The 88,713-nt window shown below is 50.9% G+C and carries 84 protein-coding genes and 1 tRNA gene; 65 read left to right on the top strand and 20 right to left on the bottom strand.

From position 1 onward, the window contains the following. The first annotated feature begins 40 nt into the window (after positions 1–40). Positions 41–928 (top strand): PstS family phosphate ABC transporter substrate-binding protein, encoded by an 888-nt coding sequence (locus tag BZG83_RS00005; RefSeq protein WP_077478936.1) that lies wholly within the window; start codon positions 41–43, stop codon positions 926–928. On the opposite strand, the gene ppx is transcribed toward BZG83_RS00005, so the two are convergent. Genes ppx through BZG83_RS00020 form a run of 3 tightly spaced genes read right to left on the bottom strand, consistent with a single transcriptional unit; the run spans position 925 to position 5,059 of the window. Continuing rightward, on the bottom strand, positions 925–2,439 hold the full coding sequence (ppx, locus tag BZG83_RS00010; protein WP_077478892.1) for an exopolyphosphatase: 1,515 nt from the start codon (positions 2,437–2,439) through the stop codon (positions 925–927). The genes BZG83_RS00005 and ppx overlap by 4 nt on opposite strands. Next, positions 2,417–4,528 (bottom strand): polyphosphate kinase 1, encoded by a 2,112-nt coding sequence (ppk1, locus tag BZG83_RS00015; protein WP_077478893.1) that lies wholly within the window; start codon positions 4,526–4,528, stop codon positions 2,417–2,419. The genes ppx and ppk1 overlap by 23 nt, the downstream gene beginning before the upstream one ends. Before the next feature lie 21 nt (positions 4,529–4,549). After that, complete coding sequence (locus BZG83_RS00020; RefSeq protein ID WP_077478894.1) at positions 4,550–5,059, bottom strand: glycine cleavage system protein R; 510 nt, start codon at positions 5,057–5,059, stop codon at positions 4,550–4,552. A 240-nt stretch (positions 5,060–5,299) separates the two neighbouring features. Here BZG83_RS00020 and BZG83_RS00025 point away from each other — a divergent pair, with 240 nt between their 5' ends. From BZG83_RS00025 to phoU, 4 genes are read left to right on the top strand one after another with little or no spacing between them, the layout of a single operon-like run. Further along, entirely contained in the window at positions 5,300–7,501 is a 2,202-nt protein-coding gene (locus tag BZG83_RS00025) for an ABC transporter permease subunit (protein ID WP_077478895.1), read from the top strand. 18 nt (positions 7,502–7,519) lie between these two features. Then, positions 7,520–9,166, top strand: coding sequence for a phosphate ABC transporter permease PstA (gene pstA, locus BZG83_RS00030; RefSeq protein WP_077478896.1), 1,647 nt, complete (start codon positions 7,520–7,522; stop codon positions 9,164–9,166). A gap of 19 nt (positions 9,167–9,185) precedes the next feature. Further along, positions 9,186–10,004, top strand: coding sequence for a phosphate ABC transporter ATP-binding protein PstB (gene pstB / locus BZG83_RS00035; RefSeq protein ID WP_077478897.1), 819 nt, complete (start codon positions 9,186–9,188; stop codon positions 10,002–10,004). A 10-nt stretch (positions 10,005–10,014) separates the two neighbouring features. Beyond that, positions 10,015–10,722 (top strand): phosphate signaling complex protein PhoU, encoded by a 708-nt coding sequence (gene phoU / locus BZG83_RS00040; protein ID WP_069590609.1) that lies wholly within the window; start codon positions 10,015–10,017, stop codon positions 10,720–10,722. 3 nt (positions 10,723–10,725) lie between these two features. On the opposite strand, the gene ppk2 is transcribed toward phoU, so the two are convergent. From ppk2 to BZG83_RS00055, 3 genes are all read right to left on the bottom strand, one after another. Then, a complete protein-coding gene (ppk2, locus tag BZG83_RS00045) occupies positions 10,726–11,547 on the bottom strand; it encodes a polyphosphate kinase 2 (protein ID WP_077478898.1) in 822 nt (273 codons plus the stop codon). Between the two features lie 146 nt (positions 11,548–11,693). Further along, the gene (locus BZG83_RS00050; RefSeq protein WP_077478899.1) at positions 11,694–12,434 is read right to left on the bottom strand and encodes a copper homeostasis protein CutC; all 741 of its coding nucleotides are present in this window, start codon (positions 12,432–12,434) and stop codon (positions 11,694–11,696) included. Between the two features lie 221 nt (positions 12,435–12,655). Continuing rightward, on the bottom strand, positions 12,656–13,258 hold the full coding sequence (locus tag BZG83_RS00055; RefSeq protein WP_069590615.1) for a peroxiredoxin C: 603 nt from the start codon (positions 13,256–13,258) through the stop codon (positions 12,656–12,658). A gap of 143 nt (positions 13,259–13,401) precedes the next feature. Here BZG83_RS00055 and BZG83_RS00060 point away from each other — a divergent pair, with 143 nt between their 5' ends. The 3 genes from BZG83_RS00060 to aceA all read left to right on the top strand — a co-directional run bounded on the left by BZG83_RS00060 (position 13,402) and on the right by aceA (position 17,813). Further along, positions 13,402–14,310 (top strand): hydrogen peroxide-inducible genes activator, encoded by a 909-nt coding sequence (locus BZG83_RS00060; protein WP_077478900.1) that lies wholly within the window; start codon positions 13,402–13,404, stop codon positions 14,308–14,310. Between the two features lie 518 nt (positions 14,311–14,828). Beyond that, a complete protein-coding gene (gene aceB, locus BZG83_RS00065) occupies positions 14,829–16,436 on the top strand; it encodes a malate synthase A (RefSeq protein ID WP_069590619.1) in 1,608 nt (535 codons plus the stop codon). A 72-nt stretch (positions 16,437–16,508) separates the two neighbouring features. Further along, positions 16,509–17,813, top strand: a complete 1,305-nt coding sequence (gene aceA / locus BZG83_RS00070; RefSeq protein ID WP_069590620.1) for an isocitrate lyase — start codon at positions 16,509–16,511, stop codon at positions 17,811–17,813. A gap of 45 nt (positions 17,814–17,858) precedes the next feature. On the opposite strand, the gene BZG83_RS00075 is transcribed toward aceA, so the two are convergent. Then, complete coding sequence (locus BZG83_RS00075; protein ID WP_069590622.1) at positions 17,859–18,299, bottom strand: CBS domain-containing protein; 441 nt, start codon at positions 18,297–18,299, stop codon at positions 17,859–17,861. Positions 18,300–18,517: 218 nt separating this feature from the next. On the opposite strand from BZG83_RS00075, the gene queA reads away from it, so the two are divergent. The 5 genes from queA (at position 18,518) to secF (ending at position 24,009) form a co-directional block, all read left to right on the top strand. Then, positions 18,518–19,597 (top strand): tRNA preQ1(34) S-adenosylmethionine ribosyltransferase-isomerase QueA, encoded by a 1,080-nt coding sequence (queA, locus tag BZG83_RS00080; protein WP_077478901.1) that lies wholly within the window; start codon positions 18,518–18,520, stop codon positions 19,595–19,597. A gap of 84 nt (positions 19,598–19,681) precedes the next feature. After that, a complete protein-coding gene (gene tgt, locus BZG83_RS00085) occupies positions 19,682–20,803 on the top strand; it encodes a tRNA guanosine(34) transglycosylase Tgt (protein ID WP_069590626.1) in 1,122 nt (373 codons plus the stop codon). Between the two features lie 36 nt (positions 20,804–20,839). Continuing rightward, on the top strand, positions 20,840–21,169 hold the full coding sequence (gene yajC, locus BZG83_RS00090; RefSeq protein WP_069590628.1) for a preprotein translocase subunit YajC: 330 nt from the start codon (positions 20,840–20,842) through the stop codon (positions 21,167–21,169). 27 nt (positions 21,170–21,196) lie between these two features. Next, a complete protein-coding gene (secD, locus tag BZG83_RS00095; RefSeq protein ID WP_077478902.1) occupies positions 21,197–23,050 on the top strand; it encodes a protein translocase subunit SecD in 1,854 nt (617 codons plus the stop codon). A gap of 11 nt (positions 23,051–23,061) precedes the next feature. After that, positions 23,062–24,009: a protein translocase subunit SecF gene (gene secF / locus BZG83_RS00100; protein ID WP_077478903.1), complete on the top strand. Its 948-nt coding sequence runs from the start codon at positions 23,062–23,064 to the stop codon at positions 24,007–24,009. A 108-nt stretch (positions 24,010–24,117) separates the two neighbouring features. Here the strand turns inward: secF and suhB are convergent, their stop codons facing one another. Beyond that, complete coding sequence (gene suhB / locus BZG83_RS00105; RefSeq protein WP_069590632.1) at positions 24,118–24,921, bottom strand: inositol-1-monophosphatase; 804 nt, start codon at positions 24,919–24,921, stop codon at positions 24,118–24,120. A gap of 261 nt (positions 24,922–25,182) precedes the next feature. On the opposite strand from suhB, the gene trmJ reads away from it, so the two are divergent. The 19 genes from trmJ (at position 25,183) to der (ending at position 42,636) form a co-directional block, all read left to right on the top strand. Beyond that, positions 25,183–25,938 (top strand): tRNA (cytosine(32)/uridine(32)-2'-O)-methyltransferase TrmJ, encoded by a 756-nt coding sequence (trmJ, locus tag BZG83_RS00110; RefSeq protein WP_077478904.1) that lies wholly within the window; start codon positions 25,183–25,185, stop codon positions 25,936–25,938. A 132-nt stretch (positions 25,939–26,070) separates the two neighbouring features. Beyond that, the gene (gene iscR / locus BZG83_RS00115; RefSeq protein ID WP_077478905.1) at positions 26,071–26,592 is read left to right on the top strand and encodes a Fe-S cluster assembly transcriptional regulator IscR; all 522 of its coding nucleotides are present in this window, start codon (positions 26,071–26,073) and stop codon (positions 26,590–26,592) included. A gap of 29 nt (positions 26,593–26,621) precedes the next feature. After that, entirely contained in the window at positions 26,622–27,836 is a 1,215-nt protein-coding gene (locus tag BZG83_RS00120; RefSeq protein WP_069590640.1) for an IscS subfamily cysteine desulfurase, read from the top strand. A 54-nt stretch (positions 27,837–27,890) separates the two neighbouring features. Continuing rightward, positions 27,891–28,274 (top strand): Fe-S cluster assembly scaffold IscU, encoded by a 384-nt coding sequence (gene iscU / locus BZG83_RS00125; protein WP_069590641.1) that lies wholly within the window; start codon positions 27,891–27,893, stop codon positions 28,272–28,274. Positions 28,275–28,295: 21 nt separating this feature from the next. Beyond that, positions 28,296–28,619, top strand: a complete 324-nt coding sequence (iscA, locus tag BZG83_RS00130) for an iron-sulfur cluster assembly protein IscA (protein WP_069590643.1) — start codon at positions 28,296–28,298, stop codon at positions 28,617–28,619. Between the two features lie 13 nt (positions 28,620–28,632). After that, the gene (gene hscB, locus BZG83_RS00135) at positions 28,633–29,145 is read left to right on the top strand and encodes a co-chaperone HscB (RefSeq protein ID WP_069590645.1); all 513 of its coding nucleotides are present in this window, start codon (positions 28,633–28,635) and stop codon (positions 29,143–29,145) included. Positions 29,146–29,192: 47 nt separating this feature from the next. Then, on the top strand, positions 29,193–31,043 hold the full coding sequence (gene hscA, locus BZG83_RS00140; protein ID WP_077478906.1) for a Fe-S protein assembly chaperone HscA: 1,851 nt from the start codon (positions 29,193–29,195) through the stop codon (positions 31,041–31,043). A gap of 2 nt (positions 31,044–31,045) precedes the next feature. Next, positions 31,046–31,384, top strand: coding sequence for an ISC system 2Fe-2S type ferredoxin (fdx, locus tag BZG83_RS00145; RefSeq protein ID WP_069590648.1), 339 nt, complete (start codon positions 31,046–31,048; stop codon positions 31,382–31,384). A gap of 28 nt (positions 31,385–31,412) precedes the next feature. Further along, positions 31,413–31,613 carry a Fe-S cluster assembly protein IscX gene (iscX, locus tag BZG83_RS00150; RefSeq protein ID WP_077478907.1) on the top strand — a complete coding sequence of 67 codons (201 nt, stop codon included), beginning with the start codon at positions 31,413–31,415 and terminating at the stop codon, positions 31,611–31,613. Between the two features lie 205 nt (positions 31,614–31,818). Continuing rightward, the gene (pepB, locus tag BZG83_RS00155) at positions 31,819–33,114 is read left to right on the top strand and encodes an aminopeptidase PepB (RefSeq protein WP_077478908.1); all 1,296 of its coding nucleotides are present in this window, start codon (positions 31,819–31,821) and stop codon (positions 33,112–33,114) included. A gap of 155 nt (positions 33,115–33,269) precedes the next feature. Then, positions 33,270–33,698, top strand: a complete 429-nt coding sequence (gene ndk / locus BZG83_RS00160; protein ID WP_077478909.1) for a nucleoside-diphosphate kinase — start codon at positions 33,270–33,272, stop codon at positions 33,696–33,698. Positions 33,699–33,934: 236 nt separating this feature from the next. Next, positions 33,935–35,056 (top strand): bifunctional tRNA (adenosine(37)-C2)-methyltransferase TrmG/ribosomal RNA large subunit methyltransferase RlmN, encoded by a 1,122-nt coding sequence (locus BZG83_RS00165; RefSeq protein WP_077478910.1) that lies wholly within the window; start codon positions 33,935–33,937, stop codon positions 35,054–35,056. 28 nt (positions 35,057–35,084) lie between these two features. After that, positions 35,085–35,840 (top strand): type IV pilus biogenesis/stability protein PilW, encoded by a 756-nt coding sequence (pilW, locus tag BZG83_RS00170; protein WP_069590658.1) that lies wholly within the window; start codon positions 35,085–35,087, stop codon positions 35,838–35,840. Then, positions 35,830–36,804 carry a cytoskeleton protein RodZ gene (rodZ, locus tag BZG83_RS00175; protein ID WP_077478911.1) on the top strand — a complete coding sequence of 325 codons (975 nt, stop codon included), beginning with the start codon at positions 35,830–35,832 and terminating at the stop codon, positions 36,802–36,804. The genes pilW and rodZ overlap by 11 nt, the downstream gene beginning before the upstream one ends. A 15-nt stretch (positions 36,805–36,819) precedes the next feature. Further along, complete coding sequence (gene ispG, locus BZG83_RS00180; RefSeq protein WP_077478912.1) at positions 36,820–37,953, top strand: flavodoxin-dependent (E)-4-hydroxy-3-methylbut-2-enyl-diphosphate synthase; 1,134 nt, start codon at positions 36,820–36,822, stop codon at positions 37,951–37,953. Between the two features lie 47 nt (positions 37,954–38,000). After that, the gene (hisS, locus tag BZG83_RS00185; RefSeq protein ID WP_069590664.1) at positions 38,001–39,269 is read left to right on the top strand and encodes a histidine--tRNA ligase; all 1,269 of its coding nucleotides are present in this window, start codon (positions 38,001–38,003) and stop codon (positions 39,267–39,269) included. Between the two features lie 12 nt (positions 39,270–39,281). After that, entirely contained in the window at positions 39,282–39,884 is a 603-nt protein-coding gene (locus BZG83_RS00190; RefSeq protein WP_077478913.1) for a YfgM family protein, read from the top strand. A gap of 9 nt (positions 39,885–39,893) precedes the next feature. Further along, complete coding sequence (bamB, locus tag BZG83_RS00195) at positions 39,894–41,051, top strand: outer membrane protein assembly factor BamB (RefSeq protein ID WP_069590668.1); 1,158 nt, start codon at positions 39,894–39,896, stop codon at positions 41,049–41,051. A gap of 91 nt (positions 41,052–41,142) precedes the next feature. Beyond that, positions 41,143–42,636, top strand: a complete 1,494-nt coding sequence (der, locus tag BZG83_RS00200) for a ribosome biogenesis GTPase Der (protein WP_069590670.1) — start codon at positions 41,143–41,145, stop codon at positions 42,634–42,636. Positions 42,637–43,038: 402 nt separating this feature from the next. Here der and xseA read toward each other — a convergent pair whose 3' ends face one another. Then, positions 43,039–44,403 carry an exodeoxyribonuclease VII large subunit gene (gene xseA, locus BZG83_RS00205; protein WP_077478937.1) on the bottom strand — a complete coding sequence of 455 codons (1,365 nt, stop codon included), beginning with the start codon at positions 44,401–44,403 and terminating at the stop codon, positions 43,039–43,041. A 247-nt stretch (positions 44,404–44,650) separates the two neighbouring features. On the opposite strand from xseA, the gene guaB reads away from it, so the two are divergent. The 4 genes from guaB to tadA all read left to right on the top strand — a co-directional run bounded on the left by guaB (position 44,651) and on the right by tadA (position 50,238). Next, positions 44,651–46,114, top strand: a complete 1,464-nt coding sequence (gene guaB, locus BZG83_RS00210; RefSeq protein WP_077478914.1) for an IMP dehydrogenase — start codon at positions 44,651–44,653, stop codon at positions 46,112–46,114. A 95-nt stretch (positions 46,115–46,209) separates the two neighbouring features. Continuing rightward, on the top strand, positions 46,210–47,787 hold the full coding sequence (gene guaA / locus BZG83_RS00215; protein WP_077458366.1) for a glutamine-hydrolyzing GMP synthase: 1,578 nt from the start codon (positions 46,210–46,212) through the stop codon (positions 47,785–47,787). A gap of 337 nt (positions 47,788–48,124) precedes the next feature. After that, a complete protein-coding gene (locus BZG83_RS00220) occupies positions 48,125–49,621 on the top strand; it encodes an AbgT family transporter (RefSeq protein ID WP_101494777.1) in 1,497 nt (498 codons plus the stop codon). A 98-nt stretch (positions 49,622–49,719) separates the two neighbouring features. After that, the gene (gene tadA / locus BZG83_RS00225) at positions 49,720–50,238 is read left to right on the top strand and encodes a tRNA adenosine(34) deaminase TadA (protein ID WP_077478916.1); all 519 of its coding nucleotides are present in this window, start codon (positions 49,720–49,722) and stop codon (positions 50,236–50,238) included. Here tadA and BZG83_RS16870 read toward each other — a convergent pair. Together BZG83_RS16870 and mltF are read right to left on the bottom strand one after the other, a co-directional pair. Then, positions 50,235–50,396, bottom strand: coding sequence for a hypothetical protein (locus tag BZG83_RS16870; RefSeq protein ID WP_167314748.1), 162 nt, complete (start codon positions 50,394–50,396; stop codon positions 50,235–50,237). The two genes, tadA and BZG83_RS16870, sit on opposite strands and share 4 nt — an antisense overlap. Positions 50,397–50,403: 7 nt before the next feature. Beyond that, positions 50,404–51,873: a membrane-bound lytic murein transglycosylase MltF gene (gene mltF / locus BZG83_RS00230; RefSeq protein ID WP_241825769.1), complete on the bottom strand. Its 1,470-nt coding sequence runs from the start codon at positions 51,871–51,873 to the stop codon at positions 50,404–50,406. 363 nt (positions 51,874–52,236) lie between these two features. Here mltF and purL point away from each other — a divergent pair, with 363 nt between their 5' ends. After that, positions 52,237–56,127, top strand: coding sequence for a phosphoribosylformylglycinamidine synthase (gene purL / locus BZG83_RS00235; protein ID WP_077478917.1), 3,891 nt, complete (start codon positions 52,237–52,239; stop codon positions 56,125–56,127). A 148-nt stretch (positions 56,128–56,275) separates the two neighbouring features. After that, positions 56,276–56,614 carry a nitrogen regulatory protein P-II gene (gene glnB / locus BZG83_RS00240; RefSeq protein ID WP_046074987.1) on the top strand — a complete coding sequence of 113 codons (339 nt, stop codon included), beginning with the start codon at positions 56,276–56,278 and terminating at the stop codon, positions 56,612–56,614. 83 nt (positions 56,615–56,697) lie between these two features. Here glnB and BZG83_RS00245 read toward each other — a convergent pair whose 3' ends face one another. Further along, positions 56,698–57,315, bottom strand: a complete 618-nt coding sequence (locus BZG83_RS00245) for a YitT family protein (protein ID WP_069590690.1) — start codon at positions 57,313–57,315, stop codon at positions 56,698–56,700. A gap of 518 nt (positions 57,316–57,833) precedes the next feature. On the opposite strand from BZG83_RS00245, the gene glyA reads away from it, so the two are divergent. The 9 genes from glyA to BZG83_RS00290 all read left to right on the top strand — a co-directional run bounded on the left by glyA (position 57,834) and on the right by BZG83_RS00290 (position 65,214). Further along, positions 57,834–59,084, top strand: coding sequence for a serine hydroxymethyltransferase (gene glyA, locus BZG83_RS00250; protein WP_077455536.1), 1,251 nt, complete (start codon positions 57,834–57,836; stop codon positions 59,082–59,084). A gap of 183 nt (positions 59,085–59,267) precedes the next feature. Further along, a complete protein-coding gene (nrdR, locus tag BZG83_RS00255) occupies positions 59,268–59,717 on the top strand; it encodes a transcriptional regulator NrdR (protein WP_069589271.1) in 450 nt (149 codons plus the stop codon). After that, complete coding sequence (ribD, locus tag BZG83_RS00260) at positions 59,714–60,847, top strand: bifunctional diaminohydroxyphosphoribosylaminopyrimidine deaminase/5-amino-6-(5-phosphoribosylamino)uracil reductase RibD (RefSeq protein ID WP_077478918.1); 1,134 nt, start codon at positions 59,714–59,716, stop codon at positions 60,845–60,847. The genes nrdR and ribD overlap by 4 nt, the downstream gene beginning before the upstream one ends. Before the next feature lie 2 nt (positions 60,848–60,849). Continuing rightward, complete coding sequence (locus tag BZG83_RS00265) at positions 60,850–61,512, top strand: riboflavin synthase (RefSeq protein WP_069589274.1); 663 nt, start codon at positions 60,850–60,852, stop codon at positions 61,510–61,512. Positions 61,513–61,522: 10 nt separating this feature from the next. Then, the gene (gene ribBA, locus BZG83_RS00270; RefSeq protein WP_077478919.1) at positions 61,523–62,632 is read left to right on the top strand and encodes a bifunctional 3,4-dihydroxy-2-butanone-4-phosphate synthase/GTP cyclohydrolase II; all 1,110 of its coding nucleotides are present in this window, start codon (positions 61,523–61,525) and stop codon (positions 62,630–62,632) included. A gap of 123 nt (positions 62,633–62,755) precedes the next feature. Continuing rightward, positions 62,756–63,226 carry a 6,7-dimethyl-8-ribityllumazine synthase gene (gene ribH, locus BZG83_RS00275; RefSeq protein ID WP_069589277.1) on the top strand — a complete coding sequence of 157 codons (471 nt, stop codon included), beginning with the start codon at positions 62,756–62,758 and terminating at the stop codon, positions 63,224–63,226. A 12-nt stretch (positions 63,227–63,238) separates the two neighbouring features. Next, on the top strand, positions 63,239–63,688 hold the full coding sequence (gene nusB, locus BZG83_RS00280; protein ID WP_069589278.1) for a transcription antitermination factor NusB: 450 nt from the start codon (positions 63,239–63,241) through the stop codon (positions 63,686–63,688). Between the two features lie 67 nt (positions 63,689–63,755). Then, a complete protein-coding gene (gene thiL / locus BZG83_RS00285) occupies positions 63,756–64,745 on the top strand; it encodes a thiamine-phosphate kinase (protein ID WP_077478920.1) in 990 nt (329 codons plus the stop codon). Further along, positions 64,732–65,214, top strand: coding sequence for a phosphatidylglycerophosphatase A (locus tag BZG83_RS00290; protein WP_077478921.1), 483 nt, complete (start codon positions 64,732–64,734; stop codon positions 65,212–65,214). The genes thiL and BZG83_RS00290 overlap by 14 nt, the downstream gene beginning before the upstream one ends. Before the next feature lie 71 nt (positions 65,215–65,285). On the opposite strand, the gene BZG83_RS00295 is transcribed toward BZG83_RS00290, so the two are convergent. From BZG83_RS00295 to BZG83_RS00305, 3 genes are all read right to left on the bottom strand, one after another. Next, a complete protein-coding gene (locus BZG83_RS00295; RefSeq protein ID WP_077478922.1) occupies positions 65,286–65,729 on the bottom strand; it encodes a DoxX family protein in 444 nt (147 codons plus the stop codon). Between the two features lie 191 nt (positions 65,730–65,920). Further along, positions 65,921–65,996, bottom strand: a tRNA-Arg gene (locus BZG83_RS00300). A 52-nt stretch (positions 65,997–66,048) separates the two neighbouring features. Beyond that, a complete protein-coding gene (locus tag BZG83_RS00305) occupies positions 66,049–67,182 on the bottom strand; it encodes a flagella assembly protein FlgT (protein ID WP_077478923.1) in 1,134 nt (377 codons plus the stop codon). 212 nt (positions 67,183–67,394) lie between these two features. Between BZG83_RS00305 and BZG83_RS00310 the strand changes: the two genes are divergently transcribed. Together BZG83_RS00310 and BZG83_RS00315 are read left to right on the top strand one after the other, a co-directional pair. Further along, positions 67,395–68,030 (top strand): FlgO family outer membrane protein, encoded by a 636-nt coding sequence (locus BZG83_RS00310; protein WP_069589286.1) that lies wholly within the window; start codon positions 67,395–67,397, stop codon positions 68,028–68,030. A 17-nt stretch (positions 68,031–68,047) separates the two neighbouring features. Continuing rightward, positions 68,048–68,482, top strand: coding sequence for an LPP20 family lipoprotein (locus BZG83_RS00315; RefSeq protein ID WP_108743608.1), 435 nt, complete (start codon positions 68,048–68,050; stop codon positions 68,480–68,482). Between the two features lie 209 nt (positions 68,483–68,691). Here BZG83_RS00315 and BZG83_RS00320 read toward each other — a convergent pair whose 3' ends face one another. The 3 genes from BZG83_RS00320 to flgA form a co-directional block, all read right to left on the bottom strand. Then, the gene (locus BZG83_RS00320) at positions 68,692–69,126 is read right to left on the bottom strand and encodes a flagella synthesis protein FlgN (protein ID WP_077478924.1); all 435 of its coding nucleotides are present in this window, start codon (positions 69,124–69,126) and stop codon (positions 68,692–68,694) included. Between the two features lie 16 nt (positions 69,127–69,142). Then, positions 69,143–69,466 carry a flagellar biosynthesis anti-sigma factor FlgM gene (gene flgM / locus BZG83_RS00325; protein ID WP_077478925.1) on the bottom strand — a complete coding sequence of 108 codons (324 nt, stop codon included), beginning with the start codon at positions 69,464–69,466 and terminating at the stop codon, positions 69,143–69,145. A gap of 89 nt (positions 69,467–69,555) precedes the next feature. Continuing rightward, on the bottom strand, positions 69,556–70,167 hold the full coding sequence (gene flgA, locus BZG83_RS00330; RefSeq protein WP_274532426.1) for a flagellar basal body P-ring formation chaperone FlgA: 612 nt from the start codon (positions 70,165–70,167) through the stop codon (positions 69,556–69,558). A gap of 205 nt (positions 70,168–70,372) precedes the next feature. On the opposite strand from flgA, the gene BZG83_RS00335 reads away from it, so the two are divergent. Continuing rightward, positions 70,373–71,296: a chemotaxis protein CheV gene (locus BZG83_RS00335; protein WP_077478927.1), complete on the top strand. Its 924-nt coding sequence runs from the start codon at positions 70,373–70,375 to the stop codon at positions 71,294–71,296. 26 nt (positions 71,297–71,322) lie between these two features. Further along, positions 71,323–72,150: a CheR family methyltransferase gene (locus BZG83_RS00340; RefSeq protein ID WP_069589292.1), complete on the top strand. Its 828-nt coding sequence runs from the start codon at positions 71,323–71,325 to the stop codon at positions 72,148–72,150. Here BZG83_RS00340 and BZG83_RS00345 read toward each other — a convergent pair. After that, positions 72,143–72,349 carry a hypothetical protein gene (locus BZG83_RS00345; protein ID WP_077478928.1) on the bottom strand — a complete coding sequence of 69 codons (207 nt, stop codon included), beginning with the start codon at positions 72,347–72,349 and terminating at the stop codon, positions 72,143–72,145. The genes BZG83_RS00340 and BZG83_RS00345 overlap by 8 nt on opposite strands. Between BZG83_RS00345 and flgB the strand changes: the two genes are divergently transcribed. The 11 genes from flgB to flgL all read left to right on the top strand — a co-directional run bounded on the left by flgB (position 72,348) and on the right by flgL (position 83,138). Further along, positions 72,348–72,743 (top strand): flagellar basal body rod protein FlgB, encoded by a 396-nt coding sequence (gene flgB / locus BZG83_RS00350; RefSeq protein ID WP_077455526.1) that lies wholly within the window; start codon positions 72,348–72,350, stop codon positions 72,741–72,743. The genes BZG83_RS00345 and flgB overlap by 2 nt on opposite strands. Positions 72,744–72,746: 3 nt before the next feature. Next, complete coding sequence (gene flgC / locus BZG83_RS00355; protein ID WP_069589296.1) at positions 72,747–73,163, top strand: flagellar basal body rod protein FlgC; 417 nt, start codon at positions 72,747–72,749, stop codon at positions 73,161–73,163. 14 nt (positions 73,164–73,177) lie between these two features. Next, positions 73,178–73,921 carry a flagellar hook assembly protein FlgD gene (locus BZG83_RS00360; RefSeq protein WP_069589298.1) on the top strand — a complete coding sequence of 248 codons (744 nt, stop codon included), beginning with the start codon at positions 73,178–73,180 and terminating at the stop codon, positions 73,919–73,921. Between the two features lie 24 nt (positions 73,922–73,945). Then, positions 73,946–75,259, top strand: a complete 1,314-nt coding sequence (gene flgE / locus BZG83_RS00365; RefSeq protein ID WP_077478929.1) for a flagellar hook protein FlgE — start codon at positions 73,946–73,948, stop codon at positions 75,257–75,259. 170 nt (positions 75,260–75,429) lie between these two features. Beyond that, the gene (gene flgF, locus BZG83_RS00370; RefSeq protein ID WP_069589300.1) at positions 75,430–76,179 is read left to right on the top strand and encodes a flagellar basal-body rod protein FlgF; all 750 of its coding nucleotides are present in this window, start codon (positions 75,430–75,432) and stop codon (positions 76,177–76,179) included. 22 nt (positions 76,180–76,201) lie between these two features. Further along, a complete protein-coding gene (gene flgG, locus BZG83_RS00375) occupies positions 76,202–76,990 on the top strand; it encodes a flagellar basal-body rod protein FlgG (RefSeq protein WP_069589302.1) in 789 nt (262 codons plus the stop codon). 29 nt (positions 76,991–77,019) lie between these two features. After that, entirely contained in the window at positions 77,020–77,814 is a 795-nt protein-coding gene (locus BZG83_RS00380; RefSeq protein WP_415752736.1) for a flagellar basal body L-ring protein FlgH, read from the top strand. Continuing rightward, entirely contained in the window at positions 77,801–78,928 is a 1,128-nt protein-coding gene (locus BZG83_RS00385) for a flagellar basal body P-ring protein FlgI (protein WP_443216363.1), read from the top strand. The genes BZG83_RS00380 and BZG83_RS00385 overlap by 14 nt, the downstream gene beginning before the upstream one ends. A 9-nt stretch (positions 78,929–78,937) precedes the next feature. Then, on the top strand, positions 78,938–79,891 hold the full coding sequence (flgJ, locus tag BZG83_RS00390; protein ID WP_077478931.1) for a flagellar assembly peptidoglycan hydrolase FlgJ: 954 nt from the start codon (positions 78,938–78,940) through the stop codon (positions 79,889–79,891). Positions 79,892–80,055: 164 nt separating this feature from the next. Then, on the top strand, positions 80,056–81,933 hold the full coding sequence (gene flgK, locus BZG83_RS00395) for a flagellar hook-associated protein FlgK (RefSeq protein ID WP_077478932.1): 1,878 nt from the start codon (positions 80,056–80,058) through the stop codon (positions 81,931–81,933). Positions 81,934–81,944: 11 nt separating this feature from the next. After that, complete coding sequence (gene flgL, locus BZG83_RS00400; RefSeq protein WP_069589307.1) at positions 81,945–83,138, top strand: flagellar hook-associated protein FlgL; 1,194 nt, start codon at positions 81,945–81,947, stop codon at positions 83,136–83,138. A gap of 95 nt (positions 83,139–83,233) precedes the next feature. On the opposite strand, the gene BZG83_RS00405 is transcribed toward flgL, so the two are convergent. Then, positions 83,234–85,339, bottom strand: a complete 2,106-nt coding sequence (locus BZG83_RS00405; protein WP_077478933.1) for a tetratricopeptide repeat protein — start codon at positions 85,337–85,339, stop codon at positions 83,234–83,236. A gap of 447 nt (positions 85,340–85,786) precedes the next feature. Here BZG83_RS00405 and BZG83_RS00410 point away from each other — a divergent pair, with 447 nt between their 5' ends. The 3 genes from BZG83_RS00410 to BZG83_RS00420 form a co-directional block, all read left to right on the top strand. Beyond that, positions 85,787–86,929 (top strand): flagellin, encoded by a 1,143-nt coding sequence (locus BZG83_RS00410; protein ID WP_077478934.1) that lies wholly within the window; start codon positions 85,787–85,789, stop codon positions 86,927–86,929. A gap of 265 nt (positions 86,930–87,194) precedes the next feature. Then, complete coding sequence (locus BZG83_RS00415) at positions 87,195–88,319, top strand: flagellin (protein ID WP_077478935.1); 1,125 nt, start codon at positions 87,195–87,197, stop codon at positions 88,317–88,319. Between the two features lie 63 nt (positions 88,320–88,382). Beyond that, positions 88,383–88,713, top strand: a 331-nt coding sequence (locus tag BZG83_RS00420; RefSeq protein WP_077478941.1) for a flagellar protein FlaG, incomplete at its 3' end; no start/stop codon positions are given.

Raw genomic sequence — 88,713 nt, forward strand, 5'->3', positions numbered from 1 at the left:
TCTTTGGAGCGCACTGGCCCAGAGCCATACGACCCAGCCAATGCTGCCTGAATATCAGCGTATCAGCGGCGTTTCGGGGAACTTAAATTCCGTAGGTTCCGATACTTTAGGCAACATGATGGCGGCGTGGTCCGACGGGTTTAAGCGTTTGTACCCGGGGGTAAATGTTCAGCTGCAAACCCCCGGCTCTGCCTCGGCGGCCCCCGCGCTGGTGGAAGGTACAGCACAACTTGGCCCAATGAGCCGTCCGATGCGGGTCAGTGAAGAAAATGCGTTCCAAGCGCGATTCGGTTATCCACCCACCGCTGTGCCGGTGGCGATTGATGCCATGGCGGTTTATGTCCACCAAGATAACCCACTACAGAGAATTAGCTTCAATCAGCTGGATGCTATCTTTTCGCGAACGCTCTGGTGTGGGGCGAGTGAGTCTATTACTCGCTGGGGGCAGTTAGGACTTACCGGACGTTGGCAACATCGCGATCTACAATTATTTGGGCGTAACTCGGTATCCGGTACCTATGGCTACTTTAAACAGGCGGCATTGTGTCGTGGTGACTTTCGCGCCAATGTCAACGAGCAACCGGGATCGGCATCTGTGGTGCAATCTGTGGCCTCCTCATTAAATGCGATTGGATACGCGGGGATGGGTCACCAAGCGTCGGGGGCGAAAATGCTCGCCGTCGGTCATCCCGGTAAGCCTGCTGTTCTGCCGACTCAGCAGTCAATTCGCGATGGTGAGTACCCACTTACACGGTATTTATACCTCTATATCAATAAAGCACCCAACGCGCCGCTAGCTCCGCTTGAGGCGGCGTTTATGGGGTATATCCTCTCTGCACAAGGGCAAAAGGAAGTAAGCCGAGAAGGATATATTCCCCTCCCGGCGCAAGTGGTGCATGCGCAGCGCCATGCACTTGGATTGGATTAGTCGCTAAAACAAAGCGACCAACCCGCCGCTTTCCAGTAGTCTTGCTCTGCGGTCAGGTCGGCCGCAAGTAAGCGATTATCATCCAGCCAGCCTTTGGGAAACTGCAGCTGCCAACCGCCGTTTTTATCGATAGTCACCGTAATCTCGGGGAGAGCTTCGTCATTGCGCTGTGAGTGCAACACACAGGCGAGCCGCAGTGCGCAGATAAGCGTTTCGATCAGTTTGGGTTTAAACAAGGTGAATTTGGGCATTTCTCCCAGCTTTAACGCTTTACGATGAAAGCGCGCAAGGGTTGCCAAGACGGTTTGTTGCTCTTGGTTAAACCCGGGTAGGTTAGTATTGCTGAGAATATATGCTGAATGTTTGTGATAGCCCGGATAACCAATGCTTAACCCCACTTCGTGCAATAAAGCGGCCCAATTGAGTAATCCAGCCAATTCCGCTTTTTTACTGCCTTGTTCGGGCTCCGCTTGTGCGTAGAAGTGGGCGGCGGTTTGCTGGACTCGCCGTGCATGGGCAAGGTCGACATTGTAGCGTGCGGCCATATCATCTGTAGTTCGGCCACGGATGTCGGTGCGTTGGAAGCGCTCTTCCATCTCATACAGTAAGCCCTCACGCAGGGCACCATCTGAGAAGCGCAATTCATCAATTTTGAGCGCGTCGAGAACACCGGATAAAATCGCCACCCCAGCGGCAAAGACCGGCTGCCTGTCTTCGGTCAATCCCGGTAAATCGATGCTGTCACTGTGTTTGAACTTTAATAGCTTTTCAATCACATTATCCAAGCGCTTGCGCGTGATAATGCCATCCTCATCGCCCAACCCAATCACCACCTCGCGAATGGCTTTAATGGTGCCCGATGCGCCTAACGCGACTTGCCATCCTGCTTTGCGATATTGACTCGCCAGACTTTCCAATTTTTGTTGGGTAGCCGTTTGGGCTGCGAGAAATTGCTTTTCACTCAGCGCGCCTTGTGGGAAAAAGCGTTCGTTATAGCTGACACACCCCATGCGTTTGCTATTAACGAGCAGGGGCTGAAAGTCTTCACCAATCACCAGCTCGGTTGAGCCTCCACCGATATCAATGACTAAACGGCGACCCAGATTTTGCTGGGTGTGAGAGACCCCCAGATAAATCAGGCGTGCTTCTTCTTCACCCGCAATAATTTCAATCGGGTAAGGGAAGACTTGATTCGCCCGTTCAATAAATTCATGTGCGTTTTTGGCTTGGCGTAAGGTATGGGTTGCTGCGATCCGAACGTTGTCTATCTCGATGCCATTGAGGCGTTCGGCAAACATGGCTAAACAGTCGACACCACGTTGAATGGCCTCGTCGCTTAGGCGCTGCTTTTTATCCAATCCTGCGGCTAATCGCACCCGCTGCTTGTGACGACTGATAATTTGTAGGCCTTGCCCGACCACGCGGGCAACCACCATATGAAAGCTATTAGAGCCAAGATCGACGGCCGCAATCTCTCTCGGCTTATCATTACTTGCTTTGGGGTGTGTCATGCTGCAACTTTTCCGCGTGTTTGAGTTCCTGTCTCTCTAACTGCTTGAGGAAATCGTAAGTTTCGATTTGCGAGCGAATTTTTTTCTTGTTCCCTCGTTTAACATAGGTATTCGACATCTCCTTGTCGATGATACGCGCCTTGGTCCGATCGGAAAATTGGATCTCAAGGATGTCCATGATACGTTCTTTTAAACGCGGATCGCGGATGGGCGCACCGACTTCGATACGGTTATCGATATTGCGGGTCATCCAGTCGGCGGAAGAGATATAGACATCACGCTCCCCACCATTTTCAAACGCAAATACACGCGGGTGTTCTAAAAACCTATCGACGATACTGATCGCCTTGATATTTTGACTCACGCCTTTCACGCCCGGCACTAAAGAGCACATGCCGCGTACAATCATGCGAATTTTCACCCCTTCGCTGCTGGCCCGGTAAAGTAGATTGACCAGGCTTTTATCGACCAGATTATTCACTTTTAAGGTGATCCCGGCCTTACGCTTGGCTTTCGCGTGTTCGATTTCGCGCTCAATCAGCTTTTGAATGCGGCGTCGAGAGTTACGTGGTGACACGATCAAATGATTGAACTTGACCGGACGATAAGGGTTTTCGATAAACTCGAAGACCTTACGAATTTCAGACGTGATCTGCTGATCGGCGGTAAAGAGTGCAAAGTCGGTATAAATACGGGCCGTTTTTTCGTGGAAGTTACCGGTGCCAATGTGGCCATAATCACGTAATTCGCCATTTTCTCGCCGTGAGATCAGGCAAAGCTTGGAGTGAATTTTAAGCCCTGGAGTACCAAACACGACCTTGACGCCCGCATCGGTGAGCACGCGCGACCATTCGATATTGGCTTCTTCATCAAAACGGGCTTGTAGCTCGACCACCACGGTCACGCGCTTGCCGTTATTGGCCGCATCAATCATGGAGTTAATGATCCGCGAGTTCTTTGCCACTCGGTATACGTTAATGCGAATGCTGCGCACGGACGGATCAAAAGAAGCCTGGCGAACCAGCTCCGTCATATGGCGGAAGGTGTGGTACGGATAGTAAAGCAGGATGTCGCGCTCACGAATGGCATCGAAAGCATTGTTATGTAATTGAAAATCGGCCGATTCGAATGGCGGCAGTGGTGGGTTTTCCAGATATTTTCGCCCGACGTTAGGAAAGCCGATAAAGTCACGAAAGTTATGATAACGCGCACCGGGTAGGACGCTGTCATAATCAGAAATYTTCAGCACTTGGATGAGTTTACTCACCATTTCCGGCGGCATATCCCGTTGGTAGACAAAGCGCACCGGGAGAGCGGTGAGGCGTTGGTCCAAGCTTTCCGACATGTTCTCGAGCAGGCTGTGCTCTACCTCATTAGTAAGATCGTACTCTGCATCTCGGGTCATTTTCATGGCATAGGCATCGACCGTGTCGTAGTCGAAGAAGCCGCTGAAAATTTGGTCAAGACATAGTCGAATGATGTTGTCGAGCAAGATGATGGTTTTGCGCTGCCGTTTACCCTTGGGCTCAGGGACTTTAATAAAACGGTCAAGATCATCTGTTGGGATCTCAATCAACGCATACTTGGGCTCTTCCCCTTCTTTTTTAAGCTGTACGGCGAGGTACGAGTAGGCATCTTTCAGAAAGCTCAATACATCGACGTCTTTGGTCAGCATAATAGGCGTAATGTAGGGCAGAATATTGCTACGAAAATAGCGCTTTAGCCATTGGGATTGGTTATCGGTGAGCTGACGTTCGTTAACGAGAAAGATATTGCGGCGTGCCATCTCTAGCAAGATATCGTTGTAGAGATGGTCGAAATCTTGGTTTAGTTTGACGACTTTCGCTTGAATTTTACTTAAAAGTTCTTTGGCATGACTATCGACTCCACGCTCTTCGTCAATGATGATACGGCGTTTAACGTCCGCGAAACGCACTTGATAAAACTCATCAAGGTTGGAGGAGAAAATCCCCAAAAAACGAACACGTTCGATAATGGGGACGCTCTTATCGGCGGCTTCTTGGAGGACGCGTTCGTTAAAAGATAGCCAACTTAATTCTTTGTCGACGTGGTAAGTATCTAGTGTCATAAAGCGTGAGAAAATCCTGTTCTACTGGGTGAAATTACTGTCAAACTCGACGATCAAATCGTCGGACAGTGCTTCAAGGGCTTCGTGTAACATGGAGACATCCGCATCCGGCGGAATATCCAGATAAAAATCAGCAGTAAATATTTGCCCACCGGTATTGGCTGCGCTTTGTGTTTGCGCATTGAGTTTATTAATAGTGATACCGTGAGCGGCCAGTAATTGGCTGAGTGTTTGAACAATGCCGCGGCGATCGTTGCCCGTGACCGACAAGGTATGTGTGGTCGGGTTAGGGGTGACTGGCTTAGCGTCGGTGATCAGCAGCTGTAAGCCATCCAATTCGCGAAGCGCATGGACTAGCGCATCCGCATGGGTATCAGACACAGATAGATGGATGATCCCTGCGAATTGTCCGGCGAGTTGGCTAAGGCGGCTGGCTTGCCAGCTTCCGTGATGCGTAAAAATGGTCTGTGAGATTTGATCAACCAGCCCAGCGCGATCGGGACCCATCAGTGTGATAACAAAATGCTTCATGCGTGATCCTTACGGCGATTGTCGGGTCAATTATTGAGGCCGGTCAAGGTGTTGTCTATGCTGCTTTGCAGTAAAGTCGCTAAACTGTGCCCAATATCAACCTGCGCCAGCCTAAAGCCCGTTTGTTTCATTTTTATTGCGTACAGCCTTCGGTGGTATCCCTGTTCAGAGTGGGGGTGTCATAAAAATGTCATTGTAATGACATACAATTAAGGGCTTGATCTAAAACAAGAGGCACGAATGACCCACACTTCACCATCACTCAAAGATGCCAATCGAGTAAGACGTTTAAAAGACACGTTTACACGGCATACAGTACGTCTTGGTGGCGTGATGGTATTGGTCACTTTACTGCTCTTGTTCTTTTATTTGCTGACCGTCGTGTTACCGCTTTTTCATCAAGCGAGTATGACGCCGACCGGCCGTTTTAGTGTGCCAACACCAGCTACGCCGCACTTTATTGGCGCTGACAATCGTGAGCAGCTGGTTTATGCGCTTGATGATAGTGGCACCTTAACCGTAGCTCGTCGTCCTTTACAGGTCGACCAAGTTGCCACTGTGATGTTGGCGCGTAACTTATCAGATATTCCTCGTCCTGCGATGGCGACAGTGCCTGCCACCGCGCCCTTTATGGCTGTAGAAATAAAACCGGGACAAGTAGGCGTTTGGCAGCTACGTTTTCGCGCTGAATATGGCGACAATACCTCGGTATTACCCAAGCTGCGCCGTATGGCGGCATTTCCTTTACCTGTGATACTGGACTCGTCGGCGCTACGCCAATTAGCGCTCGCTGTCCCAGACAGTTTACACGGGGAAAATATAGCCCCTGTTTTGGTGGCGGTGACACACACGCAGGATCTGGTGCTTTATCGCAGTGGACGGATTGAACGGCACTCGCTGAGTGAGCCGGTTGATAATATAGCGCTCTCGCCTGACGGACAGCGCCTCTTTGTGCGTCAAGGCAGCACACTGACGGTGTGGCGAATTCACGGGCAACAGATGGCCATACGTGAAACCATTAATCTTGCCAATGTGGTGGAAAGTCCGGTTCAGGCGATGACCTTGCTCGCAGGTGGGCGTTCGTTAATGTTACACCATCAAGATGGCGGCTTGAGTCAGTGGTTTGATGTGGTGAAAAGTGGCCAGCCATCGCTGACCGAAGTGCGGTTATTTCAGCCAGCTAAAGGGAAGTTTGTGGCCTCACCGGAGTTGCATCGTAAAAGTATTGCGGTTGCGGATGAGCAAGGGGGGCTGAGCTTGCTGCATGCGACCAGCGAAAAGCAACGTTATTTTGCGGCCATGCTCGATACCTTGCCGCAAGCAATGGCGTTTTCTCCTCGTGCACAGGCACTGATTACCGTCACCGATGGTGTATGGCAATGGTTTGCTATCGATAACCCACACCCAGAAGTTAGTGTTCACTCACTTTGGGAGAAGGTCTGGTATGAAGGGTACGCAGAGCCCCAATATGTGTGGCAATCCACTTCTGCGGATGACACGTTTGAAGCTAAATTAAGCGTGGTTCCGGTGATTTTTGGCACCCTGAAAGTGGCACTCTTTGCGCTTGTATTTGCCGTCCCGATGGCGATTGGTGCGGCGATTTATACTGCCTATTTTATGTCTTCGGGGTTACGTAAAGTCGTGAAGCCGACGGTTGAAACCATTGAGGCACTGCCAACCGTGATCATCGGCTTTTTAGCCGGGCTCTGGTTAGCACCTTGGGTTGAGCAACACCTGCCCACGGTATTTTTACTGTTGCTGATGGTGCCACTTTGTTTGCTGGGTCTTAGCATGATTTGGCGAATGATCCCGCGCTATGTACGCCGCCGCTTACCGGACAATGCACAAATCTTGGTGATCATTCCGGCCCTGTTACTGATTGCGTTGGTGGCTTGGCAATTAGGGCCTTGGTTAGAACACCTATGCTTTGACGGCGATGCGCGTCGCTTTATCACCCATGAATTAGGGATAGGCTATGACCAGCGTAACGCGCTAGTGGTCGGTATTGCGATGGGCTTTGCGGTAGTGCCAACCATTTTCTCGATTGCGGAAGATGCCATTTTCTCTGTACCGCCGCATTTAAAAAGCGGCGCGTTGGCCTTGGGGGCCACTCATTGGCAGACATTGACACGTGTGGTATTGCTCACCGCAAGCCCGGGTATTTTTTCGGCGGTGATGATGGGACTCGGACGTGCGGTGGGCGAAACCATGATTGTACTGATGGCGACCGGGAATACGCCTATCATGGATTGGAATCTGTTAGAGGGGTTGCGCACCTTGTCCGCCAATATCGCGGTTGAAATGCCCGAGTCTGAGGTGGGGAGTTCCCATTATCGCGTGTTATTTTTAACCGCATTTATTTTGTTTGTATTTACCTTTGTGTTTAACACCTTAGCTGAACTCGTACGCCAACGCTTGCGCGACAAGTACAGTAACTTATAGGTGGGGATGAGAGCTCGTATGCGCGCATGGATGAAATCAGGAACCCCTTGGGTGTGGATAAGCGCAGGCATGGTCAGTGTCAGCTTGATTGCGATCCTTGGTGTGTTGCTTCTTATTGGTGCGCGCGGGTTGGGCTATTTTTGGCCTACGCCCATCACCCAGTTCACGCTCAATACACCCGAAGGCCAAGAAACGGTGATTGGGCAGATTTACCAAACGGACCGTGTCGACGCGACGCAACTGCAAGATGCAGGCATCACATTACCGGAAGATGCTAACCCAGATTATGCCCGTTTAGTGGTCAAAATCGGTAATCGCGAGCGTGACGGGGTGGACTTCCGGCAGTTGTTGGCGTTTAACATTCGCAGCCAATTTACTCCGGCATCGTTAGCCATGATAGAGCGGGTCGAGAATGGGATGTTCTATGGATGGCCTGTTGCGCTGGTAGATGAGAAAGGTACGCGCCATCGCCTAGATGAGGCAGATCTTGAAGCGCGCCTTGACGACTTGTCCGCGCGACGTGATGTGATTGATGATATTGAACGTGTCCACCTCGCCAGTGTCAATTATCAACTGGAACAGCTGCGTTTAGAGGAAAAACGCTGGGCCTTGGCCCATGCCGCAAATCGTGAGCCCCCGGCCCATATTTCAGAGCAGCGCGCGCAGCTATTGGACCAATATTCCCAGCTCGAGAAGAAGCTGGAAAGTTTACGCCATCACCAAGATGATGCCATGTTGGTGGTCAAAGATAGCCATCATGAAGAAGTGCTACTGCCACTTCGTAACGTCTTGGCGGTATGGTACCCCAACGCAATGAGCGGGGTTGAGAAGCTGCTCTTTTGGGGTCATCAAATTGGTGCGTTTGTCTCAGAGCCACCACGGGATGGTAATGCTTCTGGCGGCGTGTTCCCGGCCATTTTTGGCACTGTATTTTTGGTGCTGTTGATGGCTGTGATTGTAACGCCGCTTGGGGTGATTGCCGCGGTGTATCTTCATGAATATGCGCCAAAAACCGCGTTTACACGGATGATTAGGATTGCAGTTGTCAATTTGGCCGGGGTACCTTCGATCGTCTATGGCGTGTTTGGTTTGGGCTTTTTTGTCTATTTCATTGGTGGTTCGATTGATGAGCTCTTTTATCAAGCCGCTCAACCGGCCCCTGTCTTTGGAACGCCGGGCGTACTTTGGTCAGCGTTAACATTGGCGATTTTGACGCTGCSCGTGGTCATTGTATCGACGGAGGAAGGGTTGGCACGCATCCCGACCAGTGTTCGTCATGGTGCGTTTGCATTAGGTGCGACCCAAGCCGAGACACTGTGGCGAGTCGTGCTGCCGATGGCAAGTCCGGCGATGATGACTGGGCTGATCCTCGCCGTTGCACGTGCAGCCGGTGAGGTTGCGCCTTTGATGCTGGTGGGGGTAGTGAAAGTGGCACCAGCTTTGCCGGTGGATGGTAACTTCCCCTTTTTGCACCTCGAACGTAAGTTTATGCATCTGGGATATCATATTTATGATCTTGGCTTTCAGAGTACCCATATTGAATCGGCACGCCCTCTGGTATATGCCACCTCGTTTTTACTGGTGTCTGTGATTGTGGCGTTAAACCTTGCCGCTATCGGGATCCGCCATTACTTGCGTGAAAAGTATCGCGATTTGGAACAATAATGATGAGGCTCGACAAGCTATGTTTTCGATAAACTCCCGAATTGGCCTGACTCCCGAGCTCGATTTGGCAAATTTGCCTGAAGAGCAAACCGCGCTGTCGATCCGTCATCTCAATTTGTACTATCAGCAAACACAAGCTTTGTTTGATATTAATATGCGGATCCCAAAGGGAAAGGTCACGGCGTTTATCGGCCCGTCCGGCTGTGGTAAGTCGACCTTGCTACGCTGTATTAATCGGATGAATGATCTGGTTGATGGCTGTCGTGTTCGCGGGGAAGTGACCCTGCATGGGCAGAATATTTACGATCGCGACGTTGATGTGCCTGCATTACGCCGCCAAGTTGGTATGGTGTTTCAGCGGCCCAACCCTTTTCCTAAATCTGTTTATGAAAATGTGGTGTTCGGATTACGCCTGYAGGGTATCAATGATCCCCGGGTGCTCGATGATGCGGTAGAGCGAGCGCTGCGAGGGGCGGCTTTGTGGAATGAGGTAAAAGACAGACTCAATGATAATGCATTTGGCTTGTCAGGCGGTCAGCAGCAGCGTTTGGTTATCGCCCGTGCGATCGCGATTGAACCAGAGGTATTGTTGCTCGATGAGCCTTCATCAGCGTTGGATCCGATTTCAACGTTGACGATTGAAGAGTTGATTAATGATTTGAAAAGCCAATACACCGTGGTGATCGTCACCCATAATATGCAACAAGCCGCGCGTGTCTCGGATCAAACCGCATTTATCAATATGGGGCGTTTGGTGGAATACGCGGACACGGACACCTTGTTTACGACGCCGAAAAATAAACAAACTGAAGACTATATAACTGGTCGCTACGGATAAGGAGCAGGCCTTGGACAACCATAACATCAGTCGCCACATTTCAGGACAGTTTAATGCCGAGCTTGAAGCCATTCGAACCCATGTTTTAACCATGGGGGGGTTGGTCGAACGCCAACTGACCGATGCACTACGTGCCATGCATAACCAAGATGTCGATCTGGCGCGTCATGTTATTCGTGAAGATCACAAAGTCAATGGCATGGAAGTAGCGATCGATGAGGCGTGCACGCGAATTATTGCCAAACGTCAGCCGACCGCCAGTGACTTGCGACTGGTGATGGCGATCATCAAAACCATTACCGATCTTGAACGTATTGGTGATGTGGCGGACAGCATCGCGAAAATGGCATTGGATAACTCCAGTCACTCTCAGCAGCCTTTTCTCGTCTCGCTGGAAGCGCTAGGGCAACGTGCGGCGAAAATGCTGCACGAGGTACTGGATGCGTTTGCCCGTATGGATATTGAGGCGGCGATGCGGGTGTATCGAAAAGATGACTCCTTAGATCGTGAATACGAAGGGATCTTGCGTCAACTGATGACCTACATGATGGAAGACCCACGCTCAATTCCTAACGTGCTGAAAGTGATGTGGTCAGCACGCGCCATTGAGCGTGTTGGCGACCGCTGTCAGAATATTTGCGAATACATCATTTACTTTGTGAAAGGAAAAGATGTTCGCCATATTCAAAAAGAAGAGCTGGAAAAACTGCTTAAATAAGGGTTAATCGTCTGGCTCATTATTGAGCCACTCGCTGACTTGATCGGGCACAAAACTTTGCTCTTCAAGTGGCATGCGTACGTAGCCTTCTTTATTGATTTCAGGTAGATCGACCTCGGGGTAGGTGATTTCTTGATACGGGATCTGCGATAACAAGTGCGCAATGCAATTGAGCCGTGCGTGCTTTTTATTGTCCGCTTCGACCACCCACCACGGACTGTCTTTGGTGTCTGTGTAAGCAAACATACGATCTTTGGCCTCGCTATATTGCACCCAGCGGCTGCGAGACTCTAAGTCCATCGGGCTGAACTTCCAGCGCTTAATGGGGGTGCTAATACGTTCGGCAAAGCGTTTTTCTTGCTCGTCGTCAGAAACTGAAAACCAATATTTAATCAAGATGATGCCAGCACGCATTAACATGCGTTCAAACTCGGGACAGGTACGTAGAAACTCTTCGTATTCTTCGTCGGAGCAAAATCCCATCACCCGCTCAACCCCCGCTCGGTTGTACCAGCTGCGGTCAAACAGAACGATTTCACCACCGGCAGGCAGGTGCTCAACATAACGTTGGAAATACCATTGGGTACGCTCGCGCTCGGTGGGCTTATCTAGCGCGACGACGCGACATACACGTGGGTTGAGTTTTTCGGTAATACGTTTGATCACGCCACCTTTGCCCGCGGCGTCTCGCCCTTCGAATAACACCACCACTTTGAGGCGCTCTTGCTTGACCCACTCTTGCAGTTTGACTAGCTCGGTTTGTAGCTCCGTCAGTTTCTTTTCGTAGTGCTTTTTGCCGATTTTACTTGATGTTTTATCCGACAAGGGAAACTCCTTTTCACACCATTGTGCTTTTACGGTAGAAAACTCGCCTTTACGATGCAACGCTACCGCCTCGAGGACGGCGATCGCGCATCAAAATATCCGAGTCAGTCACAGTTCAGTGTTGTGCCATAGCCTGTTGCACGCACTCACAAGCGTGCGGAAAGGGCTTTTATTTGCCGGATAATGGCGGGGTTGGTCATTGGGTAGCAGGCATCATCACCTTCGCCCATGGTGGCCATTGCCCGGTGTTGCATGGCACTGGACTGATCCATACGGGCAGATAAATGAATTTCACGCGCGCCGCAGTGGGAGAGGATCGCCGCAGCATTATCAGGCGTGACCCCCGCGCCAGGCATGATCTGTAAAGCAGCCTGTCGGGTCATTTCTACCCAGCGTTTCAGTGCCTCTTTACCTTGCTCTGCGCTGCTGGCTTGGCCCGAAGTAAGTACCCGCTCAATCGCGGGACGCGCTAAAAGCGCTTCCAGTGCTGATTCAGGATCGGCGCAGTGGTCAAACGCGCGATGAAACGTCACGCCCATGCCTTTGGCTTCTGCCAACATGTCATCGATAAGCGGTAAGTCGAGCTGTCCTTGGGCTGTCAGTGCGCCGATCACCACACCTGCACATCCAGCTTGGCGTGCCATCGCAATATCCTTGAGCATGACTTCTGCTTCGTCACTGCTGTATAAAAAGTCTCCCTCACGTGGCCGGATAATGGCATAAATGGGGATATTCGCTTGTTGGGCGGCAAGTTGCATATAGCCGTAACTGGCCGTGAGTCCACCAAGGCGCAGTGCACTACACAGCTCGATGCGGTCAGCGCCAGCGCGCTCTGCCACCTTTAAAGAGCCAATACTATCAATACAAACTTCGACCAAGACAGACATACCACCCCTTAGTGAGCAACACAGTGTCAATAATAGAGGCTGTATTGTGACAGCAGGCTGAAGAATTACCTAGTAGAAGCGGTAGAAAGCGAGGGGGATCGTGACGATGCAAGTAACGTGTCATGGGGGACTAGATACAAAAAGGGCCCGGTTTAACCGGGCCTCATTATTATCTCACATTGTCCAGTGCGTAGGGCACGTCACCTTTTGACAGTTAATAATTACAGGTCAGCAGAGTGCTCAGACAGGTATGCAGCAACACCTTCTGGTGAGTCTTTCATACCTGCTTTACCTTCTTCCCACTGTGCTGGGCATACTTCACCGTTCTTCTGGTGGAAGCTCAGTGCATCAACCATGCGCAGCATCTCGTCGATGTTRCGGCCAAGTGGCAGATCGTTTACGACTTGGTGACGTACAACGCCTTCCTCATCGATGAGGAAAGAACCACGGAAAGCAACACCTGCTTCTGGATGCTCTACGTCGTACGCTTTGCAGATTTCGTGTTTAACGTCTGCAACCAGTGGGTATTTAACCGCACCGATACCACCGTCTTCGATGGCAGTTTTGCGCCATGCGTTGTGTGAGAACTGAGAGTCGATAGACACACCGATAACCTCAACGCCCTTCGCTTGGAAGTCTTGGAAACGCTTATCGAATGCAATCAGCTCTGATGGGCACACGAAAGTGAAGTCGAGTGGGTAGAAAAAGACAACAGCTTTTTTGCCTTTGGTGAACTCTTTCAGGTTGAAGTTTTCAACGATTTCGCCATTACCTAGTACGGCTGCGGCAGTAAAATCTGGTGCTTGACGACCTACGAGTACCATAACTCAGCTCCTAATTAAAAAGTTTGCCTGAAGATCAGGTTCCTATATAAGCGAGACAAACTATAGCTGACTTGCTACATTGAAAAAAGTGGAATTAATAGATTGTTATAATCGAAAAAAACGATTGTATAAAGTTTGACAGAATGAACAAATATCCATCACTTAAGCAGCTACACTATCTGGTTACCTTGTCAGAAACTCGCCATTTTGGCGAGGCGGCGAAACTGTGTTTTGTTAGCCAATCGACCCTCAGTGCCGGGATCCAAAATCTAGAAGAGTTGATTGGTGCCCAGCTCATTGAAAGAGACAATAAAACCTTGGTACTGACTGGTATGGGAGAGGAAGTGGTACGCCGCAGCCGCGAAATCCTTGCCCGAAGCCAAGATTTAATGGAGCTCACTCACGTCCAGTCTGATCCTATGCATGGCAAAGTCCGTTTGGGCTGTATTCCGACTATCGCTCCGTTTTTACTCTCCGACGTGGTCCAGCAGGTAAACCAGCGCTATCCCAATTTAGATCTCTTGTTACGAGAAGATACCACCGCGAATTTGCTTACCGCGCTCAAACACGGCGAAATGGATGTGCTGATTTTGGCCTTACCGATGGATATCGGCGCCATGACTAGCCGCATTGTTGGCCGTGATCCTTTCAAGATGGTGATGAGCCGCAAGCAAGCCGCGCAATTAACGCTGCCGGTGGATTACGGTGCCTTGCCCGATGAGTCGGTGTTTTTGCTCGAGCGCGAGCACTGYCTCACGGACCATGCGGTATCTGCCTGYCARATGACRGCCTCACAGAAGATTAACCCGTTTATGGCGACCAGCTTACATACCTTGATTCAGATGGTCGCCAACGGCAATGGCGTCACATTTATTCCGCAAATGGCGATTGATCATGGCTTAATCGATAATCTCGACGTGCATCTAGAAACGCCACCCGGACGCGCCGCGTATCGTGAAATTGGCATGGTGTGGCGTCCATSATCGAGTCGCATTGATACCTTTAATAAATTGGCTGATCTGGTTGCAGCATTACTTAATCGCACTGACTAGCTAGCGATCATCTGCTATTTAGGTTTTTATCTCGATTAATAGCAGATTAAGTAGCATATTCCTCTGCAATAAAACCTCATTAAGTGAAATAGAATCGTTGGATTATTATCACGCCAGTGAGTCGGTTTATAATCAACGCATCTTGCTGTTTCGATTAACTGGCTGATAATAATAAATTTATTACCTCTCCCACACATCTTTTGTCGCTTAATGTGTAATTAAATTACGTAATGAGTTACAAATAGGTGACAAAAATATGATCTGCGTAGCAGGTTTATATCCTCCTAATAATTCGTACAAAAAAATCAATTCGAGCTAATGCTCTATTTTATTTAACTTTCTGTTTTGTTTGTATTTATGTGTTTTTTGTTGCGAGGTTGAAATGAATCTCTAGTTGATTTTTACGCCAAACTACGCCAACTTGATTAAACAGTGACCACATTGTCTAGAAAAGTTGCAGTGTGGCGGAATAATCATTTTTGTTGTGATTGGATTACAACTGAGGCCAGGGAGGCAACATGACTGAAGCGTGTTCAACGTTACGTGAATCGCTGGTGCTGACAGAAGCGTTATCACCGGAACAAGCTGAAATACTAACCGATGATGCGTTATGTTTTGTGGCGAGTCTCGCTGATAAGTTCGCATCACGCGTGCCTGAGCTGCTCGCGGCGCGAGAAGTCCGTCAGCAGCGCATTGACGCAGGCACCTTGCCAGACTTTTTACCCGAAACCGAATCAATTCGCCAAGGGGACTGGACCATTCGTGGGATCCCCAGCGATCTGCAAGATCGCCGGTTAGAAATCACCGGACCTGTCGATCGCAAAATGGTGATTAACGCACTGAATGCGAATGTGAAGGTCTTCATGGCAGACTTTGAAGACTCATTTGCACCGGCGTGGCCGCAAGTGGTTGAGGGGCAGCGGAATTTGCGTGATGCGGTCAACGGCACCATCAGTTATACCCACCCTGACACTGGTAAGCGTTATCAGCTCAATGATAATCCGGCTCGGCTGATCTGCCGCGTGCGTGGCCTTCACCTCACGGAAAAGCATGTAGAGTGGCAGGGCAAACCTATTCCAGGCGCTTTATTCGACTTCGCTTTGTATTTTTTCCACAACTATCGTCGCTTATTGGAGACCGGCTCGGGTCCTTACTTTTATGTGCCGAAGTTACAAGCCTATCAAGAAGCCGCATGGTGGAGTGACGTCTTCTCATTTGCTGAAGATGAATTTGGTCTAAGCCGTGGCACCATTAAAGCCACCGTATTGATWGAGACTCTACCTGCCGTGTTTGAGATGGATGAAATTCTTTACCATCTTCGCGACCACATTGTGGCTCTAAACTGCGGCCGCTGGGATTATATCTTTAGCTACATCAAAACCTTGCGTAATCATCCGGATCGCGTCTTGCCGGATCGCCAAGTCGTGACCATGGATAAACCTTTCCTCAATGCTTACTCCCGTTTGTTGGTAAAAACTTGCCACAAGCGCGGTGCGTTAGCGATGGGCGGTATGGCCGCGTTTATTCCCAGTAAAGATCCGGCTGAAAACCAGCAGGTGCTGGATAAGATTGAAAAAGATAAAACCCTCGAAGCCAATAACGGCCACGACGGTACATGGATTGCGCACCCGGGGCTGGCAGATACCGCTAAAGCGGTGTTCGACCGCGCACTGGGTGACAAGCCTAACCAGTTACATATCTCCCGCGAGCAAGACGCGCCGATTACCGCCGCCGATCTCCTTGCTCCTTGTGACGGAGAGCGCACCGAAGCGGGAATGCGACACAACATTCGGGTCGCGGTGCAATACATCGAAGCATGGATCTCAGGTAATGGGTGTGTGCCGATTTACGGCTTAATGGAAGACGCCGCCACTGCCGAGATTTCACGTGCGTCGATTTGGCAATGGATCAAACATCAAAAGCCATTGAGCAATGGCCAAGTAGTTACCAAGGCATTGTTTGAGCAATACCTCAGTGAAGAGATGAAAGTACTGGAACACGAGTTAGGGGCCGATGTCTTTGCCCGCGGGCAATATCAGCAAGCAGCCGCCTTGATGGCACAGCTGACGACCAGTGATGAGTTGGTCAACTTCTTAACCCTACCTGGGTATCAGTATTTGCCATAGTGGCACGGAAGCAACACAACAAAATGGATTGACAGGACTGGGCTTGCGCCCGAGAAATAAGAGGAATGGAACATGACTTTAACTCGCCAACAACAAATCGCTCAACTGGAAAAAGAGTGGGCAGAAAATCCACGTTGGAAAAACGTAAAACGGACTTACAGCGCGGAAGAGGTGGTGAACCTACGCGGCTCTTTTGTCCCAGAAAACACCATTGCCAAGCGCGGTGCCGCTAAGCTTTGGGATCTTGTCAATGGTGAGGCCAAAAAGGGCTATGTGAATTGCCTTGGTGCACTCACTGGTGGGCAAGCTGTCCAGCAGGCCAAAGCGGGAATTGAAGCCATTTACCTCTCCGGCTGGCAAGTGGCGGCGGATAACAACACTGCCTCAAGCATGTATCCAGACCAATCACTGTATCCCGTCGACTCGGTACCTGCGGTGGTAAAGCGCATTAATAATGCTTTTCGCCGTGCCGACCAGATCCAATGGTCGAAAGGGGGCAGCCCGGAAGATGGCATTGATTACTTTTTGCCGATTGTTGCCGATGCAGAAGCAGGCTTTGGCGGCGTACTCAACGCGTATGAGTTGATGCGCAGCATGATTGATGCAGGTGCCGCTGGGGTGCACTTCGAAGATCAGCTCGCGTCGGTGAAAAAATGTGGCCACATGGGGGGCAAGGTATTGGTGCCGACCCAAGAAGCGGTGCAAAAACTGGTGGCAGCGCGTTTAGCAGCGGACGTTGCAGGGACAGATACCTTAGTCATTGCGCGCACCGACGCCAATGCGGCAGACTTGCTGACGTCGGATTGCGACCCCTACGATAAGGACTTTATTGTCGGCGAGCGTACGGCCGAAGGCTTTTACCGTGTGCGTGCGGGGATTGAGCAAGCCATTTCTCGCGGCTTGGCCTACGCGCCGTATGCCGATTTAGTTTGGTGTGAAACGGCCAAACCTGATTTAGAAGAAGCGCGTCAATTTGCCGAAGCCATTCACGCCAAATACCCCGATCAATTGCTGGCTTATAACTGCTCTCCGTCATTTAACTGGGAGAAAAACTTGGATGCAGACACGATTGCCCGTTTCCAACAAGCGCTTTCTGACATGGGCTATAAGTATCAGTTCATCACCTTAGCGGGTATTCATAATATGTGGTACAACATGTTTGATTTAGCCCACGCTTATGCGCAAGGTGAGGGGATGCGTCACTATGTCGAAAAAGTGCAGCGCCCAGAGTTTGAAGCGGCTGAACGGGGCTACACCTTTGTGGCGCACCAGCAAGAAGTGGGCACGGGTTACTTTGACCAAATGACCAACACCATTCAGGGTGGTCAATCGTCGGTGACAGCGTTGACTGGCTCAACCGAAGAAGATCAGTTCTAACCCATGCGGATGGGACGAAACGGGGAGTGGCGACACTCCCCTTTTTTATTCGTCGGCCTCCATGGGCTCAGTTTCTTCTTGGATTTCCAACAAAGTTGAGGCTATGGCGACAAAATCGCTGTCGGTAATAATGCCAACCAACTTCTGATTTTTAATCACAGGCAAACAACCGATTTTGCGCTCTAGCATGGTCAAGGCGGCTGCGCGTAGAGAGGCTTCTGGATCCACCGTCACTAGTTGACGATGAGCAAAATGCGACAGGGGCGTATTCATTTCGTTGTCCCCGTTAGTCGCTTTACCTAACGAAGAGGCTTGAGCGGATAGCACGTCGCGTTGCGTCACGAGTCCTACCAGTCGCTGCGCATCATCAACCACAGGTAAATGACGAAAGCGTTCGGCACTCATCAGCGTATGAGCGTCGGCCAAGGTGTGTTCCGGGGAGAGCGTATGTGGATGCCGGGTCATCATGTCATCAACGATAAACATGGCACCTCCTTACAGTAAGACAGGGAAGGGAAGCTATACTTACACTCTAGTCTACCTAGCACTAATTCGACGTGATACGTATCAAGGATAGTTGTTATAAAAGGCAGGCGAAGTGCAATAAGATGTGACAGTTTAAGCGGCGACTAATCCTCCACCTTGCTTGATATTCACCGTGGTGAACCTATACTAGCGGCCTGCTTTTTATCTAGGCAAATGTCATGCAATTATCCGATTTTCACTTTGAACTTCCCGATGAGTTAATTGCACGCTATCCGCAGCCGGATCGCAGTGCAAGTCGCTTATTGTCACTCGATGGCACAAGCGGTGAGGTGGTACATCGTCAGTTTAAAGATATCCTCGAGCTGGTTGAGCCTGGGGATTTGATGGTGTTCAACAACACACGAGTGATCCCTGCGCGTGTGTATGGCCGCAAAGCGTCGGGCGGTAAAATAGAGGTGCTGGTGGAGCGCGTGCTCGACGAACGTCGTTTCCTCGCCCACGTGCGCGCGTCTAAAGCCCCCAAACCCGGTGCCGAATTATTCCTTGGCGATGACGGACAGATCCCTGCAGAGATGGTGGCACGCCACGATGCTTTGTTCGAAATCCAGCTAAACGGCGATAAAGGCGTGGTAGATACGCTTAACGACATCGGCCATATGCCGTTGCCGCCATACATCGACCGCCCTGATGAAGAGAGCGATAAAGAACGCTATCAAACTGTGTATAACCAAAAGCCCGGGGCAGTTGCTGCGCCAACGGCGGGGTTACACTTTGACGATGCCATTATGGCTGCGCTTAAAGAAAAAGGCGTCAATATGGCGTTTGTTACCTTGCACGTCGGCGCCGGAACATTCCAACCCGTGCGCGTTGATAATATCGAAGAGCACGTAATGCATGCAGAGTATGCGGAAGTGCCACAAGAGGTTGTTGATGCGGTGAACCACACCCGTGCGCAAGGTAAACGCGTGATTGCGGTGGGAACCACCTCGGTGCGTTCACTGGAAAGTGCGGCACAAGCGGCGAAGCAAAACGGTGAGCCGTTGGCGCCATTTTTCAACGATACTCAGATTTTTATCTATCCTGGTTATCAATGGCAGCTGGTGGACGTGTTAGTGACCAATTTTCACTTGCCGGAATCAACCTTGATCATGCTGGTGAGCTCTTTTGCCGGTTACGAACATACCATGGCCGCCTATCGTGCGGCAGTTGAAGAGCGCTATCGCTTTTTCAGCTACGGCGATGCCATGTTTATTACCCGTCAGCAAGACGCTGACTCATCGACAACGACACGAGATTAACTGCTCGTGCGATGCTTGCGGCATGATAAACCTTGCACGCATAAGACACACGCCAGACTGTTTCTCTGGCACTGAGGAGGATTCGTGGAATACGAACTGAAGAAAACCGACGGACGCGCCCGCCGTGGCCGTTTGATCTTTGAGCGCGGGACTGTAGAAACCCCAGCATTTATGCCGGTAGGAACGTACGGGACCGTAAAAGGAATGACCCCAGAAGAAGTTAAAGGAACCGGTGCCGAAATCTTGCTTGGCAACACCTTCCACCTTTGGCTACGTCCGGGTCAAGAGGTAATGCGACTGCACGGGGATTTGCATGACTTTATGCAGTGGCAAGGACCCATCTTGACCGACTCTGGCGGCTTCCAAGTCTTCAGCTTGGGCGATATCCGTAAAATCACCGAAGAAGGGGTTCATTTCCGTAACCCTGTGAATGGTGATCGCATCTTTATGGATGCGGAAAAATCGATGGAGATCCAATATGACCTTGGTTCAGACATCGTAATGATTTTTGATGAGTGTACCCCTTACCCTGCGACGCACGCCGAAGCGAAAAAGTCGATGGAGATGTCATTACGCTGGGCAAAGCGCAGCCGCAATCACTTTGACAAATTAGGTAACAAAAATGCGCTGTTCGGTATCGTGCAAGGTGGTGTATATGAAGATCTGCGCGATGTATCGGTCAAAGGGCTCACTGAGATTGGCTTTGATGGTTATGCTGTCGGTGGTTTGGCCGTGGGTGAGCCAAAAGAAGACATGCACCGCATCTTGGAGCATACCTGTCCGCAACTACCAGAAGATAAGCCCCGCTATCTGATGGGCGTGGGTAAGCCTGAAGATTTGGTGGAAGGCGTTCGTCGTGGCGTAGACATGTTTGATTGTGTGATGCCAACCCGAAATGCCCGCAACGGCCACCTCTTTATTACCGGCGGTGTGATCAAGATCCGTAATGCGAAACATAAAAGTGATACCTCGCCACTGGATCCAGAGTGTGACTGTTACACTTGCCGCCATTACAGCCGTGCTTACTTGCACCATTTAGACCGCTGTAACGAAATTCTTGGCGCGCGCCTCAATACCATCCATAACTTACGTTACTATCAACGAGTGATGGAAGGTTTGCGTCACGCGATTGACGAAGGTAGATTAGATGCCTTTGTAGAGGATTTCTACGCGCGTCGTGGCAAGGAAGTGCCGCCGCTCGACTGATTTCGAATTCAACAACTAGAACGAGGACGTGATTGAATGTTTATCTCACAAGCTCACGCAGCCGCTGAAGCCGGACCACAAGGTGGTGGTATGCAGCTATTTATCATGCTTGGCCTTTTTGCGGTGATTTTCTACTTTATGATTTACCGCCCGCAAGCCAAACGTGTTAAAGAGCACAAGAACTTGATGGCTTCTATGAGCAAAGGGGACGAAGTACTGACCGGTGGTGGTTTGGTGGGTAAAATCACCCAAATCGCTGAAGACAATGATTTTATTGTCATCGCCCTGAACGACGACAACGAAGTGACGATTAAAAAAGACTTCGTGACCGCTGTTCTACCTAAGGGTACCATCCAGTCTCTTTAATTCTCGCAACCATAAAGGATGCATGCTGTGCTAAACCGTTATCCTTTGTGGAAGTACATCATGTTGCTGGTAATCTTGGTTACCGGCATCGTGTATGCGCTTCCCAATTTATACGGTGAAGATCCAGCAGTACAAATTTCCGGGGCGCGTGGCGCCTCGGTAGATATGACTGCGCTGGACTCCATCAAACAAACCCTCGAATCCAACGATCTCTCCTATCAATCTATCGCGCTCGAAGACGGCACCGTGTTGGCCCGCTTTAAAGACACTGAGACCCAAATCAGTGCTCGCGATCTTCTGATGTCCCGTTTTGATAGCAACGACTATGTGGTGGCTTTAAACCTGGCTCCGGCGACGCCGACTTGGCTAGACGCGCTGGGTGCCACGCCTATGAAGCTTGGTCTTGACTTGCGTGGCRGTGTGCACTTTCTCATGGAAGTGGACATGGACGCGGCACTCGAAAAGCTGATGACGCAGCAGGAAGACAGCTTCCGTACTGATCTGCGCGAAGCGCGTATTCGCTACCGCGGCATTCGAATTGAAGATAATACCCGCGTTGTGGTGCTTCTGCGTAATGCGCAAGACACAGACAAAGCACTTGAGCTGCTGTCGAACAACTATCTGGATATGAACTTCTCGGTAGATGGCGATCAAGGCAAACTGACCGCCGTCTACAAAGAAGAGCGCCTGAAAGAAATTCGTAACTACGCGGTGGCACAAAACATCACCATTTTGCGTAACCGTGTGAATGAATTAGGTGTGGCCGAGCCATTGGTGCAACGTCAAGGCGCGAGCCGCATTGTGGTTGAGCTTCCGGGTGTACAAGATACGGCGCGTGCGAAAGAAATTCTTGGCGCGACGGCGACCTTGGAATTTCGCGAAGTGGATCAAGACGCCGACTTGTCTGCTGCCATGGCTGGCCGAGTGCCGCCGGGTAGCGAGCTGATGATGACCCGTGATGGTCGTCCAACCGTGTTGAAAAAGCGCGTGATCCTGACCGGGTCTCATATTACCGATGCGAGCTCGTCACGTGACGAATACAGCCGTCCTCAAGTCAATATCTCGCTAGATAGCGAAGGTGGCGACAAGATGTCGGACTTCAGTAAACGCCATATTGGTGAACTGATGGCAACGGTTTTCGCTGAGTACAAAGACAGCGGAGAGCGCGACGAAAACGGCAAAGTGATCTTGGAAAAGCACGAAGAAGTGATCAACCAAGCGACGATTCAATCGGCGTTGGGGCGTAACTTCCGGATTACTGGCATCGACTCGCCTGCAGAAGCACACAACCTCGCGTTGCTGTTACGTGCAGGTGCCTTGATTGCTCCCATCTCTATTGTTGAAGAGCGCACCATTGGTCCATCTATGGGGCAGCAAAACATCAATATGGGTGTGCAAGCCTGTATCTGGGGATTGGTTGCGGTGATGATCTTCACCTTGATTTACTACCGTCGCTTTGGCCTTTTTGCTAACTGTGCGCTGTTTGCGAATATCGTGCTGATCATCGGTATCATGTCTTTGATTCCTGGGGCGACCATGACGCTACCCGGCATTGCCGGTATTGTCCTCACCGTGGGGATGGCCGTGGATGCGAACGTACTTATCTTTGAGCGTATCCGCGAGGAGCTGATTGAAGGGCGTAATCCACAACATGCGATTGATCGGGGTTACTCCAATGCCTTCAGTACCATTGCTGATGCCAATATCACCACATTGATCACTGCCATCATCTTGTTTGCAGTGGGTACAGGGGCAATCAAAGGCTTTGCTGTGACGCTGTCGATCGGTATTTTGACCTCAATGTTTACGGCCATTATCGGTACACGTGCGCTGGTTAACCTGGTGTACGGCGGTAAACGCGTCAAGAAACTGTCGATTTAAGGGAGCCAAGCATGTTTCAAATTTTTAAACCAGACATGTCGATCAACTTTATGCGTTGGTCCAAGTTGGCCTTCGTTTTTTCGCTTGTCATGATTGCCGCGTCTGTGGTCACCCTGTCAACCAAATGGTTGAATTGGGGGCTGGACTTTACTGGCGGAACCCTGATTGAAGTCGGCTTCGAGCAGCCGGCAGATTTGCCTGCAATTCGTGAAGCCTTATCTGCTGATGGGTTTGACGATGCGGTGGTGCAAAACTTCGGCAGCGCTACGGATGTGAWGGTCCGTTTGCGTCCGCGCGATGATATGCAGGGCGAAAATCTGGGTAACGAAGTGCTCCGTGCGATCAAAGAAGGCACGGGTGAAGCAGTCGAAATGCGCCGGATTGAGTTTGTGGGTCCAAACGTCGGGGACGAACTGACCGAAGCGGGTGGTCTGGCGATCATCATTGCCTTGGTTTGTATTTTGATCTACGTCTCATTCCGCTTTGAGTGGCGTCTGGCTGCCGGTGCAGTTATGGCGTTGGCGCATGATGTGATCATCACCTTAGGGATCTTCTCACTGTTCCAAGTTGAAGTAGACTTGACCATTGTTGCCGCGTTGCTAACGGTGGTGGGTTACTCGTTGAACGATACCATCGTGGTATTTGACCGGATTCGTGAAAACTTCCGTAAGCTGCGTAAAGGCGAGTCGGATGAGATTATCAACGCCTCTATCTCACAAACCTTAAGCCGGACCACGATTACATCCGGGACCACCTTGTTTGTGGTTATCGCTCTATTCACCTTGGGCGGTTCAATGATCCACGGGTTTGCCATGGCATTGCTGATTGGTATCACGGTAGGTACGTATTCTTCGATTTACGTTGCGTCAGCGTTGGCGCTGAAATTGGGGATTACTCGCGAGCACTTGCTGGTACCCGAGGTGGAAAAAGAAGGTCAAGAGTTCGACTCTATGCCTTAATGCTGTCGGCTACCGACTCGGTGGCCGCTGCTTTACCACTCCATTTGGTAATAAAAAAAGCGGCGCTCGATGAGCACCGCTTTTTTCTTGTTTCGTCTGTCGTGTCGATTATTTCTTCATCGACTCAGGCGCATTCTCACGCACTTTTGCCAGCATACCTTTCACGATACGTGGGTTACCACTGACAATGTTGCCTGAGTGCATGTAATCGGTGCCGCCACTAAAGTCGGTACAAATCGCACCCGCTTCACGAGCAATCAGCTCACCGGCCGCAAGGTCCCACGGCTTAAGGCCAAGCTCAAAGAAACCGTCCACACGGCCAGCGGCCACGTAGCACAGATCCAAGGCTGCTGAACCGGTACGACGGAAGTCTGCACAATCAACAAACAAAGCACTGATCACGGCCATAAAGCCTTCAGCATGTTGCTTCGCTTTGAAGGGGAACCCCGTCGCGAGGATGGTGCCGTTCAGATCTTTTGCGCTGCCGGTACGGATACGTTTGTTATTAAGTTGCGCGCCAGCACCGCGTTGTGCGGTGAATAGCTCGTTACGCATTGGGTCATACACGCAGCCGATTTCGGTGCGGCCTTTAATGCGCACAGCAATAGAAACGCTGAAGTGAGGTAAGCCATTAACGAAGTTAGTGGTGCCATCCAGTGGGTCGATGATCCATTGATAGTCGCTATCTTTACCTTCCGCAACGCCAGATTCTTCACCAACGATGGTGTGGTCAGGGTAGGACTTTTTGATGATGTCGATGATGATTTGCTCAGCACCTTTGTCCACATTGGTGACAAAGTCATTGGTGCCTTTTTGCGCGGTTTCGATGTTGTCTCTGTGTTCTGCAGATTTAGCGATAAAGTCGCCAGCCTTCCGTGCAGCACGGACGGCGATGTTTAGCATCGGATGCATACGATTTTCCCAACGGATGTTAAAGAACGAAAGCGGGCGCGAGTATAACAGAGCTGGATGAAAAGGAAAGTGGTTATTTTTTCATCGCCACGAGTCAGACAATTAGCGCGGTAACATGTTTTTCGTTAATAGTCGCTCTTGTCCTAGCTGAGAAGTATTATCGATTGCACTGTGATAAACTGCGCAGATCTTTCAGACCTCTGCTTGCGGGTAGTCAAAGCCAATAATTACCCCAGTAGTGCAAGAGACGACGATAACACCATGCTAGATCAAATTCGCGTAGTGCTAGTGGGCACTTCCCACTCCGGCAATATCGGCTCGGCGGCACGAGCCATGAAAGTAATGGGCTTAAGCCGTATGACCCTAGTGGCACCTCAATGTGACGTTGATGGGCAAGCCATTGCACTGGCTGCCGGTGCCAGTGATATCGCCAATAACGCGCGAGTGGTGGACACGCTTGAAGAAGCCGTGGCCGATTGTGGCTTGGTGATTGGGACCAGTGCACGTAGCCGAACGCTAGAATGGCCGATGCTAGATGCCCGCGAGTGTGGGAAAAAGGCCTTGTCTGAAGCACCGTCTCATCCGGTTGCGATTGTGTTCGGCCGTGAGCGCACAGGACTCACAAATGAGGAGTTGCAAACTTGTCATTATCATGTCGCTATTCCTGCCAACCCAGATTACAGCTCGTTGAATTTGGCCATGGCGGTGCAAACACTCTGCTATGAGCTACGTATGGCATGGTTAGAAAGCCAGGCGTATCAAGGCGAGAGTCAGGTTCAAGACTATCCGCTTAATGAAGAGCTGAGCCGTTTTTACCAACACCTTGAAAAGGTGTTAACCCAAACTGGTTTTATTCGTAAACAGCATCCTGGCATGGTGATGACCAAATTGCGTCGTCTGTTTAATCGCGCAAGGCTGGAGAGCCAAGAGCTTAATATTCTGCGAGGCGTCTTGTCGTCGGTTGAAAAAGGGACCCAGCCAGCAGAGGCATCACCATCCAATAAAGAGAATTCATAACGGCATTGATCGATCTCATTGGCACGACGTAATAGGGCAAATAAAACCTGACTAAATTACTCAGGTAAATACTTGACCAAAACACTCAAGTATGTAACCATTTGACCATCTATTCACCACAGGTAGCGTGTTATGAGACTGACTTCGAAAGGCCGTTATGCGGTAACCGCGATGCTCGATGTCGCCCTTCATTCTGAGCAGGGCCCGGTGCCACTGGCAGACATTTCTGAGCGTCAAGGCATTTCATTGTCTTACCTTGAGCAACTTTTTTCTCGCCTGCGTAAGGCGGGGCTAGTGAGCAGTGTTCGTGGCCCAGGCGGTGGTTATCGTCTTGGTGTAGAAGCCACTGATATCGCGGTAGGTGCCGTGATCGCGGCGGTTGACGAATCCGTAGACGCCACTAAGTGCCAAGGTAAAGCTGACTGTCAAGGCGGTACTCGCTGTTTGACGCATACCTTGTGGCGCGATTTAAGTGCCCGTATAAGCGGTTTTCTAAATGACATCACGCTCGGTGAGCTGATGCAAGATAACGAAGTGAAGCAAGTAGCAGATCGTCAGGACGCTAAACTGGATGCCACCTTGGCGCCCAGACATTCTTTTAGCTCACAAGTAAAGCAAGACAGTGTCACCATTGGTGTCAATGTTCGCTCCTGATGACCATGTCGGTGTAATTGGAGAAAAACATGAAATTGCCCATTTATTTTGATTACTCAGCCACGTGTCCGGTTGATCCGCGTGTGGCTGAAAAAATGAGTCAGTACCTGACTATGGACGGGTTCTTTGGTAACCCGGCCTCTCGCTCGCACCGTTTTGGCTGGCAGGCAGAAGAAGCGGTAGATACCGCTCGTGAGCACATCGCGAACTACTGTAACGCTGATCCTCGTGAAATCGTCTTTACCTCTGGTGCGACCGAGTCTGACAACTTGGCAATTAAAGGCATCGCTCACTTCTACGCGAAGAAAGGCAAGCACGTCATTACTTGTAAAACCGAGCATAAAGCGGTGTTGGACCCATGCCGTCAACTCGAGCGTGAGGGCTTTGAAGTTACCTACCTTGAGCCAGAAGAAAATGGCTTGGTAGACATGAAAAAGCTCGAAGCTGCGATGCGTGACGACACCATCTTGGTGTCCATTATGCACGTGAACAACGAGATCGGTGTGATTCAAGATATCGCGGCCATTGGCGAACTGTGTCGTGAGCGCAAGATCATGTTCCATGTCGATGCGGCGCAATCTGTCGGTAAACTGCCTATCGATGTGCAAGAAATGAAAGTGGACCTGATTTCATTCAGCGCCCACAAAGCTTACGGACCTAAAGGTATCGGGGCACTGTATGTACGCCGTAAACCACGCGTACGTATCGAAGCGCAAATGCACGGTGGTGGCCACGAACGCGGTATGCGTTCAGGTACACTCCCTACCCACCAAATCGTGGGCATGGGTGAAGCTTTCCGTATTGCCAAAGAAGAGCGTGAAAAAGATTACCAACATGCACTGGCATTGCGTAACCGCTTCTACGAAGGCGTCAAAGATCTGGAAGAAGTCTACGTCAACGGTGATATGGAACAGCGTGTTCCACACAACCTAAACGTGAGCTTTGCGTTTGTTGAAGGCGAATCTTTGCTGATGGCATTGAAAGACCTTGCCGTTTCTTCAGGCTCAGCCTGTACGTCAGCAAGCCTTGAGCCTTCTTACGTATTGCGTGCACTGGGACGTGACGATGAGCTTGCACACAGCTCACTGCGTTTCTCATTTGGCCGCTTCACCACAGAGGAAGAAGTGGACTACGCGGTTGAAAAAGTCCGCGAAGCGGTGAACAAACTGCGTGAAATGTCTCCATTGTGGGATATGTACAAAGACGGTATCGACCTAAGTACCGTTGAATGGGCGCACCACTAATTCAAAAAACGCGCCAGCTGGCAACAGTGAGCAATCATATTTGAGGAAACGATTATGGCTTACAGCGATAAAGTAATTGACCACTACGAAAACCCACGTAACGTCGGTGCGTTTGAAAAAGATGATCCGTCTGTCGGTAGCGGCATGGTAGGTGCGCCGGCTTGTGGTGACGTTATGAAGCTACAAATCAAGGTGAACGACCAAGGCATCATCGAAGACGCCAAATTTAAAACCTACGGTTGTGGGTCAGCGATTGCATCAAGCTCGCTAGTGACTGAGTGGGTAAAAGGCCGCTCAATTGATGATGCCGCCGCGATCAAAAACTCAGAGATCGCCGAAGAGCTAGAACTTCCGCCGGTAAAAGTGCACTGCTCTATCTTGGCAGAAGACGCTATCAAAGCGGCAGTGAGTGACTACAAGAAAAAACACCAGCAGTAAAACCAAGGGGTTGTTGTAACTATGGCGATTACCATGACACAAGCGGCATCTGATCGCGTCAGAGCTTTTTTGGATAACCGAGGCAAAGGCATCGGCCTGCGACTGGGTGTCAGAACGTCAGGTTGCTCGGGCATGGCTTATGTCCTTGAGTTTGCTGATGAGCTGCAAGAAGGCGATCAGGTGTTCGAACGTGACGGTGTAAAGGTGATTGTCGACAGCAAAAGCCTGCTTTATCTCGAAGGGACAGAGCTGGACTTTGTGAAAGAAGGCCTTAATGAGGGCTTCCAGTTCAACAACCCTAACGTGAGCAGCGAGTGTGGTTGTGGCGAAAGCTTTAACGTGTAATTCGTGAGAGCACATGAATCATTTTGAACTCTTCGAGCTACCGTACCAGTTTGAGCTGGACGGTAGCTCGCTTTCTTCCACATTCCGGGAACTGCAACGTCAGTACCACCCCGACAATGTGGCTAGCCAAGACGATAAGACCCGTCTTCAGGCGGTACAGAAAGCATCCCAAATAAACGATGCGTTCCAGACCTTAAAAGATCCGGTGAGTCGCGCAGAATACATGCTGCTCCTGCAGGGTATTGACTTGAAAGACGAGCAACAGACCATGCAGGATCCGGAGTTTTTAATGCAGCAAATGATGCTGCGCGAAGAACTTGAGTCAATCACCGACAGTCATGACGACGCGGCATTGTTTGATTTTGGTGAGAAAGCCCAAGCGCTTTACGACAGCTTGATCGCGGACGTTAAAACTGCGCTAGCACAATCGCAGTGGCAAGATGCTGCGGTGATCGTTCGTAAGCTCAAGTTTGCGGTCAAACTTCGTCAAGAAGTGGAACGCGTTGAAGATCAGCTCATGGGCTGATGTTGCACTTATTCGCCTGTCAACGCAGTAAAGTTTAAGGATCCGACATGGCACTGTTACAGATTTCAGAACCCGGTCAAAGTGCTGCGCCGCACGAGCACAAACACGCGGTGGGCATTGATTTAGGGACCACCAACACCTWGGTAGCGTCGGTGAGAAGTGGCAAGGCGACCACCTTGAACGACCATCAAGACCGACCTTTAATCCCCTCCGTCGTCCACTACGGTGAAGAGACTGTTTCTGTCGGTTACGATGCACTAGACAAAGTGCAGACAGACAGCGCGAACACCTTGGTGTCCGTGAAGCGTATGATGGGGCGCTCATTGGAAGATGTCCAAGCTCGCTACCCTAATTTGCCTTATCAGTTTTCTAAAACCGAAAACGGCCTTCCACAAGTCGAGACGCGTCGAGGGGCGATTAACCCAGTTCAAGGTTCGGCTGATATTTTACGTGCTGTTCGTGAGCGTGCTGAGGACAGCCTGGGCGACGCCTTAGAAGGCGTGGTCATTACGGTGCCCGCTTACTTTGACGATGCGCAGCGCGCAGGGACCAAAGATGCGGCCAAACTTGCAGGCCTTAATGTCTTGCGCCTGCTTAATGAGCCAACTGCAGCGGCGATTGCCTACGGCCTCGACTCTGGTCAAGAAGGCGTGATTGCCGTGTACGACCTTGGCGGCGGTACCTTTGATATTTCTATTTTGCGCCTTTCGAAAGGGGTGTTTGAGGTCATGGCCACGGGCGGTGACTCGGCACTGGGTGGCGACGATTTTGACCACTTGGTTGAACAGTGGATCTGCGAGCAAGCCGGATTTGAAACCCTGAGTGGTGATGAGCGTCGTACGGTGCTTCACGCGGCGACACAAGCCAAAATTGCGCTATCGTCGGCGGACACCACTGCCATTGATGTGCTTGGTTGGCAGGGCGTGCTGACGCGAGAAACCTTCGATCAGCTGGTGGCGCCACTGATCAAGAAAACCTTGATGTCGTGCCGTCGTGCACTGAAAGATGCCAGTGTCAGTGCTGATGAAGTGCTGGAAGTGGTTATGGTGGGCGGTTCAACCCGTGTGCCTGCGGTTCGTGAGCAGGTTGGCCAATTCTTCGGTCGTGAGCCCCTCACCAGCATTGACCCAGATAAAGTGGTTGCCATGGGCGCGGCCACTCAAGCGGATATTTTAGTCGGCAACAAGCCAGACTCTGACATGTTGTTGTTGGATGTGATCCCCTTGTCACTCGGTATTGAGACCATGGGTGGCTTGGTGGAAAAAATCATTCCACGTAATACCACGATTCCTGTCGCCAAAGCGCAAGAGTTTACGACCTTCAAAGACGGCCAAACCGGCATGAAAGTGCATGTAGTACAAGGCGAGCGTGAGATGGTCGACGACTGTCGCTCACTGGCCCAGTTTAGCCTGAAAGGCATTCCACCTATGACGGCTGGCGCGGCACATGTGCGCGTCACCTATCAAGTGGATGCTGACGGTTTGCTGTCTGTCACCGCGATGGAAAAATCGACCGAGGTTGAAGCGTCCATCCAAGTGAAGCCGTCTTACGGCCTCAGCGATGACGAGATCGCTACGATGATCAAATCATCGTTTACCCATGCGGCGGAAGACAAAGACGCGCGCTACTTAGCAGAGCAGCGTGTTGAAGCTGACCGCGTGATTGAAGGGCTGCTTGTTGCGATGCAACAAGATGGCGATACCTTGCTTGATGCCGATGAGCAACAAGCACTGGTGAATGAAATAGAAAAACTGATCGCTCTGCGCAACGGTGATGATGGCGCTGCGATAGAAGCCGGAATCAAAGCGCTGGATAAAGCAAGCCAGACTTTTGCGGCACGTCGCATGGACCAATCGATTCGTCATGCGTTGGCCGGCCAATCCATTGATGAGGTGTAATCATGCCTAAGATTATTGTTCTGCCACACCAAGATTTGTGTCCAGAAGGCGCAGAATTAGAGGCCAAAGAAGGTGAAACGGTTCTCGACGTGGCACTAAAAAACGGTATTGGGATTGAACATGCCTGTGAAAAGTCCTGTGCCTGTACCACATGTCACATCATTGTTCGTGAAGGCTTCGACTCACTCGACGAAAGTGACGAGCTAGAAGACGATATGCTGGATAAAGCGTGGGGGCTGGAGCCTGAATCGCGTCTCGGCTGTCAGGCAAAAATCACGGATGAAGATCTCGTGGTCGAGATCCCACGTTATACCCTCAACCATGCGGCAGAAAACCATTAATCCAAGCCGCTAAGGACGGAGAAGCAAGATGAGCTTGAAATGGACAGATTCACGCGATATCGCGATTGAACTGAGTGATATTTACCCAGATGTAGATCCTAAAGCGGTACGCTTTACGGATTTACACCGTTGGATCACTGAGTTAGAGGATTTTGATGACGATCCGGAGCGCTCCAATGAGCGTATCCTAGAAGCGATCATCATGTGTTGGATGGATGAGCTAGACTGAGGGTTAACTCTCGTGAGTGGCTGATAATACTTGTATTTTAGCCACTGCCTCGGCACAGTATCTGTGGCCAAATATCTAACACATTATTAAAAGCGGGCCAATCGGCTCGCTTTTTTACATTCAACTGGCTGTCATCGACCTCGATTAAGATAGCCGGATGACGCTGCGCAGCAAAAAGCAGCGCGATAGTACAAGGAGTGCAACTATGTCTGAAACATTAATGGTTACTTTGTCGTATGAACCGGCAGCCGCGCATTGGGGCGAGAACGCCTTGGTCTCATTTGAGGCGGATAAAGCGGTTGTACACGCGCCAAAAGGCGAGACGCAACGTGATAGAGTACAGCAAGCCGCTCGCAAGCTTGAAGGGCAAGGCGTACCCGCATTAACGCTTGGTGGTGACCAGTGGGACTTGGAACTGGCGTGGGCGTTCTATCAAGGTTTGCGCGGCCCGAAAAATGCCGTCGCATTTGAACAGGCGGTGCTCAGTGGCGCCGATGCCGATGAGTTCGCCCTGCGCCAGCAAGTGGGCGATTGGGTGCGCGACATTATCAACCAAACTGCCGAAGAAGTGGGCCCTCATCAACTAGCTGCCCGCGCGGGGGAGTTTGTCAAATCCATGGCCCCGGAGGCGGTCAGTTATAAAATTATTTCTGGCACCGATTTGCTTGAGCAAGGTTGGAACGGCATTTACACCGTTGGACGTGGTTCGGCGCGTAAACCGACCATGCTGCAGCTTGACTTCAACCCAACTGGTGATGAATCTGCCCCTGTCTATGCGTGTTTAGTGGGGAAAGGGATCACCTTCGACTCGGGCGGTTACAGCATTAAGCCGTCTGACTTTATGGCGTCGATGAAAGCCGATATGGGGGGGGCTGCCACCGCGACCGGCGCATTAGCAATGGCGATTGCTAAAGGGCTGAATAAGCGCGTCAAACTGATCCTATGCTGCGCAGAAAACATGATCTCAAGCAGCGCCTATAAGCTTGGGGATATCATTACCTACAAAAACGGTGTGACGGTCGAAGTGCTCAACACTGATGCGGAAGGCCGATTAGTCTTAGCCGATGGTCTGATGTACGCCAGTGAACACAAGCCTGAACTCTTGATTGATTGCGCGACCCTAACCGGTGCAGCGAAAGCCGCGTTGGGTAATGACTATCACGCTTTATTCAGTTTTGACGACTCGCTGGCGCATCGCACCCTTGAGGCGGCGCAGCAAGAAGGTGAAGGTATGTGGCCGCTGCCACTGGCAGAATTCCACCGGAAACTCTTGCCTTCATCGTTCGCGGACATTGCCAATGCGTCTTCTGGTGCATACATGCCAGGCGCGAGCACCGCGGCTGCGTTCTTGTCCTACTTCGTGGAGGATTATCAAAAAGGTTGGATGCACGTTGATTGCTCCGGCACCTACCGAAAAGCCGCGAATGACAAATGGGCGGTGGGCGCAACCGGTATGGGCGTGAAAACCCTTGCCCGTGTGTTGCTGGATGAGGCGAAATAATTGCTCATTGACTGAAAATAGGCGAAGCATGTCACTGATTTTTTTGTGCCAGTTAACGCTTCGCCTGATTAGCCATAGGGCGCACGGATAAAGTCTGCTAGGGTAGGCCCGTATCGTCCCTTGAGGCCCATTACAGAGAGTGAAAGGAAAAGCGAATGACCATTGAACGCACTTTTTCTATCGTCAAGCCTGATGCCGTAGAGCGTAACCTCATTGRTGCTATCTATCAGCGTATCGAAAGTGCTGGTTTGCGTATTGTCGCAGCGAAAATGCTGCATCTGACCAAGGAGCAAGCAGAAGGGTTTTATGCCGAACACCAAGGCAAACCGTTCTTTGCGTCACTGGTTGAGTTTATGACCTCGGGTCCCATTATGGTCCAAGTGCTAGAAGGTGAGGGCGCGATTAGCCGTTATCGCGAGCTAATGGGGAAAACCAACCCAGAAGAAGCGGCCTGTGGCACCTTGCGCGCCGATTTTGCAGAAAGCATGCAATACAACTCAGTGCATGGCTCGGATAGCCCCGCGTCTGCTGAGCGTGAAATTGCTTACTTCTTCACGGCTGATGAGATCCATCCTCGTTGCTAATCCCGCTTTTAGCGCACGGGTGTTTTAAAAAGAGGCGTTGGCCTCTTTTTTTACGTCTTAAGTGCAAATAACCCTGCTCGCTGAGAGTGGAAACTGTGATCTAAAGCCTGTACAATTTCGCGCCTTGAGCGCGCACGCCAGCCCCTTGTCGGCATGACAGGGCGGACAAGCAGCGTGACGCAATGGCGAATATACTTGTCTTTACCACACAGCTAGTTCTTACGAGGCAACCCCCAATGACAACAGAGAAAGTTAATCTGCTTGATTTTGACAGGCAGGCACTCCGTGCATATTTTGCTGACGAGCTCGGCGAAAAGGCATTCCGTGCCGACCAAGTCATGAAGTGGATCTATCACTTCGGTTGCGACGACTTCGATGAGATGAACAACATCAACAAGAAGTTGCGTGAGAAACTCAAGCGTGTGGCTGAGATCCGCGCACCAGAAGTGGCATCGGCCCAGTACTCAAAAGATGGCACCATTAAATGGGCCATGCGTGTGGCTGGCCAAAATGTTGAAACCGTCTATATCCCAGAAGATGACCGGGCTACCTTGTGTGTTTCTTCGCAGGTTGGTTGTGCACTGGATTGTAAATTCTGCTCGACCGGTGCCCAAGGCTTTAACCGCAACTTGCGCGTGTCTGAGATCATCGGTCAGGTATGGCGTGCGGCGAAAGAAATTGGGATTGAAAAAGAAACCGGTCGCCGTCCGATCACTAACGTGGTGATGATGGGCATGGGCGAGCCGTTACTGAACATGAAAAACCTGATCCCAGCGTTGAACCTGATGCTAGACGATAACGCCTATGGCCTATCGAAGCGTCGCGTGACGGTCTCAACCTCAGGGGTTGTATCTGGCCTTGAGCAAATGATCGGTAAAATCGACGTTGCGTTGGCGATTTCTCTGCATGCGCCGAACGATGAGCTTCGCAGCCAGATCATGCCAATCAATGACCGCTGGGACATTGAGGCATTCCTTGATGCCGTACGCCGCTATATTGCGACATCGAACGCGAACCGTGGTCGTGTCACGGTTGAGTATATTTTGCTCGATCATGTCAATGATTATATGGAGCATGCGCGTCAGCTCGCAGAGCTACTGAAAGATACGCCAGCGAAGATTAACCTTATTCCATTTAACCCGTATCCTGAGTCTCCGTACAAGAAACCGAGTAATTCTCGTATCGATAGGTTTATGAAAACCTTGATGGAATACGATTTTACCGTGACGGTACGCAAGACGCGTGGAGATGATATTGATGCCGCTTGTGGACAATTAGCTGGCGATATCATTGATCGAACCAAACGCGCCGAGAAGCGACTGGGTGCACAGGAGGTTATCCCTGTTCGTCCAGTCTGACCGTTAGGCTCAGAAAAAGGATAGGGACATGCACCGTACTGGCTGTGTACTCTTACTCATCATGACGTTGGCTGGATGTGCCACGCCAGTAGAAAAGCAAAAAAGTTCAGAATTTGATAGTATTCGGGCAGCAGATGCCCGAATATCACTGGGATTAGGCTACCTAAACAGTGATCGCTATCAACAAGCGCAGCAAAACTTACAACAAGCGCTACGATATGCGCCAGACTACTATCGTGCCTTGCTGTCGATGGCGTATTATCAACAACGTGTCGGAGAAAGTGAAAAAGCCGACCGTTTTTATCAACAAGCATTGCGCCAGGCGCCCGATAATGGCGATGTATATAACAATTATGGTGTATTTTTGTGTGAGCAGCGGCGTTTTGCTGCGGCGAAGCAAGCATTTTTGCAAGCCATTGCGCAACCGTATTATCATCGGGTGTCAGACAGTTATGAAAATGCCGCTTTTTGTCAGCTAACCGCTGGGGAAAGGCAAAGTGCAAAAGCCTTGTTTGAAAAAGCCGTCGATCATGACCCACTTCGAGTGCGGTCAGGATTGCAACTTGCCAAACTTGAAATCGAGGATGGGCAAGAGACGCGTGCTATCGCACGAATTCAACGTCTGCAAAGACAGATCGGCGAGCGCCCTGCGGGGTTGCTGCTTTTAGTGAAGGCACATCAACAACAAGGCAACGCGGAGCAAGCTGCCCATGATGCACAACGATTGGCGCAACAGTTTCCAGAATCCAAAGAATATCAATTGTACCTAGCGAATGAATACTGAACAGACGGAAGAACAAGCGCAAACGCATACTCAACCTGCGCCCGGGGAAGTATTAAAGCAAGCGCGTGAAAAAATGGGCTGGAGTGTTCGCGATGTTGCCGACAGGCTGAGATTGCGCGTGAGCGTGATTGAAGATCTCGAAAACAACAATCCAGATACCGAACAATTGGCCACGTTTACACGTGGCTATTTGCGATCCTACGCCAAACTGATGCAAATTGACGCCGATAGTCTGATTGGTACCAGCGATATGGAAGCCAATAGTGCTGAAACGGTGCAAAAAATGCAGAGCTTTTCACGCAAAACACGGCGTCAGAAAAGCGAGAGTCGCTTGATGATGCTCTCGGGTGTGATTGCGCTGATCTTAGTTGGGATCACGGGTGCTTGGTACTGGCAAAATCAACAAACCGTTGAACCCATAGTGCCACAGCAAGCAGCGGACGAGTTGGTGACCACGCCGAATGACACCGATACCATGCCGGTGGCTGAGCCACTTCCAGAAGCCGCACTGCAAGAAACACAAAGCGATGAGCCTGCACAAGCACCTATCTCGGACGCTGAATCAGAGCCATCGGTGCCGGCCTCTAGCGAAAGACAACAAGCGACACAAGCCGTGGCGCCAGAGTCAACGACCAGCGAACCGAGCATCAGCGAACAAATCGATGAAGCCCAGCGCGTTGCCAATGACAGTGTCGGCAATGATAACGAAGCGCCGGTCGCTGCGGACAACACATTGGTCATGCGCTTTAGCAGCGATTGCTGGATTGACGTCCGTGATGCCACCGGTGCGCGCTTGGCCACGGGCATTAAAACCAACGGCGATGCACTGACTTTAAACGGTGAGCCGCCTTATCAACTGGTATTGGGCGCCCCAAGTGCGGTGACCATTACTTTTAATGGCGATAATATTGATCTTGATGGCTATCCAACCGGCCAAGTGGCACGGTTGCGCCTTCCGCAGTAATCAGAGAACGTCGACATGCATACCGAATCCCCGATTAAACGCCGTCCGTCTAAACGTATTTACGTCGGTAATGTTCCCATTGGTGATGGTGCGCCGATAGCGGTGCAATCGATGACCAATACGCGCACCACAGATGTAGATGCCACGGTGGCGCAAATTAAAGCGCTAGAAAAAGTGGGCGCCGACATTGTACGTGTCTCGGTACCGACGATGGATGCGGCTGAAGCTTTTAAACTGATCAAGGCGCAGACCGCGATCCCGTTGGTCGCGGATATCCACTTTGACTACCGTATTGCCTTAAAAGTCGCAGAATACGGTGTGGATTGCTTGCGCATCAACCCAGGTAACATTGGCCGTGAAGAACGCATTCGTGCCGTGGTGGATGCTGCACGAGATAAGAATATCCCGATCCGTATTGGCGTGAATGGCGGATCACTGGAGCGTGATTTACAAGAAAAATATGGCGAACCGACCCCAGACGCGCTAGTTGAGTCAGCGATGCGCCATGTCGATATCCTGGATCGGCTCAACTTTGATCAATTTAAAGTCAGCGTGAAAGCCTCAGACGTATTCTTAGCTGTTGAGTCATATCGAAAATTGGCGCAGCAAATCGATCAACCGCTGCACCTTGGCATTACCGAAGCGGGTGGCGCCCGTGCGGGTGCGGTTAAATCTGCGGTGGGCCTAGGGATGCTATTAGCSGAAGGCATTGGTGATACCTTGCGCGTATCTCTTGCCGCCGATCCGGTAGAAGAAATCAAAGTCGGTTTTGATATTTTAAAATCACTGCGGATTCGTTCACGCGGGGTGAACTTTATTGCCTGCCCAAGCTGTTCGCGTCAAGAATTTGATGTGATAGGAACCGTGAATGCGCTCGAACAGCGCCTTGAAGACATCACCACGCCGATGGATGTTTCTGTGATTGGCTGTGTGGTGAATGGACCCGGTGAAGCCGAAGTCTCTCACCTAGGTTTGGCAGGAGGCAACAAACGCAGCGCCTATTACCTCGATGGCAAGCGTCAGAAAGAGCGTTTCGATAACGAGAACCTTGTCGACGCACTTGAGGCAAAAATTCGCGCGAAAGCGGCGATGATGGATGAAAAAAACCGCATCGACGTCTCACAAATTGAAAAGGAAGGCGAAGCCTAACGGCCGCCTTCTCCATTCTCACTCTTTAATCGGTAACGGAAGTTAACGTGGCTAAAACAATTCAAGCAATTCGAGGCATGAACGATTGCCTCCCGTCTCAGTCTCCCCTATGGCAAAAACTAGAGAACACGGTCAAGCAGGTGGTCAGTGCTTACGGCTATAGCGAAGTACGCATGCCTATCGTGGAAGCGACACACCTTTTTAGTCGCGCCATCGGTGAAGTCACCGACGTTGTCGAAAAAGAAATGTACACCTTTGATGATCGCAATGGTGACAGCCTCACACTGCGTCCGGAAGGGACGGCGGGCTGTGTGCGTGCCGGCATTGAAAATGGCTTGCTGTATAACCAAGAGCATCGCCTTTGGTACACGGGCCCAATGTTCCGTCACGAGCGTCCTCAAAAAGGTCGCTATCGTCAATTCCACCAATTTGGCGTGGAAGTGTTCGGTATTGATGGCCCAGACGTCGACGCTGAACTGATCATGATGACGGCGCGTCTCTGGCGTGAGCTAGGCATTGCCGATCACGTCCGTTTAGAGCTTAATTCAATTGGCTCGCCACAAGCGCGAGCTGACTATCGCCAAGCCTTGGTGGATTTTTTGATGCAGCATGAATCTGTTTTGGATGAAGACAGCAAACGCCGCATGAAAACCAACCCATTACGTGTGTTGGATACCAAAAATGCCGACATCCAAGCCATTCTGGTGGATGCACCTAAGCTGAGCGACTACCTCGATGAGGAATCGAAGCAGCATTTTGCCGGCTTATGTGAACTCTTGGACGCAGCAGGCATCCAATACGAGGTTAACCACCGTTTGGTCCGTGGCCTTGATTACTACAACCGCACCGTGTTCGAGTGGATCACAGACAGCCTTGGCGCCCAAGGCACAGTATGTGGCGGCGGYCGCTATGATGGTTTGGTTGAACAACTCGGCGGTAAAGCGACGCCTGCGGTTGGATTCGCAATGGGCCTCGAGCGTCTCGTTCTGATGCTCGAAACCCTGAACCAAGACGATGTGCGTCCTGCAGTGGATGTGTATGTTGTCACGGTTGGAGAAGGCAGCCTCGTTGCCGGTATGCAGCTGGCTGAGCGCTTACGTGAGCAAGTCCCGGGCCTACGTGTTATGTCGCACTTTGGCGGGGGTAACTTCAAAAAACAATTTAAACGTGCGGACAAAGTCGGTGCGTCTGTGGCACTGGTGCTTGGCGAAGATGAAGTCGCCAATGGCACCGTGGCAGTAAAAGATTTGAAAGGCGGCGAGCAGCAAACCTTGAAACAAGACGAGGTCGCCGCGACACTCGCAGATTTGATTTAGAGAGGACAGATCGTGGACGTCTACACCACAGAAGAACAGCAAGTTGAAGCGATTAAAAAGTGGTGGCGAGATAACGGCAAAGCCGTTGTTATTGGCGCTGTAGTCGGATTGGGTGTGCTATATGGATGGCGTTACTACCAAGCACACGTGACTGAGAGCAAGGAACAAGCCTCACAGCAATATGTTCAAGCGCTTAGTGGTCTGGACAAAGGCGAAACCGCCGCCCTTGAGAACGTGGTTAAAAGCGAAGACCACGAAGGCTATCGCGCGTTAGCTGCCATGCAGTTGGCGAAAAAACTGGTTGAACAAGGGGAGCTTGCGCAAGCGAGCGAACAGCTTCGTCAAGCCAGTGCTTGGGTTAAAGACGATGCCATTCATGGCTTAATTGCCACACGTCTTGCGCGGATTGAGGCGGAGTTAGGTAATTATGACACCGCAGTGACTGAGCTCGATAGCGTGACGGCACCAAGCTGGCGCGCAAAAGTGGAAGAGATCCGTGGTGATATCATGCTGCTTAAAGGCGACAAAGATGCGGCACGTAGCGCCTATGCGGCGTCACTTGCAGCGGCAGAGAGCCCAACCGTCAACATGAAGCTTAACAACCTCAGTCAGTAAGGTCGCGGTATGACAAAAGGATTATGGCGTGGGGCGGCGATGGCAGCTGCCTTGGCGTTGCTCGCCGGTTGTGCCGGTGAAGAAGATGTGGTGCAAATGGCACCATTGCCGACGGTGAATAGCCAATTTACCCCAAGCTTGCAATGGAAAGCACAAGTCGGTGATGGCGTTGGTCATTATTACTCTGCACTGCGTCCGGTCGTGGCCTATGACAAAGTCTTTGCCGCAGATCGTAACGGCCTTATCGGCGCGTATGATTTACAGACCGGCCAGTCGGTATGGGAACAATCAGTGCAAACCGATGTACCTGCTTTGCTCTCGGGCGGTTTGAGTGCGTCTTACGGCAAAGTCTATGTTGGTGCAGAAACCGGAGTGCTTTATGCACTGGATGCCGAAAACGGGGAACTCGTTTGGCAACAAAACGTCAACGGTGAGATCCTGTCAAAACCTTTGGTTGAAGCTGGACTGGTGGTAGTTAACACCAGCCGCGGTGAGCTAGTTGCGTTGGATGCCGAATCGGGTGAAGTGCAATGGAACAACACCAACGATGTACCCAATCTCAGCTTGCGTGGTGACAGTGCGCCCGTCACTATCTCTGGCGGTTTATTCTGGGGCATGGCCAATGGTCGATTGGGCGCGGCGATGATCCAAGATGGTCGCTCGCTCTGGCAAATTCCGATTGCCACGCCGAAAGGGGCGACCGAAATTGATCGTCTGGTCGATGTGGATGCCACTCCGGTGATTGAAGGCGACCGCCTGTACGCGGTGGGGTATAATGGTCAATTGGTGTCGATTGATTTGCGCTCTGGCCAAGCGGCGTGGAAGCGTGATTTTTCGACAGCGACAGACTTTATGGTTGCGGGCAACACCGTTTATCTGATTGATGATAAAGACGATGTCGTGGCATTGGATGCACGCAACGGCCTAGAAAAATGGCGTAACACTGAGCTGGAATACCGGATTCTCACGCCACCTTCGGCGAGCAGCGGTTACATCATGGTAGGTGACAGCCAAGGTTATTTGCACTGGCTTGATCCACAAACCGGCGAGTTTGTTGCTCAGCAGTCACTGGAAGGTAATGGCATCGCTGTTGCGCCAGTACAAACGGATAACGGCTATATTGTGATCACACGTGATGGTCAAATGAGAAAACTGACCATCGAGTAGAATTAGCCAACATAATTATTTTGGGCTCCTGACTGCTCTGACAGTGAGGAGCCTTGTTCATTGATAAGAGAATGAAAGAGAAGAGGTCTACATGATTCCTGTTATTGCCCTTGTAGGGCGCCCGAACGTAGGGAAATCGACGCTCTTTAATCGTCTAACCCGCACGCGTGATGCGCTAGTAGCGGACTTTCCGGGACTGACCAGGGATCGAAAATACGGTAAAGCGATGCTAGGTGAACACGAGTTCATCGTTATCGATACCGGCGGTATTGATGGCACCGAGGAAGGCGTAGAAACCAAAATGGCCGAGCAGTCTTTGGCCGCCATTGAAGAAGCGGACGTTGTCCTGTTTATGGTTGATGGTCGTGTGGGTTTAACCCCGGCCGACCAAGAGATTGCGCAGCATATTCGCACCCGTGAAAAAACATCTTTCTTGGTGGTTAATAAGGTCGACGGGATGGATCCGGACACCGCCGCATCTGACTTTTGGCAACTAGGCATGGACAACATGTACCAAATTGCGGCCGCACATGGTCGCGGTGTAAGTACCTTGATCAACCGTGCGCTGATGCCGTTCGCGGAACAAGCCAAAGAAGACCAAGAAGCTGGTTTGGTTGATCTCACCGGTGAGGATGATATCGAGCCGGTAGACGAAACCACCATGACCGAAGAGGAAGCGGAAAACGAGTACGCCCGCCTCCAAGCCCAGCCGATTAAAATCGGGATTATTGGCCGTCCAAATGTGGGTAAATCGACCCTAACCAACCGCATGCTCGGCGAGGAGCGCGTGGTGGTTTACGATATGCCAGGCACCACACGCGACTCTATCTACATTCCTATGGAGCGTGATGGACGCGAATACGTGATGATTGACACCGCCGGTGTACGACGTCGTAAGCGCGTGACGGATAAAGTCGAGAAGTTCTCGGTTATCCAAACCCTTAAAGCGATTGAAGACGCCAATGTGGTGTTGCTGGTGATTGATGCGCGCGAAAACATCTCTGACCAAGACTTAAGCCTGCTGGGTTTTGCCTTGAATGCCGGACGCTCTATTGTGCTAGCGGTCAACAAGTGGGATGGATTGGATAGCGAAGTGAAAGAGCGTGTCAAATCAGAGCTCGACCGCCGTCTGGGTTTTGTCGACTTTGCGCGTGTTCACTTTATATCTGCCCTGCACGGTACGGGTGTGGGTCACTTGTTTGAGTCGATTCAAGAAGCCTATGAGTCAGCGACCAAGCGTGTAGGCACGTCGATGCTGACGCGTATTATGAAGATGGCGCAGGACGACCACCAACCGCCGATGATTCGAGGACGCCGAGTGAAGCTGAAATATGCACACGCCGGGGGCTATAACCCGCCGATTGTGGTAATTCACGGTAACTTGGTCAATGAACTTCCGGACTCCTACAAGCGCTATTTAATGAACTACTATCGCCGGACGCTCGATATTATGGGCACTCCGATTAAGATCCAGTTCCAGAATAGTGAAAACCCGTATGAAGGGAAGAAAGAGAAGCTGACGCTTTCTCAGTCCAGACAGCGCAAGCGCTTGATGGACATGGTGAAAAACCGAAACAAAAAGTAATCACTTGCCCAGCCATCGCGCTGGGCTTTTTTTGATCTTTCTTACCGCTCTATGATCCTTTTCATGATCTTTTGCGGAAATAAAGTGATCTAAATCACATTAAAATGCAGGTTACAGTCAGTGAAACGATCCGCTGTCATACCGCGCTAGGCGGGTTTTTGAGCGGTGAGAATTCAACCATCACCTGACGCTATTCTCTTTTCATTAATTCTGGATCACGTCCAAAATATGCACCTAAATAGTTTTTTATATCGCTTAAAATCCAAATGCAGAACATGTAACTTATGCTTTCGGGAAGTGTATTGATAAATATTCTTTTTAGGGTAGGAAGCTGATCAAGGGGCATTAACCCCTCGATCAGGCGATCACAATCAGATCAGAGAGAAGTCGGTTGTACAGAGGTTAATCCTGTGCGGGGGAGACAGAAGCCGGTGTCAGCGCGGTGACCGTACTTGTGATGTCACCCTCACGCAGATGGGTATGTAATGTTTGACCCACGCTAAGCTGATCGGTCTGGGTCACCACCTTGCCATCGCCCGTACGCGTGATGGAATAACCTCGGGTTAGGGTAGCCAGTGGGCTAACGGCATCTAAAGTTGCCATCAGGGTATGCAGCCGCTGTTGTGCGTGCTGCAAGTGAGCGTCCATGGCGTGATTAAGACGCTGCTCAAGCTGGCTCACATGCCCTTGCTGGCGATGAATGGTGTGGATTGGCGTTGCACGCTGCAATCGGCCGTCCAACTGGCTACATTGCGCCTGAGCACGACGAATTTTAGTCATCATCGCTTGTTGCATGCGCCGTTGTAGCTCATCCAATCGCTGGCTTTGCTGTTGTAAGCGTGTGCGCGGATGCTGGTGGGACAAACGGTGCGACAATTGAGTGAGATGCCGTTGCTGACGATAAAGCACATCGGCCATCGCGCGACTGAGTGCTTGCTCGCGTTGCTGATATTGCTGAAGCCGATAACTCAGATCGCGGCTAACCAGCTCCGCAGCGGCTGAAGGGGTTGGAGCGCGCATGTCAGCGACAAAATCAGCAATGGTTACATCCACTTCATGACCCACCGCACTGACGATAGGAATCGTGCTGGCAGCGATAGTACGGGCGACGATTTCCTCATTAAAACACCAGAGATCTTCTAGCGACCCCCCGCCACGACCGACAATCAAAACATCGCACTCTGCACGGCTATTGGCACGACCAATGGCTTGCGCGATGCTGACCGCGGCATCGCGCCCTTGCACCAGCGTAGGATAAATGACCACGGGCAGGCTAGGATCGCGTCGCTTGAGTACATGCAGAATATCATGCAAGGCAGCGCCGGTTTTGGAGGTAATAATACCAATACGGCGTGGTTGAGCGGGTAACGGCTTTTTCTCGCTTTGAGCAAAAAGCCCTTCGGCTGCAAGCGCCTGCTTACGYTGCTCAAACTCTTGCTGTAACCGGCCATCCCCTTCAGGTTGCATACTTTCGAGGATCAACTGATAGTCACCGCGTGGCTCATACAAGGACACTCGGGCGCGGACTAACACTTGGTCGCCATTTTTCGGTTTGAAGGTAACACGACGGTTGTTACCGCGGAACATGGCACATTTCACTTGGCTTTGGTTATCTTTCAGCGATAAATACCAATGCCCTGAGACTGCGGCGGTAAAATTGGAAATTTCCCCGCTTAACCAGACAATGCCGATATCGCGCTCAAGACACAGCCGAACTTCGGCATTCAGCCGAGATACCGTCAAAATGTTGCGATTGTTTGTGCTCACGTCGCCAACCTTTTTCATTCACCTGCACGCATACTACCTGTCTGCTTTGAGGATGCCAATTGCTAAGCGTATGCCGTGTGTGAGCGGGCGTTTTCACCCGAAGTGATTGAATATTAAGCGCCTAAAATCAAAGACACCAATAAATGAAAATTCTCAGTAAAAACCTGTAGCCAAACGTTTGCGCTATACGTATAATGCTGCGGCAATATTTTGTTCCCCTTCACAAATTTTGGTGTGAGATATTGCAATGCTGAGAATCGCGAAAGAAGCGCTAACCTTTGACGATGTACTCCTCGTCCCTGCCCATTCCACTGTTCTTCCGAACACTGCGGATCTGCGAACCCAACTGACTCGCTCTATTAGCCTGAACATCCCTGTTTTATCAGCGGCGATGGATACGGTGACAGAAGCCCGTCTGGCGATTGCACTTGCGCAAGAAGGTGGCCTTGGTTTTATCCACAAAAACATGACCATTGAACAGCAAGCTGAGCAAGTTCGCTTGGTTAAAATTTACGAAGCGGGCATGGTCACAAATCCTGTGACAGTGACGCCAGAAATGACCATTGCGGATGTGAAAGCACTCACCGAACGCAACGGTTTCGCCGGCTATCCAGTGGTTAACGCGCAAAAAGAGCTTGTCGGTATTATCACCGGTCGTGATGTGCGTTTTGTGTCTGATTTGAGCAAGCGTGTTGATGAAGTGATGACGCCGAAGTCGCGCTTAGCCACGGTGCAAGAAGGTGCGGATCGAGAGCAAGTTCAGCAAATGATGCAGCAGCACCGCGTGGAAAAAATCTTGGTCGTCAATCAAGACCACCACCTAAGCGGCATGATCACCGCAAAAGACTTCCAGAAAGCAGAAAGCAAACCAAACGCCTGTAAAGACGAGCAAGGCCGTCTGCGCGTGGGTGCCGCCGTCGGTGCTGGCGCAGGTAATGAAGAGCGTGTTGCCGCCTTGGTGGAAGYCGGTGTCGACGTTCTTTTGATTGACTCATCACACGGCCATTCTGAAGGTGTGCTGCAACGCATTCGTGATACACGCGCCGCGTATCCAAACCTGCAAATCGTAGGGGGTAACGTTGCCACGGCAGACGGTGCTCGTGCTCTGATTGAAGCTGGTGTTGATGCCGTTAAAGTGGGAATTGGCCCAGGGTCGATTTGTACCACCCGTATTGTGACCGGGGTTGGCGTACCACAAATCACAGCCATCAGTGATGCAGCAGCCGTCGCGCAAGAATATGGCATTCCGGTCATTGCTGACGGTGGCATTCGCTTCTCGGGCGATATGTGTAAAGCGATTGCCGCTGGCGCATCCTGCGTGATGGTTGGCTCCATGCTGGCAGGGACGGAAGAATCACCGGGTGAAGTTGAGCTTTACCAAGGCCGCGCGTACAAATCGTACCGTGGTATGGGATCGGTGGGCGCGATGTCAAAAGGCTCATCTGACCGTTATTTCCAAAGCGACAATGCTGCCGACAAATTGGTCCCAGAAGGCATTGAAGGCCGCGTAGATTACAAAGGCATGATGAAAGAAATCATCCACCAACAAATGGGTGGTTTGCGTTCATGCATGGGTCTGACGGGCTCTGCCACCATCAACGATTTACGCACCAAGGCGCAATTTGTTCGCGTGACTGGCGCGGGCATGAAAGAGTCACACGCTCACGATGTGACCATCACCAAAGAAGCGCCTAACTATCGCCTCGGATAATGTATGGCGGTGTGGCTTAAGGGCCACACCGCTTTCTATTCGTCCAAGAGGGCTGACAACGCCCCTTTGTTCCACTTAATTGAGAAAGCCAGATAATGACCAAAAACATTCATGCTCAACGTATTTTGATCCTCGACTTTGGCTCCCAGTACACGCAACTGATCGCACGTCGTGTCCGTGAAATCGGTGTGTATTGTGAGTTGTGGAGCTGGGATGTAGAAGAGCAAGATATTCGTGATTTTGCCCCTGATGGCATCATCCTTTCCGGTGGCCCTGAAAGTGTCGCTGAAGCTGGCTCACCGCGTGCGCCTGAGTATGTCTTTAATGCTGGCGTGCCGGTGCTTGGCGTATGCTACGGTATGCAAACCATGGCTGAGCAACTGGGCGGTAAAGTGGCCGGCTCTGAGCACCGCGAATTTGGTTATGCCCAAGTTAAGCGTGTTGCCAACAGTGCTTTGTTTGATGGTATTGAAGATGCGATCGCCGAAGATGGCACCGCGCTATTGGATGTGTGGATGAGCCACGGTGATAAAGTGGTCGCTATCCCAGAAGATTTCGTCAAAATCGCTGAAACCGACACCTGTCCGTTTGCGGCGATGGCTAACGAAGAGAAGCGCTTCTACGGCGTACAGTTCCACCCGGAAGTCACGCATACTCGCCAAGGCAAACGCATGCTAGAGCAGTTTGTGATGAACATCTGTGGTTGTGAGCGCCTATGGACTCCTGCATCTATCATCGAAGATGCGGTTGAGCGTATTCGCGAGCAAGTCGGTGATGATGAAGTGATCCTTGGCCTATCTGGTGGCGTTGATTCCTCAGTAGTGGCAATGCTGGTTCACCGCGCGATTGGCGACAAGCTCACGTGCGTATTTGTGGATAACGGCCTGCTACGCCTTAACGAAGGCGAGCAAGTACTGGAAATGTTTGGTGACCACTTCGGCCTCAACATTGTCCACGTCAATGCCGAAGACCGCTTCCTTGACGCGCTGAAAGGCGAAGCTGACCCTGAAGCTAAGCGTAAAATCATTGGCCGCGTGTTTGTTGAAGTATTCGACGAGCAAGCCACCAAAATGAAAAACGCCAAATGGTTGGCGCAAGGCACCATCTATCCGGATGTGATTGAATCAGCAGCCTCGAAAACCGGTAAAGCACACGTGATTAAATCGCACCACAATGTGGGCGGTCTTCCGGAAGAAATGAAAATGGGCTTGGTTGAACCACTCAAAGAGCTGTTCAAAGACGAAGTCCGTAAGATTGGCCTTGAGCTAGGCCTGCCTTACAACATGCTTTACCGCCACCCATTCCCAGGGCCTGGTCTTGGCGTGCGTGTACTGGGCGAGATCCAAAAAGAATACTGTGACCTTCTACGTCGCGCCGATGCAATCTTTATCGAAGAACTGCGCAACGCCGATTTGTACGACAAAGTCTCACAAGCGTTTGCGGTTTTCTTACCGGTACGTTCTGTTGGTGTAATGGGCGATGGCCGTAAATACGATTGGATCATTGCCTTGCGTGCTGTCGAAACCATCGACTTTATGACCGCGCACTGGGCACACCTGCCATACGATTTTCTTGGCAAAGTGTCGAACCGCATTATCAACGAAGTCGACGGCATCTCCCGCGTGGTTTACGACGTCTCCGGCAAACCGCCTGCGACGATTGAGTGGGAATAATCGTTTGAGAAAGTAAAACGTCAGATTAACGACATAAAGCCCATGCCTAGCGTGGGCTTTTTTGTTTCTAAATGTTTCAAGGTTATCCCTTCACTGCGGTTTTTTGTGCTGAAAAGCAAATATATCTGATGGTTAACATTTTGCTAACAGGTTGATGTGTAGCTAACTATGCTGATTTTTGCTTTACTGGGGCCGATATTTCATTAATTTGTCATTAAAGGCAGCGCCAGGGCATGTGCTGTGGCGACATTGAAACAATATGGAGTGAGCTGTGAGCAGTCAACTTAGTCAGTCAGCGGATGCTGACGGCCCGCGAGGGTTAGACCGGTTTTTAAATATGATTGAGCGGGCAGGAAACCGTATTCCTGATCCGGCACTGTTGTTTTTCTGGGGCTTGATTACCGTTTGGGTACTGTCGGCCATTTTATCGCAAGTTGAGTTCGATGCCGTTCACCCGCTGACGGGGAATGCGGTGCAAGTGAACAACCTACTGACTGGCGATGCGCTCGCACACTTTCTAGCCAATATGGTTAGCACTTTTACTGGTTTTGCGCCGCTGGGCATTGTTTTGGTTGCGATGTTAGGGGTGGGCGTGGCCGATCAGTCAGGCTTTATCACCACCGGCCTCAAGAAAATGTTGAGTGTGACACCGAAGCAAGCACTTACGCCGATGCTGATTTTGGTGGCGATCGTGTCACACACAGCGGCGGATGCAGGCTATGTGCTGGTGATCCCATTAGGCGGGATTATCTTCCATGCTGCGGGACGCCATCCACTGGCGGGGATTGCCGCTGCGTTTGCTGGTGTCTCGGGTGGGTTTTCAGCGAACTTCATTCCGTCTGGCATTGATCCTTTGCTGGCAGGCTTTACCGAATCAGCCGCTCACGTATTGGATGATACCTATCAGGTGAATCCACTCGCGAACCTCTACTTTACCGGCTTGTCATCAATTTTGATTGTGGCATTGGGCTGGTTTGTGACCGAGAAAATCATTGAGCCGCGCCTTAGCCGCACGCCGATTGATGAGGATGCTGAAGACGCCCCCGATCTTGGCTCATTCACGGCGATTGAAGGTAAAGCGTTTAACCGCGCAGGCTTGGCTATGTTGGTGGGAATTGCTGCGCTTGTTGCTGCTGCTTGGCCGGAAACATCGCCACTTCGCTCTCCGTCAGGGGAACTGACTGCATTTGATGCGCCGATTATGCAATCAATCGTACCGCTGATTTTTGTGCTCTTTATTATTCCGGGCATTGTCTACGGCAAAACCGCAGGTACCTTTAAAACCAGCCAAGACGTAATCAAATCCATGTCGGATACCATGGCGACTATGGGTGCGTACATGGTGATGGCGTTCTTCTGCGCGCAATTTTTGGCTGCATTTACCCAATCCAACATTGGTACCTTGTTAGCGCTCAACGGCGCTGAGTTGCTGCAATCGATGAAATTGCCGGGTGAAATGACGATTGTGGGTATGATCCTGCTGACCGCCATGGTCAACTTGCTGATCGGGTCGGCATCGGCAAAATGGGGACTGATTGGGCCGATTCTCGTGCCAATGCTGATGGTTGTCGGTATTTCTCCTGAATTGTCGCAAGCGGCGTATCGTGTGGGTGACTCCGTCTCTAACATTATTTCGCCATTGATGGTGTTCTTCCCGCTAGTGGTGGTGTATTGCCAGCGCTATGTGAAATCGACCGGGATTGGCACTGTGGCTTCGTTAATGATCCCATACTCCATCACTATGCTGGTGGGCTGGACGCTTTTCCTTCTGGCTTATTGGGCGGTTGGGTTACCGTTGGGCATTCAAGCAAGCTATCAATACTTGGTTCAATAACGCGTTCCAATGTGACGATAGACAAGCCGGCCTTCGAGCCGGCTTATTTGTGTCGTATACTTGGCGCCATCTCAATGGGTGAAGTTACAGGGTTTTGAATGAGCGAGTTGCAAACGCCATCAAACGAGCACGAAAAATACATGCGCCACGCCATGACGCTAGCGGAAAAAGCCGAGCAAGAGGGTGAGGTGCCGGTCGGGGCTGTGGTGGTATACCAAGGGGAGATTGTCGGGACCGGATGGAACCGTTCAATTACCCAACATGATGCCTCTGCGCATGCGGAAATCATGGCACTGCGCCAAGCAGGTCAAGTGCTGGGGAACTATCGCCTGATTGATGCTGACTTGTATGTCACTTTAGAGCCTTGTCCGATGTGTGCTGCAGCTATGGTGCATAGCCGTATTCGCAACGTGTATTTTGGCGCCTCCGACCCTAAAACCGGTGCGGCAGGGTCGGTGATGAACTTGCTCAGTTACGAGGGCGTGAACCATCATGTGGCATCACAAGGGGGAGTGCTTGAAGATGCTTGCCGTGAGCAGCTTCAGGCGTTTTTCCGTCGTCGCCGAGCCGAAAAAAAAGCCGCTAAAAAAGCGGCTCGAGGGCAGGGCGAGGATTAAAATGCATCGTCAAAGGCGGCGAACTCGCGGATGGCAAACGTACGTTGTCGCCAAAGCACTTTCTTGTGCATATTTTGACGCATGCGCTTACGCCGGTTAGCGGCGGAAATCGTGTTTTTACGGAAGTTACTTCTCACGAGCCGTTTTCTCGGAACCATACTGCCCTCATTGCTGTTGCTGGTTAGCGTCGCTTTGTGGTGACGTTTCGTCAGTGTCTGTGACGGTTTCAGACTCTTGCTCAGGCGCTGGCGCGACAATGGTTTGTAGGCCGCCTAAGTCTTCAACCTGCTCATTGTCGAGCGCTTCAATGTGCGCTTTTTCATAGCCTAGAATACTTTGATAATAACGGCGGATATTTTCGACGTAACTTAACGCTTCGTATCCACGCGCATAGCCGTAGCGTGTTTGGGTATAGTATTGGCGCTTGGCGAGCATGGGCAGACGCTTTTTCACATCACTCCACGAGTTAGGGTTGGCCCCTTGTGCCTCCGTGAGGCGGCGTGCATCCATCATGTGGCCAAAGCCGATATTGTACGAGGCGAGGGCGAACCAAATACGCTCATGCGGGTTCACGCTATCAGGTACGCGTTCTAATACTCGTTGCAGATAAAGGGCGCCGCCTTTAATGCTTTGCTCGGGATCAAGGCGGTTACGTACGCCGACAGATTTCGCGGTCGGTAAGGTCAGCATCATCATGCCGCGCACACCAGTCGGTGAAATAGCGCGAGGGTTCCAATGTGATTCTTGATAAGACAGGGCGGCGAGCAAACGCCAGTCAAATTCATTGGCGTACTTTTTAAATAGCGGCTCCCACTTGGGCAGTTTGCTCTCAATCGCGCGCAAAAAGGCGCGGGTATCGACGTAATCAAACTGATCCACGTGACCAAAATATTTCTCTTCTAAAATCGCCAGTTCACCGCTTTGGGCGAGATCACCAAAAAATTCCACCATTAAGGCGTAAGCGCTGCTATCGCCTTGCTTTTTCATAAACCAAGCTACGGGCTCGTCTTCGCTCAGTTCCATCGCGACCGTGATATCAGGGTGTGTGCGTTGGATCAGCGCAATATCGACGGAGTCGGCAATGGTAAAGTCGATGTCACCATTCGCGACTTGTTTGAGGAGTTCGTCGTCATCGGCATCTTGGACGACTTGCCAAGACAGTGCGGGATGGGCTTTTTTCAGTGATTGCAGTGTTAAGTCATGACTGGAGCCTTCAACCACTGCCATCACAGCATCATCTCGGTTGAAGTCGTCGACATCACGCGGTCGCCAGTGGCCGTTTTTATACACTACTTGCTGGCTGACAAAATAGTACGCAGGACCGGGGCGAAAGGCGTCAAGACGTTGCGGTGTGATGGTCAGACCCGCGGCAATAATATCGACATCGCCACGTTCTAGTGCTGGAAAGAGGCCAGAAAGCGTATAGGTGGGCGTCATTTCCAATTTCACGCCCAGCTTGTCGGCAAAGCGCTTGGCTAGATCATAATCTAGGCCGGTTGGGCCATTGGGACCGATGTAATAAGAAAGCTGGTTGTTGAGTGTGCCCACTCGTAGCACACCGCGATCGCGGATTTTTTCGAGGGTCGTCCGATCATCAAAATGCCAATCACAGCCCGCCAAAGGCAGGGTTAGCAGCACAAGGGCCACGCAGGCAATCCAAGATGGCAGAGTAAATCGACGCTGTCTCAAAGGCTGTTGCTCTTGTTGCGGGCCGGCGTGAAGACACAGGCCGTGATCAATGGACCCTCCATTCTACGTGAATAGGCGTCCGACCGATAGAGGGGAAATTTTTTGCGCAAACGGTTGCGTCAGGTGTGTTGCCCGCGAAGATTTTCCCCTATAATGGCCGCCGCTTGCTTAAAAGGCCAGCAAAAAATGGGCGTGAACCTGCGGACAGCAAAGGCTGCCAGTGTGAGTGGTGATACCCAAGTTTACATGTCAACGCGTGTTAATTTGGGTATACCCCTTTCACTAACTGCTAACGAGAGACGTACGCACATGGATATTTTGCGTGGTTCCCCCGCACTGTCTGAGTTTCGTGTCAATAAACTGCTGGCTAGCTGTCAAGCGCATCAGTTGCCAGTCACGGCACTGTATGCTGAGTTTATTCACTTCGCTGATTTGCATCACCCCTTGGATAGCGCGAGTCGCGAAAAGCTCGAAAAGTTGCTGACTTACGGGCCCACTTTACCGCCGCATGCGCCTGAAGGGACGTTGTTTCTCGTTACGCCTCGTCCCGGCACCTTGTCGCCGTGGTCATCCAAGGCAACCGATATTGCCCATAACTGCGGCTTGGATGCGGTGAAGCGCTTGGAGCGCGGTACAGCGTACTATATTCAGTTATCTGCGCCTTTGACCAAAGAACAACACGCAACCTTAATCGGATTGTTGCACGATCGGATGATGGAAGCTGTGTTCGATGAGCTTGAGGCCGCCGCGGTGCTGTTTGAGCAAGCGGAACCTGCGCCGATGCATAGCGTAGACATTCTCTCCGGTGGCCGAGCCGCCTTAGTTGAGGCGAACCAAGCCTTAGGGTTGGCACTGGCAGAAGACGAAATTGACTATCTGGTCGAGAACTTCACCCAGCTGGGGCGTAACCCAAACGACATCGAACTGATGATGTTTGCGCAAGCTAACTCAGAGCATTGCCGACACAAGATCTTTAACGCCGACTGGACTATTGATGGTCAAAAACAGCCTAAGTCGCTGTTTAAAATGATCAAAAACACCTATGAGCAAACCCCAGATAACGTGCTGTCGGCGTATAAAGACAACGCAGCCGTGATGACGGGCTCAAGCGTTGGGCGCTTTTTCCCCAGCCCTGACAGCCACACTTATCAATATCACCATGAGCCGGCTCATATTTTGATGAAGGTGGAAACCCACAACCATCCTACCGCGATTTCACCGTGGCCAGGCGCGGCAACAGGCTCTGGCGGTGAGATTCGTGATGAGGGGGCAACCGGTGTCGGAGGCAAACCCAAAGCAGGATTGGTCGGTTTTTCCGTCTCTAACCTCAAAATTCCGGGCTTTATTCAGCCGTGGGAGCGAGATTATGGCAAGCCTGAGCGCATTGCTACTGCGCTCGATATTATGCTGGAAGGCCCGCTAGGCGGCGCGGCGTTTAACAACGAATTTGGCCGACCTAACTTGCTGGGTTATTTCCGCACCTATGAGCAATTGGTGACCTCGCATGCCGGTGAGGAAGTGCGTGGCTATCACAAACCCATCATGATCGCCGGTGGAATGGGTAACATCCGCGACGGCCATGTGCAAAAAGGTGAGATAGATGTGGGCGCTAAACTGATTGTGTTAGGTGGCCCGGCGATGAACATCGGCCTTGGCGGCGGGGCGGCATCGTCGATGGCATCAGGCCAGTCGGCGGAAGACTTAGACTTTGCCTCGGTACAGCGTGAGAACCCAGAAATGGAGCGTCGCTGCCAAGAAGTGATTGATCGTTGCTGGCAACTTGGCGACAACAACCCGATTGCCTTTATCCACGATGTGGGCGCGGGTGGCTTGTCCAATGCCATGCCAGAGCTGGTCGATGATGGCGGCCGCGGTGGACGCTTTAATTTGCGTGACATTCCAAATGACGAGCCGGGAATGAGTCCGCTTGCCATTTGGTGTAACGAGTCACAAGAGCGTTATGTCTTGGCGGTGAAACCCGAAAATATGGCGCTTTTCGAAGCCTTGTGCGAGCGTGAACGGGCGCCATACGCAGTGATTGGTGAGGCGACCGATGCGCGTCACCTGTCGCTTGAAGACAGCCACTTCAACAATACCCCTATCGACATGCCGATGGATATCTTGCTGGGTAAAGCGCCCAAAATGCACCGGGATGTGACGCGTCAGCAAGTGACAGGTGTTGCGCTTAACACCCAAGGCATTGAGCTGGATGAAGCCTGTGAGCGTGTTTTACGCTTGCCGGCGGTGGCGGAGAAAACCTTCTTGATCACTATCGGTGACCGTTCGGTGACCGGATTGGTTGCGCGTGACCAAATGGTCGGCCCTTGGCAGGTACCCGTCGCTAACTGTGCGGTGACGGCGGCCAGCTATGACAGTTATCACGGCGAAGCGATGGCGATGGGTGAGCGTACCCCAGCTGCCTTGCTTGACTTTGCTGCCTCTGCCCGTATGGCGGTGGGAGAAGCACTCACCAATATTGCCTGTGCCGATATTGGTAGCCTGACTAACATTAAACTGTCTGCGAACTGGATGTCCGCGGCAGGTCATCCGGGCGAAGACGCCGGCTTGTACGAAGCGGTTAAAGCCGTTGGCGAGGAGCTGTGTCCTGAGCTGTCACTGACCATTCCGGTGGGTAAAGACTCGATGTCGATGAAAACCCAGTGGCAGCAAGACGGTGAAAATAAAACCGTCACCGCGCCGATGTCGCTGATTATCACCGCCTTTGGCCGCGTGGAAGATGTGCGTCGTACCGTGACCCCACAACTGCGTACCGATAAAGGTGATAGCCACTTGATTGCGATTGACCTCGGTGAGGGCGCGCAGCGTCTGGGCGCAACCGCGTTGGCTCAGGTTTACCACCAATTGGGCGATAAGCCTGCCGATGTCACCAGCAGCGCCCGCCTAAAAGGCTTTTTCAATGCGATGCAAACCTTGGTAGCAGAGCAAAAGCTACTGGCGTATCACGACCGAGCCGATGGCGGACTGTTCGTTACCTTGGCGGAAATGGCGTTTGCCGGTCATACCGGTATTGACGTGGATATCGCCCGTTTAGGCGACGATGCCTTGTCGGTACTGTTTAACGAAGAACTGGGCGCGGTGATCCAAGTGGCAGCGCAAGATCTCGAGCGTGTTAATGCGGTGTTGGATGAACATCAATTAACCGCATGCAGTCACTTGATTGGCGGCTTAAGCGATAGCGATGAGATTATCTTGCGTCATGGTGAGGCGCCTATCTATCAAGCCAGTCGCCAGCACCTGCGTCAGATTTGGGCTGAAACCACCTACCAAATGCAAGCGCGTCGCGATAATCCGGACTGTGCTCGCCAAGAGTTTGACGCCAAGCAGGCGGCCGATCCTGGGTTGCACGCTAGCCTGAGCTTTGACGTGCATGAAGATATTGCTGCGCCGTATATCGCCACCGGTCAACAACCGACGATGGCTATTTTGCGTGAGCAAGGCGTGAACTCACATGTGGAAATGGCAGCTGCCTTCGATCGCGCTGGATTTAACGCCGTGGACGTTCATATGAGCGACATTCTCTCAGGACGCGTCAGTTTGGACGGTTTCCAAGGGCTGGTGGCTTGTGGTGGTTTCTCTTACGGTGACGTGTTGGGCGCCGGTGAAGGTTGGGCGAAATCGATTTTGTTTAACAGCCGCGCGCGCGATCAATTTAGTGCCTTCTTTATGCGTGAAGACACCTTAGCACTTGGTGTGTGCAATGGCTGCCAAATGCTATCGAACCTGCATGAACTGATCCCAGGCGCCGCACACTGGCCACGATTTGTTCGTAATGAGTCGGAGCGCTTTGAAGCGCGCTTTAGCATGGTGGAAGTGCAATCAAGCCCATCCGCCTTCTTTGCTGGGATGGCAGGGTCACGGATGCCCATTGCGGTATCGCATGGTGAGGGACGCGTTGAGGTGCGTGATGCTGAGCATTTGGCGGCCATTGAGGCGTCCGGCACTGTGGCGCTGCGTTACACCGATAATCACGGCCAGCCAACACAAGCGTATCCGGCCAACCCGAACGGCTCACCGAATGGCATTACCGCGCTGACCACTGAGTCGGGCCGCGTCACCATTATGATGCCTCACCCTGAGCGGGTATTCCGTACGGTCGCTAACTCTTGGCACCCTGATGATTGGGGCGAAGACAGTGCGTGGATGCGCATGTTCCGCAACGCGCGGGTCACACTGGGATAAGCCTTATACCAATCAAAGCCGCCAATCTATGGCGGCTTTTTAGTGATAAGCGTGAATCGATGGATGATTTTTTATCCGGCTGCGATACAATTTCAGCTAAACAACTGATCCATCAGGACCGGCTGCGGCCAACGAGAAGGATAACGGAATGAAAAAAATTGAAGCCATCATCAAGCCATTTAAACTCGATGACGTACGCGAAGCACTTGCCGACGTGGGGATTACGGGGATGACTGTCTCAGAAGTAAAAGGTTTTGGTCGTCAAAAAGGTCATACTGAGCTTTATCGTGGCGCCGAATATATGGTCGATTTTTTACCCAAAGTGAAGCTTGAAGTGATCGTCAGTAACGATGTGGCTGAGCAGTGTGTGGATACCATCATTGATACCGCACAAACCGGTAAAATTGGTGATGGTAAAATCTTTGTCTTTGATGTTGAGCGCGTGGTGCGTATCCGTACCGGTGAGGAAGACGAAGAAGCGATTTAATATCGCGAGTTGGACTAATACGGTAAGCAACAAAAAGCCAAGCGTGATGCTTGGCTTTGTTGTTTGTGTGGTGTTGTGATTGACTACGCGCCGGGGTTAGCAGGATGCGCCTGATAGCGCCCGGGCTTATGATTCATCGCCAAGACTAAGTTGAGCACAATCGCGCCAACTACCGACCACATCAAGAGATTGAGGTCGATGAGGAAGAAAGACAACGCCAAGATGGTACAGTCGATGCCCATCTGTAGTTTTCCTGCCGAGATCCCAAATTTGTCCTGACAATAGAGCACCAGTACGTTAAAACCGCCTAAGCTGGCATTGTGGCGGAAAATCATCAACATGCCGACGCCCATCAGCAAGCCCCCAATGACCGCACAATAGGCGGGGGCCAACCAAGTGATTTGAAAAAAGTAGGCGATATGATCGGCCATCACGGACACCGCGCCACCGGCGAGTAAGCTGCGCACAGCAAAGCGCGGGCTCATGCGAAACCAAGCCATCAAATAAAACGGACAGTTACACAGAAAGTACAGGGTGCCGAAGGACAGGTCGGTAAATTGGCTGACCAACAAAGCAAGGCCAGTCGTCCCGCCGGTTAACAGTCCGGCCTGTTGCAAGAAAAACACCCCTTGTGCGACGAGAAACGCCCCAGAGGCAATGGCGATCACATCTTCTTTTAAGCTGTGTTGATATCGGCTCACACGGCTTCTCCCTACATAAACAGCAACAAAAAGTCCGCCAAAACCCAACTGGGGCGGCGGTTAAAAAAAGTTAATGGGAATTGCGGGCGCGGATTTTATCGCCAAATGAGAGTAATAAAAAGTCAGCCAAGTAAATCACTGGCTGATAGGATGTCAGCAATTTGATACTCGCGTGTAAATTGTTTACAGCGCACAATCTGCGTTTCTGTGTGGCGGACTAATCTGGCACAACCGACGTATAAAAAAAACGGCCGATTGACACTACCTGTTGCAGCGGTTTTTTTGTAAAATGACGAACGCAGTAATGGCGCTAGAGAAAACGTTTGCGTCAGGCTTTTAAAACGCCGTTTTTTCCGCCCGTTTGCCTTGGTTTAGTCACTTTAAATGCGTAAGGCGACTAACCCAAGGTGTGGTGCACTATGCCATATCAAAACCATTCGAGCTATCGGGCCAACTTGGGTACGGGTAGCATTCGCTTTAAGGGTAATAGCCCGCCACCATTGAGTCAGGAGAGACAAATGCTAAAGCGTGACATGAAGATTGCGGATTACGATCCGGCACTGTTCGCAGCCATTGAAGAAGAAACGGCTCGTCAGGAAGAACACATTGAGCTGATTGCGTCAGAAAACTATACCAGCCCACGCGTCATGGAAGCGCAAGGCTCTCAACTGACCAACAAATATGCCGAAGGCTACCCCGGAAAGCGTTATTACGGCGGCTGTGAGCATGTCGATAAAGTAGAAGCTCTCGCGATTGAGCGTGCGTGTGAATTGTTTGGTTGTGAATATGCCAACGTGCAACCTCACTCAGGCTCACAAGCCAACAGCGCGGTCTATATGGCGCTACTTAACCCAGGCGACAAGGTTTTGGGCATGAGCTTGGCGCATGGTGGCCACTTAACGCACGGCTCTCCGGTCAACTTTTCAGGCAAACACTATGAAGTGGTTGCGTACGGCATTGATGAAGCGGGTAAGATTGATTACGAGCAAATGGAACAGCTCGCGCTGGAACATAAGCCGAAAATGATCATTGGTGGTTTCTCTGCCTATTCGCAAGTGGTGGATTGGAAGCGTATGCGTGAAATCGCCGACAAAGTGGGCGCTTGGTTCATGGTGGACATGGCACACGTTGCTGGTTTGATTGCAGCAGGCGTGTATCCAGATCCMTTRCCACAYGCRCACGTGGTCACCACCACCACCCACAAAACCCTTGCAGGGCCGCGCGGYGGTTTGATCCTGTCTAATGCGGGTGAAGACCTCTACAAAAAGCTCAACTCTGCGGTGTTCCCAGGTGGTCAAGGTGGCCCACTGATGCACGTAATTGCGGGTAAAGCTGTCGCGTTTAAAGAGGCGATGGAACCTGAGTTTAAAGCCTATCAAGCGCGCGTGATTGATAACGCTCGTGCGATGGTTAAAGGGTTCCAAGCACGCGGTTATAACATCGTGTCAGGATCAACCGACAACCACTTGTTCTTGGTTGATTTGATTGACAAAGACATCACCGGTAAAGAAGCGGATGCTGCGCTCGGTGCCGCGAATATCACTGTGAACAAAAACAGTGTGCCGAACGATCCACGTAGCCCGTTTGTCACCTCAGGCATTCGTGTGGGGACGCCAGCGATTACACGCCGTGGCTTTAGCGAGCAAGACGCTGAACAGCTCGCGCATTGGATGTGTGATGTGTTAGATAACATCAATAATGAGCAAGTGATTGCTGAAACTAAAGAGAAAGTTCAAGCCATTTGCCGCCGCCTACCGGTTTATGCGTAACCGGTAAGCGTTGTAAGTGAAAAAGCAAAGGCGCCTTCAGGCGCCTTTTTGGTGCGTGGTTAGCCACCGATTGTTAGCGAAATCAGCTTTGCGCACAGAATCGTTACAAACTCGCCGTTTGCAGGCTTTTTCATAATCGCAAATCGGTTACACTAACGGGATGATATTGAGGAGGCTAGCCCCATGCACTGTCCATTCTGTGGTGCAACCGACACCAAAGTGATCGATTCTCGACTCGTCGCCGATGGCCATCAAGTTCGTCGTCGTCGCCAGTGTTTGGCGTGCGCAGAACGCTATACCACGTTCGAAACGGCAGAGCTGGTGATGCCACGCATCATCAAAACCAATGGCAATCGTGAGCCTTTTGACGAAGAAAAGCTGCGCGGTGGCATTCAGCGTGCGCTGGAAAAACGGCCTGTCAGTGCGGACGATATTGAAAAAGCGATCAACAGCATTAAATCACGCCTTCGCGCGACCGGTGAGCGAGAGATTAGCTCAGCCTCGGTTGGTAACTTGGTGATGGAAGCACTCAAAGAGCTCGATAAAGTGGCGTATATCCGTTTTGCCTCTGTCTATCACAGCTTTGAAGATATTCGTGAGTTCGGTGAAGAAATTGCACGGCTGCAAAAATGAGTAACAACCAACGCGATAACACCATGATGGCGCGTGCACTCGCGCTTGCCGCTCAAGGGCGCTTTACCACGACTCCGAATCCCAATGTGGGCTGTGTGATTGCTCATGGCGACGACATTGTTGGTGAAGGGTTTCATCTTGCTCCCGGCGGTCCACATGCCGAGGTACACGCTTTAAAGGCGGCGGGGAAACGCGCGCAAGGGGCGACAGCTTATGTCACCTTAGAGCCTTGCTCTCACTATGGTCGCACTCCACCGTGTTGCGATGCCTTAATTGCCGCTAACGTCAGTCGCGTGGTGTGTGCCATGCAAGATCCCAATCCTCAAGTGGCAGGGCGAGGTATCGCACGCTTACAAGAAGCAGGTATTGAGGTGGTCGTCGGTGTGATGGCGGAGCAGGCCAAGGCGCTCAATCCCGGTTTCATTAAGCGAATGCTCACTCAGATGCCGTATGTACAGCTTAAGCTGGCCGGGAGTCTCGATGGCCGGACCGCCTTAGCCAACGGGCAAAGCAAATGGATCACCGGTGAGTCTGCACGCGCCGATGTGCAAGCGTTTCGTGCTCAAGCCAGTGCCATTTTATCGACCAGCGCCACGGTATTGGCCGATAACCCCAGCCTCAATGTACGTCAAAGCCAACTTCCTCGAGCCACGCTCGATGCCTATCCGCAATCGACTGTGCGCCAACCGACGCGTGTTGTGCTAGATAGAGATAATAAAACCTCACCGGATGCAACCGTCTATCAGCTTGACGGCGATGTGATCCGTATTGTTGATTCACCGAGTAATCATACGTGGCCGGATAACGTGCAAGAATGGGTGATGCCCGATGCGTCACTCACCGCTATCCTTGGCGCATTGGCGGAACATGACATTGACAAAGTGTGGGTTGAAGCGGGCGCGAGGCTGGCGGGTCAGCTACTCACTGAATCTTTAGTCGATGAACTGATTGTTTACCAAGCCCCCGTCCTGTTAGGAGGCGACAGTCGCCCCTTAGTTGCTTTAGATGGGATGCAACGGATGGACGATGCACCGCGCTTTCACTTTAATCACGTGACGAGGTTCGGTGACGATGTTCGCTTAACCGCCATGCTCTCTGAGCATGCCGTGATCACGCAAGAGTACGAATAACGATGTTTACTGGAATTATCGAAGCGGTAGGCCGAGTAGAACGCTTGACTCGCCGCGGGCAAGACATGACTTTGACTATCGACAGTGGCGAGCTTGATCTCTGTGATGTCAAACTGGGTGACAGTATCGCCACCAATGGGGTGTGCTTGACCGTGGTTGCATTGAGTGCAACGGGCTACAGCGCAGATGTGTCATCGGAAACCCTTGCGCGTTCATCACTGGGGCACTTGTCGGTCGGAGACAAGGTCAATCTTGAAAAGGCGATGCTACCCACCACGCGATTTGGCGGCCACATGGTGGCAGGCCATGTTGATGGCCTTGGAGAAGTGACATCGGTGAACCAAACCGGCCGCGCGTGGGAATACTGGATTAGATTACCGTCTGAGCTCGCCAAATATGTGGCGTTAAAAGGCTCGATCACGGTGGATGGAATTAGCCTGACAGTGAACGATGTCAATGGCAGTGCATTTAAGCTCACCATCGTGCCGCACACCGCTGAACAAACCACGATTCAAACTTTTGCGCCTGGGCGTAAGGTAAACATCGAAGTCGATGTCATTGCCCGTTACCTTGAGCGACTGATGCTCGGTGACAAGGCGGCTGAACCCACACAATCAACAGGAGTCAGCCTTGATACGCTGGCCCGTTCCGGCTTTTTGAAATAAGGAATCCAAGATGGCAATAAGTAGTGCCCAAGAAATCATTGACGATATCCGCCTAGGTAAAATGGTGGTGTTGATGGATGACGAAGATCGCGAAAATGAAGGCGATTTGATCATTGCGGCCGAAGCGATCACGCCAGAAGCTATCAATTTCATGGCCWCCCATGGTCGGGGCTTGATTTGCTTAACGCTGACCCAACAGCGCTGTCAGCAGCTTGGATTACCTTTGATGGTGTCTGACAATAACGCCCAATTTTCTACTGCCTTCACGGTGTCGATTGAAGCGGCGGAAGGGGTGACCACCGGCATTTCTGCGGCCGATCGTGCACGCACCGTCCAAGCCGCGGTCGCGCCTAATGCAAAAGCTGCCGATTTAGTTCAGCCGGGGCATGTGTTCCCCTTAATGGCACAAGAGGGTGGTGTTCTGACCCGTGCTGGTCACACCGAGGCAGGCTGTGATCTGGCCCGCTTAGGAGGCTTTAGTCCTGCGTCCGTGATTGTGGAAATCCTCAACGAAGATGGCACCATGGCGCGCCGCCCTGATTTGGAAGTGTTTTGTGAAAAGCACGGTATCAAGCTGGGCACCATTGCAGATTWGATTGAATACCGAAACCTTAACGAAACCACCATTGAGCGTGTCGCCTCTTGTAAGTTGCCCACCGAATTTGGTGAGTTTGATTTGGTCACCTACCGTGACACCATTGATAACCAAATCCACTATGCGATGTGTAAAGGCGAAGTGACCGCTGACCCGACCTTGGTTCGCGTGCACTTGCAAGATACCTTTACCGATGTGCTTCAATCTGACCGAACGGCTGAACGTAGCTGGAGCCTAACCCGTGCGATGCAACGGATCAGTCATGACGGTGGTGTGTTGGTGATTTTGGGGAAAGAAGAAACCAGCGATGCCATTATCAATAAGGTGAAAGCATTTGAAGCGCAAGATAAAGGCGAGCAGCCAGCTAGCGCCAAATGGCAAGGCACGTCACGCCGTGTTGGGATTGGCTCGCAAATCTTGGCAGACCTTGGCGTTAAGCAAATGCGTTTGCTTTCGTCATCAACGAAACGCTATCACGCACTATCAGGCTTTGGTTTGAACGTGGTGGAATACGTCACCGAATAACCTAACAAGAAAGGCCGCGCGATGTGCGACAGGGTTGGCGGGCACGGAACATGGTGCCATTCGCTAAAAATGTGGTAGAATCGCGCGGTTTCTCATTCCGGAAAGCAAGTCACAGGAAGGCTCATGAACGTAATCGAAGGTGCATTTGCCGCGCCCAACGCGCAGGTTGCTATTGTTATCTCTCGCTTTAATAGCTTTATCAACGAGAGTTTACTATCAGGTGCGATCGACGCACTGAAGCGCCAAGGCCAAGTCAGCGAAGATAATATTACCGTGGTCCGCTGTCCCGGTGCCTACGAGTTGCCTTTGGTGACCCAGAAACTAGCCAAAAGCGGTCGCTACGATGCGATTGTGGCGCTAGGTTCGGTGATCCGCGGTGGCACGCCCCACTTTGACTATGTGGCCGGAGAATGTAATAAAGGGTTAGCACAGGTTGCACTGGAGTTTGAAACCCCAGTCGCCTTTGGCGTGCTGACTGTTGACACCATTGAGCAAGCCATCGAACGCGCAGGTACCAAGGCTGGTAATAAAGGGGCAGAGGCTGCACTGAGCGCGCTTGAAATGGTCAATGTCCTGTCCCAGATTGAATCCTAAACGGGGGTTAGAGTGAAACCAGCCGCACGACGTAATGCACGCCAATTTGCATTGCAAGCCATCTATTCATGGCAACTGGCGCAAGGCAATATCGCAGATATTGAGGCACAATTCCTTGCAGCCGAAAAGTACGAAGAAGACGACCACAAAGACGCAGAACCACTTCTGCGTGAGCCTGAAACCGATGTGGAATATTTCCGCAATCTGTTTAGCGGCGTGGTACTGAGTCATCAAGAGCTAGACAGCAAAATGCGTCCTTACTTGTCACGTCCATTGCAAGACTTGGACGACATGGAGCACGCACTGCTGCGTTTGGCGATGTACGAATTGGTGAAACGTGAAGATGTGCCGTATAAAGTCGTGATTAATGAAGCGGTGGAACTGGCGAAGCGTTTTGGCGCCGAAGACAGCCACAAGTTTGTGAATGGTGTGCTTGATAAAGCGGCCCCACGACTTCGTTAATTACCTCCCTTTCAAGGCCAGCCCCGCTGGCCTTTTTATTTTTAGATGCGATACCACGAAAGCCATTATGACGCGCAACGAATTTGACCTGATTCGCGATTATTTCGCTCGTCAGCCAGTGAGCCGCCGCGATGTGGCGCTAGGCATTGGTGACGACTGTGCCATTACCCAAGTCCCCGAGGGCTGTCAGCTCGCCATCACCACAGATACCATGGTAGAAGGTACCCACTTTCTTTCCACAGCCAGTGCTTCCGATGTTGCGCATAAAGCGTTGGCATCGAATTTAAGCGATTTAGCAGCAATGGGGGCGATGCCTGCATGGTGCTCGTTGGCGCTAACGTTACCTGAACCGGATGAAGCGTGGGTGGCAGGATTCTGCCAAGGTTTCTCTGCGCTTGCTGAATACTTTCAAGTCCAGCTGATTGGCGGTGACACCACACGTGGGCCCAAAAGCATTACCATGACCTTACATGGCCATGTCCCTCATGGACAGGCATTAACGCGCGATGGTGCTAAGCCTGGGGATTGGTTATATGTCACCGGTACCTTGGGGGATAGCCAAGCAGGACTGAACTATGTCCTTGGTAAGCCGGTGACCGATGAGGCACGGGCGGCCACATTGATTAATCGGCATTATCGCGCGCAGCCTCGCGTAGCGGCAGGCCAAGCTTTACGGGGTATCGCCTCGGCAGCGATTGATATTTCCGATGGGCTGGTGGCTGATATTCAGCATATTATCAAAGCCAGTGGTGTGGGCGCATCCATTGATGTGACCCAACTGCCGCTGTCGGAGGCGTTATTGGCGGATGTGGACAGCTATGAAACCGCGCAAAAGCTTGCCTTAACCAGTGGCGAAGAATATGAATTGTGCTTTACCGTACCGGAAATGTATCGCGGGACGTTAGAGACAACACTGAAACACACTGGGGTCACCGCCACTTGTATTGGTCAAATTAATGGCAGTCAGTCTTTACAATTGATGGCCGATGGTAATCCCCTAGACTGGACGCTATCAGGATGGGATCACTTTAAGGAGTTGGACAGTGACAGATCCTAAGCAGCGTTTATCGCTTAAAAACCCGTTGCATTTGCTGGCCGTTGGGCTGGGGAGTGGGCTCTCTCCGGTGGTGCCGGGGACGGTTGGTACCTTGTTTGCGGTGCCTTTTTATTGGCTACTGGCAACCTACACAGCGCCAGTTGGGTTATGGATAGCCATTCTTGTCGGTAGCCTTGCAGGCATTGTGATTTGCGGTCGTACCTCTACGGATATGAAAGTGCATGATCACGGCGCGATTGTGTGGGATGAATTTGTTGGCTTTTGGATCACCATGGCATTAGTGCCAAGCACCGACTGGCAGATTATATTGGCGGGCTTCGTGATGTTTCGACTCTTCGATATGATTAAGCCATGGCCTATCAGTTGGTTGGACAAGCATGTTCATGGCGGGCTAGGGATCATGCTCGATGATATCCTTGCCGGCGTGATGGCCATGTTGAGCCTCTGGGCGTGGGTGACTTACATTTAATCAACCAACCCTTGGCCACGAAAAATGCCGCGTGTTCAACGCGGCATTTTTGTATGGGTCAGTCGCAGCGGTTAGCGCAATGTCTGGCTTAGCTTTTTATCGACAGAGAGATTGCCAGCCCCACTGAACACTAATGAGACGGCGGCAGCCAGTAATGCCAATCCAAACTCATACCCGTTGTTGCTTAGAAACAGGCCGTTATCCCAGTGCACGGTAACAATCGCGACCAGCATGGTGATTGCCGTGACTGCAGCAGCAGGGCGCGTCAATAGACCAATCAACAGCAGCACACCGCCAAAAAACTCCGCACTACCTGCCATCAACGCCATTAGTACACCAGGCTCAAGACCAATCGATGCCATCCATTGGCCCGTTCCTTCAAGGCCATAGCCGCCAAACCAACCAAACAGTTTTTGCGCGCCATGAGCGATCAAAATCACTCCGACAGGAAGGCGCAAAGCTAAGGGGGCAAAGCTTGATTGAGTGGAAAGCAGAGTATGTAAACGTTGACGCATAATGGGCCTCTTCGAAAAAGTTGATAGATATTGGCGTTACCCGCCGGATTGAGAGCCATAATAAAGGTGAGGCGTCAGAATAATAAGTAGCAGAGCTTGATGGATATGTTCGGATATTTTGAACAAAAACCAAATGAAACGAGGTAAAGAACAGCAAATAGCGACTAAAGAAGGAGGGGGTAAAGGTTTACTGGCGCTCCCACAGGGACTCGAACCCCGATCGGTCGCTTAGGAGGCGACTGCTCTATCCTGTTGAGCTATGGGAGCGCGGGCAGCCATTATACGTAAAAACAGGCGCGATTTAAGCGCCTGTTTCAATTTAGTTTACTCCTTTGGTGACAATATCACCGATCTGAATGCTGCCTATCAAGCTGTCGGGTTGGATAACCGCCTCGGCACTGCTTTCATAAACACGCGCAACGGTTAATGTCATTCCGCTTTTACGGCGCTGCGTGCGCACAATCCCTAAATCATCAGTGAAAGAAGCGAGATGCCACAGTTGTAACTGGTCACCCTGTTTCACCCCATTGATTCGTCCAACGTTGATTTGTGCGATATTGTCTTTTAGCGCCACAATTTTGGGTTTGCTGGCGCGGCAGGATAGGGCCGACTCTAAATCCAGCAAGATGTTACGACTCATGCGTCGTGCCATTTGCCCGTAAGGCGATTGCCAAAAACGCGCTGTTTGGGTATCCACTTGGCTATGGCGCTCAAAAGGCCATTTGGCAACATCACGATAGCGGCGCTGGAAAATGACTTCACCGCTTTCAGCGTCCATCGCTTGTACATTGACCGCCAATTGCCGATTGTCTTGCGAACGGCCGAAGCTGCCACTGTCTGTGGTCGCAGAGAGATCGGTAATGGCTCCAGTGACAACAAATTGCGCGTCTTTATCTTCCGCCAGCATCGCGACAGCTTGCGGGGCGTTCGGCGAAACATCGACATTCGCAATACCACGACCAACAAAGCTTTGTCCGTGTTGAGTGACTTCTCGACTAAGCAGCACAGAAAAATCATCACCAAATTGGTAAATTCCTCCCAAGGCCGCTTGTTGAGGCGACACAATCGGGAAGCGTGTCATCACCATTCCTTTCTTATACTGTGTCTTGTGGCAAGCATTTGCCGATGGATAGATATCCACCCGCACATTGACCACATAATTGCCACCTTGAGTGCCTTCTTCCAGAATTAAGATCTCGCGGACTTCATTACCACTGAATTGGTAACCGGGCTTAACGGAGGTAAAAAATCGTTTGATTTGTTGCAAACTGCCTACATCGGCGCCGGAGAACTGCATGGCATCGAACGTGGCGGCTTCTAACGCGCGGACGCGTGCCGCTTGCTCGCTTTCAAGGATGGGCGAGCTGGCAGACACTTCATACCAAGCTGCCTGTGTGAGCGGCGTGATAAACAGAGAAAAAAGCAGGCCGAATCGCGCCAAACGGGTTTTCATAGTCAAGTTCTCACTTAGTAGGTATGGAAATTGCTTCGTTAACATAACAGGTAGGGTGGCAACCCTAACAAGAGCATGACGCATGAGAGATTGATGCAAGTTGTGTTCCGGAACACAAGGGTGACAATTCAAGGTAAAGGTTTGTGGTCCTTGTCCGATACTCTAAGAAGACACTTGTCTCACATCGATGACTGATCGCGGAGCATGATACGATGAAAAAGTGGATAGTGGCGGTATTAGCGCTGTTGACAGCAGGCTGTGCATATACGCCTATTTACAACGGGAAAGAGCCCTACTCGGGGAGTGAGTTCTTCCTCAAGCAGCGTCCTCGCCACACGCTGGACTATTTTTTAAATAGCATGGCCGACGAATTACTGGCGACAAACGCTTACTTAACCGCACGTACCCCGTTGGCGGTCACGTCGTTTGTAGACTTGCAAGACATGTCTGAAACGAACTGGTTAGGCAATACAGTGACCGAAGGGCTGATCTATCAGATGCAAAGCCGTGGCTTTACCGTCATAGACTTCAAATCGACCGGCGCGATTCGTGTCACTGAAGAAGGGGACTTTGCCATCAGCCGTGATTGGAAAGAGTTAAACCCCGAACAGCAGATTGATTATATCTTGACAGGCACCATGCTACGACAAGGTGGAGGTGTACTGGTCAATGCGCGTATTATTGGTATGGAGTCGCGTGTTGTGGTCGCTTCTGCGCAAGGGTTTTTACCCGCAGACCGTATTGGTCGAGATATTGACACGCTTTATAAAGTGCGCATGCGTGATGGCGTCATTATTCGTGATGATCAGAACCGCATCAAGCGTGAAACAGTTGTGCTTAAGCCTTAACCGAGACAGGATGATTCATGAGCATAAAACATGGACTTTGCCTTTTAGCCCTAATCGCTTTAACCGCATGTCAGCCTCTGACCAGGATGAAAGAGGAGAACGTTATTTCTGCGGTTGGTATGGCATCAATCAGTGCTCAGCAAGGGGCCACGCAAGAAGAGCGTGAAACGCGGGCAATGCGGGCATCAAAAGTGGAGGCATATAAAGAGCTCAGTGAGCAGGTGTATGGACTTCGAGTCAGTGGTCGCACCCGTGTGGAGGATCAAAGTCTTGGCCGTGATAGCACACAAGGCGCTGTCGACGGTATTATCCGCGGTGCCGAAGTGGTGGCAAGTTATAAAGCCGGTGACAGCTACGTGACCGAACTGGAGCTGGATTTAGACTTGATGCAAAAAATGAAGCGCTATGGTGAGTCGCAAAACATCCCCCGTAACGAAAATATTATCTTTTAATTCACCTCTTCTCCGCGCAATCAGCGAGCCACAGGGCTCGCTTTTTATTAGCCGTCATTGGCAGCTAAGCTTCGTTGCTTTACCGATCGAGTTGTATCATTGGGAGGTGCGCGCGCAATGGGCATACGCGCTGCGGCCAGCATAAAGCGGTTAAGTAAGGAGATGTCAGTGCGCAGTGTCAGGTAGCTCGGCGTATACTAAAGCGCGAGCTACGCTTTTACATTGGTGCCAAGGGTTTTCCGGCCTGACGCATTGCCGTCATGGTCATAAGTTAGCTCTGACTTGCCGCCGCTTTCTTGGAACAAATTACGTAACCGATGGATGCTTAAACTTGCGCGTTGTAGCGCCATGCCATTGGTTTCGTTTTGTTGCTTACAGGCTTGAATGTGCTGTTGGATGTTGTTGACGTATTCAACGCATTGCGGGTCGCCTTGAAGCTTTTCTCGCTCAGGGTGCTGTGCGAGTTGGCTATCAGCACGCTGTATTTCATTCACCAAGATTTGCTTTTGTTTGGCGGTGGCTTCGATGTCTTCCGACACCCGGCTGGCAATAGTTTTGGCTTCTTGCTCGAGCAGCGTTTTTAGCGACTGAACTCGCTCTAGCTGCTGCTCGAGAAGGACGGACAGGGGCGCATTTTGACTCATAAACTATCCCGCCAGATTAACTGTCGTTCAAATCGWTCTCAAAGCGCATCATATTGGCAGCGAGTTTGTCAGCATCGACTTTATACGAGCCATTGGCAATGGCTTGTTTAATTTCAGCGACTTTCGCACTGTCAAAATACGGCTCAGAGGCCATTTGCTGATTCATTTTTCCGATCTCTCGGCTTTGATGGCTCAGCGACACTGCATCATCTTGACTGGTCGTGCGTTGCTGTTCACGCACGGCGCTCCCTTGCGCCTCTTGTGTCTTATTCTGGTTCCCGCTATTGCGGGTTGTGGTCAGCGGTTGCTGGTTACCACGTAGTTGATCAATACTCGCCATAAACGTCGCCTTACTGTCAGTCGCTTTTGAGTCCGTTGCTCAGCGTATCGGCATTCCTTTTGCTAACTTTAGCATTCGGGCGTAAAAAATTAGAAATTTACCGTCACTTCGCCCACCGCCGAGATTGTAGCATCGACAATCCGATTGGATTTATCGTTCTTGACTTTTATTTGCTCTCCTAGAGCACCGTCACTTAATGCCGTACCTTTTGCAACAATATTGAGTCCGTTTCCACGTGCAGTGATAACAACGTCATCATTTCGACACACGGCACACACATCGTTACTGCTGATGGGCTGACCAATCCCGACCGTTCTCTTTACTTTCGAGCCTATTAGGCGCGCTGGACTGGTGTAGGTTTGGCCACGTTGAAACCGACTGTCAACCATTTGAATGGTCATATCACTCTCTGCAAGAGGCATGCCACGATCTAACGGGCGCTTGGCAACGACCAGTGGGATCATTAAGCGAATTTGGACTGGGATATACACCTGCCAGTCATCTTGAGGACACGAGACCATGACCGTTACCGAGGTATTCATGCGTTGCCGCCCTGGCACTTCGGTATCCAATGGCAACGGACAATCGGTCAGGCGTAATCTCGAGTCAAGGTTGCCGGCTGTGATGTCGAGCTCACCGTTTTTGGGCACTGAAATGATAGACTCGACATGTCGTTCTGCCGCTTCTCTGACCGCATCCATTTGACTTACCGTCGCAGCGGCTATACTTACGCTAAAGCTTGTTAATAAGCTGACGATAAATAAACGTAATATCTGATACATAGATCCAAACCATTGATGACGACCAAAGAAGAAATTTTCCCTTCTTTCTCGAGAGTAGTGCAATAACCCACTACTATTATCATGCTACTCTACATAAAAAACGGGGCAACATGGAGTTTATCTTATGACAGGTGGTGTTCTTGAWTCGGTCAACCAGCGAACGCAGCTGGTAGGACAAAACCGGTTAGAGCTGTTGACTTTCCGCCTGATGAGAAACCAACGCTTTGGCATTAACGTCTTTAAAGTAAAGGAAGTTCTTCAGTGCCCTAAGTTAACCGCGATGGCAAATTTGCATCCCTTAGTGAAAGGGGTCGCGCACATTCGCGGTCAAACAGTCTCTGTCATTGATATGAGCCTAGCAACTGGCGGGCCAGCTATTCCGGATCCCGAGAATCGTTTCGTGATCATTTCTGAGTTTAACCGTTCGATGCAGGGCTTTTTAGTTGGGTCGGTCGAGCGTATCGTGAACATGAATTGGGAAAAAATCCTCCCACCGCCTCAAGGCACAGGCCGTTCTCACTACTTGACCGCCGTGACTGAAATTGACAATGAGCTGGTGGAAGTGCTGGATGTTGAAAAAATCCTGAATGAAATTGCACCCGTGAATGAGGAAATCAGTGAGGAGGTGCTCTCCAAGCGTGAAGAGCGTGAGGAAAGTGCACCGAGCCAAGTACTGGTCGCGGATGATTCGAGCGTAGCGCGTCGCCAAGTGAAGCGCGCTGTAGAAAGTGTCGGTTATGATGTTATCTTGGTACAAGATGGCAAAGAGGCACTGGATRAACTGAAAGAAATGGCAGCAGAAGGCAATATATATAGCCAGCTGGCATTGGTGATTTCAGATATTGAGATGCCGGAAATGGACGGTTACACCCTCACCACTGAAATCCGAAAAGATGCGAGCTTAAAAGATCTTCATGTAGTATTGCACTCATCTTTAAGCGGTGTATTTAACGAGGCCATGGTGCAGCGCGTGGGCGCCAACTCGTTTATCGCGAAATTCGACCCTGATGAATTGGGCTCTGCCGTCATCGAAGCGGTTAAGTCGTAACCCAAACAGAGCGATTGAGTTGATTAATGACAAATGTAGCAATCAGTGACCAAGAATATCGAGACTTCTGCAAGCATCTCGAATCGAAATGCGGCATCGTACTTGGGGATAGTAAACAATACCTAGTACGAAGCCGACTTAGTCCATTGGTCAATAAGTTTGGTTTGGCGTCACTCTCTGAATTGGTGAAATCGGTGATTACGGGCCGAAATCGAGAGTTGGCAGTCGCTGCAATCGATGCGATGACCACCAATGAAACCCTGTGGTTTCGTGACACCTACCCGTTTGAAGTGTTGGCCCATCGTCTGCTGCCTGAATTAGGCAAAGCCCGCAAGCCGATCAAAATTTGGTCGGCGGCGAGCTCATCCGGGCAAGAGCCGTATTCTATTGCCATGACAGTGGCTGAAACGCAGCAACGTAAGCCGGGCATGCTAGGCAGTGTGAGTATTACTGCTACCGATATATCAACGTCGATGTTGGAAGCTTGCCGTCAGGGAATTTACGATAATCTTGCCCTAGGGCGTGGACTCTCACCGGAGCGTCGTCGTACCTTCTTTGAAGATGTCGGTGATGGCAAGATGCGGGTGAAAGAGAACATTAAGCGTATGGTGACATTCCGCCCGCAGAACCTAATGGAAAGCTATAGTTTATTAGGTAAGTTCGACATTATTTTTTGTCGTAACGTCTTGATTTACTTCTCGCCAGACATGAAGGCTCAGGTGTTAAACCAGATGGCGGGGGCGCTTAACCCAGGCGGACACTTAATTCTTGGAGCGTCTGAGTCACTGACTGGGCTCACTGATAAATTTGAGATGATCCGGTGCAACCCCGGTATTATTTACAAACTCAAGTAATCCTTTTCAAAAGCGGCATCTTTCTTGCCGCTTTTTCTTTTCTGTTTGCCTCTTCTTTTGTGAGTATTGCCGCCGTCTCATCCAGATAATCCCGCGGCTTGTTTTCTATCTCATTGAAAATATAGTGTTTAGGTTGGATATTAAAAATTGGCATCAAGATTGCTTTGATGTGATGAGAAGAGTTTTGGAGGTTGCCCATGGCGATTACATTTGACAATGCATTAGGCGTACACCAGCACACTGTCGGCGTACGCGCTACGCGGGCAGAGACGCTGTCTAGCAACATTGCTAATGCCAATACGCCAGGCTACAAAGCACAAGATATCGACTTTAAACGTGCTCTGCAGGCGGCAACCTCAGGGGCAAGCATTGGCCTAAGCCGCACTAATGAGCGGCACATTGCTGCCACCACTCACGTGGCGGGCGAGAAGAAGTACCGCGTGCCTACGCAACCTGATACTGGGGATGGCAACACGGTTGATGCTCAGCTCGAAAAGAATTTGTTCATGCAGAATGCATTGGAATACCAAGCCTCACTGGATTTTCTTGGCTCAAAGTTCAAGAACATGAAAAAGGCATTGAAAGGGGAATAACCGATGAGCTTGTTTAATATCTTTAACGTATCTGGTTCGGCGATGAGCGCAGAGTCAGTGCGGTTGAACACCACATCAAGCAACCTAGCCAATGCCAATTCGGTAAGCAGTTCTGCGCAGGAAACCTATCGTGCACGGCATCCGATTTTTGCTGCAGAGCTTAACCGCTTCAAGCAGCAAAGTGGTGAGAGTGTGCCGGTGCACATTAAAGGTATCGTTGAGAGCCAAAAGCCTTTACGTGCCGAATATAACCCTGACCACCCGATGGCGAATGAAGAGGGTTATATCTTTAAACCCAACGTCAACGTGATGGAAGAAATGGCGAATATGATCTCCGCGTCGCGCGCCTACCAAACTAACGTGCAGGTTGCCGATGCGAGTAAACAAATGCTGATGCGTACGCTTCAGATGGGTCAGTAATGTAGGAGGCGATAATGGCCGGAATCGACGGTACAGGTTCGACTAGCGGACTGTCCTACATTGACCAGCTCAAGGCGCAGCAGGAGAAAAAACTGCAAGAGAGCCAGGAGAAAGTCACCGGACAGACTGAGCTCAAGCAGGAAGACTTTCTCTCACTGCTCACCAAGCAGCTGTCACAACAGGATCCGTTCAAGCCTGTCGACAATGACAAAATGATCTCCCAGATGGCGTCATTTGCGACGGTAGAAGGGATCGGCAAGATGAACAATCAATTTGATGCGTTCAATGAGTCGATTACTTCTAACCAAGCACTACAAGCGTCATCTTTGGTTGGCCGAGACGTACTGGTTCCTGGCTCGATGGGCGTCAAGCCTGAAGCGGGCGGAATCGCGGGTATGGTGAAACTGCCTCGCGCGCTCGACAACGTGAGTGTTCGGGTGGAGAACGAACAAGGCCAGCTATTGCGAACCTTCAGCATGGGGCCGAAGCCGCCCGGCGATCACCGGGTTGAGTGGGACGGCAACGATGACAACGGCAATCCGATGCCGGAAGGTCGCTATCGATTGAAAGTCAGCGGCATGGTTGATGGCAAAACTCAAGAGTTTGATTTATCAACCTATGCCAACGTGAACAGTGTCTTGCTGGGGAATGGCGACGGCAACGTGATGTTAAATCTTGCCGGCTTCTCCTCACCGTTCAAGCTCGCTGAAGTGCTAGAAGTCGGTAATGCCGACGTCGGTAATGTGACGAAAGGCTAACCGATTTATTAGGAGTGGAAAGCAATGGGTTTTAATATTGCGTTAAGTGGCCTTGGTGCGGCCCAGAAAGACATGAATACCACCAGTAACAACATTGCGAACGCCAATACCTATGGCTTTAAAGAGTCGCGTGCTGAGTTCGGGGATGTGTATTCAACGTCGATTTTTTCGAACTCGAAAACCACCAATGGTACCGGTGTGCAAACCTCAGTCGTTGCGCAGCAGTTCCATGAGGGCTCGAGTATCTACACCAACAACCCGTTGGATTTACGGATCAGTGGTAATGGGTTCTTTGGCGTCTCGAATGACAAGCTTCAAACCAGTGACTATCACCTGACGCGTAACGGCGCCTTCCACCTTGATAAAAACAACGACATTATCAACTCGGAAGGTCAATATCTGCTGGGTTATAAAGTGGACCCTGACACGCAGCAAGTGGGATCGTACGAACCCCAAGCGCTGAATGTGCCCGATCAGTTTGGTCAGCCTCGTGCCTCGCAAAACGTTGATATTGGCTTGAACTTACCAGCCGGCGGCGCAGAGAAAGATCCGGCGCAGTTTAATTTTGAAGACCCAGAAACCTACAACAAGCAAACCTCTGCCACTGTGTATGATTCATTAGGTCAACCTTATAAGCTTTCCACCTACTATGTGAAAGGCAATGATCCCGCTAACCCGAATAGTTGGTCGGTGTACTACACCATGACGGATCCCGAAGGGGAAAAGCCGGTTAATATTCAAGGTGGTAACGTCACCAACGCCACAGGACACACGGGGCATACGGTTGATTTTAACTCAGATGGCTCCGTTAACAGCATCAACGGTGGCAACCCAATAGTGACCGATCCGCTCGGCCCTGCGGGGGCGGCGCTAGAGATGAACGGTGCAAATGGTGATCAGCAGTTGACGATTAACTTCGACAACCCAACCCAATATGCCGCACCGTTTGAAATGCGTAAGTTTAGCGACGATGGCGCGACGACCGGCTATTTGACTAAGGTCGATATTGATCCCAAAGGCACCATCATGGCCACCTATAGTAACGGTGAAAACATCGCACTAGGGCGTGTCGCCATGGTTCGCGTGGCCAACCAACAAGGCCTTGCTCAAGTGGGCAACACCCAATGGGATGTGACGCAAGACTCTGGCGATCCTATTTTTGGTGAAGCGATGCAAGGTGCGTTTGGCCAAGTGAAAAGCGGAACGATCGAGCAATCGAATATCGATATGACTCAAGAGCTGGTGGACTTGATCACTGCACAGCGTAACTTCCAAGCTAACTCGCGAGCCTTGGAAGTGAGCAATCAGATGCAACAAAACATCTTGCAAATTCGATAACCCTGTTTTCCTTGCCGTCCACATTTTGGGCGGCAAGGCTTTTCCATTCTCTCCTCCTGTTTAGCTTTTACCTGTTACTAAATCTTCATAATTGCTTGATAAATATTAATTTTTAATGCTGGCATGCTCTTTGCTTTGTTCTAGTTAGAACGATTGTGGAGGCAACCAATATGGATCGCGCGTTATACCTTGCCATGAGTGGTGCGAAGCAGGACATGCAAGCGATGCAGCTGCGCGCAAATAACTTGGCAAACGTGAGCACAACAGGCTTTCGAGCCGATCTTGAGCAGTCTCGCTCCATGCAAGCGTATGGCGAAGGACTTCCCAGCCGTGTGTTCAACATGACAGAGCGTCCTGGCTATCGTTTTGAGCAAGGCTCAACGATTACCACCGGCCGTAATCTCGATGTTGCCGTACAGGGACAGGGTTGGTTAGCGGTACTCGATAGCCAAGGGCAAGAGGGATATACCCGCGCGGGTCACTTGAAAGTCGACCAGACAGGCCTGCTGCAAAACAGTAACGGCAACCTAATCCTAGGCGAGACCGGCGGTCCGATTTTTATTCCACTCCCCGCAGCAAAAATTGAAGTGGGCAAGGATGGCTCGGTGTCGGTGCTTCCGCAAGGAGCGCCTGCCGATGCAATGGAAGTGGTAGATAGAATTAAATTGGTTCGTCCCGACAATCAAGACTTATTCAAAGACAAAGACGGGGTTTTCAAAGCCAAACAGCCCGGCACTATCTTTCCTGCTGATGCGGGAGTGACACTACTCACCGGTGCATTAGAAGGCAGCAACGTGAATGCTGTGGGCGAAATGACCGGCTTAATCGACTTGCAGCGTCACTTTGAAATGCAAGTGAAGCTGATGAAAACCGCGGAAAAAATGGACGAGTCGTCTGCATCACTGTTGCAGCTTGGCTAAGTCATCTTAAGAGGAACACACTATGCATCCAGCATTATGGGTCAGTAAAACCGGACTTGATGCGCAACAGACTAACATCTCGACCATCTCGAACAACTTAGCGAACGCATCCACCATTGGCTTTAAAAAGTCGCGTGCCGTGTTTGAAGATTTGTTTTACCAAAACATCAACCAACCGGGTGGACAGTCTTCGCAAAACACAGAGTTACCCAGTGGCTTGATGCTGGGCGCGGGCTCTAAAGTGGTTGCCACGCAACGTGTTCATACCAATGGTAATGTGCAAACCACCAATAACGCCCTTGATATGATGATCCAAGGCGATGGTTTCTTCCAAGTATTGCTGCCGGACGGCAATATCGGTTACCAACGTAATGGTCAGTTCACCCTAAACGATGAAGGCACCATAGTGACATCGGGTTCTGGCTACGTTCTGCAACCTGAAATCACCGTGCCGCAAGACGCGGTGCAGATTACGGTGGGTACTGATGGTGAAGTGTCAGCCCGTTTGCGTGGCCAGCAAGAAAACCAAGTATTGGGTCAGATCACCACAGTCGATTTTATCAACCCGGGTGGGTTAGAGCCGATTGGACAAAACATCTATTTACCGACAGGAGCCAGTGGCGATCCACAAGAAGGGGTGCCTGGTCTGGATGGCTTCGGTGAAGTGAAGCAGTCGATGCTAGAAACCTCGAACGTGAATGTCACCGAAGAGCTGGTCAACATGATTGAAGCGCAGCGTGTCTACGAGATGAACTCAAAAGTGATTTCGTCTGTTGACCAAATGCTGAGCTATGTGAATCAGCAGTTATAAACAAGGCTAAGGGTTTCAAGGGGGCGCTGATGACTTTCCAACGTGTTTTAATGCCAAGCTTGTTGCTTATGGCCTTGTTCGGTCTGAGCGGCTGCTCTTTGCCGGGTCAACAGGACACAGGTAGTGATCTTGACCAAGCAACCTCAACCACGGATGCGGTCGAGGGAGAGACAGCGCCAGACAGTGAGGGACTGATTGGCTTACTCCGCCAACGCGAAGATCCCAAAGCAGGTGACCCTGCTTGGTCACCCATTCGTCCTCAGCAACCTCCAGAGCATTACGCGACGGCGACAGGCTCCTTGTTTGATAGTACCCGCCAGCGTGACCTTTATGACGGGTCTAAACCGCGCGGTTTGGGAGATATCGTCACCGTGATGCTCGAAGAGAACACGCAAGCACAAAAAAGTGCGAGCTCTGATTTGGCGAAATCCAATGATCTCACTATGGATCCGCTCTCGTTGGGGGGGGAAGAGATCACTATCGGCGAGCGGACCCTATCYTATGAAGTGAGTAACGATAACTCCTTTACAGGCTCTGCTTCAGCCGATCAGAGCAACAGCCTACAGGGGTCAATTTCAGTCCAAGTAATTGATGTTCTCTCGAATGGCAACCTGATGGTTCGAGGTGAAAAGTGGCTGACATTAAACTCAGGGGATGAATACATACGCCTCAGCGGTACCATTCGTCCGGCCGACATTAGCCCAGATAACACGATTGCATCGACACGTATTTCTAACGCGCGTATTCAATATTCAGGAACGGGTGATCGCCAAGATACGCAAGAGCAAGGCTGGTTGGCACGATTCTTTAATGTCACTTTATAGCGCAATAACGTGCCGGAGAGTTGACGTGAAAAAGTGGTTGTTATCGATTGTATTGCTAGTGGTGGCGTTTCCGAGCCTCGCGGCACGCATAAAAGATGTGTCGGAAGTGGCAGGTGTACGCAGCAACACCCTGACAGGCTACGGTCTGGTTGTCGGTTTGCCGGGCACCGGTGAGAGCACGCCGTTTACCGATCAAAGTTTTAAATCTATGCTGGAAAACTTTGGCATCCAGTTACCACCCGACATCAACCCTCAGGCGGCCAATATTGCGGCGGTGGCTGTTACGGCAGATTTACCCGCCTTTGCGAAGCAGGGTCAAAAACTTGACGTTACGGTCTCCTCGATTGGTTCGGCAGAAAGCCTGCGCGGGGGAACGCTGTTACAAACCTTCCTTAAAGGTTTGGATGGTAACGTCTATGCCATTGCGCAAGGCAACTTGATTGTGGGTGGTTTTAGCGCCACGGGGGCGGATGGCTCACGATTAGTAGGTAATACACCAACGGTTGGCCGTATCACTAATGGCGCGTCTGTTGAACGCGAAGTGCCCAATCCATTTGGTCGCGGCGACTTCTTGACCTTCAACTTATTTCAAGCGGATTTCACCACCGCCCAACGTATGGCGGATGCCATTAATCGCTTCTTAGGTCCTTCAATGGCCTCAGCGATGGATGCGACGTCTATACGTGTTCGAGCGCCTCGTGATGTCAGCCAGCGCGTCGCATTTTTATCGACGGTGGAAAATATTGAATTCGAGCCGGGCGATGCCGCCGCCAAGATCATTGTAAACTCTCGCACGGGGACGATCGTAGTGGGACAAAATGTCCGTTTGCGACCTGCGGCGATCACTCATGGCGGAATGACGGTATCCATTAATGAAGATTTCAATGTGAGTCAGCCTAACCCGCTTGGCGGAGGGGAAGCGGTCGTCACGCCGGATACTGATATCGAAGTGCAAGAAGAAGAGGGACGGATGTTCCACTTTAAGCCGGGCGTGACCTTGGACGACTTGGTACGTGCCGTTAATGGTGTGGGCGCAGCACCGTCAGATCTGATGGCAATACTGCAAGCGCTGAAACAAGCAGGTGCCATCGATGGCCAGTTGATCGTGATATAGGGCAGAACAATGAAATCACCGGTTGATAGCCAATTTGTGCATGACATTAGCCAGCTCGATTCACTACGGCAAAAAGCCGTAAGTGGTAAAGATGGTGATGAAAAAGCGGCATTGCGGGCGGCGGCAGAACAGTTTGAGTCGTTGTTTACACAAATGCTGTTCAAATCGATGCGAGAAGCGAATGAAGCGTTTGAATCGGATTTGATTGATAACCGCACATCGAAATTTTACGAGCAAATGGCTGATGAACAACTTGCCAGTGAACTGAGCCGTGAAGGATCTCTGGGCTTGGCAGATATGATTGTACAACAGCTAGGCAGCGCGCAATCGGGTGAGCCCCAAACCAACTTAAAAGAGGCCGCTTTCGCATCCGCGAACGCGCTGCCCATGAATAAAGCTCAAAGTCGGCAAGCGGCAGAGCAAGCGATGGCCGAACTGGATAGACAGTCTATCGCGCCGCCAAGTATTCCAGAGCGTCCTATACGTAAAGAATCGTTTGATTCGCCAGAATCATTTGTGCAAACCCTCACGCCTCACGCTCGCCGAGCCGCTCGGGCGCTAGGTACCGATCCGGCGATTATTCTTGCGCAAGCGGCGCTAGAAACGGGATGGGGTAAAAAAGTGATCGCTAACGCGCGTGATAACAGCCATAACTTGTTTAATATTAAGGCCGATAAGCGCTGGCAGGGCGATAAAGTCGCGACGCAGACCTTAGAAGTCTATGATGGCATACCGGTTCAAGAAACCGCGAGTTTCCGTGCCTACCCATCGTATCAAGATAGCTTTGACGACTTCGTCTCTTTCCTCAATAGCAACCCTCGCTATCAGCAGGYACTGTCCCAGTCCGCACAACCAGAGCAATTTATTCGCGAGTTGCATCAGGCCGGTTATGCGACCGATCCGGATTATTCGAACAAGGTGCTCCGCGTGCTCGAACAAGTCCGCGGCATGATGGATCAATAACGGCAGGCAAGGGCTTGCCGTTGTCCTTTCCCTTCTTTGTCTCATGTTGAAAAAATATATTAACTCACTGATTTTTATAAAATAAAAAGCCTATATTTCTATTGGCTCAATTCTTGCTTTGATTCCTGTATCTCGTTTCTATTGCCGGGTTTTCTGGAGGCACAATGGGCTTTGACCTGCTTTCTCTTGGGTCGCAAGGTGTACTCACCGCGCAGCGACAACTTAATACCACAGGTCACAATATTTCCAATGTGAACACTGAGGGTTATAGCCGTCAGTCTGTTGAGCAACAAGTTAACGATCCTCATTATTGGGGAGGGAATAACTACGGTGACGGCGTACACGCCGCTGCAGTGCGCCGTAATTACGATAAGTTTGCCGTTAATGAGCTCAATATTGCTACCTCCAATTTAGAACATGCCGCCGCGCGCAATGATCAGCTTGGGCGCCTTGACGATATGATGGCGCACTCAGCGCGGAAAATTCCTGACAACATGAATGAGTTCTTTGGCGCCGTGAAAGGCCTCACCGATAGCCCGAGTGACATGGGGGCGCGTAAGGTGGTGCTAGAGAAAGCGCGCATGGTGTCTGCCGGATTAAACGACGTATACGGCGTACTTCAGCAGCAGTCGATTGATACTTCCTCGCAAATCGATGCAACGGTCAAGCGTATGAACGATATTGGCCGCGAAATTGTTGATATTCATACAGCCATTCTGAAAACACCGGGCGAGCCGAACGATTTACTTGACCGTCATGACAAGCTCATTCGAGAGTTAGCTGAATACACCCAAGTCAGTGTTAATGCGCGTGAAGATGGCTTATTTAATGTCATCATCGGCAGTGGTCATATGCTGGTGTCAGGGATGAACAGCAGTGAACTCACAACCTTACCGGGAAAGCCTGATCACCAAGAACGTCAGCTGGCCTTAGTTGAAGGGAAAAGCGTGAAGGCGATTTCTAATCGCGATATTCGCGGTAAGCTCGGCGCGTTATTTGAATATCGCGATCAGACACTGGGGCAGGCGCGTGACGAACTCGGCCGCATGGCGATTGGCTTTTCTCAAGCATTGAACGATTTGCAAGGACAAGGCTTCGATCTAAATGGTGAGGTTGGCAAGAATATCCTGACCGACTTTAATGACGACCGTATTGCGGCATCCCGGGTGATCAAAAGTGGTGACTCGACCGCCGATCTTAAAGTGTACATCGATGATCTTCAGAAGCTTAAAATTGGTGACTATCAATTAAAATTTGATGGGGCGCAGTACACACTCACGTCACCTAATGGCCAGCAATCAACGGTAACGCCCAGCGGAACACCGCCAAGTTTTAATGTAGATGGCATGCGCGTTCAAATCGACGCTAACCTTGCGCCTAACGAACGGGTCTTTTTGCGCCCCGCGCGTGCAGCTGCAGGGCAAATCCGCATGGTGATGGATGATCCTGCTGGCATTGCCGCTCAAAGTTATGTCAGCGCCAGCTCAATTAGCCATGGTGAGGGGGATGTGCGCGTACTGCAATCTGGGGCTCAGAAAGAATTCCAAGTTCGCATATCACCTGATGGGAGTCAGTTTGCGGTCACGGATACAGACGGGCAAGTACTGCTTGCACCACAAGCGTATCCGCCAACAGGGCCGATTAACGTCAATGGCACCTTGATTGAGATTAACGATAAAGCGGCGCCTGACGACATTCTTGCCATCAGTCTGATCCCAGCAGATGGCGACAACAGTAACCTGATCCGAATGCAAGAATTGCAAACGCAAAAGCTGATGGATAACGGACGTTCTACCTTGTTGGATGTGTATGAAGGGTTGAATACCGACCTTGGGGTACAAAAAGCGTCGTATGAACGACTGCAGGATGTCAGCTTGGTGGAGCATGATGCGGCCGAAGGACGCGTTGCTGAAATCGCCGGAGTCAATCTGGACGAAGAAGCCGCGAATATGATGAAGTTTCAACGTGCCTATATGGCGGCGTCGCGCATTATGACAGCGGCAAATGAGACGTTTGATTCACTGCTCAATGCGACACGATAAGGATAGCTATCATGATTAGCCGTATTGCCAGCTTTCATAACTACCAGTCAGTATCTAACGATATCATGCGCCAGAATATTAAGGTGCAAGATAATCAAGAACAAATGGCGACCGGTAAGCGAGTGATCACTGCGGGTGATGATCCTGTGTCGTCAATTTATATTCAGAATTTCCGCCAGCAAGACGAGCAAATTGATCAGTTCATTGACTCGATAACGTTAGCGAGAAACCGCCAAACGCGTGAAGAGATCGCGATTGATGAGTCTGAGCAATTGATGGACAGTGCGAAACGCAAAGTGATGGCGATGATCAACGGGTCGCTATCCGATGACGATCGCACCGCGCACCGTCAAGACTTGCAAGGTATGTTTGATAATTTTATGGACTTAGTGAATACCAAGGATGAATCAGGCAACTTCTTGTTCTCAGGGACCCAAACCAGTACGCAACCTTTTTATCGCGACAGTCAAGGCAATGTCCGTTATGCCGGTGATAGCTATTTTCGTACTGCGCAAGTTGCCCCCGCGGTAGAAGTGCCCACATCGGATCCGGGCGATAAAATGTTTATGGAAATTGATAACCCCTATGGGGATTATCAGCCCGAGTACGATTTGCAAGATGGCTCCTTGTTGCTGCTTGCTCGCGCAGAAAACAGCAATAATGCAGACAACGCCGCGTACGCAGTGACCTTTGATGTGAATGCCAGTGGTGATACAACCTATTCATTGACTCAAAACGGGACCGAAGTGAGCACTGGGCTCTACGATCCTCAAAATGGGATTGAGTGGAACACGCTTAAAATGACCTTTGAAGGTGAGATGAAGCCCGGCGATACCATTGCACTCGAGCGTCAAGACACCTTCACTATCTTTGATGCGTTTAAACATGGTGCCGCGTTGTCGTATGCTGACATCGATGATGCGTCTGCAACCGCAGAGCTGCATCAAGTCACCGATCAGTTTGCAGCGGCCTTCAAACACTTAAACAAGGCCCGTTCTGAGGTCGGGACACGTTTGACTACGCTAGATCGGCAAGAGAGCATGCACAAAGATTTCAAATTGGTGCTAAATCGCTCATTGGGCACGATGGAGGACTTGGACTATACCCAAGCCGCGATCGATATGAATGAAGACATGTTAGCCCTACAGGCATCGCAACAAGCGTTTGCGAAAACGAAAGACTTATCGCTGTTCAACTATATCTAATCCGCATCGTCAACGTGCGTTAACGGTGAGACGTTTCTATGAAAAGGGCAGTATTGACTGCCCTTTTGCTGTTAGTGGTATTGAGACAACGTCGGTTATCCGGTCAATAAATCGCGATACATGGCCTGTGCCATGGCGTCCAATAGCGGCTTTTTATCGTTCATTAAGGGTGGATAGCAGAACGCATACTCTTGATGGCCAGACATTGCGACCGCTTGCATCGGATCACTGTCTTTGTGGCCGGCAAAAAAGACATAACAAGGTGCCCCTACCGCAACAGCTGTCCGGTGAACAGCGGTACCGGCGGTAAACACGCCGTCAATAGATGCCATGACATTCGCACTCTCGACAAAATCATCCTTAAGATCCAAGCCTGGCAATGGCACAACCTCGACCCCAGTTTGTTTTTTAACTTTGGCCAGCTCTTTTGAGCAGTCGCCATACTGTAAGTTCACAAACTGAACTTTAGGGTGAAGGGAACGCATTTTTGTTAACCATTGCCCCAGTTCATCGGCAATCAAATAATGGATATTCCGTGTTGCTGCTGCCAAGCCACTTCGCCAGCAAACGCCAATAACCGGCCCTTGTGCTTTCAGTTCATTCAGCATCGATCGCCAAGGTGCCTCTTGAGTCGCCGACGCATGAATATAGGTTTGCTGATAAAGGTGGCGCTCGAAATGCTGATAACAAATCCCCGCCAGTGAGCCGCCCGCGACCCAGCTATTGATATCGGCTAACACGTGATCAGGAATATGGATATCTTGCCCGTCAGTACGTGAAATAGGCACGATCTCTGTGGTGGGAAAGGCGGCTTTGAGCACGGGCTCAAGACGAGGATCACAGCCAACGTAGACCTTTCGGGCACGTTCCACCACCATAGGCACATTATGAAAATAGGCGAGCTCATCCCCGACACCTTGTTCAGGCATAATGAGTACAGCATCGCTTTCGGGACGAGAAAGGTCCCAACGTGGTAACTCACCGTGATATTTTAGTCGACGCCCACATTCAATGCCAGCTTCGTTGGCCTCATAAAATGCGGGCCATGCCATCTGAGTGCGATAGACAAACGCTAAGTTAAAGCGCAGCGCGTGATCATCCGGGCTGTCAGCCAATAGCGATTCGAGACGCTTTTGCGCGCTATCAATGTTGCCTAAATACCAATCTAATTCGCCTAATTGCGCTTGCAAGGTATTCGCATGCTTACCCACGACGTATTGGCAGGCTTTTTCGTGAATCTGGTAGCAATGGGTCAGCTTTTCGTGGGTAAATTGGTGATGTTGTTTCAAATGCTCAAATGTGGCACGCGCCAGCGCATAATGTAACTCTCCGCGCTCAGGGTCTTCCCGCAAGCACTGCTTAGCAAGTTTACTGGCTTCTAACCAGTTTCGCTCATTAAGGTAAATCACCAATAATTGCCGGAGAAACGCAGGATCTTGGCTTTGTTTATACACGCTCAGGCAGCGTCGTCTCGCGTGGGCATAGTGGCCTAATCCCGATTCGGCTTTGATCAGAAGCAGTTGCCAAACTGGGTGAGCTTGCGCTTTATCACTGCCACGGAGTAACAACTGATGGGCTTTTCCGAAGGCTTCATCATCTAGCGCATACTGGGCCAGTGCCATCAGTGCCGGCGGGTAATCCGGCTCAAGCGTCAAGATCGTTTGATAGAGCTGTTCGCCTTGCTCCACATGTCCATCAGCCATGAAGTTCGCTGCTAATGTCATGGTTTTCTCAATTTCTTCGGCGAGCCCTTGATTTTTGAGTTGGTGTAACTCGTCACGCAATGCGTGAGTACGACGGCTTTCACCTTTATGGCCGAGTTTTTCAGTCAGTTGGGCACGTAGGTTTAGAATGTCAGGGTTGGTTGGCGCGGCAACAAATAGACGCTCGACGATCTCCATCGCTGCCGTGTTCTTTCCTTGTTGAACCAGCAGCTGCGCTTTATCAAACAGTAATGATAAATCGTCGGGAGTGAGTGCCAGTGCATGGTTGATATGCGCCATCGCCTGCTCGAGATTGCCTTCCTCCGCATCTAATACGGCGAGGACTTGCCGCACTTGTGCCGCATCGGGCGCATGAGACAAAATTTGCTCGAACACGTCGCGGGCGTCCGCTTTATTTCCTTCCTGATAAAGGTTTATGCCGAGTTTAAATGCCTCATCCAACGTCATATTGGTATGGCCATCGTTATCTTGGGTCATAGATTGCGTCGTCCTATTCTAGCTGTGGTGAGCACGGCCGTTGGCGCTGCCTGTCAAGGCAATGGCGCTGTATGGCAAGACAAGATTGATGCAAAAAATGTTCCTTTGATCTGTGGGTTAGCGTGTTTGGCAACTTACTTGCAAGGCAACAAGGAAAAGAAAGTTGGATAGGCATTGCCGCTCGTTTGCCGCTTTCGCCTCATTTTATGGTTTAGGCGTTGCCTCTTAAGACGATTGGTTRGGCAACAAAAGCCCATAAACCATTGATTAAAAAATATTTTATAAAGTTGGCACACATATTGTATTAAATTTATCAAGCGGCCAGTTTTTGAACGGGCTGATCTTGAAACTGATTAACAAGCTGTTCCCGCAGCACCGCAAACAAACAGTGCAACACGTCGCGGGTAGGCTGTTTCGCAAAGCAAGCGAAAGTCAAAGGAGAGCAAAATGGGTGTAACAGTTAACACCAACGTGTCTGCGATGACTGCGCAGCGTTACCTGAATAAAGCGACTGATGAGTTGAATAATTCAATGGAGCGTCTGTCGTCAGGTAGCCGAATCAACAGTGCTAAAGACGACGCGGCGGGTTTGCAGATTTCTAACCGTTTGGTTGCTCAGACGCGTGGTCTGGATGTGGCAATGCGAAACGCCAACGATGGTATTTCGATTGCGCAGACCGCTGAAGGCGCCATGCAAGAATCCACTAACATCTTGCAACGTATGCGAGATCTCTCATTGCAGTCAGCGAATGGCGCGAACGGTAAATCCGAGCGCATCGCGATTCAAGAAGAGGTTGCAGCTTTGCAGGATGAGCTAAACCGTATTGCAGAAACCACGGCATTCGGTGGGCGACGCCTACTCAACGGCTCTTTCGGGGATGCGTCTTTCCAAATCGGTGCTGATGCCGGTGAGGCGATCATCATGGGTTTAACCAGCATTCGCGCGGATGATTTCCGCATGGGTGGGGTTGAATTCGTTGGCACGGAGTCAAAATCGGCTGACTGGCAAGTTGACCCGACCGCATCAACACTGCAGCTGCAATTTACGACCAAAGACGGTGAAAATGTCAGCTTAACGATCGGTGCTAAGCCAGGTGATGATGTTGAAGAATTGGCCAGTTACATCAATGGTCAATCCGATGAAATGCTCACCGCGTCTGTCGATGAAGAGGGGCAATTGCAAATCTTTATCGAAGAGCCCAAAGTCGAAGGCACAGTTACCTTCGGAGGTGGACTTGCGACATCGTTAGGACTAGTTTCCGGTAACGGTGACTTGATCACGACCAAAGACATCGACGTATCGGATGTGGGCGGTGCACAAATGGCCGTTGGTGTGATTGACTCCGCGATGCGTTATATCGACAGTCAGCGTGCTGACCTAGGTGCGAAGCAAAACCGTTTGAGCCACACCATCAGCAACTTGTCGAACATTCAGGAGAATGTGTCTGCGTCCAATAGCCGGATTCGCGATACTGACTTCGCGCGCGAAACCACGGCCATGACGAAAGGGCAGATCCTCCAGCAAGCGGGTACGTCGATGTTGGCTCAGGCCAAACAGATGCCTCAAGCTGCACTGAACTTGCTTCAGTAACACTGACAAATCAAGCAACTAAAAAGCGGCAAGTGATTGCCGCTTTTTTTATGTCATTTTTTTCGCGAATCACGCTAAAGATATTTCTCCTGTGGACGTTAACTTCCATAGCACCATGAAGCGACGGTGTTTTAGCCATCGTCAGCACGCAAAAAATACTAAAGCTTTTTGACTGTGCGCCGCTAAATGGGTTGTGAAAGATTTTCGAACTGGTTTTCCCTGGTCAGCTGGGCGAAGCCGGACCTAGAACCAAAGGAGAATAGTTATGGCTATTACAGTTAACACTAACGTCCCTGCAATGACTGCTCAGCGTTACTTGAATAACTCAACCGACGCGCTGAACAACTCAATGGAACGTTTGTCATCCGGTTATCGTATCAACAGCGCCAAGGATGACGCAGCGGGTCTGCAAATTTCTAACCGCTTGATGTCTCAAAGCAGTGGTCTGGATGTTGCCGTACGTAATGCCAACGACGGTATCTCTATGGCGCAAACCGCCGAAGGGGCGATGGAAGAGTCAAGCAACATCTTGCAACGTATGCGTGACCTATCTTTGCAGTCCGCTAACGGCGCAAACGGCGACTCTGAGCGTGCAGCTATCCAAGAAGAAGTGGTGGCCTTGCAAGACGAATTAAACCGTATTGCAGAAACCACATCATTCGGTGGTGCGAAACTACTGAACGGCACATTCGGTACGCGTTCATTCCAGGTGGGTGCGGATGCTGGTGAAGCCGTGATGATGGAATTTAAAAACATCCGTGCTGACCATGCTGAAATGGGTGGTGCTAGCTTTACCGCAGCAAACGCAAAATCAGCAGGTTGGACAGCAACAGACGGTGCAACCTTAGCCATTACTATCACGGATGCGGATGGTGCAACGACCTCTATCAACGTGACCGCAAAAGGCGGTGATGACATTGAAGAAATTGCTACCTATATTAATGGTCAGTCGCAAGACAAACTGAGTGCTTCAGTGACTGAAGACGGTGAGCTTCAAATCGTTACTGCATCGGGGTCTGATGCTACCTTTACAGGCGCATTGGCAACCTCACTGGCAATGGGGACCAAGGTGGATGAAACCATCAAAGATGTGGATGTTTCTACTATCGGTGGTGCACAGAAAGCAGTGGGTCTTATCGATAACGCGATGCAGTTTATCGACTCACACCGTGCTGAGCTGGGTGCGAAACAGAACCGTCTGAGCCACACGATTGCGAACTTGGACAACGTGAACGAGAACGTGACTGCCTCTAACAGCCGAATCCGCGATGTGGACTTCGCTAAAGAGACCACTGAGTTCACTAAGTCTCAGATTCTACAGCAATCTGGTACGTCGATTCTGGCACAGGCCAAGCAGGCGCCGTCAGCGGCACTGAGCCTGTTGGGTTAATCACGCTTTATAACCCAGTAGCGGCGGATACTCCGCCGCTACGCTAACAGGAGGTGAATCGTAATGGACATTTCATCCGTTTCAACTTCATCCCTGCCTCATACCGGCTCTTCCGACGGCACAAAGATTGCAAGAGAAGAGAGAGTAGGAAAAACTCGGCCTGATCAGGTTAGCGTGAGCCAAAACCAGCAGGCCGTTCGTCGAGAAACGCGTGAGTCTATGCAGCAGCGACGCGTTGAACAAGCGGAGCGTCTTAACGAAACCCGCGAAATGCAACGTGAGCAGCTGGAGAAGTTGGTCGAACGTCTCGATGAGTTTATGTCCTCTTTTAACAAAGGCCTAGCATTCCGGCTTGATGAGGATACGGGCAGAAGTATCATCACTGTTTATGAAA

The organism is Salinivibrio sp. PR919 (assembly GCF_001995355.1).
Taxonomy (GTDB): domain Bacteria; phylum Pseudomonadota; class Gammaproteobacteria; order Enterobacterales; family Vibrionaceae; genus Salinivibrio; species Salinivibrio proteolyticus.

Excerpts from the sequence above, each read along its gene's own strand:
- BZG83_RS00005 (WP_077478936.1), top strand. The coding sequence starts at position 41 with ATGCTGCCTGAATATCAGCGTATCAGCGGCGTTTCGGGGAACTTAAAT.
- ppx (WP_077478892.1), bottom strand. The coding sequence starts at position 2,439 with ATGACACACCCCAAAGCAAGTAATGATAAGCCGAGAGAGATTGCGGCC.
- BZG83_RS00020 (WP_077478894.1), bottom strand. The coding sequence starts at position 5,059 with ATGAAGCATTTTGTTATCACACTGATGGGTCCCGATCGCGCTGGGCTG.
- BZG83_RS00025 (WP_077478895.1), top strand. The coding sequence starts at position 5,300 with ATGACCCACACTTCACCATCACTCAAAGATGCCAATCGAGTAAGACGT.
- BZG83_RS00050 (WP_077478899.1), bottom strand. The coding sequence starts at position 12,434 with ATGTCTGTCTTGGTCGAAGTTTGTATTGATAGTATTGGCTCTTTAAAG.
- aceA (WP_069590620.1), top strand. The coding sequence starts at position 16,509 with ATGACTTTAACTCGCCAACAACAAATCGCTCAACTGGAAAAAGAGTGG.
- BZG83_RS00075 (WP_069590622.1), bottom strand. The coding sequence starts at position 18,299 with ATGTTTATCGTTGATGACATGATGACCCGGCATCCACATACGCTCTCC.
- queA (WP_077478901.1), top strand. The coding sequence starts at position 18,518 with ATGCAATTATCCGATTTTCACTTTGAACTTCCCGATGAGTTAATTGCA.
- yajC (WP_069590628.1), top strand. The coding sequence starts at position 20,840 with ATGTTTATCTCACAAGCTCACGCAGCCGCTGAAGCCGGACCACAAGGT.
- suhB (WP_069590632.1), bottom strand. The coding sequence starts at position 24,921 with ATGCATCCGATGCTAAACATCGCCGTCCGTGCTGCACGGAAGGCTGGC.
- trmJ (WP_077478904.1), top strand. The coding sequence starts at position 25,183 with ATGCTAGATCAAATTCGCGTAGTGCTAGTGGGCACTTCCCACTCCGGC.
- iscR (WP_077478905.1), top strand. The coding sequence starts at position 26,071 with ATGAGACTGACTTCGAAAGGCCGTTATGCGGTAACCGCGATGCTCGAT.
- BZG83_RS00120 (WP_069590640.1), top strand. The coding sequence starts at position 26,622 with ATGAAATTGCCCATTTATTTTGATTACTCAGCCACGTGTCCGGTTGAT.
- iscU (WP_069590641.1), top strand. The coding sequence starts at position 27,891 with ATGGCTTACAGCGATAAAGTAATTGACCACTACGAAAACCCACGTAAC.
- iscA (WP_069590643.1), top strand. The coding sequence starts at position 28,296 with ATGGCGATTACCATGACACAAGCGGCATCTGATCGCGTCAGAGCTTTT.
- hscB (WP_069590645.1), top strand. The coding sequence starts at position 28,633 with ATGAATCATTTTGAACTCTTCGAGCTACCGTACCAGTTTGAGCTGGAC.
- fdx (WP_069590648.1), top strand. The coding sequence starts at position 31,046 with ATGCCTAAGATTATTGTTCTGCCACACCAAGATTTGTGTCCAGAAGGC.
- iscX (WP_077478907.1), top strand. The coding sequence starts at position 31,413 with ATGAGCTTGAAATGGACAGATTCACGCGATATCGCGATTGAACTGAGT.
- pepB (WP_077478908.1), top strand. The coding sequence starts at position 31,819 with ATGTCTGAAACATTAATGGTTACTTTGTCGTATGAACCGGCAGCCGCG.
- BZG83_RS00165 (WP_077478910.1), top strand. The coding sequence starts at position 33,935 with ATGACAACAGAGAAAGTTAATCTGCTTGATTTTGACAGGCAGGCACTC.
- pilW (WP_069590658.1), top strand. The coding sequence starts at position 35,085 with ATGCACCGTACTGGCTGTGTACTCTTACTCATCATGACGTTGGCTGGA.
- rodZ (WP_077478911.1), top strand. The coding sequence starts at position 35,830 with ATGAATACTGAACAGACGGAAGAACAAGCGCAAACGCATACTCAACCT.
- bamB (WP_069590668.1), top strand. The coding sequence starts at position 39,894 with ATGACAAAAGGATTATGGCGTGGGGCGGCGATGGCAGCTGCCTTGGCG.
- der (WP_069590670.1), top strand. The coding sequence starts at position 41,143 with ATGATTCCTGTTATTGCCCTTGTAGGGCGCCCGAACGTAGGGAAATCG.
- guaA (WP_077458366.1), top strand. The coding sequence starts at position 46,210 with ATGACCAAAAACATTCATGCTCAACGTATTTTGATCCTCGACTTTGGC.
- BZG83_RS00220 (WP_101494777.1), top strand. The coding sequence starts at position 48,125 with ATGATTGAGCGGGCAGGAAACCGTATTCCTGATCCGGCACTGTTGTTT.
- tadA (WP_077478916.1), top strand. The coding sequence starts at position 49,720 with ATGAGCGAGTTGCAAACGCCATCAAACGAGCACGAAAAATACATGCGC.
- BZG83_RS16870 (WP_167314748.1), bottom strand. The coding sequence starts at position 50,396 with ATGGTTCCGAGAAAACGGCTCGTGAGAAGTAACTTCCGTAAAAACACG.
- purL (WP_077478917.1), top strand. The coding sequence starts at position 52,237 with ATGGATATTTTGCGTGGTTCCCCCGCACTGTCTGAGTTTCGTGTCAAT.
- glnB (WP_046074987.1), top strand. The coding sequence starts at position 56,276 with ATGAAAAAAATTGAAGCCATCATCAAGCCATTTAAACTCGATGACGTA.
- nrdR (WP_069589271.1), top strand. The coding sequence starts at position 59,268 with ATGCACTGTCCATTCTGTGGTGCAACCGACACCAAAGTGATCGATTCT.
- ribD (WP_077478918.1), top strand. The coding sequence starts at position 59,714 with ATGAGTAACAACCAACGCGATAACACCATGATGGCGCGTGCACTCGCG.
- BZG83_RS00265 (WP_069589274.1), top strand. The coding sequence starts at position 60,850 with ATGTTTACTGGAATTATCGAAGCGGTAGGCCGAGTAGAACGCTTGACT.
- ribH (WP_069589277.1), top strand. The coding sequence starts at position 62,756 with ATGAACGTAATCGAAGGTGCATTTGCCGCGCCCAACGCGCAGGTTGCT.
- thiL (WP_077478920.1), top strand. The coding sequence starts at position 63,756 with ATGACGCGCAACGAATTTGACCTGATTCGCGATTATTTCGCTCGTCAG.
- BZG83_RS00295 (WP_077478922.1), bottom strand. The coding sequence starts at position 65,729 with ATGCGTCAACGTTTACATACTCTGCTTTCCACTCAATCAAGCTTTGCC.
- BZG83_RS00305 (WP_077478923.1), bottom strand. The coding sequence starts at position 67,182 with ATGAAAACCCGTTTGGCGCGATTCGGCCTGCTTTTTTCTCTGTTTATC.
- BZG83_RS00310 (WP_069589286.1), top strand. The coding sequence starts at position 67,395 with ATGAAAAAGTGGATAGTGGCGGTATTAGCGCTGTTGACAGCAGGCTGT.
- BZG83_RS00315 (WP_108743608.1), top strand. The coding sequence starts at position 68,048 with ATGAGCATAAAACATGGACTTTGCCTTTTAGCCCTAATCGCTTTAACC.
- BZG83_RS00320 (WP_077478924.1), bottom strand. The coding sequence starts at position 69,126 with ATGAGTCAAAATGCGCCCCTGTCCGTCCTTCTCGAGCAGCAGCTAGAG.
- flgA (WP_274532426.1), bottom strand. The coding sequence starts at position 70,167 with ATGGATGCGGTCAGAGAAGCGGCAGAACGACATGTCGAGTCTATCATT.
- BZG83_RS00340 (WP_069589292.1), top strand. The coding sequence starts at position 71,323 with ATGACAAATGTAGCAATCAGTGACCAAGAATATCGAGACTTCTGCAAG.
- flgB (WP_077455526.1), top strand. The coding sequence starts at position 72,348 with ATGGCGATTACATTTGACAATGCATTAGGCGTACACCAGCACACTGTC.
- BZG83_RS00345 (WP_077478928.1), bottom strand. The coding sequence starts at position 72,349 with ATGGGCAACCTCCAAAACTCTTCTCATCACATCAAAGCAATCTTGATG.
- flgC (WP_069589296.1), top strand. The coding sequence starts at position 72,747 with ATGAGCTTGTTTAATATCTTTAACGTATCTGGTTCGGCGATGAGCGCA.
- BZG83_RS00360 (WP_069589298.1), top strand. The coding sequence starts at position 73,178 with ATGGCCGGAATCGACGGTACAGGTTCGACTAGCGGACTGTCCTACATT.
- flgE (WP_077478929.1), top strand. The coding sequence starts at position 73,946 with ATGGGTTTTAATATTGCGTTAAGTGGCCTTGGTGCGGCCCAGAAAGAC.
- flgF (WP_069589300.1), top strand. The coding sequence starts at position 75,430 with ATGGATCGCGCGTTATACCTTGCCATGAGTGGTGCGAAGCAGGACATG.
- flgG (WP_069589302.1), top strand. The coding sequence starts at position 76,202 with ATGCATCCAGCATTATGGGTCAGTAAAACCGGACTTGATGCGCAACAG.
- BZG83_RS00385 (WP_443216363.1), top strand. The coding sequence starts at position 77,801 with ATGTCACTTTATAGCGCAATAACGTGCCGGAGAGTTGACGTGAAAAAG.
- flgK (WP_077478932.1), top strand. The coding sequence starts at position 80,056 with ATGGGCTTTGACCTGCTTTCTCTTGGGTCGCAAGGTGTACTCACCGCG.
- flgL (WP_069589307.1), top strand. The coding sequence starts at position 81,945 with ATGATTAGCCGTATTGCCAGCTTTCATAACTACCAGTCAGTATCTAAC.
- BZG83_RS00405 (WP_077478933.1), bottom strand. The coding sequence starts at position 85,339 with ATGACCCAAGATAACGATGGCCATACCAATATGACGTTGGATGAGGCA.
- BZG83_RS00410 (WP_077478934.1), top strand. The coding sequence starts at position 85,787 with ATGGGTGTAACAGTTAACACCAACGTGTCTGCGATGACTGCGCAGCGT.
- BZG83_RS00415 (WP_077478935.1), top strand. The coding sequence starts at position 87,195 with ATGGCTATTACAGTTAACACTAACGTCCCTGCAATGACTGCTCAGCGT.